Here is a 115,343-nt window from a genome sequence, read left to right on the forward strand (position 1 = left end):
CATTCTAACCTATCTAAAAGCACAGAAGCAACCGGAGGACCTGCCGCCGATTGCCAGAGTGAGCATGTAAGTTAGTTGGCATGAAGGTAGGCTTATATGCTATTCGCCCCAGTCATCCCCATTCTATAACTTACAAACAGAATATATGCTGACCAATTGTTTTCACTTGCTCACGTGTCCAGATCCAAGGTGAGGTCGCTGTTCTAGGATTGAAGTAATACAAGCAGCCTCCGGTTGGATCCCAGCCGTCAATGGCTTGCAATACTGCTTTTCTAGCTTGTTCATTTGGTTCAAGCCAAATTTGTCCGTCAGCAACTGCGGTAAAAGCTCTCGGCTCGAAGATGACGCCTGATGGTGTATCTGGAAATTGAGGAGCCTTCACCCGGTTCAATATAACCGCAGCCACCGCGACTTGTCCTTCAAAAGGCTCACCACGCGCTTCTCCGTATACGGCATTCGCCATCAGCTTGATCTCATTCTCGGTTAAGCCGAGTGAGTTGTTGCTGCCCATGCTGTCATCACTGTCGCCTGTTTTATTTCCTTGACCTGTGTTTCCTCCGCCTTGACCTCCACCGCCAGCGTATGCTAGCCCTGGGCCAGGCTCAGTTGGACGCCAATCCTTCGTTGCGTTATACAGCTTCAGCTTCGTACTCGCTCCCACGATTCCATCCGCCTTCATTCCGAATTCGGATTGGAACCATTTCACCGAGCCCAACGTTTTTGTACCGAAATGGCTGTCTACTTTACCATAGTAATAACCTAAATATTTGAGGCGGCCCTGAAGCTCATATACATCCTTTCCGGACGAGCCGTATCTGACTTCATTCTGACTAAACGTAGGAATAGCCTCGGCTTCCTGAAGTTGTTGCTCGATACTGGATTCAGCTTGCGACACTTCATGATGATCTGTCTTTAGCAGAACACGATATGAAGTCGCTGAGATCAAGATGATGCCGGCAAGAATCCATAGATTGATTTTTCGCATGAGTAGGATCTACCTTTCTTTAATGTTCTCTTGAGAATCAATTTCATTTTACCTTTTCATGATTTATGAAATTGATTCGATGGCTACAATTATTATGTTTAGCAGTTATTGTTCCTATGCACTAACCATAGATATCGAGAACTTGTAAAAGGCTGGTAATCGTGATCTCCTCATTTTCGTTCTATATAATAAAAGACCTCTTATCCCTAGTTAAAGAGTAAGAGGCCCTGCACTAATCCAAACATTGCTGAGAGAGCATCATCTGAATAATTTATGAGCTGATTTTGTTAGCTTGGTATTGCTCTAGCGATACAAGGACTTCCCTCGGCTTGCTGCCTTCGTACGGTCCGATAATCCCTCTGGCCTCCATCGAGTCAATTAGTCTGGCAGCACGCGTGTAGCCTACCCTCATTCGACGCTGCAGTAAGGAAACCGAGGCTTGCTTAGCTTCAAGAATGATTTGGACAGCCTGCTCATATAATTCATCCTGTACTTCATCTGCCTGTTGAACCGAATCATCGATCTCTGGTACAAGCGATTCGTCGTATTCTGCGTCAGCCTGATTGCTGACATAGCTTACGATGTTCTCCACCTCTTGATCGCTCATAAATGCACCCTGAACTCGAACCGGCTTAGAAGAACCCATAGGCATAAACAGCATATCTCCCCGTCCGAGCAGCTTCTCGGCTCCGCCCATATCAAGAATGGTTCTTGAGTCGACTTGAGAGGATACACCGAAGGCGATGCGCGAAGGAATATTGGCCTTGATCACACCCGTGATGACATCAACAGATGGCCTTTGCGTCGCTATAATCAGGTGAATACCTGCTGCACGAGCCATCTGTGCAAGTCGTGCAATGGCATCCTCGACATCATTAGCGGCAACCATCATGAGATCTGCAAGCTCATCGACGATCACGACGATGTAAGGCAGCACAGCATCAGGGTTGTCCTTCATCAGATTGTTATACCCTTCGACATTACGTGTACCCGACTTCGAGAAGAGTTCATAACGTTTCTCCATCTCGACAACAATCTTCTTCAGTGCGAGAGAAGCGCGTTTGGGATCGGTGACGACAGGTGCAAGCAAATGAGGAATGCCATTGTACACATTTAGCTCCACCATCTTCGGATCGACCATGAGAAACTTCACTTCCGTAGGCTTGGCCTTATACAGAATACTCGTAATGATTCCGTTAATACATACCGATTTACCTGAACCGGTTGCACCAGCGACCAGCAAGTGGGGCATCCGGGCCAGGTTTCCAACAATCGTCTGTCCTGAGATGTCTCGGCCAAAAGCAATCGACAATTTTGATTCAGCATCCTGGAAAGTAGACGTCTCCATGACTTCCCGCATCGTGACTACCGATACTTCACTGTTAGGCACTTCAATACCTATTGCCGATTTGCCCGGGATCGGTGCCTCCATCCGAATGTCCTTAGCTGCGAGTGCGAGTGCGATATCATCTGTCAAGCTGACGATCCGGCTGACTTTAACACCGATATCCGGCTGAATCTCATATCTTGTCACAGCCGGACCTCGAACAACCTCAAGCACTTTGGCTCTGACACCAAAGCTTTCCAGCGTCGCTTCCAGCTTCCTCGCTGTCTGCTTGTAATCGTTCTGATCTCCGCCCTTACCGCTGCCATTTGGTTTACCAAGCAATCGAAAAGGGGGCAGCTTGTATGGCTTCGGCGGCTTAGCAGGAGGTTTCTGTTCGCCCGCTTCTCCTGCTGCTGACGGAGTAGAATTCAACTGTTTATTTCCACTACCACTTATCGATTCGGCATTACCTTCAGCTGCATCCGTCATCAATTCCTCTGTAAAAGGAATCTCGCCGTGCCCAGATTCCTTTGCCTCATAAGCGTCATCCAGGTCTTCCTCCAATACGGAACCTTCACTGCGCACATTTTCGAAGAAATCTCGAATGATAGGCGATTGAGGGCTTGTACGATCTAACTGAGGAGTCAGCTCCTGCTCATTGTCCGACGCATCCTCATGCCACACTTGCTGAGAGCGGCTGCCAGGAGCTGAAGATTCACCGTATATAATTGCCCCTTGTCCATCAAGCTCCTCCTCATCTTCGTGAGCTGACAAGTCTGCATTGGCATTGTTCTTCGTGCCGGTTCCTTGTCCAAACAATTGGAATAACAAAGGAACCTTTTTTCGGGAAGGAGATATGAACTCCTCCTCTTCATCCTCCACTTCCTCATGAGCTGGAACAGCCTTCGTCTTCTGTTTCGTTTGCTTCGTTTTGTGACGTACCGCTGTCTTCTTGGACGAGCTCCAGTTCTGGATCAGGGATTTCCCTGCGCGGAGAACCCGCGTTCTGAATATACGAATCAGATCGACATAGGATAAGTTCGTTATCAACATGAAGCTGATGATGAACATAACAATCATCATGAGATTCGCTCCCATGCTTCCGAACAGCCATAGCAGTGCTGCATATTCCACTGCACCTGTGTATCCGCCGCTGATGTCTTTACCAAGCATCGAAGTGTTGCTCGCTTCAGCAGGCCTTAACAGCTCTGTCTGCAAATCGATATGTATTTGAGACATCACACCGCCAGGATTCAATTCACCTATAGGACTCAGCTTCTGCTCCATGGCCGATATTGTGCTCATTAACGTCAATGCAAGAACTAACAATAGAACTCCACTTTTACGATGATTCCACCCTGATGGCCATTTACGATGAATCATCACCATTAATCCGTAATAGATACCAATTAAGGGGATGATGAAGTAAAACTTGCCGAGCAGAAGTCCAAACATTTTGGACAAGGATCGTCCTACAGTGGCTTCACCCGATAGAGCGATAACCGACAGGGTAATCAATATGATCCCATAAATCTCATATTTAAGAACCCCGCCAAGAGCTGCTCTCTTTTTCTTTTTCTTTCTTCTGGCCAAAAAGGTCACCTCCAGAAGAATATTATACCATAAGTCTACATCCGCACATATGTTCTTTTTCGTCGAATCTTGACCACAAGGACGTATGTTTAACTTTGAGCAGAGTTAAGCGAAATTTCACGCCCTGGCGTATAAGCGGAATCCAGATAATCATACAAGCTGCCATTGATCAGCCTTACGATGATCCCCGACCTTTCGTTAACAGGCATGATCTGCAACAATCGGCCTTCGATCTGCATTTCTAATAATGGAGGCTGTTCTTTCCACATTCCTTCAAAAATCTGTTCACCGGACATGATCGTATAAAGGGTCATTGTGTCATCCCTCCAGGAGAAGCGGCAGCCCTCATATCCTTTCTCGACAGGATCAGCTTATTCAGCTGAGCGATGGCTTCACCAATTCCGCCTACTGCATCCATCAGGCCATATTGAACCGCATCATTTCCACCTACCGCTGTACCGATATCTCGATTCAATTCCCCCTGCTTAAACATTAGTTCTTTGAAGTGCTCCTCCGTAATACGGGAGTGAGAGGTTACAAATCGCACAACCCGCTCCTGCATTTTCTCAATGTACTCAAAGGTCTGCGGGACCCCAATAAACAACCCGTTCATACGCACCGGGTGAATGGTCATTGTGGCACTCTCCGCAATAATGGAATACGTACTGCTGACAGCTATTGGCACCCCAATGCTATGACCTCCCCCGATGACAACAGTAACCGTTGGCTTGGACATGGAAGCAATCATTTCTGCGATTGCAAGCCCTGCTTCCACATCACCGCCGACCGTATTTAATATAATCAGAATGCCTTCAATTCGCGGATTTTGCTCTGCCGCAACCAGCTGTGGGATGAGATGCTCATATTTTGTTGTTTTATTTTGGGGAGGCAAGATAAGATGCCCTTCGATTTGACCAATAATCGTCATACAGAAGATATTAGATTCTCCAGAAGGAACGGTAGTCTGTCCCAGCTCTTGAATCGTATTAACAACAGGATTAGATTTGGGCTGCTGCTCCGGCGGCAGCATTGGGGTCTCGTTCTTTGCACCTTCGCCTTTATCTTTGCCGATTAACGGATTTGTCACATCAACACTTCCTTTGAAAGTTTTGTCTTCAATATCTGGGTTAGTATGACAATTCCACAATGAATCTTATACACATGAAAAGACACGAAAAAGCCTCTTCCTCGCTAACAGGGAACCGTCCAATATTACCTGTCAGCTTAGAAGAGGCGACTGTGTGCCTTCGTTTGAAGTTATTGGTTTACTATACTTCCATAATGATTGGCAAAATCATAGGGCGACGGCGCGTTTGCTCATACAAGAAACGTCCGAGCGCGTCTTTGACATTGGTTTTGAGCGATGCCCATTCATTGACATTCTCACTCATAAGCTTCTGAAGTGTACTTGTTACAATTCGATTCGCTTCATCCAACAAGCCCTCGGATTCACGAACATACACGAATCCTCTGGAAATGATGTCAGGACCGGAAACGATCTTACCATCCTGCTTGCTAAGCGTAACGACAACAACAAGAATTCCGTCTTGTGAGAGCAGCTTGCGATCACGCAGTACGATATTTCCTACGTCGCCTACTCCAAGACCATCAATTAATACATTTCCGGAAGATACCTTGCCCGCTCTGCGAGCAACTCCGCCCTGAATCTCAACTACTTCACCAACATCGGTAATGAAGATGTTATCTGAATCAATGCCGACAGACTCTGCCAGCAGTGCATGACGACGCTGCATTCTAAACTCACCGTGAATCGGAATGAAATATTTCGGTTTCATCAGATTCAGCATGAGCTTCAATTCCTCTTGACTGCCGTGACCGGAAACGTGTACGCCAGAGTTAGCTCCGCTGTAGTGAACCTCAGCGCCAAGTCTGAACAACTCGTCTATTGTGCGCCCTACGTATTTCTCGTTACCTGGAACTGGTGTTGCCGCAATGATAACTGTGTCTCCTGGCAGGATATCCACTTTGCGGTGAGTTGAGCGAGCCATGCGAGTAAGCGCAGACATCGGTTCTCCTTGGGAGCCTGTGCACAAGATTACAACGCGGTCTGCTGCCATCTTGCCTACTTCTTCCGGCTCAATAATCATGCCGTCAGGAATATCCAGATAACCAAGATCGGATGCAATACCTACTACATTTACCATGCTTCTCCCGATTACGGTTACTTTGCGTCCCGTAGTTTCAGCAGCGTTAATGACTTGCTGGATCCGGTGCACGTTGGATGCGAAGGTCGCAACAACGACACGCTGGCTTGCCTTACGGAAAATATCCTCCATAACGACACCCACATTTTTCTCAGAAGGGGTAAATCCTGGCTTCTCTGCGTTTGTACTGTCTGATAACAATGCCAGTACACCTTTGGAACCGATTTCTGCCATACGCTGAAGATCTGCATACTGACCATTGACTGGAGTATGATCAAATTTGAAGTCTCCCGTATGTACGACGACACCTTCTGGAGTCTCGACGCACACACCTACAGAATCAGGAATACTGTGGTTTGTCTTGAAGAAATTAACCTTAAGGCTGTTGCCAAGCTGTATTTCAGAATCCTCGTTAATGAGAATCCGCTTCGTTTCGCCAAGCAAATTAGCTTCCTTCAGCTTATTTTCTACGAGTCCGAGTGTAAGCTTCGTTCCATATACTGGTACATTTAGATGTTTGAGTACATAAGGCAATCCGCCAATATGGTCTTCATGTCCGTGTGTCAGTACAATCCCTTTTACTTTATCTCGATTTTCAGTTAAGTAGGAAATATCTGGAATGACGATATCAATGCCAAGCATATCCTCTTCTGGGAATTTTAAACCCGCATCTACGACTACAATGTCATTACCGTACTGAACAACATACATGTTCTTACCGATTTCACCGACGCCGCCCAATGCGAAAATCATCAATTTATCGTTGTTATTTTTTTTTGACAAAAGAATCTGAACCTCCTATGGTAGTTGGACGTCGTACCTTAATGATATTATTATTATTTTATTCAAAGAAACCTATAGCTTCTCAGCCGAAGTTCCCACACACTTTGCTGTTAAACAATCTATTTCAAAAATATACCGCACCCAGTCACTTGACATCATTATACATGATTAAAAACTGAAAAAACAAGTCAGTCACGTTTTGTAAGGTTTAGTTTCTCCATTTCATATAAAAACAAACGAGCTCCTCTTCCTTAAACAGCGCATCTTAAGTATATTAAGCCCCTTGGTTACCGCTCAAAGAACATGTCTGTTCCATACAAAAAAACCTCGTACTCAATCTATCTGAGTACGAGGGTTTGACAATACATAATCCAAATTAGTTTCCAGTTAAATGAACTAAGAAATGGTGCCGATTAATTGACGGATAAATTCTTTCTCCTGCTCCGTTGGAGGTACCAGAGGCAGTCTAACGGTGCCTACAGAATAACCTCTCAGTGCAAGCGCATATTTGACTGCAACCGGATTAGGGACCGGATGAGGCGCTTCAAATAAGCCCTTGAAGACAGGTAATAATCTATGATTGATCGAAGCGGCCTTCGAAACATCACCACTAACATAGGCATGAATCAGTTCCTTCATTGACGCACCTACGATATGACCGGCTACACTAACAATACCGTATCCACCCACAGCTAGTGCCGGAAGCACTGAAGAATCATCGCCTGAATAGACTTTGAAGCCCTCAGGTGCAGCTCCTGAAATCTGTGCCACCTGTTCAATGGATGCACATTCCTTAGTCGCCACAATATTATCGATCGCTGCAAGCCGAAGTGTTGTCTCCACAGACAAGCAGGCTCCTGTTCGTCCAGGAACGTTATACAGCATTACAGGAAGGGAGGTCGCCTTCGCGATTGCAGAAAAATGCTGGTACATCCCTTCTTGGTTCGGTTTGTTGTAATAAGGAACAACCAAGAGCACTCCATCTACACCGGCTTTCTCCGCCTCACGGGTAAGCTGGATGGAATGGTGCGTGCTGTTGCTGCCTGTACCGGCGATAATCTTGGCCCGCCCTGCCGCATGCTTAACAACAAATTCAAACAACTGCACTTTTTCAGCGTCGGTTAATGTCGGTGATTCACCTGTTGTGCCTGCAATAACCAGTGTATCAGTTTGTTGAACATCAATTAAGTAATCGATTAGTCTGGAGGTTTCTTCCCAATGGATACTGCCTTCATCGTTAAAAGGGGTAACCATTGCTGTAATAAGTCTTCCGAATTCCACGATTGTATCCTCCTTGCACTCTCGTCTCTAGCGATGAAGTTCAAATTTGGAATGAAGTGCACGAAGCGCTCCCACCATATCTTCCTTCTTGACAAGTACCCAAATCGTTGTATTGGAGTCCGCTGACTGCAATATCTCGATATCTGCCTCTGCGAGTGATTCTACAATTCTAGCCATAATTCCAGGAACCCCATTAATTCCTCCACCAATGACAGAGACCTTAGCGCAGCCTGACAAGCTTCTTGGCTTAAGATCCATATCTTGAAGAATACGAATTGCCTTCTCCGAGTCATGATCAAACACAGTATAAACAGCTCCAGAAGGAGATACATTAATAAAATCAACACTGATTCCATTCTCAGCCATCGCTTTGAATACCTTCAGCTGAAGTTTACCAACTTCTTTGTCTGCCTCTACCATAATTTGCGTGACATTATTCACATAGGCAATTCCAGTGACGAATCGGTCTACAATTCCTGACTGTACATCCTTAATCCCTTCAGGATGTGTAATCAATGTTCCTTCCCCATCACCGAATGTCGATCTGACACGCACCGGAATCTGTGCCTGCATCGCGATCTCCACTGCACGAGGATGAATCACCTTCGCACCTTGGTGAGCCATATTGCTGATCTCTGCATAGCCAACATAGAGAAGCGGCTTCGCGTCTTCAACAATTCTCGGGTCTGCGGTAAGAATCCCATCCACATCTGTATAGATATCGACCATATCAGCGTGCAGTGCGGCACCAAGCGCTGTAGCTGAAGTATCACTGCCACCGCGGCCGAGTGTTGTGATGTCACCCTTTTCATCAGCGCCCTGGAATCCAGCCACAATGACAACTTGGTGTGTCTTGAGTTCTTCCAGAATGCGTTCCGGCTTCACAGCAAGAATCCGCGCATTACCAAACTGATCGTCAGTTAATATGCCAGCCTGACCACCTGTCAGTACGGTCGCTGTTATTCCTTCATGTTCAACTAAGCTAGTGAGCGTAGCTGCTGAAATCAGCTCACCACAGGATAGCAGAATATCTTTTTCACGCGCCGGCAGCGCATTTCCATTCTGAACAATCCAGTCCAGAAGTGTATCCGTAGCATAAGGTTCGCCTCTGCGACCCATCGCAGAGACGACCACTACGAGCGAGTGTCCGGCAGCAATTTCACGTTTCATATGACCAAGGACACGTTCGCGTGCCGCCGGTGTTGACAGGGATGTTCCCCCAAATTTTTGCACTAAAATACCCATGCATGTATTCCTCCATTTGTAAATCAAGAAGACTTAAGCTGAAAGAAAGTAGCAAAACAAATGGAATGAAAACTTAGGCGTTGCTTAAGCGTTCAGATGCGATAATTTCGGCAATTTGCACAGCGTTCCATGCAGCGCCTTTTTGAAGATTATCCGATACAATCCACATATTCAGTCCTTTTTCATTCCCCAAGTCACGACGAAGACGGCCTACAAACACATCGGGTTTGCCAGCTGCATCTGTCGCAAGCGGATACTGCTGATTAGCCGGGTCATCTACTAGAGTGACTCCAGGAGCTTCAGCCAGCAGTGCTTTTACTTCTTCTAGATCATAATTTTCTTTAAGCTCTACATATACGGATTCGGAGTGACCATAGATAACCGGGATACGTACACATGTTGCAGTAACCCCAAGGGTGTCATCCGACATGATTTTTTTGGTTTCGCGAACCATTTTCATTTCCTCTAATGTATAGCCGTTATCTTGAAACTTATCAATTTGTGGAATCGCATTAAAAGCAATTTGATGCTTCACTGGAAGCGATCCTACCGGAAGGATATCCGGATTAACCTCTTCACCGGATAATACAGCCTTCGATTGGCGAAGCATCTCATCAATGGCACGGCTGCCGGCACCCGATACAGCTTGGTATGTGGATACAATAATCTTAGAAATACCATAGCGGTCATACAGCGGCTTAAGCGCAGCTACCATTTGAATTGTGGAGCAGTTCGGATTTGCAATAATGCCATTGTGCTCGCTGATCTTCTCTTTGTTAACTTCAGGTACAACCAGCGGTGTATTCTCATCCATACGGAAAGCATTGGTGTTATCGATACAAACTGCACCATGACGAACAGCATGAGGAGCAAGCTCCTTACTTACATCACCGCCCGCACTAAAGAGTGCAATTTCGATTCCTTCAAAACTTTCAGGGGTTGCTTCTTCTACTGTAATGTCTTGGCCTCTAAAGTTAATCGTGGAGCCAGCAGAGCGCTTGGAAGACAACAGCTTAAGCTTATTTATCGGAAAATCTCTCTTCTCGAGTAGACCGATAATTTGTTCTCCTACTGCTCCCGTCGCACCCACAACAGCCACATTAAACTTCTGATTGCTCATTATAGTGTATCTCCCCTTTAATTACTGACAAACGAAAGTGATATATTATGACTCTTTCTTCATCAGCCGGATTTCCCGGTATATTTACACCCCGAAAAAGGCATCTTGCGATACCTCTCGTTCGTGAAGTGAATTAACATAACGCTAGTCGCTTCACATAAGGATCGGCTGCATTTGTCTTCCTTCAAGTGCTGCATAAGCTGCTTCAGGGATCAAATGCATCTTAGCGACGAGCGAATTTGGTTTCGCTTGTGGATTATCCTGGCCAAATGGCACAAAATAAATATATTTGGCAACAAGTAATTTAGCAATATTCGCTGCATTCAAACCAAGTCCATCATTTGTTGAGATTGCAAGAACGACCGGGCGCTGATTGCGCATTTGAGATTTGGCAGCCATAAGCACGGGGCTATCCGTCATCGCATTAGCAAGCTTGCTGGTCGTATTTCCTGTACAAGGAGCAATAACCAATACATCAAGCCTTTTGGACGGTCCCAGAGGCTCGGCTTCAACAATTGAAGAAATGATATCATTACCTGTTATATCTTTCAACTGTTTTTGCCAACTTTCGGACGTTCCGAACCGGGTATCCGTTGTCAGCACCGAATTTGATATAATAGGCACGACGTCGGCACCTTCGTCTTTAAACCGCTTAACGACCGGCATGACCTCTTCAAAAGTACAATGTGAACCTGTAATCGCATAACCAACCGTTTTTCCCTGCCAATTCATAACCTGATTCCTCCGTTCATTATTGATCACAAAGCAGCAAACTGACGATCGAATTTGCGATAATCTCACCAGCTGTTTTGGGAGCGACAATGCCAGGGAGCCCGGGAGCGAGCATCGCTTTGATTCCGCGCTTCTCCGCATAACGGAAATCGGTCCCTCCAGGCGCTGAGGCCAGATCAATAATAAACGATTTAGGTTTCATTTTGGACAGGATTTGTGCTGTGATAATCATAGACGGTATCGTATTAAAAATCAAGTCGGCCTCCCCGGCATAATTCGCTAAATCCCTTGTCAGGAAAGGCTTTAGGCCCATCACCGACGCTCTGGCTGCATCTTCCTCACGTCTTACGCTTACCCTTACATCGGCACCGAGTCCCTGCAATGTTTTAGCCATGGTAAATCCTGTACGTCCCATACCGAGCACCAGAGCTACCGAATTGTGAATCGTAAAATCTGTATTCTGAATCGCAATCATAATTGCGCCTTCTGCTGTTGGAATTGAATTGTGAATGGCGACATCATCCCGTTCTAGCAGTTCTACCAGACGCAGATTATGAGTACTGCACTGCTCCTTCAAATACGGCTTCGCTATTCCTGTATAGACCGAACTATGTACAGGAAGTGCTCCTGCCAGTTCAGGTGTTAATTGAAGAACGGCTCCCTCTGTCGCATATTTTGCTTGAATATACCCCTCATCATCACAGCCGACTACGGGCAGTATGACAACATCCGCTGAAGTGAGGAGATGCTCACTCAGTTCTTCCTTTACCGCTCCATCAGGGATGTGCTGGAGGGTATCAAAACCAACAATACTTACCGACGCATCAAGCTCAGCGCAGCGACGAATGACCTCTAGCTGACGTGCATCTCCGCCTAGAACGACGATCCGTAATCCGGTCAACATCAGGATGTCACTCCTTTCCACGACTTTACGCTGTCATCTTATGCCGTGAAGTTTGCCCTGGTGATTCGAAAGCCAGGATTTTGTAAAATCCTTAAATATAAAAAAGCCGCTCTCAGAAAGAGCGGCTGCGCAATTCACTTTATTTTATTTACCTGTATGACCAAATCCGCCTGCGCCGCGCACCGTTTCAGACAGCTCGGAAACCTCGGCAATGATAACTTGAGGCACGGCCTGAATGACCATTTGAGCTACTCTTTCTCCACGTGCAATCGCGAAAGGATCATTACCAAGGTTGATAAGAAGAACCTTCACTTCTCCCCGATAATCAGCATCAATCGTTCCAGGTGTATTAAGACAAGTTATCCCGTGCTTGAAGGCCAGCCCGCTTCTAGGCCGAATCTGTGCTTCATAGCCTGCAGGAATTGCCATCGCAAATCCCGTAGGAATTAATGCTCTATCTCCCGGCTTCAGCACCGTCTCCGCATCAACTGCGGCATATAAATCAAACCCGGCAGCCAGCTCAGACATTTGCATCGGAAGCGGAATGTCCTCGGTTCCAGGCATTTTTTTAATTTGTACGTGTATTGACAAAATCGTCCCTCCTAAGTGATGCAATCGCACGATCTGAGGCTCCTACCATAGCAAGCGCATACGGCTGTGCGAACATTCGATCAAGCACAGCATTCACATCATCCATTGTAACCCGTTCAATTTTGGCGATAATCTCATCGAGCGTTTGATGCTTACCTACCATCAGTTCATTCTTACCGTTTCGATTCATACGGCTTCCGGTACCTTCCAGACTTAAAATAAGACTGCCTTTCAGCTGTTCCTTCCCTTTGCGCAGCTCATCCTCAGTAAGTCCATTCTCAGCCAGATCCTGTAAAATCCCACTTGTCAGGTCCATGACTTCCTTCGTTTGCTTAGGTGCTGTACCCGCATAGATCGTGAACAGCCCACTATCCGCATGAGCACTATGATACGAATAAACGGAGTAAGCGAGGCCGCGCTTCTCCCGAATCTCTTGAAACAGCCGTGAACTCATTCCGCCGCCGATCGCATTGTTAATGAGCACCATGGCGTACTGCTTGTCATCATGAATTGAACATCCGGGAAAGGCCAGACAAATATGATTTTGCTCTGTTTTCTTTTTGTGAAACAGCAGATTACCTTTGAAATCAGGAGCCTTAATACCAGGCCGATTCGCCGGACTATGTACATTAAATGAACCAAAGTACTTCTCAAGCAGCTCAATCGTGCTGTCCTCGTCAATATTTCCAGCTAAACTAATGACGGTGTTCTCGATCGTGTACTGCTCGTTCATATAGGAGCGCAGGCTGAACTCGTTCATCGTGCTCAGCTTCTCTTCCGTACCTAATATCGGATAAGCTAAAGGATGCTCCCCATAAGCAGCCAGGGAGATCAGATCATGCACCATATCATCCGGTGTATCCTCATACATGGAAATCTCTTCAAGGATAACGTTCTTCTCCTTAACGAGCTCTTCACTATCAAATTTGGAGTGGAAGAACATATCTGACAATACATCAACAGCGATAGGCAAATGCTCATCCAATACTTTAGCATAATAGCAAGTGTACTCCTTGGATGTGAACGCATTGACATTGCCGCCGATGGCATCAAACTGCTCTGCTATGTCCTTCGCATCAAAACGATCTGTTCCTTTAAACAGCATATGCTCGATAAAGTGTGACACTCCATTTATTGAATCATCCTCATTGCGAGAACCTGTCTTCACCCATATACCGAAAGATACCGATCGGCTGGTCGGAATCTGCTCCATGACCACTCTTAGGCCATTACTAAGTATCATTTTTTTCACGATTGGCCCTCCATTGCTTTGTCTTGAATATGATTAACGATCGACAGCATTAATCCTACCAAAAAAAACGGCTTCACTCAACTTTCCGGTACATCGAGTCTCTCCGAGGACAAGGTCTCGCTAACCGTACCCAGCTTGATTCCTTTCTTCGTTATCCCTTCGATCATCCCTCGCATCGCCCCGGCTGAGGAGGCTGTCGGATGCATCAGGATAAGCGAGCCTGGCTCAACCCCTTTGGTAATCTTGGCTACCACACTGTCTGGACTTGGCTTCTTCCAGTCTACAGTATCTATCGTCCACAAGACGGTCTTCAAGCCCTGCTGTCTTGCGAGTTCCACCGTCTCCTGATCATAATCTCCGGAAGGTGGAGCAAACCATTTGTTCTCCACACCAAGCATTTCTTTTAATAATGACTTTGTCTTAGATATTTCAAGCGTAGCCCTCTCTGTCGTAAGCTGACTCATGTTCGGGTGAGAATAGGCATGATTCTCCAGTTCATGACCTCTCTTCTGTATCTCCTTGGCCATTTGCTCGTTCTTCTTCAGCCAGCTTCCATCGAGAAAAAAAGTCGCCCTTATCTTATATTCATCAAGGATATCCAGCATTGGAACGATATACTCGTTTCCCCATGCGACGTTTATCATGAAGGAAGCCATCTTCTTCTCGGGATTTCCACGATAAATCGGCTGTGCTCCCAGATCATCGAGTGTTACTTTTGGTGGTATTTGCTTATAGACTAATGGAATAGAAGCTCCATTGGGATTCGAACGTGCCTGAAGGTATGTTGCCTGAACATCCACTTCCATTCCGTTATATCCAGGAATGGCCTTCCAGACCCGATCAACCTTGGCATCAATAGGTTCCACCTTGTACTCTTCTGCCTTATCCTCAATCTGCCTTTTCAGCTCATCCTCAGGGACCGCATTCACGTACATATCGAAAGCGTCCTCTGTATTTACATTCCGTTCCAGTGGGAAATGATTCGTAATGCCCGTGGCTTGTCCAATGGTCACTGCAGCTAGCGTACTAGCGATGACGACAGCCCATTTTTTCTGTTGCGTCTTCACACCTCTAACCTCCCGCCCCTCGTTTGTCCCATTTTATGACGGCAGCGGTTCCAATATGTACAAAAAAACGCCGGAAAGGCGTTCGGTATAAATCTATTTTTAAAGATGTGATTGTAGTTCCCATGCATCAAAAAAAGAGCCAGAATTCGAGTTCTGTCTCTCTTTAAGAGCAATTAGATGTTAGGCTTTCGTTTCAGCTGTCAGTACTGCTTTGCGCGAAAGATTAATACGACCTTGCTGATCGATCTCCGTTACTTTAACAGTGATGGAATCACCCACAGCAACGACATCTTCCACCTTGGCAACACGATCAGTCGATAGCTGGGAAATGTGAACAAGTCCCTCTTTGTTAGGGAGTACTTCAACAAATGCACCAAACTTCTCAACACGTTTGACTTTACCAACATAGATCTCGCCTACAACGACTTCACGAACAATGCCCTCAATAATCGCGCGGGCTTTATCGTTCATCTCTTGATCAGCAGAAGAAATGAAGACACGACCGTCCTGCTCGATGTCAATCTTAACACCTGTCTCTTCAATAATCTTGTTGATTACTTTACCGCCTGCACCGATCACATCACGGATCTTGTCCGGATTAATGTACATCGTCAGAATTTTAGGAGCATATTGAGAAAGTGTCTCTCTAGGTGCTTGGATGGCCTCCATCATTTTACCTAGAATATGCATCCGTCCTTCTCTAGCTTGCGTAAGCGCGTCAGACAAAATGCTGCGGTCGATACCATCAATCTTAATATCCATTTGAATCGCAGTTACACCTTCAGCTGTACCCGCAACCTTAAAGTCCATATCACCCAGGTGATCTTCCATGCCTTGAATATCGGTAAGAATGGATACATGCTCTCCATCTTTAATTAGACCCATAGCTACACCCGCAACTGGAGCTTTGATCGGTACACCTGCATCCATCATGGCAAGCGTAGATGCACAAATACTTGCTTGGGAAGTCGAACCGTTAGATTCAATAACTTCGGATACAAGTCGGATCGTGTACGGGAATTCCGATTCTGGCGGAATGACTTTGGAGAGAGCTCGCTCACCAAGCGCACCATGACCAATCTCACGACGACCCGGAGGACGAAGCGGTCTTGCTTCTCCTACGCTGAACGGAGGGAAGTTGTAATGATGCATAAAGCGTTTAGTCTCTTCCGGATCAATTCCGTCCAGAATTTGAACATCTCCAAGCGCTCCAAGCGTACATACACTAAGTGCTTGAGTCTGCCCGCGAGTAAACAGTCCAGATCCATGCGTACGAGGCAAGAGGCTTGTATCGCAGTCGATCGGACGAATCTCAGCAAGTGCTCGTCCATCTGGGCGAACCTTATCGTGTGTAATCAGACGACGAACTTCTTCCTTAACGATGTCGTGAAGAATTTCTTTCACGTCTTTAAGCAGTTCCGGAGTTTCTATGTACTTCTCTTCAAAGAAAGCAACCGTTTCATCGTTAATGGCATCAATCGCATCCTGTCTTGCATGCTTCTCTTCGATACGAACTGCTTCAACCAGACGGCTTGCAGCATAATCGCGTATTTCTTTGTTTACCGTTTCATCAACGGCATGCAGCTTGACCTGCATTTTTTCTTTGCCCGCCATCGCAGTAAGCTGCTCAATGACAGCAACAATATTTTTGATCTCTTCATGACCAAACATGATGGCTTCGAGCATAACCTCTTCAGGCACTTCGTTCGCTTCAGCTTCAACCATCATAATAGCATCCTTCGTTCCCGATACGACTACATAGATGTCGCTGGCTTCCTGCTGCTTAATGTCAGGGTTAATAACGAACTCGCCGTTTACACGACCTACAGCGACGCCTCCAATTGGACCGTTAAACGGAACATCAGAAATACTAAGTGCTGCAGAAGTACCGATCATCGCTGTAATTTCAGGTTCACAATCCTGATCCACACTCATAACAAGGTTCAGAACCTGAACATCATTACGGAACCCTTCCGGAAATAGCGGACGGATTGGACGGTCAGTCAGACGGCTTGCAAGAATTGCTTTCTCACTAGGTCTTCCTTCTCTTTTAATAAATCCACCCGGGATTTTACCTACAGCATACAATCTTTCTTCATAGTTGACTGTCAGCGGGAAAAAATCCAAATCCTTCGGTTCACTAGAAGCAGTCACAGTACATAAAATGACAGTGTCACCATAGCGTGCAGTCACAGCAGCATTTGCCTGCTTAGCAAGTCTTCCGGTCTCTAAGACGAGCTTGCGACCACCAAGCATCATTTCAACACGTTGTTCCATGAGATCCCTCCTTATCTTCTCCATTAATATCGTTATATCCAGTATTACCTGCTTGAAGCCGATTCATAAACACCGCATCAGACAATCTTCTAAATTGTCTGCTATGAATAAAAAGAAGCCCAATCTACAAAACAACCCGGCTGCGAGCCCGTACTCTTCATAGAGGACGGGGACAACCAGGCTGTCGTTGTTAGGATATACGATGATTAACGGCGCAATCCAAGCTTCTCGATCAAAGCGCTGTAACGTTTAACGTCTTTGTTCTTCACGTAAGCAAGAAGCTTACGGCGTTGACCTACCATTTTCAAAAGCCCGCGACGGGAATGGTGGTCTTTCTTGTGCGTACGCAAGTGATCAGTCAAGTTCTTGATGTTTTCCGAAAGGATAGCAACCTGCACCTCTGGAGATCCTGTATCGGACTCGTGAGTTTTGTGCTCTTCGATCAATTGTTGTTTACGTTCTTGAGTCAATGCCATCCTGTTCACCTCCTTCAGTATAATCGCCTTTAGCCTCGTTGCGGCCGGTGAGAGCCCATCAACCAAAGCTAAGGTTATGTTGTTTAATTAACAACGTCTTTCAGTATAACATACTTGCCTATTTCATGTAAATCTAAACTTCCTAATCTGTTACTAGTTTTGAGAATCACCGGACAGAAGCTGACTTGCCGTTTCCGAATCCTGCTTGATCTGGGCGATGAGCGCATCAATTGAGGAAAATTTCTGCTCTGTTCTAAGGAAATGGATAAGCTCAACCTTCAGCTCTTCCCCATACAAGTCGCCGCTGAAATCGAGCAAATGCACTTCAAAGGATGGCTTGGTACGGTTGTCGTGAAACGTAGGCTTAACTCCAATATTCATAACTCCGGGATGTCTCCTCTTGTTATGTGTCACCCACACCGCATATACCCCTTTTAGTGGGACAACATAATTCTCGGAAGGCTCGACATTGGCCGTAGGGAAGCCAATCGTACGACCGCGCTTCTCTCCATCCATGACAATTCCCGTAAAGGAGTAAGGTCTGCCCAGCATACGAGTAACTTCAGTAATGTTTCCTTCATGAAGTGCTTTTCGAATAAACGAGCTGCTGATCTTATCACCGTCCAGCCTGAGCGGCGGAACCGTAATCACATTCATAGATGGCGCACCCAGTTCTCTTAGCGTATTCTCATCACCTGCGCCCTTGTGGCCAAATCGAAAATCAAAGCCGACAACGGCGGTTTGAACACCCAGCTTGATTAAAAATTGATTCACGAATTGTTCAGGAGACAGGCTCGACAAGGATTCGTTGAATTCCAGAACATACATAACATCGACGTTCATCTCTTCAAGAATGACCTCTTTTTCTTTCAGCGGGGTTAGATAGCCTTGGTAATCCCCTTTCCGCATGACTTCTTTCGGATGAGGATGAAAGGTCAGTACAGCAGCCTGTATTCCCTGCTCCCGAGAAAGATTCACTGCGGTTTGTATGACACTGGCATGACCGTGATGGAGTCCGTCAAATTGTCCAATCGCAAGCACTTGCGGCTTCGACAGTTCATCCAGAACACCTTCTGCCAGCGGAAAAGATAGCATCTTTCTTATCACAATTATTCACCTGCAATTCCCACGATTTTACAAAAAGCCTATATGAAGATGAAGTATTAAGAAGGCTCTGGCAAAAACACTTTGACAGGTGTAATTATACCTGATTCTGCTGTCCAATCAAAAATCCCTAAAAATTGTTCATTGGCAGAATATAGCCTTAACAACCCTTCTTCATTAATTTTCTGATTTACGAGTGTATCAGACAGCTTTTTTCCCTGAAACACGGAATTTTCATAACCTTCTTCCAAGCGGTAAGCAGGCATGTTCCATATAGATTGGTCGGTTGGAATGAGATAACTGGACAGAGTCCCTTCATTAACACATTGCTCTATCTCCTCAATCTTAAGACAACGACCCACAGGAATTCCCGCCGACATCGTTCTCGTAAGCTCCACCATCGTGGAAGGATAACCCAATGTCTTGCCAATATCCACACATAGTGTACGTATATAAGTACCTTTGGAGCACAGCACACGAAATGATATTTCGGGATAGCCTTCTTTGATCGTAAGCCCTGTCAGCTCCAGCTCATGGATGGTTACTTCACGGCTTTTGCGTTCAACCGTCTTTCCTTGACGAGCCAGCTCATACAGCCTCTTTCCATCTACCTTAACTGCTGAATACATGGGAGGAACCTGAGAAATCTTCCCTACAAATTGCTCCAGGACTTGTTTAACGTCTTCTGAACTAACCTCAACCTGGTCCACTTGATCAGTGATCTCCCCGGTAATATCTTCGGTGTCTGTTGCAATGCCCAATCGAAGTGTTGCCTCATATTCCTTCGGGAGCTCCTGCAAATATTCAACCACTCTTGTCGCTCTACCCAGACACAATGGAAGCACTCCTGTGACCTGAGGGTCAAGTGTACCCGTATGTCCGATCCTCTTCATCTTTAGAATGCCCCGCATCTTCGCTACGACATCGTGTGATGTAAAGCCTGCTGGCTTGTATACCGGAAGCACACCTTCATATCCGTTCATAATTGTGATTTCACCCGTTCTACAACTTGATTCACTGTGTCTTGCCATGGACCTTCCACTCTAGCTCCCGCTGCCCGAACATGTCCGCCGCCGCCAAAGCCTTGGGCCAGAGCAGCTACGTCTACCTTACCCGCTGATCTGAAGCTGACTTTAGCGACCTCATCACTAATGACTTTAAAAAGAATACCGACCTCGACCCCTTGAATATTCCGCGGGTAGTTGACGATTCCTTCAAGATCATCATTTTGAGCACCGCACTCTACCATGTCTTCTGGAGTGACAACGACCCAGGCAATATGTCCATCTTCAGAAATAGATAATGTATTAAGAGCTCTTGTTAGTACTTTCAGCTGGGGCAATGTAATCTCTTCAAGCAGTCGTTCAGCCAGCTCGGGGCCATTGACACCAAGTGCGAGCAGATCAGAAGCGATCTTCATCACCTTCGGACTTGTGCTTGAATATCGAAACCCTCCGGTGTCAGTCAATAGACCCGTGTATGCAGCTGTAGCTGCTTCCTTATCCCAAGCCACACCACAAGCTTCAACAAGATCATATAAAATTTCTGCAGTTGCTGCTGCATCATCCTTAATGATGTTCACTTTACCATAACCGTTGTTCGTTGGATGGTGATCAATATTTAAAATATTCGCCTCATCAGCAAACCAGTGCGTTACTTTGCCTACACGCTCATAATCCGCACAATCCACGCAGATAACATGTTGAAACTGCTTCGGAGGGGATTGCAATGAAGCATTAAGTATTTGGTCCGCATTCCACATATACTGCATGCGCTGTGGTATCGGTCCTTCGTTGATCATCGTGAATTTCTTCCCCAGACATGAGAGAAGCCAGCCCACCATTACGGTGGAGCTGACTGCATCTCCGTCCGGCTGTACATGCGACACGATCAGGTAATCATCATGCAAGAGAAGAAATTCTTTTCCTTGCTCAAGCGCCTGTTCATAAGTCTGCATTGCCGTCTCCTCTATTCATTTTCATTTAGAATCCGGTTTATCAATCTCGGTAAGCAGCTTCTCAATGCGGCTTCCGTAAGCGATGGATTCATCAATCTTGAATATTAACTCGGGAACATGACGAAGTCTAACCCGTTTGCCCAATTCACTGCGAAGAAAACCACTCGCTTTATCCAGAGCCTTCAGGGAATTATGCTTCTGTTCCTCATCACCGAGAACACTCAAATATACTTTGGCTTGGGACAGGTCATTCGTCACTTCGACACCCGTGATGGTTACAAAACCGATACGCGGATCTTTCAGCTCGGATTGGATCAGCAAGCTCAGTTCTTTCTTCACCTGCTCATTAACACGTCCAGTTCTTATTTTAGCCATAGGTGTTCACCTCTCTAGCAAAGGACATTATTATTTACGTTCTACCGTTTCCATTACGAACGCTTCAATAATGTCGCCCTCTTTAATATCGTTGAAATTCTCAATGGTAATACCGCACTCATAACCTTGCGCCACTTCTTTAGCATCATCCTTGAATCGTTTCAGTGTATCTAGTTTGCCCTCAAAGACAACAATTCCATCCCGAATGACGCGAGTTTGAGCTGCACGGGAGATTTTACCGGAAGTAACCATACATCCTGCAATAGTTCCCACTTTACTAATCTTAAAGATATTACGTACTTCGGCATGACCGATGACGCTCTCTTTAAATTCGGGATCCAGCATACCCTTCATAGCCTGCTCGATCTCTTCAATAATGTTATAAATAACGTTGTACAAACGCACGTCGACTTTTTCAGCATCGGCTGTGGATTTCGCTTGAACGTCAGGACGAACATTAAATCCGATAACAATGGCATTGGATGCAGCTGCCAGAATGATATCCGACTCGGTGATTGCACCTGCGCCACTGTGGATAATCTTCACGCGTACACCTTCAACTTCAATCTTCGCCAGAGACCCTTTAAGTGCCTCCACCGAACCTTGAACGTCTCCCTTGATAATCACGTTAAGATCTTTGATTTCTCCGTCCTTAATATGCTTGAACAAGTCGTCCAGCGTTACACGCGTTTGTGTTCCTAGATCGGATTCACGCTGTGTAATTGCACGCTTGTCAGCAATGGAGCGAGCCTTGCGCTCATCTTCAAATACCATAAACGGATCACCCGCAAGAGGTACTTCCTGCAGACCTGTAATTTCAACCGGAGTTGACGGGCCTGCTTCTTTGAGCTTACGGCCTTTATCGTTGACCATCGCACGAACACGTCCGAAGCAGTTACCTGCTACAAACGCATCTCCGACTTTGAGTGTACCGTGTTGAACGAGCAGACGCATTACAGGTCCGCGTCCTTTATCCAGCTCAGCCTCAATAACTGTACCACGTGCACGTTTGTTCGGGTTCGCTTTGTACTCATTCACTTCTGCTACGAGCAGAATCATTTCGAGTAAGTCTTCAATACCCATCTTTTGCTTCGCCGAAACGTTAACAAAGATCGTATCTCCGCCCCACTCTTCTGGAACGAGCTCATAGTTCGTAAGTTCTTGCTTAACACGATCCGGATCTGCACCCGGCTTATCGATCTTGTTGACCGCAACGATAATCGGCAGATTTGCTGCCTTCGCATGGTTGATTGCTTCTACCGTCTGAGGCATAACACCGTCATCCGCTGCAACCACAATGATCGTCATATCTGTAACTTCCGCACCGCGGGCACGCATTGCTGTAAACGCTTCGTGACCCGGAGTATCGAGGAAGGTAATCTTCTTATTGTTTATTTCAACTTGGTATGCACCGATGTGCTGCGTGATACCGCCTGCCTCACCTGCAGTGACACTTGTGGAACGGATCGTATCCAGAAGTGTTGTTTTACCATGGTCAACGTGTCCCATAATCGTAACAACTGGAGGACGAGCTTTCAGATCAGCCGGATCATCGTTTTCTTCAACAGTTTCGAAGCGATCGTCTTCAACCGGGATCTTCACTTCTACTTCGACACCGAATTCACCAGCTAGAAGCAGAATCGTGTCAATATCCAGTTCCTGGTTAATCGTTGCCATAACACCCATCGAGATGAGTTTCTTGATGACTTCAGAAGCATCCTTGTGAAGTAGTTTCGCCGCTTCACCTACAGTCATATTACCGCGAACGATAATTTTCTTCGGTGTGTTGTCGATCTTCTCACGAGGAGGCTGATTAGATTGGTTTCTTCCACGGTTGTTCTTACCACCGCGGTTGTTGCCGCGGTAGTTGCCTCTGCTGTTTCCATCATCAAATCGACGTCCACCGCCACCGCCACCGCCACCGCGGTTGCTATTGTTGCTATTGTTGTTACGGTTTTGACCACCGCGGTTGTTGTTGCCGCCCGCTGAGCTGTTATTGCTTCTGCCTTGGCTGCTGCCTTGGCCACTACCTTGCTGGGAAGAAGGTCTGTTTGCATTTCCGCCTTGTGAAGGACGACCTGCGTTTCCACCTTGTGAAGGACGGCTTGTGTTTCCGCCTTGTGAAGGGCGGCTTGCGCTTCCGCCTTGTGAAGGACGGGTTCCTTGACCTCCACCTGATTGGCCTACACTACCGTTTGATCTGCGGTTATCTTGACCGCTTTGTCGTTGGGATCCACTGTTACTGTTTTGATTTGGTCTATTATTCATACCTACCTGCTTTTCCTGTTGTTTTTTTGGTCTTGAGTTACTGCTCTCAGAAGCATTCCGTGTATTGTTAGACTCGTTGTTTTTCACATCGTTTTGCAAATTCTGTGTGGCACCTCCTTGGAAAGACGGATTAGAACGCTCGGTCGCTCCTTGATCTTCACGAACCGCCGATGTCGCCACCGTCTGAGCGGATGAGCTCTGCTCACGTTTCACTGCAGCTCCCGCTTTTATATTGTTAAAAAATTGTTCTACCTTCGCAACGGAGCCATTCTCCATTACACTCATATGATTGTTAACGGGAATATCCAGCTTCTTAAGAATGGTAATGATTTCTTTGCTGCTCATGTTGAGTGATTTTGCATATTCATAAACTCGCAGTTTGCTATCTTGTTTACTCAATATACTCCACCTCCGACATTGTCAAGGCCTGCTTCGCGATCATTTTGACAAATCCCGGATCCGTTACAGCGAGTACAACACGTTCTGGTTTACCCATGGCGCTGCCAAGTGTTTCTCGATCGAAGCCGATCAGAAGAGGAACGTTGTACGATTTGCACTTGTCACGGAATTTTTTGAGTGTATTAGCTGATGCATCGGCCGCAACAATAACCATTTTCGCTTCGGAAGACCGGATAGCCTTTAGCACAATTTCATCGCCAGAAACTAATTTGCCTGCTCGTGTCGCAAGACCTACATAGGACAGCGCCTTATTCATCTTCAGCACTATCCCTTGCGGCCAAAAATTCATCTTCGGCCTTAATAAAGTCTTGTGCAAGCTGCTCATAGATCTCAGGCTTCACTTGCGACTTGAGCGCCCGATCGAGTGATCTGTTCTTCTGAGCGAGACGGAAGCAAGCTTCCTTACCGCAAAGATAAGCACCACGGCCAGATTTCTTGCCCGTAAGGTCAATCAGCACTTCATCTTCCGGTGTTTTAACAACCCTGATTAACTGTTTCTTCGGCATCATTTCTTGACAAGCCACGCATTTGCGAAGCGGTACTTTGCGTTGTTTCATTCTCTAGACCCCCAATCACTTCAGTACAGCTTAATCGACGGTGATGGAATCCTGATGCATTTCACCAGAAGAGTCTTTTTCTCTGCCAAATTCCTGCTCTGCCTGGCTCTCGCTCTTAATATCAATCTTCCAGCCCGTAAGCTTGGCAGCAAGACGCGCATTCTGACCTTTGATACCAATCGCTAGAGACAGCTGATAGTCCGGAACAATCACTCGAGCCATCTTCTCATTCTCAAACACCTGAACTTCCAGAACCTTAGATGGGCTCAGTGCGTTAGCAACATATTCCTCAACCGATTCCGAGAATTTCACGATATCAATTTTCTCTCCACGCAGCTCGTTAACGATCGTTTGAACACGAGTTCCTCTCGGCCCTACGCAGGATCCCACCGGATCAACCTCTTCATTACGAGAATGAACGGCGATCTTCGAACGGAAGCCTGCTTCGCGTGCAACGGAACGAATCTCAACTACACCATCGAAGATTTCAGGCACTTCAAGTTCAAACAGACGCTTAAGAAGACCAGGGTGTGTGCGGGAAAGCACAATTTGCGGGCCTTTTGTCGTGTTCTCAACCTTAGTAATATAGGCCTTGATCCGATCCCCGTGAACAAATTTCTCGTTCGGCATCAGCTCAGTAAGAGGAAGAACGGCCTCTACCTTGCCGAGGTCGATATAAATGCTGCGTAAATCCTGGCGCTGCACGACACCTGTAACAATGTCCTCTTCTTTGTCAACAAAAGCATTATAGATAAGCCCGCGTTCCGCTTCACGAATACGTTGTGTTACTACCTGCTTAGCTGTTTGAGCTGCAATACGACCGAAATCTCTTGGAGTCACTTCGATCTCTGCTACATCCTCAAGCTGAAAATGCGGGTTAATCTCTCTAGCGGCAGGCAAAGAAATTTCAGTCCGCGGATCGAGCACCTCTTCTACAACCATCTTACGAGCATATACACGGATAACACCGGAATTCCGGTTCATGTCAACACGAACATTTTGCGCAGTATTAAAATTACGCTTGTAGCTCGAAATTAGCGCAGCTTCAATTGCTTCGAACAAAATGTCCTTGCTAATCCCCTTATCCCTTTCCAGTTCATTCATCGCTTCAATAAAATCCATACTCATGAATGTAAATCCCCCTTTCAAACATGTCATCCATAGCGTAAAACGGCGAAGTTCTCTTTATACAGAAACATAAAAGAGAACCTTGCCGTTGCACGCGGGACGAATCTGATCATATCGTGTGTAAATTTAACACTTATAAAACAATGGCCAAACGTGCACTCGCCACTTTTGAATAAGGAACGGCATGCTCTTTTTTACCGGAGGCAATAACCAATTCTTCGTTCTCAAAAGATAACAATTCGCCTTCAAATTCCTTCAGACCGCCTATCGGCTCATATGTAGTGACGTACACATTCTTTCCTACCGCCTTGGCCACGTCGGCAGACTTCTTCAGGGGGCGTTCAGCACCGGGAGAAGAGACTTCTAGAAAATATGCATCAGGGATCGGATCCTTCTTATCCAGCTCAGCGCTTAAAAATTCACTGATCAATCCGCAATCATCCAGATCGATACCACCCTCTTTATCCACGTAAACACGCAGAAAGTAGTTGCTTCCTTCTTTCACGTATTCTACATCTACGAGCTCAAATTCATGCTCATCCAGAAAAGGCTTAATCATTTCTTCCACGGTAGTTTTAATCTTTGTGCTCAAATAAGGTAACCTCCAAGTCAGGTTCGTTCCGGTAAACCGGCAAATTAAAGTGTATACCAAAGAGTAAAGAGTGGGTTTCCCCACTCTTTAAGCAACGGTTTTATCCTCATGATTACCATAAAAATTATAACATAGTCAGACATTAGTGACAAGTATAGTCACTTGACTCACTGTCTCGCCAATAGCAGCCCTTTTTTGCTGACTAAAAGAGTGACAGCTGATTGCTCTCAGGCAGACCACGGAAACAGCCCATTTGTGTGAGCAGCTCCACCGCCGTCTTACTCGCCTTCGATTTCTGCTGGAAATCCTCAATAGACAGAAACTCTCCGTATTCACGTGCTGCTGCAATATTGCGTGCCGCATTGTCACCAATCCCTGCAAGCGCAGAGAACGGAGGAATCAAGGAATCCCCATCGATCGTAAAGCGTGTCGCATCGGAACGATACAGATCAATCATTTTGAAGCTGAATCCCCGTGCTGTCATCTCCAGCGCCATCTCCAGCACGGACAGCATCGATTTCTCCTTGGTCGAAGCCTGGAAGCCAAGCTGCTCAATCTCAACAATCTTCCGAGATATGGCTTCATATCCCTGACATGCCAGTTCAATATCAAAATCTTCAGCACGCACTGAGAAATAGGTTGCGTAATATTCGATCGGATAATACAGCTTGTAGTATGCTGTGCGAACTGCCGATATAACGTAAGCTGACGCATGGGCTTTCGGGAACATGTACTGAATTTTTAGACAGGAATCGATGTACCACTGTGGAACTTTACAGTTCTTCATTTCATCAATCCATTCTTGGCTGAGGCCTTTACCTTTACGTACACTCTCGGTAATTTTGAAGGCTAGTGCAGCATCCATGCCATGCTTATATATCAAGAACAGCATAATATCATCCCGGCAGCCAATTACGGTCTTAATGTTGCAGGTCCCGTTCTTGATCAGCTCCTGAGCATTCCCTAGCCATACGCCTGTTCCGTGGGACAACCCTGAAATTTGCAGAAGGTCAGCAAAAGTGCTTGGCTGGGATTCCTGCAGCATCTGTCTTACGAATTTGGTCCCCATCTCCGGCACACCGTAGGTGGCGACTGGAGTGCGAATCTGTTCTGGAGTCACTCCAAGCGCATCCGTCGAATTGAACATGCTCATAACCTTAGGATCATTCATTGGGATGGTGGTTGGATCAACCCCCGTCAAATCCTGAAGCATCCGCATCATCGTCGGGTCATCATGACCGAGTATATCCAGCTTGAGCAGGTTATCCTCGAAGGCGTGATAGTCGAAGTGCGTTGTTTTCCATTCTGCACTTGTATCATCCGCTGGATACTGCACAGGTGTCACATCTTCCACTTCGATATAGTCTGGTACAACCACAATTCCGCCCGGATGCTGTCCGGTACTCCGCTTCACGCCCGTACATCCTGATGCAAGCCGGTTCAGCTCCGCGCCTCTCCAGGATTTATGATGGGCCTCCTCGTATTTCTTCGCGAAACCAAACGCCGTCTTCTCCGCGACTGTACCGATTGTTCCTGCACGGTATACACTCTTCTCACCGAACATGACCTTTGTAAAATGGTGAGCCTTCGGCTGATACTCACCTGAGAAGTTAAGATCGATATCGGGAACCTTGTCTCCCTTAAAGCCAAGGAACGTTTCAAAAGGAATATCCTGCCCTTCGCCTTTAAACGCAGTACCGCATTCAGGACAATCCTTCGCCGGTAAGTCAAATCCACTTTTCACACTACCATCAAGGAACCATTCACTGTGCTTGCATTCCGGGTTAACACAAATATAATGCGGCGGCAGCGGATTGACCTCGGATATACCAAGGAATGTTGCTACGACAGAGGAACCTACAGACCCCCGAGAGCCTACGAGATATCCATCCTCGTTCGATTTCTTAACCAGCTTCTCTGATATAAGATAGTTGGCTGAGAAACCAAATTTAATAATAGGCTCCAGCTCTTTTTCCAGCCGCTTGACGACGACATCCGGAACTTCCTCGCCATATATCGACTTGGCTGTATCATAGCACTTGCTGCGAATTTCTTCTTCCGCCCCCTCAATAATCGGGGTGAAGAGCTCTTTAGGAAAGAGCTGTATCTCTTCAAAGCGATCCGCAAGCTCACTCGTATTCGTGACGACCACTTCATAAGCTTTATCCTTGCCAAGAAACTCGAATTCCTCCAGCATTTCGTCCGTCGTACGGAAGTGAGCATCGGGCTTGCGCATATCCTTGAGTGGACTAAACCCGGTTATGCCGTGAATCGTAATATCTCTATAAATTTTGTCTCTTGGATCAAGGTAATGGACATTCCCTGTCGCGACGACCGGTTTGCCCAGCTTCTCACCGATCTCGACGACTTTACGAATTGCAATTTTGATCTCGTCCGGCGTTGCTACGAGTCCCTTGTCAACAAGATGCATATACATCGTAATTGGCTGAATCTCCAAAATGTCATAGAACTGCGCGATTTCCTCTGCTTCTTCAACCGATTTATTGAGTACAGCTTCAAAAAACTCACCCTTCTCGCAGCCGGACATGATCAGCAGTCCATCTCGATGAGCCACCAGCTTCGACTTCGGAATTGTTGCAACCCTCTTAAAATGCTCCGTATGGGACAGGCTAACCAGCTTGTACAGATTCTTCTTGCCTGTACCATTGAGTGCATAAATTCCACTATGGAACGGCCTAGCATTCGACAGGTCCTTCCCAACATAATCATTCAGCCGATCCAGCATCGTGATCCCCTTCAGCTGTGCAGCATCATTCAGCAGCCCTGTCAGTATGCCGGCGAGCGCAATCGTATCGTCAATCGCCCGGTGATGATTCTCAAGCGAAACCTTATATTTATCCGCGAGCGTATTCAAGCGGTGATTTTTCATCGTTGGGTGCAGCAATCTTGCGAGCTCGAGCGTATCCAGTACGGGGTTCTCCAGCGGCTCCATTCCGATTGTTTTGAGATTGGCTTGAATAAAGCCGATGTCGAACCTCGCATTGTGCGCCACTAATATACTATCCCCCACAAACTTGACGAAGTCATGCAATACGGGCTCAAGCTCTGGCGCATCCTTGACCATCTCATCGTTAATGTTGGTGAGCTGCTGAATGTTATATGGAATTCGCTCATGAGGATTCACAAAGGTCGCAAATCGGTCGACTTCCTTGTCATCCTGCATTTTTACCGCTGCAATTTCTATGATCTTATTCTGTGTTACCGATAAACCTGTTGTCTCTATATCAAATACAATATATTCGGCTGTCTTCAGCTCCAAAGGCTGTGGCTTCATAACGACCTCGACTGCATCGTTAACGATATTGGCTTCGAGTCCGTATATCATTTTGACGCCGTGCTTTTTGGCTGCCTTGGCTGCCTCCGGATAGACCTGAACACCTCCGTGATCCGTTACAGCGATCGCCTTGTGACCCCATTTGGCTGCTGTTTTGACATACGTATCGATTGAGGTTACCGCATCCATCGTACTCATCTTCGTATGAAGGTGAAATTCGACTCGCTTCTCTGCTGCGTTGTCTTTACGTGTCGGCGGTGCCTGTACCTCGACGAGATCCGACGGAATCATGGCGAGCTCAGGCACTTGCATAAACCGGTCGTATTCCACTCGTCCGCGTACCTTTACCCACTTGCCATTCGCCAGCAGATTCATAATTTTCACATCTTCTTTGGACTTCGCAAATACTTTCATCTGCATGGAATCCGTAAAGTCGGTCAGATAGAACATGTAGAGTGTATTACCGTTGCGGAGTTCTTTTTTGTCCAGACCGAATACGGTTCCTTGTAGCGTAATCTTCTTCTCTTCATCCTGCACTTCCTGGATAGGGACAGCCGGCTCCTTAATCTCATAGCCCATTTGCAGCCTAACGTCGCCCTCTTCTTCCTCTACAGGGGCCATCTCGGCTTCAATCATGCTCATCATGTTCTCAATGACAACACGTTCTTCTTCCCGTTTCTTCTGTTCAAACTTCTCCAGCTCTTCCCGGTTGCTCTCGCCAACCAGCATTTTCACTTTAAGTGGTAGCTTGAAGTAACGATCATAATACGTGGTAATTGCCTGATCAATCTGCTTCTTGCGAGCCAGCTCCAGCGCCATGCCATCACTCATCGTCAGCGTAAGCAGACCCGACTCGACCTCCTGAGTCGCCCGGTTCATCCAGCCATTAACAGATGGAATCTGCTGATGGACCCACTCCAGGAACAGATTCCAATACTCTGTCACGATATCTGCTTCAGATACAGCCGAACCGTAGTTGAAAGTAAATGAAATCTTGGCAATATGACTCATCTTATCTCGAATATGCAGACAGAATGCTTTAAAGACAGGAGCGGGAACCAGTGTATCCTTTGTAATGGTAATGTGCCATTCACGATTCATGCGGCTGATTTCCACCTGGTCGATAAAGCCGTCAATAAAATGAGGCTCCACGATGCCCGCCGGCAAATCAACCTGCTTCATCAGCAGCTCAAACCGTTTTCTTTTCTCATCCGTTCCGTTCAATCTTTCTCCCCCCGTTTCAAACCATAGAACATGAAAAGCTTCTGCACGCAAAAATGGGAACCGATCCGCTAAAAGGCACCGTCTCATTTCGGACAGAAGCTTGTCATTCTCTTACACTTATACGCTCAAAAAATACGCTCAAAAAAATTAATATGCTCTAGCAAATACTACCGTATGTTCGGCTTTCTGTCCACATACCAGACAGGTATGTTTTTCCTCAGCAGGTTCAAACGGAATGTTACGGCTCGTCGCCCCTGTCACTTCTTTGACCTTGTCTTCACAAGCGTCAGAACCACACCAGCCGGCAAGTGAGAAGCCGCGTTTCTCTTCCATCAGTTCCTTCATCTCGTCAAGCGTATTAACAGAGTAGAAGTTGTCCTTCATGAAGTTCTGGGCACGCTCGAACATTTCGTTCTGTACTTGCTCCAGCATTGCCTTGATCTCTTCAACCAGATCTGCCTGCTGAACCACCTTCTTCTCACCGGAGATTCTGGATACAAGCACACATACTCCATTCTCCATGTCACGAGGACCGATCTCCAGGCGCACAGGTACACCACGCATTTCGTATTCGTTAAATTTCCAGCCAGGACGTACATCACTGCGATCATCCATTTTCACACGAATACCGGCCTTCTTCAGTTCTGCATACAGCTCATCCGCTCGGCCAACAACTTGATCACGAGTCTTCGGAGGTCCAATTGGAATCATGATCACTTGTGTAGGCGCAACCTTAGGAGGCAGTGCCAGTCCACGATCATCACCGTGCACCATAATCATGGCACCAATCAGACGCGTGCTTGTCCCCCATGAAGTGGTATGTGCATACTCCAGCGTATTCTCACGATTCAAGTACTGTATTTCAAAAGCTTTGGCGAAATTTGTACCCATGTAATGGGAGGTTCCTGCTTGAACCGCACGTCCATCCTTCATCATGGCCTCAATGGAGAAGGTGTCCACTGCACCGGCAAATTTCTCGGATTTGGTCTTTTGCCCTTTGATAACCGGAATCGCCAGAACATTCTCAACGACCTCACGGTACACCTCAAGCATTTGCATCGTTTCCTGACGAGCTTCCTCTTCCGTTTCATGAGCAGTATGACCTTCTTGCCACAAGAACTCACTTGTACGCAAGAAAGGCATCGTACGTTTCTCCCAACGAACCACATTCGCCCACTGATTGATCATAACCGGCAGATCACGATAGGACTGAATCCATTTGGAATACATATGTCCAAAGATCGTCTCCGAGGTAGGACGAATAGCAAGTCTCTCTTCAAGCTTCTCTCCACCCGCTTCTGTTACCCATGGCAGTTCAGGATTGAAGCCTTCCACGTGCTCTTTCTCCTTCTGGAAGAAGCTCTCCGGGATAAACATCGGGAAGTATGCGTTACGATGGCCTGTTTCTTTGAAACGGCGGTCCATCTCTTCCTGAATATGCTCCCAGATTTCATAGCCATCCGGTTTGAATACGATACATCCCCGGACTGGAGAATAATCCATCAGATCTGCTTTCTTAATGGTGTCTATATACCAGCGAGAGAAATCCTCTGACTGGGGTGTAATTTCAGTGACAAACTGTTTATCGTTCGACATAAGACTCGTTTCCGTCCTCCCATAGTTCACACACCATCCTTAGACCTTACGGTTCATAAATGATATGCGAGCAACAATTATCCATTAATCAATCTTAAAATATCGTTATAGGTTACAGCGATCATTAACAAGAACAGCATCGCGAACCCAATGAAGTGCACCATACCTTCACGATTAGGATCAATCGGTTTGCCGCGAAGCCCTTCAATCCCCAAGAAGATAAGTCGGCTTCCATCCAGTGCTGGAATCGGCAACAGATTAAATATCCCTAAATATAGGCTAAGGATTGCAGTCCATTGTGTCAACTGTAAAATACCCTGCTTCGCGATTTGCCCCGTCACTTCAAAGGTACGAACCGGTCCGCCCAGATCATCGATGTTGAACTGAGCAATCAGCATCCGGAAACCTTCAAATATGCTCTCCGTTGTTGTGACCATATTTTTGCCGGATACAGCAAAGGATTGGAAGAATCCGACATCCTCAGTAGGTATTTCAGGTGTAATTCCGACCTTTCCACCTTCCTGGCCTTCCATTGCTCTAGGCGTTAAGCTTAGATCGAATACCTCGTTGCCTCGACGCACAGTCCAATCCATAGGTTCGTCCATCGATTCCGCAATCATCGTCACCATTTTATTGTAATCTCCACCAATGGCTTCACCATTAATGGTTTCAATGATATCGCCTTTACGAAGGTCGGCTTCTGCAGCAGGCATCCCTTCAGTAACATTACCAATCTTCACATAAGTTGGATTCTCAACCGGGGTGCCGGCGATCATGGCATGGATCGCAAACAGGACAAAGGCCAGCAAGAAGTTCATAAACGGTCCGGCAAAAATGGCCAGCGCTCTTTGACCGACCGTCTTGCTGTTAAACTGGCGATCCTTAGGAGCAATCTGTGTCTCCTGTCCTCTGGCAATGAGCATAGCCTGTGGATGGACAGGGAATTGCTGCTTCTCTCCATCAACATCCATCTCGATCATAAGTCTGCGCTCCAGATCGATGGACAGGATTTCTCCGCGCACCACGTTTTTGCGGTTATCCAGCTGATCAAGGTATATCGATTTCACCAGTCCGTCCGCTGACTTAATCGCAATCGTCTGACCTGGTTGAACCTCAATGAGCTCGGGATCTTCGCCCGCCATCCGTGCATATCCTCCAAACGGAAGCAAACGCAGGGTGAACACCGTCTCCTGATACTTATAAGAAAACAGCTTTGGACCAAAACCGATGGCAAATTCTCTAACGAGAATTCCCGCACGCTTGGCAAAATAGTAATGGCCCCATTCATGTACCGTCACAATGACGAAAAACATGAGCACTGTTAGTACTACAATTTGCAAGGTTTCCAAGTTACTTCCATCCTCCTTTTACTTAAGAAGAGCTAGTCATGTCCTACTTACATTATCATTATTCAGATAGAGGATACAAGAGAATCAAATCTTTTATGCCGCATCTCCTTATTAAATCAAGTAAGCAGGATGAAACCTTGTTTACATTTGTCCCGCCAGCTTTCTGACATATTGATCCACTCTGTCAATTTCAGCAAGGTCAGGATTTAGCGCATTGCTGTGAGTTTCTATCACTCGCTCAATAATTTCCTCAATCTTAAGGAAGGAAATTCCACCTTTTAGGAACCGCGCGACAGCGACTTCATTGGCCGCATTAAATGCCGTTGGTGCAGTACCTCCCATTTTGCCGCATTCAAAAGCAAGCCGGAGACAAGGGAAGCGTTCCATATCCATCTCTTTAAAATGCAAAGATCCAATCTCTGCGAGCGACAAAGACTTTGCAGGTGAAGGCAGCCTATTCGGATAAGTTAGTGCATATTGGATCGGCACTCGCATATCAGGATTCCCCATCTGTGCAATCATGCTCGTATCCTGAAACTCGACAAAAGAATGAATAATACTCTCTGGATGCAGCAAGACATTGATCTGCTCGTAAGGAAGACCGAACAGCCATCTAGCTTCGATAACTTCAAGTCCTTTGTTCACCATTGTTGCAGAATCAATCGTAATCTTGGAACCCATCGACCAGTTTGGATGCTTCAGTGCATCCTCCACCGTCACATGCTGCAGCTGATCTCGGGATAAATGTCTGAAAGATCCGCCTGAGGCTGTCAGTGTTATATTTTTCACTTCACGAATTTCTTCGCCGTTCAGACATTGAAATATGGCCGAATGTTCACTGTCGACGGGTATAATTTGCACACCATTATCCTTGGCCAGTGATGTAACCAGATGACCAGCAGTTACAAGAGTCTCCTTATTCGCAAGCCCAATTTGCTTCCGTTCCTTAATCGCAGCAAGAGTAGATTTGAGGCCTACACTACCCATGACCGCTGTAATTACCATCTCTGCGTCGGTTCCAGCAGCCACTTCTATTAATCCTTCCTCACCGAAGTATACTTCGGTGCCCGCAGGAACATTGGATTTGACCCTATCGATATCTTCCTTACGGCCTACAGAGACTTTCTTAGGATGATATACGTTCGCCTGCTCGATCAGCAGTTCCACATTCGATCCGGCTGACAAGCCTTCTACTTGAAATTTATCCGGATGCATTGAAATGACATCCAATGTCTGAGTTCCAATAGAACCTGTGGAACCAAGAACTGATATTTTCTTCATATGGTACACCTCATGTCATTTCTTCGATCGCACAATTGTATCTATACATTCTTCTCCTAGTAAGGTATCAGTGCGAGCATATGTACAAACGGAAATACAAATATCCAGCTGTCACAGCGATCAAGAATACCGCCATGCCCAGGGAGCAGACTGCCCGAATCCTTAATTCCATACACACGCTTGTATGCAGACTGTACCAAATCTCCCATTTGTCCAATAATTGCAGAGGACAGTCCGATCAGCACTGCATTTCCAACACCGACAATTCCATCGGATAACAACGCAAAGCCTATCGAAATGATAACTGCGATGACAATGCCCCCGACAGCTCCTTCGATCGTTTTGTTCGGACTGATCACAGGCCAGAGCTTATGCTTACCGATCGTTTTACCGACAAAATAGGCACCGGCATCACTGCCCCATATACTGACTAGAATCATAAAGGTCCAGAACAAACCATCCTCTAACTGACGAGTTGCTGCAATATAATAAAAACCGATTCCAACATATACGACACCAATAAACATCAGTGCCGCGGTTTGAACGGTCAGTTTGTTCTTGGTTGTTACTGTAGCAGTGAGGAACAGCAGCATTAAGAGCCATATGATCTGAATATGTGACAATGATATATCTAAGCCTGTGAGTATTGATGGAAATACGAGTATCAGAACGCCAATATAGCCTATAAATGCAGTTCCTCCAAAAGGTGAGACCCCGGTCATCCGAATAAATTCATATAAACCGATCAGAGACATCAAGAGGATTAAAAGGTTATACCAAGTCCCTCCCAATATGGCAAATCCCAGAAAAAAAACTCCGGCAACAATTCCCGTTATGACTCGCTGTTTCAACTTGGTCCATCCTCCATTACTTCAAACCGCCATATCTTCTCGTTCTTTGCTGATATTCAGCTACAGCCTCATACAAATGCTGTTTCTCGAATTCAGGCCAATAAATGTCAGTAAACCACAACTCGCTATAAGCAAGCTGCCACAACATGAAATTACTTAAACGAAGCTCACCGCTCGTACGTATTAGCAGATCAGGATCAGGCAAGCTGCTTGTTAACAAATGTTCCCCGATCAGCTCAGACGTAATCTCACTTGCTTGAAGTTCCCCGGCTTCAATTCTAAGACCTAGTGATCTTACTGCCTCCGTAATCTCCTTACGACTGCCATAATTCAGAGCAAAATTCAGTACCAACCCGGTATTGTGTTTTGTCTTTTCAATCGCCTCTTTGACCGCCTTAATGGTATGCTCCGGAAGCTGCTCTTCATGCCCCATCATTTGGACGCGCACATTTTTTTCAATGAGCTCATCCAGTTCCTGTGATAAGAAATCAACGGGCAGTCTCATCAAAAAATCAACTTCGTCTCTTGGCCTGGTCCAATTCTCGGTGGAAAAGGCATACATGGTCAAATATTCCACACCTAAATCATTTGCAGCTATCGTAGCACGTTTAACAGCCTTCATGCCACTCTGATGACCCATAATACGGGGCAAGCCCTGCCGTTTAGCCCATCTTCCGTTACCATCCATAATAATAGCAACATGCTTCGGGATGTTATCCTTGGACAGCTGTGGCAGTTCTTTCTTGTCATCACCGTTTAACCATGACCGAAAGCGTTTCATCATTCGACTTCCTCCAAAATTCCCATGAAGTTTCTTTTCACTCTTGTGAAAAGAGCAAACCCCACCGAAGGCGGAGGGGCCGTATGCTATGCTTAATTAAACTTCCATAATTTCTTTTTCTTTTGCAGCAAGAACTTTATCTACTTCAGCAACAAACTTGTCTGTTGCTTTTTGAATATCGTCTTGATGTCTGCGAGACTCGTCTTCCGAAATATCGGATTTTTCGAGCTTCTTAATATCATCGTTCGCATCACGGCGAATATTACGGATCGCAACCTTTGCATCTTCACCGAATTTCTTCGTGAATTTAACCAGCTCCGTTCTGCGCTCCTCTGTAAGCGGAGGAATCGATAAACGAATCATTGCTCCATCATTCGCTGGTGTCAGTCCCAGATCAGATTTCATAATCGCACGCTCGATATCAGCGAGAGAGGATTTGTCCCAAGGCTGAATCATCAGCGTACGGGAATCCGGTGTGTTAATATTTGCAAGCTGGTTCAGAGGCGTCATTGCACCATAATATTCAACTTGAATACGATCAAGCAGTGCAGGCGTTGCACGACCTGCGCGAAGTGTTGATAGATCCCGTTTCAGTGCTTGAATCGCTTTGTCCATGCGCTCTTCAGCATTCTTCTTAATTGATTGTGGCATTAGTCTACACTCCCTTTAACGATGGTTCCAATTTTTTCGCCAAGCAGAACACGTTTGATATTACCTTGTTCCGTAATAGCGAATACAATGAGTGGAATGTTGTTATCCATACAGAGTGAGGAAGCAGTGGAGTCCATAACTCCCAGGTTCTTGTTCAATACATCAAGATATGTTAATTGCTCATATTTCACAGCTGTGCTGTCTTTAAATGGATCTGCAGAATAAACTCCATCCACTTTATTTTTTGCCATCAGGATCACTTCAGCTTCAATCTCTGCTGCACGAAGTGCTGCTGTCGTATCTGTGGAGAAGAATGGGTTACCTGTTCCTGCTGCAAAAATAACGACGCGTCCTTTTTCGAGATGACGAATCGCTCTGCGGCGAATATAAGGCTCTGCAATTTGCTGCATTGCGATTGAAGTTTGAACACGAGTCGGCACTTCAATCTGCTCAAGCGCATCCTGCAGCGCCAAGGAGTTCATCACCGTAGCGAGCATACCCATGTAATCTGCAGTAGCCCGGTCAATACCGTTCTCACTACCTGCGATGCCGCGCCAGATGTTGCCTCCACCGCATACAATGGCAACTTCTACACCCAATTCCACAACTTCTTTGACCTGCTTAGCAATAGATGAGATCGTTTCCGCATCGATGCCGTATCCATTTTGTCCTGCCAGCGATTCACCGCTGACCTTAAGTACTACCCTTTTAAATACAGGCTGTTTCAAATGTTCACCCTCCACTTCAAAATGACGCTTCCCCACGTCAAATAAGCACTTGTAAACCTCATATTAGTTAAAAAGAAAGGAACACGGATTGTGTTCCACTCTTCGTTAAAGAAAACTTTCTGAGCCGAATCTCGGACTATCCAGTTCTTCTTCCAATATAAAGGTGTCTTGTAAAATCTATTGAAGCTAATCTAATTATATCTTCAGAAGACATGGGCAAGTCCGATTTCTGTTCATACATGTTTCAATAATTAGTTTTTCACTTGTGCCATAACTTCTTCTACGAAGTTATCTTGTTTTTTCTCAAGACCTTCACCCAATTCATAACGAACAAAGCGACGGATGGAAATATTTTCACCGATTGTGCTGATTTTTTCGTTCAGCAATTGTTGAACCGTAACATCAGGGTTCTTAACGAAGGATTGCTCAAGCAGGCAGAACTCTTCGTAGTATTTACCGATGCGGCCTTCAACCATTTTTTCAACGATTTTTTCTGGTTTTCCTTCGTTCAGAGCTTGAGCTTTCAAAATTTCTTTTTCTTTCTCAATCTCTTCCTGAGGAACTTCTTCACGAGTTACATAGCGCGGGCTGGAAGCAGCGATGTGCATAGCGATGTCGCGTGCAAACTCTTTGAATTGGTCAGTCATAGCTACGAAGTCTGTTTCGCAGTTAACTTCAACCAATACGCCGATGCGTCCGCCAGCGTGGATGTAAGATTGAACCACACCTTCAGTTGCTACACGGCCAGCTTTGTTTGCTGCTGCAGCCAGGCCTTTTTCACGAAGAATTTCAGTTGCTTTTGTTACATCATTGTTCGCTTCTTCCAGTGCTTTTTTGCAATCCAGCATACCAGCGCCAGTTTTTTCGCGAAGCTCTTTAACCAATTTCGCATCTACTGCCATTTGTTTTCCCTCCAGAGGATATTTTTGCGTATGACCCTAAAAAAAGGGCAGTGAAAGGTTATCCACCTACCAACCACCCTTTTCATTTAATTCATATACATGAGACCCTTACAAAGTCATTCTTAAGCGGATGTTTCTTCGCCTTGATGAGCTTCGATAACAGCATCAGCCATTTTACCAGTAAGCAATTTAACCGCGCGAATCGCGTCATCGTTACCAGGAATGACATAATCGATTTCGTCCGGATCGCAGTTTGTATCAACGATACCTACGATTGGGATACCCAATTTGCGAGCTTCCGCAACTGCGATACGCTCTTTACGTGGGTCGATTACGAACAGGGCGCTTGGAAGACCCTTCATGTTCTTGATACCGCCGAGGAATTTCTCGAGACGGTCTTTCTCTTTACGGAGAATGATAACTTCTTTCTTAGGCAGCACTTGGAAAGTGCCGTCCTCTTCCCAAGCTTCCAACTGTTTCAAACGATCGATACGTTTTTGAATAGTTTGGAAGTTAGTCAGAGTACCACCGAGCCAACGTTGGTTAATAAAGAACTGACCAGCGCGCTCTGCTTCTTCTTTTACGGAATCTTGAGCTTGTTTCTTAGTACCTACGAACAGAATAGTTCCATTCTCTCCTGCGATACTCTTAACAAAGTTGTAAGCTTCCTCAACCTTTTTCACTGTCTTTTGCAAGTCAATGATGTAAATACCGTTTCTTTCAGTGAAGATATAACGATCCATCTTTGGATTCCAACGGCGAGTTTGGTGACCGAAGTGAACCCCAGCTTCGAGAAGCTGTTTCATGGAGATAACTGCCATCTCCACACACCTCCTAATTATTGGTTTTTGTGTCCTCCGCCGGCATCATTTCCCGTCAAGACTTACCATAAGGCAAGCACCCTCGACAGAATTAGCACAGCGTGTGTTTTAACACCGTCAATTAATATATCACAACTGCATCCCCGATGCAACAAAGTTAGCATGAATCTCTTTTGATTTCACAATACCTTCAAAAAACTAGTTGCTAATCAGGGACCTGATATGAGCTTTGATATAACCGAATCTATTGATTCTCCCTCTGTGAACTCGTAGCTGCCTACCTGAATCTTATTGTTGATTTTTTGTTTCCGGGCCTCTTCGATGAAAGCATCACGATTGTCTAATACACGAAGAGACGACAAATGATCTGCAACATCATTGAGGGTAGCTCCGTTTATTACTCGATAAGAAATTGTACCTGGTGCTGGCTCGTCTGCCGGCTTGGGAGCCTGTGAATTCTCCGGTGCTGCCGGCTGATCCGGCTGTTCAGGGGTGCTGGCCACCGGTCCATCACTGCTCGGATTTTTGCCAGAGTTATCGCTCGAAGATGTGCTGCTACCCTGCGCCCGCTCCTCTGCCTTTGCCTCGGTCCATTCCTCTTCTGTCATGACCTCGGCAGAAGCATCATATACCTTCAGCTCCAATTCATCAGCTGCCTCTTGAACCTGTTCTCTTGTCAGTGTACTAAGATCTAGCGTCTGATCTCCTCCAGCTTGTCCTTGTCCGATCAAAGCCAGCTGCAGAATCAATGCACCTGCTGCAATTCCGGTTCCAAGTCCGAGAAGAAAGGAACGATTTTTGATCATCGTCTCCCCTCCTTATTCCCAAGCTGTAATATAACCTGGACCTCTCCTTTGGGCATGTTCAGCTTGTTCGAAATATAATCTACAGACTTTCCTTCCCCATCGAGCTTGAACAGCTCTGGAAACCGCGACTGAATTGAATTCGTCTCGGAAGGGACTTCCTTGCTTTCTAGGATCGGATTTGCTTCTACCGCAGCAGCAAGCTCTCTCTCCTGGGTTGATATTGGAACGGCCACTGTTTCCTTGTAAGCTGACTGTACCGCTATTTGGGAGTGTAAGGAGCTGAGCTGCTGGCGTAAATCTTGAATTTCCTGTTCTCTGCGTTTGTCTGTCTCTGACCATTCCTGCTGATAGTGCTTAAGCTTGTGAATAACCTTCTCATTCTCAAGCTCAATTTCCGCCAGGTAACGATCCAGTGTAGACTCTACGTCCTTTACTACCTTCTGTCCTGAGTCCGTCCTTGATTTGGGCATAAACCAAGCGAATACAATGACACATAGGCCAAGTACGACGATAGTACTCCATGGTTGCATGAGTCTGTTCTCCTTTATTTACGTGCACTTGCATTTAGAATTCATTAAGTATTTATTGCAATACAAAACTTCGACTTTTATTCTATGTGATTACAAACTCACATCAAAGTTTTTCCCCTTAAACGGGTGCTCAGCGGGGACAGCAGATATTTCGTCTGCAAGCTCATCACTCTGATGGAGCGAATCTCCCTGCGTATGTGAAGCATGGCGCTGATCCCTGATACTTGCCTGCTCAGACTCGTTTGTCTTTGGACTTTGCTTCGATTTTTTCTTGATCTGCCTGGATTGATTGTCTGCGAGCAGCGACTGCTCTGATGATCTTCTGTGGTCGTATTCGCTTTGATAACGTCCCGCCTCACTCGTGCGCGGTATAGCAATCTGAAGTTCAACCGCTTTAAGACTCATCTGAAAAGTCACTCCTTTTTGGTGTAATCTATTTTATATTCCTTTTAAGGGTACCATGGATATATCGCCATTATGATAAAAAAACGAGATTCTTGTCGCAGAATCTTTAACAAATCTAGTGTATCTGCCGATAACTATTTTAGAGCCGCCGTAGATGGTCTTCATGACATCAACACTCGCATTGGATGTATCCTCGAGCAATTTCTCGATATCAAGGATCCGTTCCTTAATCTCAGCAAGTTCTCGCATACTTGACTGATGGGTGACCTGAAGCTTCATTCTCATGCTCATTTTTTCAGGAGCCAGCTGCCCGGATGCAGCCATTTGATCAAGCAAATGTAATGCTTTTGCTGTCTTGTCGATGCTTTCCGTTTGGGCTTTAAGCTCTGTTCTCAGCTGTGCAAGCTCATTGCGCAGCTCTGGAACGACACCCACTTCAATCGTTGTCACGGTTGACATGGTATTCCCGATCGTCCGTGCTACGACTTTTTCACCAGCCTGAACGACACCGCCGACGATAAGGCCCTTGGTACCTTCACACATGCATTGCTTGCCTGCCCTAATATTAGAATGCATGATGCTCTGAGTAACGAAAACACTTCCTCCAGCCTGTACATTGGCGTCCTGAATGAAGGAGCTCTTTACATCGACACCTGCTTGGATAAGCCCTTTATTATAGCCGATAATTCCGCCGGTAACCTGTATAGAGCCTCCTGCATAGAGTTCTGCTCCTTCGACTCCGCCAACCACACGGATATCTCCTGCAGCTTTGACTTTAAAGCCCGTCAGCACATTTCCTCTTATGACAACCGTACCTACAAAATCAATATTTCCAGTATTATAATCAATGTCTCCGTTCACTTCGTACACAGGGAATACATTGATTCGATCCTTTTCCGTAGGAGTAACAAGCCCATCTAGTGCGGCATACATGGCATCGCCTTCGGCGTTAACGACTACATTTTTGCCCGACTTAAATCTGGCTTCCTTCCCAGGGCGATAGGGTATCACTTCACCTTTGACACTCTTTCCAGGTATACCTGGCTCGGGCGGCTTCCGTCTAGCAATAACCTGCCCTTTTTTTACATTACTGAGCTGCGTAATTTCTTTGTAATCGACTCTCCCGCCCTCTGTTTCAAGCGGCTTGCGTTCTCCGGCTTCTACCAAATTCGTAATCAATTCAATGGAACCGTCGGTCCCAGGGACCGGGTCATCACCTGAAGCCACCGTCGGCTTCAATCCATAATATGCTGATGGACGTTTCGCGATATCCTGTAGGACCTCCTCGTGAACTCCATAGACGATTCCTTGCTGAGCAAGATATGCTTTTAATTCCCCAGCTGTAATTTCAAATTCTTCTTGTCTAATCATATCAAGTACTGCGCTGCTGTGATCAGCTGAAAACAGCACCTTCATATATTGCGCTGGGTCTAATTTCTGCGTCATCTGCAACCTTCCTTCTTTCTCCATAGACAGCTTATTTTAAAATTACTCTTATTCTAATCCCTGTTCATTAAGAGCTCACGCTGTTTCTCAAGAGTACCTCTCAGCCTCAGAATTGCCTTGGAGTGAAGCTGGGAAATACGTGATGGTGACAATGACATTACTTCTGCAATTTCACTCAATGATAAATCCTCATAATATAATAATGAGACCACAATTCTTTCTTTTTCCGTCAGCTTGTCAATCCCCTGCATCAATGCCTGCTTCAAATGAATATCTTTTACAGTCTGCTCAGGGGCATAGGCTTTCTCATCGATCAATAGAGACATTCGTGTCTCCGCATCCTCTTCGCGCAGTGGATCCTCAAGCGAATAAAGCGACATTACCGCGACTTCCTGCAGCATATTCCTGAAATCTCCAGCAGAAACATCGAGATATTGGCCCATCTCTTCATCAGTAACACTTCTTGAATACCTCTGTTCCAAATGCTGATAGGCCTCTTCAATCTTCTTCGCCTTCTCTCTGACAGATCTCGGCACCCAGTCACCCTGGCGTAAGCCATCGAGAATCGCACCTCTCACTCTCCATGAAGCATAAGTCTCAAATTGAAGTCCGCGCTTATAATCAAATTTGTCCAGAGCATCCATCAGTCCCAGAGCACCATTGCTCTCCAAATCATCCTTTGATACATTCTTGGGCAATCCGACGGCGAGCCGACTTGAGACATACTGAACGATATGAAGATGTTTTTCAATCAGCTGATTCCTTGCATCCAGGTCCCCTTGTTCCTTCCATTTTTCCCACAGGTCCATATCTGCCAAATGGGACGAATTTCGGCCTGTCATATCGCTTCACCCCCTTTAATTGTCTGACAAGTGTCGAACGGCTTTTGCCAATTCTTCAGCATCCTTTGTTCGAACAAGCTTCGGAGGATTTAGAGGTTCAAATCCAGTTTCAGCTGCTGATTTTTTCGGTTCACTCTTACTTTCTTCCTGCGGTGAATACTTTAATAGATTCCTTAGCTCCTCATCATCATCTGGAGCGGTTATATCGAGCTGTGTTCCCTTATGCTCCGTACCAACATTCTGCTGGCTATGATCTTCAGCACTTTGCGTCGGTGCCAGGACGTATCCCAGCACCCATCTGCAAATAAAAGCAATGACAAACCAGATCACAAAGGCTGTGCCCGCACGGTACAAACTAGTAGATAACAAGTTACTGCTGTATGAAACAAAAAAAGTATAGACTAAACCGATAAGACCAAACACAAAATTTATGCGAATCGTACCAAACAACGTAGTCATAACTCTTTCACACCCATCTGTACGCTTCGAATCGTCAGCACCCCTGTATCCCGATCCAGATCAATGGTTCTGCCATGATGTCCACCACAATCTTCTGCGATCAGCGGAATTTCTGCTAAATTCAAAGCTTCTTTGCACGCTTCCGTATTTCGAGGGCCAATACGTAACGTATCCCCAGATCCGGCAAATTGAAACATCTGAGATCCACCTGCCATTTTCGCAACAATATGCGGCTGGGATGCTCCCTGCGCCTTCATTCTATCTAACAGTAGTACGATTGCGGTATCCGCGTATTTTGCCCGATTTAAATCCACACTCTCTCTAGCAATAGAGGAAGATGGGAGCATTACATGCGCCATACCGCAAATCCTGCTTACAGGATCGTACAATGTGACACCCACACAGGATCCAAGCCCGGTCGTTCTAATGACTCCTGGCTCAGCCAGAATATTTAAATCCGCCATCCCTACCTTAATCAGCTTCTTCTGCTCTATCATCAGCCATGTACTCCAAGTGCTTCAAATATAGCGTCAAAGGATTCGGGATCGGGTATTAGGAAAAATTGTCCTTGCACCCGATTTGATCCCTCCAGGAAATTCGTATCGATCAGCAGGGCTTCATTTCCCATATGACTCATATGAAGCAGCCCGTAGCTGAGAATCGCTCCAGCCATATCAACGGCAAAGCCGGGCACGGTAGGCAGCATGGCTAACTGAGTAAAATCTGCCAGTGAAGACAGGTAGGATCCGGCCAGTATATTCCCGACCTCAGACAAGATGGATCGTTCCATGTCGGAGAATTTAAGCACCTCATTGGTCACTGCTCCACTGAAGTGATGCAGCAGCTGTTTGGCTGCCTCCGGCGTCATCATAAAAAACAAATTCCCCGGCGCATCACCTTCTACTCTAAAGTAGACGGCAGTTACAATACTCTCGTCACCACCAACGCTCTCTGCAATCAATTCAAAGGGGACACGCTGAACCGTGGGGACCCCCATATCAATCGGCCTGTTCAGCAGTGTCGATAAGGCAGTAGCCGCATGGCCGGCTCCTATATTGCCAATTTCCTTCAGAACATCCATTTCAATATCATGAAATTGATCAAAAGAGCGTGTCATTATCCTTCCATACCTTCGAGCATAACAATTTCGCTCTTATTCAACACTTCCACCAGATTTAGCATAATAAGCAAGCGATCTTCACCCAGCTTGGCAACGCCTCTCAAGTACTTGGCTTTTACGCCGCCAATAACCTCTGGCGGATTCTCGATATCTCCTGAATGAATGTCTAGTACATCGTTTGCCGAATCGACAATAAAGCCAACCTGCATCTCTTGCACAGTCACCATAATGATTCGGGTATGATCGGTATACTCCGTCTCTGGAAGCGAAAAGCGTCCTCGCAAATCTATGATGGGAATAACAACACCGCGAAGATTGACTACACCTTTTACAAATGAATAGGTTTTGGGAACTCTCGTAATCGGCATCATTCTCTCAATGGTTTGAACCTGATCCACCTCAATGCCATACTCTTCTTCACCCAGTTTGAATACAATTACTTTAATATCTTCTGCCATGACCTAATACCTCCTTAAGTAATGAACAACCTTCTATGCGGGAATTCAGCACCGCTGAATCTATCAACTATGAATAATGAAATACCTGCTCTATTTAATGAAGCCATTCGGATCAATAATGAGGGCTACCTGACCGTCACCAAGAATTGTGGCTCCTGAGATGCCTTGTATGGAAGGCAGGTATTTACCTAAACTCTTAATTACAATTTCGTTCTGTCCGATAAAATCATCTACCGCAAGCGCTGCAAGCTGTTCCCCCTTGCGGATGACTACAATTTCAACTTCTTCCTCTTCTTCATCGGTATATCCGCTGACACTGAACACTTTCGACAGCGATACGTAAGGAATCATAGAGTCTCTAAAGCTAATCATTCTTGAACCATGTACATGGCGGATTTTTTCTTTTTTGATAATGGCGGTCTCCACGATGGAGGACAACGGAATAGCATACTTTTCTTCACCAAGTCTAATCAGCATCGCTGCGATAATGGATAGCGTTAGCGGAAGCTGAACCGAGAAATTCGTGCCTTGTCCCGGCGTAGAATGGATCGATACATTTCCACCGAGCGAAGTGATCTTTGCCTTAACGACATCCAATCCTACGCCCCTTCCGGAAATATCCGATATTGTCTCAGCTGTACTAAATCCAGGAGCAAACAATAGCTGGTACACTTGCTCGTCTGTCATCAGTTCTCCCTCAGCTTCAGTAACAACACCACGGGAAATGGCCGTCTTCAGCAGCTTGTCGCGGTATATACCGGCTCCATCATCTTCGATTTCAATGAATACATGATTACCGCTGTGGAAAGCTCTTAAATGGATCGTTCCCGTTTCAGGCTTGCCTGCCTCGATCCGCTTGGATATCGACTCAACCCCATGATCCACGGCGTTTCGAAGCAAGTGGACCAGCGGGTCGCCAATTTCGTCAATTACCGTACGGTCAAGCTCCGTTTCAGCACCGGTGACGATCAAATCCACTTTTTTATCCAGCGATTTGGCCAGATCCCTTACCATTCTTGGAAAACGGTTGAATACAGTATCGACCGGGACCATTCTGAGCTTCAGAACAATATTTTGCAGATCTGAGCTCACTCTGCTCATATGAGATACGGTTTCTATTAGATCGGAATGATCCAGATCACTTGCCAGCTGTTCCAGTCTGGATCTGTCAATCAGCAGCTCACTGAACAAATTCATCAGCACGTCAAGCCGTTCAATATCCACTCTGATCGTTCGGTTCCCAACGGCAGCGCCGGCGGGCTTCGTATTGCTCTTCTCTGCTGCGGGCTTGGCCGGTTTAGCAGTTCCTTTATCCTTGTTACTAACTTCTGCTTTCTTCTCTTCGATCAGAGGGGTCTCTACAGAAGCTGCTGCTTCCTTGCTCGCGATCTGTCCCAGCATTTCTATTGTTAATGGTACGACTTCTGCCTTCTCAATCTCGGAAATATTCATAATCGCCTGCTGCAGCTCTTCCGGTTGCATTTGAGTTATGTAGTATAGTGAAAAATCGTAATCGAATTGGTCCTGCTCAATTTCTTGTACTGAAGGCTCTGTCTTAATAACCTCTCCGGAGCGCTCCAGCAAATCAAATACCATGTAAGCTCTAACGGATTTAAGCTGGCTTGACTTGCTGATGGTAACATGTACAAACACTGCACCCTGTCCATCTGCAATGGACTGCGTCAAGACAGACGCTTGAAATTCATCAAGTGATAATGCTGTTCCACTCGAAGCTGCATCTGAACTGCTGATCTGTAATGCAGCATCAGACATACTTGCTTCTCCGCTTTCAATCGCTTGCAGCTTATCAACAATGGCAGACACGTCAGCCTTGCCCTCACCGCCTGCCATAATATCCTGTACCATAGACTCGAGTGCATCCAAGCTCTGGAACAGAACGTCAAATATAGGCTCCTGCATCGTCAGCTTCTCGTTGCGGACCAGATCCAGCACATTTTCCATCTTATGAGTTAATGAGGCGAGATCTTCGAATCCCATTGTCGCAGCCATTCCCTTAAGTGTGTGGGCTGATCGAAAGATCACCTGAACTATGCTGATGTCCTCCGGATTATTTTCCAATTCGAGCATCTTTTCGTTCAATGATTGGAGATGATCATTCGACTCATCAATGAACATGGATAAATATTGATTCATATCCACTTTGTATTACCTCCTTTTATGAATTAACCGTTTCTAGTCACCGCTTTAACCAGTCTATCGGCCAGCTCCTCAAGCGGGAGCAGCTGATTTACACACCCGAGCTCTGCTGCAGCACGCGGCATCCCGTATACAACGCAGGTCTCCTCATTCTCAGCAAAAGTAGAAGTAACGCCTGCTTCGTAGAGACGTTTCATCATTCTTGCTCCATCGCTGCCCATCCCCGTCAAGATGGCTATATGTCTTTCGAGAACATCATAGGGGAGTAAAGATTCGAATAACGTATCGACTGAAGGCCTGTGTCCATTCACGGGGTCCTCGCTGCCGAGCACAATCTCATATTCCGCATGACGATTCTCCCTAACTCTCATATGATAGCCTCCTGGAGCGATGTAAGCAGTTCCTGCCTTTAAAAGCATTCCATGAGCCGCTTCAACCACATGAATCTCACTGAAGGAATCAAGCCGGGCTGCCAGGGATCTGGTGAAATCCGGCGGCATGTGCTGAACGATGACAATCGGAGCCTCAAAATCCCCGGGAAAATGAGACAGCAGCGTTTTAAGTGCACGGGGTCCACCCGTCGAGCATCCGATAGCTACCAATTTGCTGAACGTACCAGAAGAAAGCGATACATCTAATTTCTTAGGCTTCTTCGTCTCGGCTGCTTCAAGAGAGGCTACGGCTTCGTGCTTTGCTTGAATTACAAGGGATGACCGTTTGTCAGGTTCCTTCTCCTTCTTGCTTGCTTTTGGTCTTGCTTTCTTCTCTGTTTCTTTTTTGTCTGTCTCTAATTCTTGTGCTAGTCTCTGAGTGATGGACTTAATGTCTTCCAGCTTGGTCTTCGCCGATCGGGGAGCGGAAATGTTCTTGCTCACTGATTCTGGAGGCGCAGATTTAGGCTCTTGAGCGATCGTTTTTTCAGGCGTCTTATGGTGGACAGCAGCATCTTTATTCTTTTTCCCAGCAGACGAAGCCGAAACCTCAGAGGGAGCGATCCATGCTGCAACCTCATCCTTCTCCGCAGCTCTTCGGGCTCTTCGCTCCATCATCTGTACAGCTTCCTTCATCTGATTACGAAGCTCAGTCCCCACCTCATAAATGTCCTGACGAAATTGAACGGAAGGCTTACGTATAAAATCAAACGCACCGGCTTCCAGCGCCTTGATCGTTTCTTTGAGACCGGTCTCATTAATCCCTGACAGCATGATGATCGGAATTGGCTGCTCGGCCATAATGATCTTCAAGGCATCCAGCCCGTTTAATTCCGGCATTTCAACATCCATCGTAATTAAATCTGGCCGGAGACTTCTGGCTTTCTCAACAGCTTCCACACCTGTCGCAGCGGTGTCCGCTACTCGAAAAGAAGGATCCTGCTGAATTAAATCGGTAATAATCTTTCTCATAAATGCTGAATCATCAACCACAAGTACCTGATAGACTGACATGTAAGACACCTCTAAAGTAAATTCATCTTGTTTATTGGGCCGTCTTTCTCAACCACTTGGCAACAAAACCTCTTAAGCCCTGCCCACCGCTCGATATCGTTCTGCCCATCTCTGTGTAGCTCAGCGAGATTCGTTCCATATCCTTAGCAGCTGTGCAGTTCGGATACAGGGTAGTAAATGGCGTTTGCTTCTTAACCGCACGCATCACATGACTATCCTCAGTGACATACCCGAGCAGCGGAATATCAGCCCCCAAAAATCGTTTAGCAACCAGCTGTATCTTTGAGCTGACTTGGTCGGCCTCGCGCTTGTTCTCCGCCCGATTGACGATGATGCCGAATGGACTGTGACCGTTAATTTTGTGCATCATTTTGATGAGTGCATAAGCATCCGTGATCGCCGTGGGCTCCGGGGTCGTCACAACAATACATTCATCTGCAGCCGCGATAAAGCTTCTGTTCTCCAGTGATAATCCCGCACCGGTATCAAAGAAAATATAATCCATTTCCGAAGCCAGGCTCTCCAAATCAGTGGTGAATGCATCAATATCCTGTTCCGTTAGAGACAGAAGTTCTACGAATCCGGACCCTCCTGCGATATACGGAAGCCCCATCGGTCCGAGTTGTATAATCTCTGAGATCCTTTTCTCCCTGGTCAGCACATGATATAGACTGAATTTGGAGGAGACCCCCATAAGCACATCAATATTGGCCATTCCCATATCAGCGTCAAATACGAGAACCTTTTTGCCGGCGGCATGAATTTTTAATGCCAGGTTTAGAGTGAAATTGGATTTCCCTACTCCACCCTTGCCGCTTGCAACGGCAATTAATTTAGCCTGTTTCTTCGCTGTTTGCTTCTTTATGCGATTCTCTTCCGTAATCTTCGGAATGGGCCTTGCTGCCATCAATTCTCTAAGAGATGCAGCCTGATCACTCATTCTCATCACTTCCCATTATGCAATCTGAGAGCGTCCTGGCATCCGGCACCATAAGATCATCTGGCACATTCTGACCAACCGCTATGTAAGACAGTGCCACAGGGTAACGGTACAGAACATTAAGAATGGAACCGAGACTATCCGTTTCATCCATTTTGGTAAAGATGACTTTGGACAGGCCATATTTGGTGAAATGGTCCAAAATGACGAGCATATCCTCTGTCTTAGAGGTGAGGCTCAGTACTAGCACCATCTCGCTGTTGGGTTCATCGAGAAGCAGGCTGTTCAGTTCAGATACCAGCATTTCATTACGATAGTTACGTCCTGCGGTATCCATAAAAATAAGATCACAATCTGCAAGGCGTTCTAGGGCCCGCTTGGTATCTGCCGGTGACTGAACCACCTCTAGCGGAACTCCCAGTATTGCGGCATAGGTTCTCAGCTGCTCGACAGCGGAGATCCGGTACGTATCCGCAGTAATAAGCCCGACCTTGCGCTTGTACTTAAACATTTGCTCAGCAGCCAGCTTGGCAATGGTCGTCGTCTTACCCACGCCCGTAGGTCCCGCAACGTAAACAATACGTGTATCCTGCGCAATTCCAGCATCTATTCGTGCTTCAAGGAATTGCCTTATCTCTTCCTTGACTAGTGCCAAGCCGCTCTGCTCGGTCTGTTCCGTCCACTGCTCCTGTACTTCATCAATCCATTTCATCCATAATTCATTGATGACACCCTGCTGAATCAGTTTGGCACGTGCTTCATTCAGATTGCTCGGCAGCACGGCTTCATGGGCATCTCGCTTAGCAAACGAAGTCATCATCTGCTTCAACTGCTGTATTTCAGTCAGCAGAGCCTGATCGGTAGAAGCGGAAAAATCCGCCCCTTCCGGGTGCGGCTCCTGAACAGGAAGTGATGGAAGGACTGATGAATGTGGTCCCCTGTAGGATGGATTCGCTTGCTTCACATCCTCCTGTTTTTCCTTGGCCGGTGCTTGTTCTCCGTTATTCATACCTTGTGCTACTTTGCGGTAAGCATCTGGGGCCATTGCTCTTGGTATTGGTCTTGGCTGAGCCGGAGAGACCGGCGGGCTTGCTTGCAGATTGGCCGGTGCCCCCGAACCCGCCTGCTCCTCAACCGCCGCTACGACCTCTATCTTTTGCTTGCGGAACAGTCCGGCAAAACCGCCTGTCTTGATCGATTTCGTCGACAAGATGACTGCATCTGCTCCTAGCTCACTGCGAATCAGGCCCATTGCCTCGGGCATGGTATCCACTATATATTTTTTCACTCTCATAGATTAACCACCCCGACACTTTGAATTTCAACATTAGGCTCCAGTTCGCTGTAGGACAACACCGGTATATCCTGCATCGTTCTTTCGATCAATTGCCGCAAATACATCCGGATTGTCGGTGAAGTAAGCACGATCGGTTGTTGACCCGTCTGAATCAGCCGATTCACTTGCTCCATCAGCTTCTGATACAGCGTCTGACTAGCTACTGGATCAAGCGCAAGATAGCTCCCTTGCTCCGTCTGCTGGACACTCTCGGCAATCTTCTTCTCCAGATTCGGTCCTACCGTAATGACCCGCATCGTCTCCCCTTTTTGGGTATACTGCTGTGTAATCTGTCTGGATAGAGCTTGTCTGACATATTCCGTAAGTACATCCGGATCCTTCGTATAAGTACCGTAATCCGCGAGCGTCTCAAAAATAGTCACCATATCTCGGATCGAGATTTTCTCACGAAGCAGTTTAGCCAGTACTTTTTGAACATCTCCAATGGATAATACAGATGGAATCAGCTCATCAACCAGTGCAGGATAATTCTCTTTCAAGTTATCCACAAGAGCTTTCGTTTCCTGACGACCCAGGAGCTCATGTGCATGCTTCTTAATCATTTCGGTCAAATGCGTTGCCACAACCGAAGGTGGATCTACAACGGTATAGCCGGACAGTTCGGCGCGATCCTTGGTTGCTTCATCGATCCATAAGGCGGGAAGGCCAAATGCAGGCTCGGTTGTCTCAATTCCGGTTATAGAATCATCATCATATCCTGGACTCATCGCCAGATAGTGATTGAGCAGAAGCTCGCCGCTCCCGACAATATTTCCTTTAATCTTAATCACATATTCACTGGGTCTTAGCTGAATATTGTCTCTTATCCGAATTACCGGAACGACGAGTCCCAGCTCAAGAGCACATTGTCTTCGAATCATGATGATACGATCGAGCAAATCTCCACCCTGCCCTGTATCTGCTAAGGGAATAAGTCCATATCCAAATTCGAATTCGATCGGATCCACTTGCAGCAGGTTAATTACACTTTCCGGACTACGCACCTCTTCAATCTGCTGCTCTTCTTCCATCTGTTCATCACTAATCTGCTGTTTATTCAAATTCTGCTGCATCTTCCAGCCAGCGAAGAAGAGAAGTAACGCAAGCGGCAGTGTTGTAATCAGCTGAATGGGTGTGAAGAATCCTAGGAATGCTACCGTCGCTCCAACAATATATAGAAGCTTTGGATAGGAGAAGAGCTGGGATGTAATATCATCCGCCATAGTACCATTAGAAGCTGCACGCGTAACGATAATACCGGATGCGGTAGAAATAAGCAGTGCAGGGATCTGACTGACCAATCCATCACCGATCGTTAGCAGTGAATAAGTAGACAATGCATCACCAAAGCTCATGCCCATCATTACCATCCCAATGATAAAACCACCGACAAGATTAATGATCAGGATAACGATACTGGCAATTGCATCTCCTTTAACAAACTTGCTCGCACCATCCATCGCTCCGTAAAAGTCCGCTTCGCGTTCGATTTTGCTTCTGCGCTCTTTCGCTTGATGCTCATTAATAAGTCCTGCGTTCAAATCCGCATCTATACTCATCTGCTTCCCGGGCATCGCGTCGAGGGTGAAACGAGCTCCTACCTCCGCTACGCGCTCCGAGCCTTTCGTAATGACAATAAATTGAACGACGACCAGGATCAGAAACACGATGAAACCGATAACCGGCTGCCCGCCTGAGATCCAGCTTCCGAACGTGGCCACAACCTGACCGGCATAAGCATCCTGCAAAATATGCTTTGTCGTTGCAAGGTTAAGTGCCACACGAAATAGAGTCGTCACAAGCAGCAAGGAAGGGAATATGGAGAATTCCAGAGCTTCCTTCGTATTCATCGCTACCAGCAATATAACCAAAGCTATTGCGATGTTGATAACCAGCAGTGCATCAAGTAGTCCAACAGGAATAGGGAGAATCATCATTAGCACGATGCCGATGATCCCGATCAGGATTGATAGGTCTTTAATTTTCACTAGTTTCCATGCCTCCGATTCCCCTTATGATTCGATCTTCCTTTTAATTTGTAAACATAGGCAAGAATTTCAGCGACAGCCTGGAAGAGATCCGCCGGAATTGAATCTCCGATCTCTGTCCTTTGGAACAAGGCTCTGGCTAGAGGCTTGTTCTCCATTAGCGTCACTCCATGCTCTTTGGCGATCTCCCGAATGCGCAGCGCCATATGATCTGCGCCCTTCGCTATGACCGTAGGAGCCTCCATTTCATTGCCATCATATTTCAAAGCGACTGCAAAGTGAGTAGGATTCGTAATGATGACGTCCGCATTGGGAACTTCCTGCATCATCCGCTGCATCGCCATACGTCTTTGCCGTTCGCGAATTTTCGCTTTAATGAGAGGGTCTCCCTCCATCTTCTTATACTCATCCTTGATGTCCTGTTTGGACATTCTAATGTTCTTCTCATGTTCGTATCTCTGATACATGTAATCCAGGATAGAAAGCACAAATAAGGCTGCGCCAATATTGATTCCAAGGTCCAGCGTCATTTCCGCTGCGAATTTCAAGATTCCATCCAGTGACAACAGGCTGAGGCCTGCGAATTCATCACGTGCACCCCATAAGATGTCATAAACCAAATAGCCAATAATGACGAGCTTAAGAACGGACTTTAACAGTTCTACAAGGGCTCGCATGGAAAAGATGTTTTTGAAGCCCTTGATCGGATCCAGCTTGCTGAATTTAGGAGTGATTCCTTCGCCTGTCAGCAAAAATCCCACCTGAATATAATTGGCCGCAAAACCAATGATCACCGCGATGGCAAAGATCGGAGCAAGTAGGATAAGTATCTCCATTCCAAACTGTCCGAACATAACCATTACGTTCTCGCTCGTTACTTGCATGTTCAGCCTGTTAACAAAGATATCCTTGAAGAGGTCTGCAATGCGTTCCTTGTAAAATTCACCAAAGATGAGCAGACACATGAAACAGGAGAGTAAAATGGCTGCTCCGGATATTTCCATACTTTTGGCCACTTGGCCCTTTTTACGAGATTCCTGACGTTTTTTCGGGGTAGCCTTCTCCGTCTTCTCCCCTGAGAACATCTGCAGGTCCAGTTTAAATCTCATTGCTGCTACCCCCGCCACCGCAGATTCAAGCCTTAAGCTCCTTGTTTAATCACTTCCAGAACTCCCTGCATAGCTTCAAACATGACTGCGAATAAATTTTCAAATAAATATAACAAGCCTGGTATAGTGATCAGCATCATCGCGAGTCCTACCAGAATTTTTAACGGAACACCTATGACAAACACGTTGAACTGCGGCGCAGTTCTTGCTAAGAAGCCGAGACCCACATCTGTCATAAACAGAGCGACAACAAGAGGTGCTGCCAGCTGAAATGCGAGCATAAACGCCTGAGCGAAGGCTGTTATGATTAACTCAGCGATATTCCCACTTGCGATTGCTGCAAAAAAATCATTCCCTACCAGCGGTACCCACTCGTAGCTGTACACGATTGCATCCAGCATTCGATGATGACCGTTCATGGTTAGAAACAACAGGACAGCAAAGGCATACTTCACATTCCCTGTCAAAGGAGCAGCTGCGCCTGTCATGGGGTCGTAGACATTTGCCATCCCAAACCCGATCTGAATATCGATAAATGCACCTGCTGTTTGGATCGCTGTGATCATGAGTAGTGCGATGTAGCCCAGCAGCAGACCCATCAGTATTTCTTTCACAATGAGCAGAATGTATTGACCATCCATCGGAATTGACTGGCCCAAGCCAAATGTGAGGTACACAATGACGGTAATAAAAAAAGATATTCCGATCTTAAATACCCCTGGAACCCCTGGCGTAGAAAATATAGGTGCTGCTACAAAAAATGCTGTAATTCGACAAAAAATAAGCAGAGCGACAGAAAAACCTTGAAGCATCATCTCCATGTTTGTATATGCCTACCCGATATAAGTATGAAGATTATTCAAAATGTTAAATGTAAAATCGACCATTGTTGCAAGTATCCATGGCCCAAATAACAACAGTGCCACTAGCACCGCAATAATCTTGGGAACAAAAGCCAGTGTTTGCTCCTGGATCTGTGTCGTCGCTTGAAAAATACTGATAATAAGACCTACTACAAGCCCTAATACAAGCATTGGTGCACTGATTTCCAGTGCGATAAAAATTGCTTGCCCTGCCAGTTCAATGATAAAATCGGACGTCATGGCCGCTTGCCTCCAATGTCTAGATGCGCCCTAGTTTAAGGACTGAAACTTAATAACAGAGATTTTACGACCAAATACCAGCCATCCACCAGAACAAAGAGAAGGATCTTGAAGGGCAGTGATATCATGACCGGCGGGAGCATCATCATCCCCATCGCCATAAGTACACTCGACACGACAATATCAATGACTAGAAATGGAATAAATATCATAAAGCCCATCTGAAATGCAGTTTTCAATTCACTTATGGCATAGGCCGGAACAAGTACATGTAAGGGAATATCCTCATAGGACTCGGGTTGCTCCGCTCCGGTGTATTCCATAAACAGCAGCAGATCCTTCTCTCTTGTATGAGAGAACATGAATTCCTTCATCGGCTCAGCTGCCTCCTCCAGTGCTTCCGTCTGAGTAAGCTCTCCTCTCAGATAAGGCTGGAGTGCGACTTCATTCATTTGTGATATGGTTGGAGACATAATAAACAAGGTCAGAAAAAGGGCCAGTCCGACAAGCACTTGGTTCGGCGGCATTTGGTTCGTTCCGAGCGACGTTCTGACAAAGCTCAGGACGATAACGATCCTAGTAAAGCTTGTCATTAATACGAGAATTGCAGGTGCAATGCTTAATACCGTAATGAGTAAAATAATAGATAATGCACTTGTGCTCGGTTCTTCGCCTTCCGTATTCCCGAACTCAATGGAGATATCAGGGATCGGCTGTGCCGCAAAGGCCTCTGTACCATTGAATACCGTCAGGCACACCCACAACAGACATGCAACTACAATCTTCTTATTCATGAATCCCTCGACCGATCTCTAGTATCTTCTTGAAGCCAGTCTTCCATCTGTTCCTTGCGATCTGGCATTCCTTGAAGTTTCTGTTCAAATAATTGCTTAAAATCAGCTTCATCAACTTCTTCAGACTTGGCCCGATTTCGGTTAAGCCGGGTCTTCAGCTTCTCAATCGTTGAGAGGAGTGATGCTGTTTCCCTTCCTTCAAGCTCGAATTGCTTCATTAGCTGACTGATCTCCTCGGGATCAGCTAAGGTATCAATGACATTGATATCCTCACCAACCCCAAGGATATATAGTTTACTGCCTATTTCAACGATTTGAATGGATTTGCTCGGTCCAAGACCGACTCCGCCAACAATTCTCATCGCTTTCTTTTGGAAAAAATGCTGATTCTTACGACCCAGCCAGCGTATAAGCAGCACGATGGCTGCGATGATCGCAATAAGGACTATAATTACCCATAACAGCTGGCCATAATAGCTGGTTTCCATCGGTATCGATTAAATGCCTAACGTCTTATTAATTGCTTCGATAACACGATCGGATTGGAACGGCTTCACGATGAAGTCCTTCGCACCTGCCTGAATGGCGTCAATAACCATTGCCTGCTGTCCCATTGCAGAACACATGATGACTTTAGCATTAGGCTCGATTTTTTTGATCTCCTTCAATGCAGCAATACCGTCCATTTCTGGCATGGTGATATCCATGGTGATCAAGTCAGGACGAAGCTCCTTATACTTTTCAATAGCCTGTGCTCCATCTTGCGCTTCTCCCACAACCTCAAACCCGTTTTTTGTCAGAATGTCCCGAATCATCATTCTCATAAATGCTGCGTCGTCCACGATTAGAATTCGATTTGCCATGTTAGTTAAAATCCTCCCCAAAAATTATGCTTATTGTATTTTCTGTAGTCGGTCCCATTCACTGATGATATCTGTTACACGTACACCAAAGTTCTCGTCAATAACAACGACCTCGCCCTTAGCGATCAGCTTCTGGTTTACAAGAATATCTACAGGCTCACCGGCAAGCTTGTCCAGTTCAATAATTGATCCCTGAGATAGTTCCAAAATATCCTTAATTTGCTTCTGGGTCCTTCCTAATTCTACGGTGACTTTAAGCGGTATGTCCATCAATAAATTCAAATTATTGTCGCTTTGCTGCCCAAAATTTCCATTTTGAAAGTTTGCGAATTGTACTGGTTGCACATTTACACCGCGTGCGTGCATATTTCCGTAATGCTGTGGTTCGTTATACTGCATATTCGGCATTTGCTGCGGCATCTGTTGCTGCATTGGCGGCATCGCTGTTTGTCCCTGCCAAGGGTCCTGATATGGCATGCTTGGCATCTGCATCGGTTCAGATGGTGCAGAAGGCATACTATTCGGATGCTCCTGCGGAGTGTGTACCGTAGGCTGCGCTGCCTGAGCTGGTGGTGCTGGTTCAGTCATCTCCTCGACCGCTGCAGCAGCTTCATTTGCAGCTTCATCCATAGGATCAGACGAACCATGGATCAGCATATGAACCATATTTTTCGCAAAATCGACTCTTAACAGCTGCATAATGTTCGAATCAATTAAATCTCCAATGAGCAGTCTGAAGGATACCTTAATCAGCGTTTCGTCCATTGGGAAATTGTTGAGCCCTTCACCGCTGGACATATTCAAAATGTCGATGCTTGGCGGCGAAATATTTACAAAGCGATTAAACAAAGTGGACATGGAGGTGGCTGAAGACCCCATCATCTGGTTCATTGCTTCTTGAACCGCACTGATATGAATTTCATTCAGTTCCTCATCCTGCGGATTCCCTTCACCGCCCAGCATCAAGTCAGCTATCACCTGCGCGTCGCGCTTTTTGATCACAAGGGAATTAATTCCTTCAAATCCGTCTACGTACGTAACATGTACGGTAACATGTGGTTTGGGGAACTCCTCTTCAAACTGTGACTTATTAATAATCGAAATTTTAGGTGTTGTTATATCTACTTTATTCCCGAGCAAGGTGGACAGCGCTGTTGCCGCACTCCCGAAGGTAATGTTGCCAATTTCGCCCAATGCATCCTGCTCGAGCGGTGTGAGATAATCGTCAACCGTCTTGATTACAGGCTCTCCGCTGGAAATGGATTCAGATTGCTTCAATAGAGCATCTATCTCTTCCTGGGACAAATAATCTTTACTCGTCAAGCTCTTCAACTCCTTCAATCAGAATCTCATCTATCTGCACGGCTACTCGATCTCTAAGTGTACCGGGACTTCCCATAAATTTAGCTCGTTCCCCCACCTTGATCGTCAGCCCTTCCTCAACCGGCTTATTTAATGTAATGACATCTCCGACATTCAAGGATAGAAACTCTGCTATGGAAATATTCGACTCACCCAGTTCTGCGATAATGGGCAATTTCGCTTTTTTAACTCTTTCTTTTAAGGCTACGACTTCCTCAGGCGCTCTCGATTTCTTCTCGGATATAAACCACTGATGTGTCGACAGCTTGGACATGATCGGTTCAACTACCACATGCGGAATACATAAATTTATCATTCCTGTGGTGTCACCGATCTTGGTGCTGAGCGAAATAAGAGCAATGGTCTCGTTCGGAGATACGATCTGCATAAACTGCGGATTCGTCTCCAGTGCTTCCATTCTTGGTGTGATATCAAGTACCGTCTTCCACGCTTCTTGCAGGCTGTCGAATGCTTTGCTAAATATTCGTTCCATAATGGTAGTTTCAATCTCAGTCATTGAGCTGTTCTTGGCTGATGAGGTCCCGGGCCCGCCCAGTAAACGATCCAGCATCGCGTAGGCAACGTTGGGGTGCACTTCGAGCACCATTCTGCCTTGGAGCGGCTCCGCTTCAAATATGTTCAAGATCGTCATCTTCGGTATGGACCTGATAAACTCGTCATAAGGCAGCTGCTCAACCTGAACAACATTAATTTGAACAAAAGTTCGTAATTGTGCTGAAAAATAAGTCGTCAGATACCTCGCAAAGTTCTCATGTATACGCGTCAGGCTTCGAATATGATCCTTCGAAAAGCGTACTGCACGTTTAAAATCGTAGGATCTGATCTTTCGCGCGGTTTCTTCCTTCTTGAGCTCTTCAGCATCCATCTCCCCAGAGGAAAGAGCAGCGAGGAGGGCATCAATCTCATTCTGTGAAAGTACATCAACCATTTATCTCACCCCCTTGCAGAAATAAAAATGAACTTGCCTAAGCTGCATTTTACAAGCCTGCTACCACGATAGAAGTTATTTTACTTTCCGTAACTCTGCCGCTTGGCAGTTCTTTATTAATGAGCTCTGTGAGCTCACTCAGGAACAAATCACGGTTCTTGCCGGACTCAAGCTGCTCAGGCTGAGTATCAGCTAGTTTCTGCAGTATAGCGGGCTTGATTTGAATTTCCTTGATCTTCTCAAAATCTTCTTTGGCTTCCTTGGAGTTGACCTGGAAAGCGAGGTTCAATTGCACAATATTCGTATATCCTGCAAGGTTGGTCTTGATGTCAGTAATTTCTGAAGTCAGCTCTACGATTTCATCTGCGGATAAATGCTTCGTCGCTGTACTTTCAGCCACTTCCTGATTTGAGCTCTCATCTGCATTTGTCCGATCTACTAACAGAACCACAGCAAGCACGATCAGGGTAATGCCAAGCATGATCGTAGAAAGCCAGGGTAACATCTTTTTCATATTAGGAATCCTCCGTTTGCTGCTGCACTTTTATCGTTGCTGCATGTATGCCTATTTCACCGTTATACTCTTTGATCTTGTTAATGATTTCGTCTGCCTTTTCTAATACAATCAAACGTTTACCTGTAACGAGAGTGACGTATGTATCCGGTGTTTCTTCTACAGTTTCTACGAGCAGCGCATTTAACCACATGGATGAACCATTTAATCTCGTCACTAATATCATGGGTTTTCCTCCCGCTTAAGTGCCTAAGGGAAGCTGTCAGCCTCCCCTAAGCTATCAAATTATTAACGCTTGAGGTTTACGACTTCAGTAAGCACTTCATCAGAGGTTGTAATAATACGTGAATTCGCTTGGAATCCGCGCTGTGCCACGATCATTTCTGTAAATTCACCTGTAAGATCGACGTTCGACATTTCCAGCTGTCCTGTAACAATCGCTCCAGTACCTGCTTCAGCGTCATTGGCAGTGACGATTTCAAGCTCTCCTTCTGGATTGGCATTCAAGGTCATACGGTACAGGTTGCCTCCCATTTTCTCAAGACCACCCGGATTTGCGACAAGTCCAATCCCTAGCTGAACATCTGCTGCTACGGTTCCATCCGCAAGCTGTGTATTAATCGTGCCATCCTGACCAATTGAAAAAGCCACCACTTCAGGGTCGATCACGATCGCTGCTCCATCGGAATCAAAGACAAACAATCCGTCAGAAGTCAGGAGATTACCATTTGCATCCACATGAAAATCACCAGCACGTGTAAGATAAGGCGGTTCTTGACCATCCGTAAGACCTACAAGAAAGAATCCATTTCCTTCGAGACGCAAATCCGTAGGATTGTTTGTCGTCTGGGCAGACCCAGCGAGGTGCAATGTATCAATTGAACCCACACTCACTCCAAGACCTACCTGTTTCGCATTTACTCCTCCACTCTCATCAGTTGGCGCGGTTGTTCCGGAGATCGTCTGGCTCATAATATCCTTGAACATTACCCGGCTGGATTTAAATCCGGTCGTATTCACATTCGCAATATTGTTACCGATCACATCAAGCTTGGTTTGGAATCCTCTCATTCCGGACACTCCGGAATACATAGACTTCAGCATTTCGCACTACCTTTCTTTTGTTCAGTTATTTTTGCCGCTTCAGTCGGTCCACGGCATGAAGGCTCTCCGTTTAGGGCCAGCCGGTTAAGATATAATTACTGCACTGTCAATCTGAGTAAATACATTGTCACTCATGGAATCCCCGTTCACTGCGGTTACCACAGTGCGGTTCGGTACATTTACAATAAAGGCCGTATCCTGCATCAGCACCAGCGTTTCCTTTGCTCCTTTTGCTGCCGCCTTATCAATTGCATCACCGAGCTTCATCAGCTGCTCATTCCCAAGCTCGATTCCACGCTGTGCAAGCCTTTTGGAAGCATGATGACTGAGCTTGACCCACTCCTGATTTAGCAGCTCTTGAAAAGAAGTTCCTGCCGCTGAGGAGCTCGTGCTCTTCTTGTTGACATCTCGAAGGCTTCCGGGTGTAACCGGTCCTGTATACAGCTGGCCTACTCTCAAAATGTCACTCATACCTGTGTACCGGATTGATCTTCAGACGATTCTTCATCAGCGAGCTCTGCATCTGGCTGCTGCACTTCTTCTCCCTCTGCTGGTGCTGGATCACTGATTTGTATGATGTCTGTGAGGGCTACTTCTTCATCACCGATCATTGCATACTGAATTTGATCACGAATTATGATGGACTCAACCTGTCCAGTAAGCACACCCGATTCTCCCGACTCCGCATCTTTTCCGATCCAGCTTACATTTTTGCCAATCAATCCGGATGCTGCTCCTAGAGATTGTGCCAAGCTCTCCAGCTGGCCTGAAATATTGGTCAGCTGTTCGACTGAAGTAAATTGTGCCATCTGAGCGATAAATTCTTTATCCTCCATCGGCTGCATCGGATTCTGATTCTGCAGCTGGGTTATAAGAATTTTGAGGAATTGATCCTTGCCCATCTCCTGCGTTGATTTTCTGCTGGCTGCGGCCACATTGCCCGCGGAATAGTTCGGCCATACATTAGATGTTGAGATTATGTCTGCCACTCGTTACCACCTCACTTCCTATCAAGCTTTGGCTGTAAAGCCTTGGGTACGTTCTGCTGAAGGGAAGACCTCCAGTCCTTGCTGTTCTCGCATCCATGTTCGAAGCTCATCCTGCATTTCTACCGCCTGAATGGCATCTTCATCTCTTTGCTCACGTTCCCTGGATCTCCGTTCTCCTCCGGACTGTCCATTAGAACCTCCCCCATCCTGATACATATGGGAAGATAGTGATGTGTTCTGTGTGACTTCCAGTCTTTCGACTTGGATCCCCTGAGCCTGGAGTGCGGCTCTCAGCTGAGTGATCTGCTGCTCGAGCAAATCTTTGGCTATCACCTGCTCTGTCATAAAACGGGCAACGAGTTGTCCATTCTGCATGGATAGCTGAACATCAACCTGCCCTAAATGTTCCGGCCGCAGTGAAATTACCGCCTCCGCTACGCCGTTCTGTTTAACAAACTCGAACTTTTGAATGACAAACTCAGACATATCCTTCACAAATTGTCCCGCAGGTATTGCCATCTCAGATTTTGCAACCGGTGTTTGAACATTACCGCTGCGCAGTACGAGCTGACCCGCTGTTGTAGGTTCATTCTCTTTCCCTTGTTCACCATCTGAGGTTGAAGCCGAAGAGTCCGTTTCTTCAACGATGCTGGTCTTCGAAGCTTCTGTAGGAACAAGCTTGCCGGCTTCCTTGTCTGTCACCTGATTGGAGTCCTCCGTGGTGCTAACGGTACTCGTGCTGTCCTCACCCGCAGCTTTGAGCAGTTGCTCCATTAATGCAGAGCTGGCATTCTGGATCACAGCTTCCTTATTCGAAGACATATTTACGACTGTTGCTATTTGCTCTGTTACAACCTGTAATTTCTCTAGAGACTCTGTACTTATATCTGATTTTTGTAACAAATTCTTGAGAGAGGTAATCAGCTCTGTATGTAGGCTCTGCTGCACCAGGGCTTGTCCATCTGAACTCTTCTTCCCGCTCGCTTCAACCACTTGTTGTAATGCCTCTTGCACCGCATATTGGATCGTGTTCGGATCATTAGCCAGGATATTGACTATTTGCTGTGAAGTAGAATCCGATGATTCACTTCCTTCCTGAGCAGCTGGGTAATATGCATTCATGAATTGCGAGAGCCAAGCATTTAAATCGGCTAATAATTCTGAATCCTCTAGCAGAAGCTTCTCTTTGGAGTCTTCCAATGCTTTGATCAGGTTCTCAATCAGCTGTTCTGCTGCTGCGAATAGCTCTGACTCATCCTGCAGTGCCAGATTCATTTCCTCCTCGGAAGCCGCCGTCATTCCGGCTGCGGCCATTAAAGTAAATAATCCCGCTTGATTGACGTCAGATGTACTGCTGCCAGAGGATGTAGTTGTCCCCATCAATCCCTGAAGCTGTTCCAGAAAGGACGGCTGCGTACTCGATCCCGTTACGCTGCTGTTTCCTGCAAGTGTGCTGCTTGTTGATTCGACAGTCTGTGTCATCGCCATTTGCGGCAAGAAAGATATCATTTCTTTTTTTCACCTCCTTTCAAATTGCAAACTAAGGTCTATTTCCCACCCATAAGTCTATTCAGGATTTTGGCAGAAGCTTCTTTGTCAATGCCAGACATGCTGTCAAGGAGTTCTGCTCTCTTGGCATCATCAACCGTCTTAAGGATCGTAATGGCCCGATCAGAGCTGATCTTGTTCATCTCCAGAATAAGCTCTGCACCGCTTGCAGCCGACATGGATGAGAACGTTTGAGTAAGCTCATTCTGGTCCAGATTCCGACTGTTATTGGTCTGCGCCGTCTCTGCTGCGGGCTGACTTGCCGCGAGCTTCGATTGCAATGCCGCGATTGCCTTCACCTCTGATGTTGTTACTTCCTTGAGAGCTGAAGTCAATTCAGCAGCAGACTGTGGATTCATTTTCTCTAGAATGCCTATTCGTTCATCCGATTTCATCTCTGATAGAAGCTGTACCTGCTCTTCTTTTGTCATACTCTGAATAATTGGTGCCGCTTTGCTAGGCTTCATCTCACCATACATCTTGGCCAGGTCTCTGATCTCCTGCACATAAGGATCGACCTGTTCCTCGCCATCTTCCGTTCTGCTATCCTTCGCTTGCTCCAGCTGCTTAATTTCTTCTTCTAACTGTTTCACTTTGTCATCCTGCTGTGTCTTTTGCGCTTCTGCCTCGGCCAGATCCTTCTCAGCAGCCTCAAGGTCTGCTTTCAAAGTTTCGATTGTAGCCTGATCGCTCTCCATTTGCTGCTCCAGCTTTCTCTCTTTGACCAATTCAGGATCAAGTGCATCTTCAGGAATCCATTCTCTAACAATCGGAACTTGGCTTAAGAAAGCCATAGCCTTATTCTTGAAGTCACCGTTCAGTACGATGAGAAGTGCGGTAACGAGAACAGCTGTAAATACGATCGGGACTGCGATTACAAGGAATTTTTCCCATCCGCTGCTGGACTCTCGCTCCAGCTCTTCCTTATCCTTGCCTACCAAAACTCATACCTCCTCCGGCGCATTTCCTCACGTCACTGTCATTAACGTGCTTTGACTGCAAAGCGCACCGTTGCCATTTCATCCAGTTCATTTTGTTCCCGAAGTAGCATTTCCTGTTGAAAATGCATTTTTGCTTTTTCTCTTGCTTCCATCCAAACCTTCTCGTCCAGCATCTTGTCATTCAAAAAATCCTGATTCTTCTTCACGTTCACCTGTGCATAAGCCACGTCGTTGTTCTTACGGCTGATACATTCGTCCAGATAATGAATATATCGGTTCATTTCCTGAAGATTCGCAGCAGATAATGACTGCTGAGATGACGATGAGATGCCTTGGAGCATATTCTCTTTATCTTGAACCAGCTCCATAAGATGCTGCTCCTCTGACTTCAGCTTCCCAATTGCGGAGGATAGCAGCCATTCCGCTTGTGTTTTTTCAGTGGATTTAAGATCGACAACCTTCTGAAAATGATACGTGAATCTCATAACTTACTTGTTCATCTCCTCGAAAATTCTGTAATCAATCTCTGCATAACCTCGTCCAAATTCGTCTTCTCATCTACTTTTTGGCGAGTAAAATCCCAAATATCTCCGATTCGGTCGATAGACTCGTCAATTTCCGCATTAGAGCCTTTTTGATAAGCACCTATGTTAATCAGATCCTCCGAGTTCTTGAACACGGACATCAGTCTCTTTATATTTTCGGCAGCCTCAATCTGATCGCGGGGGGCAATGTCCTTCATCACCCGGCTTATACTCGCCAGCACATCAATGGCTGGGAAATGCCCTTTGTTGGCAATGCCCCGATTGAGCACGATGTGCCCATCGAGAATCCCTCTGACCGCATCGGCAATCGGTTCGTTCATATCGTCACCATCTACCAGCACGGTATAAAAAGCAGTGATTGAGCCCGTTGGTCCTGTACCCGCTCTTTCCAGCAATTTAGGGAGACTCGCAAATACAGACGGGGTATAACCTCTCATAGCGGGCGGTTCCCCAACGGCTAGACCAACCTCCCGCTGGGCCATCGCATATCTCGTAACAGAGTCCATCATCAGCATCACATTCATGCCTCGATCTCGGAAGTACTCTGCAATGGTTGTCGCAATGAGCGCCCCCTTAATCCTCACCAGTGCAGGCTGATCCGAGGTCGCAACGATGACAACAGACCGTTCCAATCCTTCTGGTCCCAAATCCCGCTCAATGAAATCGAGCACCTCACGTCCGCGCTCTCCAATCAGTGCGATGACATTCACATCAGCTGATGTATTTCTTGCGATCATACCCATGAGTGTGCTTTTCCCTACCCCGGATCCGGCAAAAATACCTACACGCTGGCCTTTGCCAATCGTAAGCAGGCCGTCGATGGCCCGAACACCAATGCTTATCGGCTCCTGCACTCTGGGCCTGTTGAGCGGATTAATAGGCGTACTAGAGGTGGAGTAATGCTGCATTCTCGCGGGTATTAACGATCCATCCAGCGGCTGACCTAATCCATCCAGTACTTTTCCTAACAGCTCAGAACCCACCTGTACATTCAGCGGCTTCCCCGTCCCTACGACATCACATCCAGGACCGATAGATTGCAGATCTCCAAGCGGCATCAGCAGCACTTTGTTGTCTCTAAACCCGACAACCTCAGCCTTCAAAGGTGCCGATGACTGGCTGGGATAGATGAGGCATACATCCCCTATGCTGGCGTCTGGACCTTCCGACTCCACCATCAGCCCGATCACCTGCGTTACTTTTCCATTAATGCGAATCGGGTCCAAATGTTTGAGTTGATCTATATATCTGTGTGAGCTAAGCACCTTCATACTGTCCTCGCTCCTCCTGATCAAGTGCAACTCGGATCAATTCCTTCTTGATCTCTGTCAATTGGGTATCTATTCTTGCATCGACACTCCCGTATGCCGAACGGATAACACAGCCTCGATCCTTGACAGAAGCGTCAGGCAATATTTTCAGCTCGGCTTGAGAATCAATCGCGAAGGACAATTCCTCTCTCGCTGCTTGAACAAAGGAGAACTGGGATGGAGCGACACATAGAGTAATGACCCCTTGCTCTCGTTTCCGAGATAGATTCTTCTTGATCAGATCGAGCATGAGATCCGTATCCTCAGTCAGCTGTCTGTCAATGATTTTCTCCGCGATTGCACTGCTGAGCTCAACGAGGAAGGGCTCTGCTTCCTGTATGATCTGCTCCTTCGCTTGGTATGCTTCATTCAGCACTGCCTGAGCTTCAAGCATCTTAATCTCCACTTGCTCCTGAAGCTCCTTCTGTGCTTTGTCACACCCTTCGTCATATCCCTGTTTAAAACCCTCAGAGCGCAGCGCCTCAACCAAATGCTCATCCTGTAATCTTTTTTCTTCCCACCAGGCCTCGATCTGAGCTCTGCTCTCCTGCAGTATCCGTTCCGCTTCTTCTGCCGCTTCACGAATCTGTCTTTCTGCAAATTCTTTCGCATTATGAAGCATTTCTTCTTTTAGTTTCAGAGTCTCCTCATCAACACTCGGCTGTTGACCGATATTAGAAGTAACATCCAAATTGTCCGTAATTTGTTCCTCCTGCTGCTTATCGCCATACTCATGAACAGATCTCAGCTGTTTGTGAGTATCCACCGGGACGTATTGGAAGGACTTGATCAAATTAGACAACGATATCATCTCCTCCGCCGCGAGCTATAATAATCTCACCGGCTTCTTCCAGTCTTCTGATCGTTGCTACAATTCGAGTCTGTGCTTCTTCCACATCACGAAGCCTTACAGGACCCATGTACTCCATCTCTTCCTTGAACGTTTCGGACATGCGTTTCGACATGTTCGTGAATATCGCCTGACGCACTTCTTCACTCGCCACTTTAAGGGCAAGCTGCAGATCGGCATTGTCGATATCACGGATAATGCGCTGAATTGAACGGTTATCCACATTAACGATGTCTTCAAATACAAACATCCGTTTCTTAATTTCTTCTGCAAGCTCTGGATCTTGAATTTCGAGAGAGTCGAGAATGGTACGCTCTGTTCCCCGATCGACACCATTTAGAATCTGAACAATGGATTCAATACCGCCGGCATTCGTGTAATCCTGTGTCACGGTTGCAGACAGCTTCTGTTCCAGAACCCGTTCAACCTGTGAAATGACTTCAGGTGAAGTGCTGTCCATAACGGCAACACGTCTTGCAACATCTGCCTGCTTGTCCTGCGGAAGCGAGGACAGGATAGCTGCTGCCTGCTCAAATTGCAGATAGGACAGTACTAGCGCAATGGTTTGCGGACTCTCGTTCTGAATGAAGTTAAGAATTTGATTCGGATCCGCTTTACGAGCAAAATCAAACGGTCTGACCTGAAGTGTAGCGGTTAGACGATTGATAACCTCGAGCGCTTTTTGTGATCCAAGCGCTTTTTCCAATATCTCTTTGGCATAATTGATCCCGCCCTGAGAGATATATTCCTGTGCCAGGCAAATTTGATGGAACTCGGACATAATCAATTCCTTTTCTCCCGAATCCACCTTACGAACATTGGCAATTTCCAGCGTCAATTGTTCGATCTCTTCATCTCTCAAATGCTTGAATATCTGCGCAGACACTTCCGGTCCTAATGTTATAAGCAATATGGCGGCTTTCTGCCGGCCTGTTAATCCGTTCCCCTGCTTAACCAACTCGTTCACCTCTATTCATCAGCTAGCCATGTACGAAGCAGGTTAACAAATTCATCTGGTTTCTTCTTGGCGAGTGTTTCCAGCTGTTTGCGCACTTGGCTTTCATTCGTGACTGTTTCCAAATTAATGGACGGGAACTCTGTAGGAACCTGGAGCGGAATATCTTCTTCGAACTCTTCTTCCTTGTTGCGCCGTCTTCTGTATATTAAATATCCACCGCCTGCGAGCAGTAATGCGGCTGCAGCAGCCAGCCCCCAGATCATGCCTGAAGACAGTTGAATGCCCGTCTCCTCAGCAGTTTCTGCTTGTGCCGGTCTTTCGGTCACAGAAACTCTATTACTTAAATAGTCATCTTCATAAGTAACACCGGAGTTTGTTAGAGAAGTTCTAACAATGTTCTGAAGCACCTCATCTATGTTTCTGGCCGTAGGAGATGGAACCCCTTCCGAACTTGTTTCACCAGGAGGTGTTTCAATGGCTACATTAATGGTTAAATCTTTAACAACGTATGGACTCTGTACGATTTCTTTAGCAATGCGGTTCACTTCGTAATTGATGACAGAAGAGCTTTCTTCACCACTTGTGGTGGAAGCATCGGCTGCCGGGTAATTGACGACATCTTCTTCTCCAGTGCCAGCAACTCCGCCATCAGCAGAACCTCCGCCAGTATAACTGCTTTGAATATCCTGGACGCTGATTTCGATCCCCCTCATATTTTCTTCATCTACAGGAGTAACGAGATTTTGCGTTTCATTGACCTTGTCAAAGTTCAGATTAGATGTTACAAGCACGTCAACATTACTGCTGCCTGTAATACCCGTCAAAAACTCTCTGACTGTTTTCTCAATGTCCTCTTCATATTGCTTCTGAAGCTGCATGTTCTCCTGCACTTCACCGAGAACACTTCCACCACCGCGCTCCGTAGGTACGAGCTCCTCGCCTTGATCTGTTGAAATCGTAATATTCTCAATTGGCAGATGTGGAACAGCTGTTTTCAGCAAATTGAAATATCCGTCAACGGCCGCCTGCGAAGGCTGATACCCTGGTTGAAATTTAAGCACCGCAGATGCGGAAGCACTATCTTGAGCTGATGATGCAAACAAGCTTTCTTTTGGAAGATTAACTAGGACTTTAGCCTCAGATATCCCCTGCATACCTAATAGCATCTGCTCTATTTCACCATTAAAAGCATTGGCATACTTTACTTGGAATTCTTTGTCCGTCATACCCATTGCTGACGAGCCCTGCTCAAAGATGTCATATCCGATCGATCCATTCTGAATCAAACCTTGGGAGCCGACATCGACTTTTACACGAGCCGCTTGGGTACTTGGTATGGAAATTTCAGAGCCATCTGCGTTCAATTGAAACGGAATATTACCTGATTCCAAATAGCTGATTACTCCAGCAGAATCTCCTGCATCCAGCCCCGTAAACGCAACCTCATATTCCGTCTTGGAGAACTGTATCGTTAGAACCACAATCGCAATGATCAGGAATAAGACGGTCGAAATTAACATTACTTTTTGTTTTTTCGTAAATTTGTTCCAATACGCGGAAACCTTGTCCTTATATTGGGCAATTCTTTCGTTCACTGTGTCACCTCATCCGAAACTTTGCTATAAACATAAACTACATTTGGATCCGCATGATTTCCTGGTAGGCCTCGATTACCTTGTTTCGAACTTGGGTTGTCAGTTGCAGACTTAGGAGAGCCTGCTGTGATGCGACCATAACCTGATCAACATTTACGTTGCCAAGTACAAACTCGGTTGACATTTCGCTCGCATGTTTTTCTTGATCTGCCACTTGAGTGATTGCATCTTCAAGGTAGGAAGAGAATTGATTGATGGTTTCTGTTGGGGTCGAATTGCCCTGTGTCATGTTAACCTTAGGGGTTTGGATAGCTGAAGCTTTAAACATCGTATTTTCGATCACGATTTTCCCTCCCATTATCTTCACGATTATGTATTCACATCATTTTTCTCTAGCTTATTTCTAACGTCCGATCTCCAGTGCTTTCATCACCATGGCTTTGGAAGCATTAAGGGCAGTAACGTTTGCTTCATAGGATCTTGATGCACCTATTAAATCTACCATTTCTTTTGTTGTATCCACGTTAGGCATGTACACATACCCTTCTGCATTTGCATCCGGATGTGTCGGATTGTATACCGGCTTCAGTGGTGCCGTGTCCTCTTCAATCGCCGCGACTTTAACTCCCTGACCCACATTTCCGCCTTGCATCTCATTGTCTAGCATCTGCTTGAAGCTGGGCTGATTGGACTCGAGTACAACCATTTTTCGCTTGTATGGAACGGCTTCACCATTCTCGATCTTTGCTCTTGTCGTTTCACTGTTCGCTATATTCGAAGAAATCACATCCATGCGAAGCCGCTGAGCAGTTAATGCAGAAGCACTGATATCAAAGCTCTTACTGATGTTCACTTATGATCTATCTCCCTTCGGTTGCAGTGCGCATAATCTTGATATGTTCATTCACCAATTGAATATAAGAGTTATACCGCAGCTGATTTTCCGCCAAAAGACTCATTTCCTTATCTACGTCAACATTGTTGTCATTATTGCTCATAGCTGTACTGTTATCGGTGGTTGTGACAGCTGCTGGAATGAAAGAACTAGGACCAATGGGTATGTGTCTCTCATTCGTACGTCTTCCAGTTAAAGTCGGTGTTCCTTGCATTTCCTGTGCAAGCAGCTGCTCGAAGTGAACCTCTGAACGTTTGAAATAAGGAGTGTCACTATTCGCTATATTATTAGTAATCGCAAGTTGTCTGACGTTAGCTGCATCAATTCCTGCTTGCAATGTTCGAAAGCTTACATCATTCAGAAGATTAATCCTCGTCCTCTCCTTCCAGAATATTTAAACTATTACCATTTGAAAAATGAGACCTAGTTCAAATAATTTCGACAAATAAATCTGAACTTTACTCTTTTCCTAGGTCTTTAGTAGAAATAATAAGTTATTTGTCGTATATTCTAAGTTTCTTAGAGTTGGGCATTTATTACAATAAGAAAAAAGCCCTATCTTTTGCCAAAAACAAGGACTTAATATGTATAATTTTCAAAATATGTACATTCTCATGAAAATATAGTCCCATTCTTAGCTGTATATTTTCATAAAAAATTCTTAATTTCAGATAGGTCGATCTTAAGATTTCACTAAAAACGATATGATACTTTAGGAGGAAAAAGCGCGACAAACCGCATTTATTGTCATATTTGACTTGGAGACTGGTTGGATTTTTACCACAAAACAAGTATAGAATTGCACTAAGATGAAAATGCGCACACAAAAAGACTCTTTACAGAGAAATTCTCTATAAAGAGTCTTAATTCTACAAAATATACTGACTTAGATCACGGTCTTTCGCAATTCCACCGAGCTTCTCTCTTACATATTCCGGTGTAATTGTCATCTTCTCTAAGGTGAGTTCCGGCGCTTCAAAGGACAGATCCTCAAGCAGCTTCTCCAAGATCGTATGTAGACGACGAGCACCAATATTCTCCGTATTCAGGTTGACGGATTCTGCGATGTTCGCAATCTCCCGAATAGCTTCTGGAGAGAATTCAATCTCGATGTCCTCGGTTTTCAGCAGATCAACATATTGTTTGGTCAGCGCATTTTTCGGTTCTGTCAAGATAGATACAAAATCATCCAGAGATAGACTGCTGAGTTCTACCCGAATAGGAAAGCGTCCTTGGAGCTCCGGAATGAGATCTGACGGCTTCGACACATGAAAAGCACCTGCAGCTATAAACAGGATGTAATCCGTCTTTACAGGCCCGTATTTGGTCATTACAGTCGATCCTTCAACGATAGGAAGAATATCCCTCTGAACGCCCTCACGGGACACATCTGGCCCTGATCCTTGTCCACGACTTGCTACCTTATCGATCTCATCTATAAAAATGATACCGGACTGCTCCGCACGCCGAATCGATTCCTGTGTCACATCATCCATATCGATAAGCTTGCTCGCTTCCTCCTGAATAAGGACTTTACGTGCTTCCTTGATGGGCAGCTTGCGTTTCTTAGTACGTTTCGGGAGGAAGTTACCAAACATCTCTTGCATATTCATGCCCATTTGGTCATTTCCTTGACCGGCAAACATATCAAACATGTTAGGTGCATTATCCTCAACATCAATCTCGATCGTATCATTCTCAAGCTGGCCGGCCAGCAGTTCAAATTTCACTTTACGTCTGCGTTCATGGATAGAGGCATCTTGTGCCGGATCTTCCTCTTGCTGTGTCTGCTGATGATTGCCAAACAGCATTTCAAAAGGATTTTTTTGATTTTTTGATTTGTTAGCCGACGGGACAAGGATTTGCACAATACGCTCATTCGCATTTTCCTCAGCCTTGTCTTTGACCTTTTCCGTCTTCTCCAATTTGACAATCCGGATCGAAGTTTCAATCAAGTCTCGAACCATCGATTCGACGTCACGTCCGACATAACCTACCTCGGTGAATTTAGTAGCTTCTACTTTTACAAATGGAGCACCGACCAGCTTGGCGAGCCGTCTAGCGATTTCCGTCTTACCTACCCCTGTAGGTCCAATCATCAGTATATTCTTTGGCACAATTTCATCCTGGGCATCTTCCGGCAGCCTGCTTCGACGATATCTGTTACGGAGGGCAACAGCGACGGACTTCTTGGCCTGCTTCTGACCAACGATGTACTTATCCAGCTCAGCGACAATTTGTCTGGGAGTAAAAGCTTCGTTCATTATTTACATACCTCCTTTTATTCCTGTTCCTATTCAGAGTTTACAGTTCTTCAACGATAATATTACTGTTCGTAAACACGCAAATCTCGGAAGCTACAACCAAAGCCTCACGAGCCATATCCTTTGCTTCAAGCTCACCCGGATGCCGCTTCAGAGCTCTTGCAGCTGCAAGAGCATAGTTGCCGCCTGACCCGATGGCTAGAATGTCATCATCCGGTTCAATAATCTCCCCGCCTCCAGATATAAGCAGCATGCCCGTTTTGTCCATTACGATCATTAACGCCTCCAGCTTGCGCAGCACACGATCCTGACGCCAATCCTTGGCGAGTTCCACCGCAGCTCTTTGCAGATTGCCATGATGCTCCTCAAGCTTGCCTTCAAATTTCTCAAACAGAGTGATGGCATCAGCTACAGAACCAGCAAAGCCTGCAACAACCTGTCCGCGGTACAATCTCCGGACCTTCTTCGCTGTATTTTTCATTACCACACTCTGACCCATTGTAACCTGTCCATCTCCCGCGATGGCCGCCTTGCCATGATGACGCACCGCACAGATCGTCGTCGCATGAAATGTAGTTTCCATAATTGCTACCTCCCTTGATTCGTATATGGTAAAAACCCGGCACGTCGCTGAGAGACTTACCGGGCTTTCCTCAAGATGTCGCTATTGCACTGTGGAGAGACCTTGCTCTTGCTTGAAACGTCTTATGCTGTCTAACGCACGATTCGCCAGTGCCTCATTCTTTTCCTTCTTGTTCCGAATTTTCTGTTCCAGCTTCGGTAATAGTCCAAAGTTCGCATTCATCGGCTGGAAGTGTTTGAAATCAGCTGTCGTAATGTAGTTCGCCATACTTCCAAGCGTACTGTCTACGGGCAGCGTCGTCAGATCTTTGCCTAGTGCCAGATTCGCAGCATTCATACCCGCAATCAGTCCTGAAGCTGCAGATTCCACATAACCTTCTACACCTGTCATCTGACCAGCAAAGAACAGATTGCTCCGATTCTTGAACTGATACGTAGGCTCAAGCAATTTTGGAGAGTTGATAAAGGTATTACGATGCATGACCCCATAACGCACAAATTCTGCATTCTCAAGACCTGGAATCATACCGAACACACGCTTCTGCTCTCCCCATTTCAGATGCGTTTGGAAGCCTACCAGATTATACAGCGTTCCTGCCGCGTTGTCCTGGCGCAGCTGGACAACGGCATAAGGGAGCTCTCCCGTATGCGGATTAACTAGACCCACAGGCTTCATCGGTCCGAATAACGCTGTCTGTTTACCGCGTTTCATCATAACCTCAATCGGCATGCAGCCTTCAAAATAAATCTCTTTCTCAAACTCTTTAAGCTCAGCAACCTCAGCGGCGATCAGAGCATCGTAGAAACGATCAAACTCTTCTTCATTCATTGGGCAATTGAGGTAAGCCGCTTCTCCCTTGTCATAACGGGATGCTAAATACACTTTGTTCATATCAATGGATTCTTTCTCTACAATCGGTGCGGCCGCATCGTAGAAATAGAAGTATTCTTCACCCATCAGATCTTTAATCTGTGTGGACAATGCAGGGGAAGTCAGAGGACCTGTCGCAATAACGACAATGCCATCCGTTGGAATCTCCTGGATCTCCTCATTCACCACTGTAATCAGCGGATGCTCATGCAGTGTATTCGTGATTTCACCAGAAAATCCATCCCGGTCAACAGCCAGTGCACCACCAGCAGGGACAGCGTTCCGATCGGCGGAGCCAATTACCAGTGAATCCAACATACGCATTTCTTCTTTTAATACACCTACAGCATTCGTCAGTCCATTCGCTCTTAGTGAATTACTGCACACCAGCTCAGCAAATTTATTCGTGTGATGGGCAGGCGTCTTTACGACCGGTCTCATTTCATACAGCTTTACCGGTACCCCTCGTTTAGCAATCTGCCAAGCAGCTTCACTTCCTGCCAGTCCTGCACCAATTACCGTTACTTGTTGTTTCTCGTTCATATTTACCCCCTCGCTGCATGTATCCAGGACTCTATATCAGAGTATTGGATACAGAAAGCTGCAGCCCGTACCACCGGTTAATCCATAATTTTTATGTTTTAAATTTCGACCGCTTCGTCCGCTTCCTCGACCGGTTCTGTATGATCGCAGGAAGTACACTGCAGTCTTGTGCCTTGCTTGTTTCTCTTCTCTACCATCAACGAATCGCATTTAGGACAAGGTTTTGGTGAAGGCTTATCCCACGAGACAAAATCACATTCAGGATATCGGTCACAGCCGTAGAAGATCCGGCCCTTTTTACTGCGGCGCTCGACGACCTGTCCTTCTTTACACGTCGGGCAGGTTACTCCGATATTTTTAATAATCGGCTTGGTATTGCGGCAATCCGGGAAGCCAGAGCATGCCAGGAACTTACCAAATCGGCCAAATTTATATACCATCGGTTTGCCGCATTTCTCACAGATCTCATCGGATACCTCATCCTGGATTTCGATCTCACTCATTTCTTCTTCTGCTACATGCAATCTCTTCTCAAAGGATTTATAGAACTCAGCCAATATTTTAACCCAGTCCTCAGATCCTTCTTCAACATGGTCCAAATCCTCTTCCATATGAGCGGTAAACTCCACATCGACAATTTCAGGGAAAAATTGCTCCATCTGCTCGTTAATCAGCTCACCAAGCTCTGTCGGAATAAATTTCTTGTCTTCAATTGCGACATAACCACGTTTCTGAATCGTCTCCAGCGTTGGAGCATACGTACTCGGTCTTCCGATGCCCAGTTCTTCCATCGTCTTGACGAGTCTTGCTTCTGTATATCGAGGCGGCGGCTGTGTAAAGTGCTGCTTCGGCTCAATTTCTTTATGAATAAGCTTATCCCCGCTCTTTAGTGGAGGCAGCAGCTTCTCTTCGTCCGTGGTGCCATCGTCGTTGCCCTCAACATAGACCTTCATGAAACCATGGAAGCGAACCTTGGAGCCTGTGGCACGAAAAGAAGCCTCTCCTGCTGCAATATCAACAGACAGGGTATCAAGAATAGCTGAAGCCATCTGACTCGCCACATATCGTTCCCAAATCAGCTTGTATAGACGGAATTGATCACGACTTGTAAATGCTTTCACTGAATCCGGATCTCTCAATACAGAGGTTGGGCGAATCGCCTCATGCGCTTCCTGCGCATTTGCATTTTTCTTGGAATATTGTCGGAATGTTTCCGGAACGAAGGATTCGCCGTACTTACCTGTGATATATTCCTTGGCTTCCTCTTGAGCAGACTGTGCGATACGTGTGGAGTCTGTTCTCATATAAGTGATCAAACCAACCGTGCCTTCCTTGCCAAGCTCAACCCCTTCATATAGCTGCTGAGCTACTGACATCGTCTTTGCTGCACGGAAATTCAATTTACGAGCCGCTTCCTGCTGTAAAGAACTAGTTGTAAAAGGAGCCGAAGGATTACGCGTGCGCTCTTTCTCTTTGACCTCTGTTACGACATAATCCTTATCTTCTATTTCTTTAAGTATTTCTTTCACTTGCTCTTCATTACTGAGCTCCGTCTTCTCACCACGAAGCTGATGGAACTTTGCCTCAAACGGACTTCCGTCAGCTTCCAGTCTCGCCGTAATGCTCCAATATTCTTCCGGAACAAATTCGTTAATTTCGTCCTCACGATCTAGAATAATTTTGACAGCTACAGACTGAACTCGACCGGCAGATAGACCCTTCTTCACCTTTTTCCATAAAAGTGGACTGATCTTGTAGCCTACAAGCCGGTCCAAAATACGTCTTGCCTGCTGTGCATTGACAAGATCCATATTAATCTTGCGAGGCGTCTTGAAGGCATCCTTGACTGCTTGCTTCGTTATTTCATTAAATACAACCCGGCAGCTCTCGGTTTGGTCAAGATCCAGAGCATGAGCCAAATGCCAAGCGATTGCTTCTCCCTCACGATCGGGGTCAGCTGCCAGATATACTTTTTTCACTTTTTTAGATGCGTCCTTAAGTTCTTTCAGCACAGAACCTTTTCCGCGGATTGTAATATATTTAGGATTAAAATCATTCTCCACTTCTACGCCGGTCTGACTCTTCGGCAAATCGCGGACATGGCCCATCGACGCTTTGACAATATACTTGCTGCCCAAATACTTACCAATTGTCTTTGCTTTCGACGGGGATTCCACGATGACAAGTGAATCCGCCATAGGTTCATCCTCCTCTCACAATATAGCCCTACATGTCACCTATGGCGGATGTAATTTATAACGCCACAGGAATCTATATTAACTTATATATAGCACCAGGTAATTGCATGATTTGCTTTTTTATGATTAAAGATAACAGAACTGAATGCAAATGTCCAAAATCGAATGAGAGTTTGCCCACCAGTTCATCCAAAGTCAGTGGACCTGCCTCCAGCAAATCATATATCATTTGTTCCTCGGAACTCAAGCTTGGCATCATCTTCAGATCTGATTCGCTTCCCGTAGCAGCGTTCCTCTCCTGGGTTCTCGGCTTAATTAAATGTGCGTATTCTTCATTAATATCCTCTGCGCAAGTAACCAGCTTGGCGCCTTGTTTGATCAGATTTAGTGTTCCCTGGCTCTTGGGTGAAGTAATCATACCCGGCACAGCAAACACATCTCTTCCCGCCTCAAGTGCAGCATCTGCTGTAATTAAGGAGCCGCTCCGAATATCCGCTTCTACAACCAGCGTTCCATAGGTAAGTCCGGCAATAATTCGATTTCTTTGTGGAAAGAGCCCGGGACGAGGCTGCATATGGAGCGGATACTCGCTGACCAGCAAGCCTTGTTTCTCTATGTGATTCGCGAGGGTATGATTCTCCGTCGGATAGATATGGGAGAAGCCTCCCCCTAATACAGCAATGGTCGTTCCTCCTGCCTTCAGGGCTGCTTCATGGCAGATACTGTCTATGCCTCGGGCAAGACCACTAACAATCGTGTAGCCTGCATTAGAGAGCTCTGAAGCTAGAATCTCCCCTACCTTTTTGCCATAGCCTGAGGGCACTCGGGTTCCTACCATGGCAATCGAAGGATGATGCAGCAAGCTCACATCTCCTTTTAGATATAGTACAAGAGGAGGGTCTGGCGTTTCCTTCATGAAAACAGGATAATCCTCATCAAGATAAGTTACAAATTGGGTACGCCCCTTCGATAAGGCATGAAGTCTCTCCTCAATCCATGCTTCGGAGAAGCGCTCGGTTATTTTGAGCGCCTGGTCTTTCTTCATTCCAGTCTGAATCCAGTCCTGAGTTTCGTATTTTAGCATGTCCGTATGTAAATTTCCACTTGAGAGCAGCTTATTTATCGTCTTTCTTCCAATCCCATCAATTTCATGCAACCCAAGTAATAAATATCTAGATTCCAATAGACTAAACCTCCCTGATCATTAAACGAATGAGTAAATCTGTTATAAAAAGACAAAAAGCAACCCTTCTGTCGTCATTCGACAAAAAGGTTGCTTACCTAGATTCTGCAATATGCCCTCTTCCACTATTACAGCTATTATAATAGAAGGAAAATTATTTTAACAATTAGTGAGTCATGCAGAGATTAAGAATACCTCGCTCTTCCAATACGCTAACCAGCGTAGAGCCCATCTCCGAAGGTGTAGGAGCGACGCGGATTCCGCAGGCTTCAAGTGTTTCGATTTTTTCCTTCGCTGTCCCTTTACCACCCGAGATAATCGCTCCTGCATGTCCCATCCGTTTCCCTGGAGGTGCCGTCACACCGCCGATGAAGCCCACTACAGGTTTTGTCATATTATCACGAATCCACTCTGCCGCTTCTTCCTCAGCCGTACCGCCAATCTCACCAATCATGATAACGGCATGTGTATCCGGGTCCTCATTGAAACGGGAGAGAATGTCAATAAATTCAGAACCTTTGACAGGATCTCCACCGATACCAACCGCGGAGGATTGACCGATACCACGTGTAGTCAGCTGATGAACCGCCTCATAAGTTAATGTACCACTGCGGGATACAACGCCAACATGACCCGGCATATGAATGTATCCAGGCATGATACCAATCTTACACTCTCCCGGTGTAATGACACCTGGACAGTTAGGCCCGATCAGGACCGTGTTCTTGCCCTCCATGTAACGGGAGACCTTAACCATGTCAAGTACCGGAATACCCTCTGTAATACAAATGACAAGATCTAATTCAGCATCAACAGCTTCCATAATGGAATCTGCTGCAAAAGCCGGGGGAACATAAATAACACTTGCTGTAGCTCCGGTCGCTTCCTTAGCTTCTACCACGGTATTATAAACAGGCAGGCTGACGACATTGCCATTCTCAAGTGTAATGTCAACGTTCGTACCACCCTTGCCAGGAGTTACGCCGCCTACCATCTGAGTGCCGTAATCCAGCGCACCCTTAGCATGGAATTTGGCTGTGGCTCCTGTGATTCCTTGTGTAATCACTTTTGTATCTTTATTTACCAAAATACTCACGATCGTTCACATCCCCTACGGTTATTTTTCAAATATTCGGGCAGCCCCGAAAAGGAATGAATTATTTAACGAGGGCAACGATTTTTTGTGCACCGTCTGCCATCGAATCCGCTGCTACGATGTTAAGACCGGATTCGGATAATATTTTCTTGCCGAGCTCAACGTTTGTTCCTTCAAGTCTTACGACAAGAGGTTTGGTTAAACCAAGCTGTCTCGCTGCTTCAACAACCCCATCCGCAATGACATCACAACGCATGATGCCGCCAAAGATGTTGACGAAGATACCTTCTACCTTAGCATCAGACAGAATGATCTTGAATGCTTCAGTTACTTTCTCGGTTGTAGCACCGCCCCCAACGTCAAGGAAGTTGGCCGGGTCGCCGCCGTAATACTTGATGATATCCATCGTTGCCATCGCAAGACCTGCACCGTTAACCATACAGCCGATGTTACCATCAAGCGCTATGTAGCTCAGGTCAAACTTCGATGCTTCGATCTCTTTCTCATCTTCTTCGTCTAGGTCACGCAAAGCTTGAATGTCCTTGTGACGATATAATGCATTGGAATCAAAATTGAGCTTCGCATCGAGCGCCATTACGTTGCCATCGCCTGTAACAACGAGCGGATTGATCTCGGCAATAGAGCAGTCTTTGTCAACGAATGCTTCATACAGCGCGAGCATGAACTTCACCGCTTTATTGACCAGTTCACCTGGAATGTTAATTGCATAAGCAAGTCTCCGCGCCTGGAATACCTGGAAGCCAACCGCAGGATCAATAACTTCTTTGAAAATCTTCTCTGGTGTTGCTGCCGCTACCTCTTCGATTTCGGTACCGCCTTCTTCAGAAGCCATCATGACAACTCGTCCGGTTCCGCGGTCTACGACAACACCTACGTAATACTCCTTGCGAATATCGCATCCTTCTTCGATAAGAAGACGTTTTACTTCTTTACCTTCTGGACCCGTTTGATGAGTGACCAGCACTTTACCGAGAATTTCGGAAGCATATGCGCGTACTTCATCTGAATTTTTGGCTACTTTTACGCCGCCTGCTTTACCGCGTCCACCTGCGTGAATTTGCGCTTTTACTACAGTCACCTGGCTTCCCAGAGACTCTGCGGCCTCTACCGCTTCCTCTACCGTGTAAGCTACTTTCCCGTTCGGAACGGTAACTCCGTACTGTTTCAGCACTTCTTTTCCTTGATATTCATGGATATTCATTCTCGAATCCTCCTATCAACATGACTGCAACAAGGCGGGTTAAATGACATGTTTCCTTATAAACCCACATCATTGTAACATGTTTTTAAAACGCTTACCTTAAAAATTCATCTCCGAACGAGTGTATTTTGATATCGGTATCATTCCAAATATCGAATACTTGGCAATAAATGTAAATAAAAAAACCTTCATGATTAAAAGATCCTTTTAACCAGAAGGCAATTATTATAAACGACTATATTCAGTTTGCCTGTTTATCCATGCACAGCTACTGCTGTTTGCTCTCCACGTTTGCATCATGCACTTTGGCTAACAGACCTTTAAATTGATTCAGCATTACGGTAAACTGCTCATCATCCTCGCTCGTTCCTGAACGCATCGCAAGTGGAATATGCAGCGCTTCATCATGAAGCTTCGCACCTTCCTCCGTCAATGTAATCATAACCTTTCGCTCGTCATTAGCCGAACGTTCCCTATTGATAAGACCCGCAGACTGCATTCGCTTCAGCAGCGGAGTCAGCGTGCCTGAGTCCAGGTACAGCTTCTCTCCGATATCCTTAACCGTGCATTCCTTATGCTCCCATAGCACCATGAGCACCAGATACTGCGAGTAAGTCACGCCAAGCTTGTCGAGAAAGGGCTGATACAGCTTAGTAATCTCTCTAGAGCATGCATATATAGCAAAGCAAAGCTGGTTCTCCAGCTTCAATTCTTCATGAATCGACATAGTACCTCCACCCGCCAATCAGATTATGTTCTAAACAAGTTGTCTTCAATGCTCCTTTAGCAGGATAATTCACATTTTCTTCTTATTTTAGCACAGCAATCATAAAAATCTACATTTAATTTATAAAAATTATTTACAAATTTATTTTATCATGATAAATTTAATTGTACACAATATATATTTACGGCATTCATATATTATCTTCACTGTGTTCTTATGACTCGTTATTCATCCGTATATACAATTCTCTTGCAGCCTACAGGTTATTCGTTAGTAATATCAAGTTTGGTATTTTGTAGTGATGTTTCCATTACCCTATAAATTGTTGTATGCTGCTGAGAATTTTTATATAGATTATATAGATGAAGTTTCTTGGACAACCAGAATGACATGAAAAATGAGGAAGCACCTCTTCGCGCCGATACTCTCAAGAACATGTAACGAGAGCAGTGTAGAATAGGTGCTTTCCTATTGATATTCAAGAAGAAGAAACAGACACTGGAACGAATATAAAGAATAACCGGGGCTTTAAAAGATTCCTGCTTCGAGGCTTAGCAAAAGTAAGTCTTGAGGTCGGATGGCTTTCTCCTGCTCACAATCTGCTTAAGAAAACAGCCATAGACGCCAAAAACCAAGGAGCTAAGCGAAAACAAACTACTTAGCTCCTTGGCTTTTTACGAATACCATCCTATTTGTTTGGTGAGGGTGTTCCAACGGTTACTTTTAGGACACCCTCTTAAAATGTATTATTTCATATTTGGCAAATTAAATTGAACACCGTCAATTATTAAGGTATTCGATTCAATAAATAGCATGGAACTCCATATTTCTATTGCAAAGTTAGCAGATGAATAGTATTCTGTAACCCAACTTTCTGAAGAAGAGTTGACTGATAATTTACCGATTCCATTTTCATAATAGTCAATTGATGTTAATTCTAAATATGATGAATTATCATGGTCATTGTCTTCATTAAAATAATTTAACCTTTCAGATCCATTATTTCTAACAAAGTAATGTGCAGATACTTTTTCAAATTTCAGTGAATGGTTATTAACTTCACCGTTTTCAACCACATCTAAATTAATTTGAATCGAGTTGCTAAGAAGATCAAAATCAATCTCTTTAATAACTCCACCCCATACCACATTTAATTTAGATATTATTTCTCGCATTTTATCACTTCCCTAAGTATTTATTTAGTATTTTACTTATTTGGCTATAATAATTATCAGTCATATCTATGGAGTGCTACGATATGCAGTCAAAAAACACCCTCATATGAAATAAAATGAGAGATAACGAGGGGACGAGAGACAATGAACAGATACGACAAAGCATTCCCAAAAAGGAGCGACAGCAACGCCTTCTGGTCGGAATCAAAAAGATCTTTGACCAACATGAGGACAATAGCAATTACGGTGTTCAGCGCATTTTGCTAGGCTTGTCTCAAGCAGATATTAAGTCCAGCTATAGTACCGTCTATCGCATCATGAAGAAGTATGGAATTCTGAAGAAGGCCAAGCGTTATCCAAACGGCATAACACGCGAGGATGCTGCAGCCCAAAAGAGCGAGAACCTGATCCAGAGAGACTTTAAATCCTCAACACCGAACCAAAAGTGGCTATCGGATAACGCAAGGAATGCTCGCGGAATAATTTATCACAGCGATAGAGGCAGCCAGTTCATAAGCCATGCTTTCCGAGAGTGTCTGGTCAAACGTAGTGCCATTCAAAGCAACAGTGGCACGGGACGTTGCTATGACAATGCAAGAATGGAAAGTTTTTTTGCTACGCTCAAGAAAGAAAAGTTATACAAGATGAACACGGAACGCTATTCAATGACTTATATTAAATCGATCATCTTCAGATACATCACGGTCTACCAACAGGCGGCGGATCTACACCACAAATCTAGGCGAATAGCCCCCAGCTATCTATCGCGAAAGAATGCTCTCACAAGCAGCGTAGTTACGGGTTTTCTGTAAGAGGGGTGTTTTCAAACTACACTTTTGTTGACAACTCCAAACAGCCCCTCTCATATATTTTATTATTACTCACTGATGGGCTTATTTTGTTTCAAAATTAATGCCCTAAGGTTTTAAGATCATTTCTAAATTCGTCAATTGAATTTTTAATTTTCTTAACATCATTTACTGTGATATCAGATGGTTTGATGTTTATGACCCTCCAAGCTTTCCCATAAACTGTATATATTTCAGTGAATGCACCCTCATTTTCATCAAGAGGGATGAGAGCACCATAAGGTTTAATTACATTTCTGAATTCTTCAATGAGGAAAGCCGCATCAATCATTTCCTGATCCGTAATTTTATTATCCGAAATTAAAGCTGAAAACCGATAATTAATACTGTTGGCCCGCTCGCCTATGCTGATAATCTGTAATTGTTGAAGATCTTTAATTTTGCTAGTGAGGGCGTGGTATTTACTTGCTGTAATTAATGAATAAACTCCAATAATTATTGCTAGACCAATCACCAACAAAATTAGTATATTCTTTTTCATAGTTCACCTTACTCTCTTCCTGTAATCGTGAAGTAGTGCGTAGCTTGTCGAGTATATACATCAACAGGATAGTAATAAGAAATATCATTTGTTGTAAATACAGTGTAGTATGCTTTAGCGCTTGCTTGTAAATTTCTTGTTTTACCATCAGGAACATCGTAGTGAAACACAAAGTTTGAAACTGCACCGATCGATTTTGGTTTGTAATTTGCTTTATATGTTCCTGTTGCAGAATCGTACACACCTGCGGTATATTTATCAGCATTTGCAACCCCAACACTAGGCGGTATCTCTGTTTTATCTTTTGAGACGCTTGTAAGGTATATTGATGCAGATTGGTTATATTTATCTATGTCATGCTTAACTCCACCTGATGACTCATTGATTAAAAAGAAAGCTGTATCCATGAGACCACCTAAGTATGATATCGGTAGTCCGTCAGCTAACCATCCCAAACCAGGAATAGATAATTTAGAGGATTCCTTTGGTAATATATTCGAAGGTGAAATAAAATTATCGACAGGACTTTGCGCTTTAAATGTAGTTACAATTTTAGAGTTTGTTACCTGTGTAGCTCTTATGTCACCTGGCATTTTATAATTACGGCTATACCACTGTTGAACTATGCCATTACGGGTGTATGTTTTTATCCTAGCTTTTACCTGTTAATCCATCATAGAGAACAGAACTAGAAACAGCAATTGTAGCAGCATTGTTCTCTTGTATAGTACCGTTTGGATTATAATTTATTTCACCGATTCCGGTTGCATAATCATAACCTTTATAATAGTACTTTTCATATGCAACGGCTGCAGCACTAGAAGGTTCTATTGAAAAAATGAAAATAGCTAAAATATAACGATAAGCAACGTAATATATTGTTTTTGTTTTTTCATTGTTGGCTTTCTCCATAAATAATCTCATTGATTTGATCCCAGTCATTTTTAGTTAGAAATGCCTCTCCAAATGGGATAAAGGCAGTTTCACCTATAGACCCTGATGTTAATGCAACATCAATTTTTTTAGTTTCAGGTTCAAATCTGATACCCAAGATTGCTTCTTCTTGGTTAACTTTATTTGTTAATTGAACTGAGACACTCCCAATGTAAACTGTCCGATCATCATATTTCACTTCGCGAAATACATCTTGACCTGTAAAGTTGAAAAATTGTTTTTCTTCTTTCAGTTTTAACTTGCCCGATATACTTCCATTATAAAGTGTCATCTCAGAGGACATTTCTTCATTTTTTTGAAGTTCAATATCTAAGACAAGCTGTGATTGTTTTTCTTTACCAAATTTCTTGTTGTTTTCAACAGTTAATGAGCTATCCTTAAACTCTTCTAATAGTTCATCATTTGACTTTATATTGAACTTGTATGTATTGTTATTCTTATCATCTGTAAATCCCATAGTAAACAGAACTACAGCGAAGAGAGAGAACACTAACCCAACTATTATTATTTTTTTCTTATTCATTCAACAATTCACCTCATGTTACGTATAGATCTATGATCACTGCCCGGACAAATGATAATAGTGACATACTAGCTAATAATTAACAAGGGAAGAAAGTCTTGGAATTATTGCTAATGTGCACTGATAAGTATAGCAGAGTTATTAAGCATGATTAACCTATAAATATTTACAATAAAGGAACTTACTTCATTTGTATCAAATTAAAGGGTTTTATTGTTTAAACAAAATAAGAAAAAAGATGTTGTTTAAATAGAATTATGCCTTGTCCAAGAGAACAGGGCTTCTTCATCACTCAGCTTCTTCGATAATTGCTAGTCTATGATGGCTAATACACCTTGTATAAGTAACTCCGGTCCCCATCCTATCCAAATGGTAAGCACAATCGATACGATTGTAACAATATAAACAATCATCAAGCGGGCACTCTTGGCATTTGCTTCAATACGTAGTCAATCCTCAACAAGCAGTAAATTTATTAATCGTGAATCAAGTAACATTGCAACGATCTTTCATTCCACAATTAATTTTCTCCCTCTTTTTACGATCCAACCGGCGGTGTGCTTGTTTCTCTGGGTTCTTCTGCTTATTCTTCTAAGTTTACTCAGCTAATTTTAATACTTTCATTTATTTTGTAAAGAAACACCTAAACACATAAGGCCAGCATACCCCATAACTGTATATCTTCGATATAATACTTGACATTTTTAAGCACCCTTATATACAATTCTCTTAAATCAACAGTCGAATTTTGAAGCAAGAAATATTAAATAATGAAAATAAGGAAGCACCTTTTTTCACGTTCATTACGTCCATGATTTGCTCTGAGACGAATACGTAAAAGGGGTGCTTTTTGGTGTACGGAAAATTATACGGTGCGTGCTTATACGGCATAGATGGGGTATTAATTGAGGTGGAAACCGACCTCTCAAACGGTCTGCCCCAGACATCGATCATCGGTCTTCCAGATTCGGCCATCCGAGAAGCGGTGGAGCGTGTTCGCGCAGCGATTAAGAACTGTGGCTTTCAGTATCCGATGCAGCGGATTACGATCAATCTGGCGCCAGCTGATCTGAAGAAGGAGGGGTCCTCTTTCGACTTGGCCATTGCCCTCGCCATTCTGTCGACGAGTGAGCAGCTGCTCCTTCCTCCTGACAAAAAAACGCTCTTCCTCGGCGAGCTTGCGCTCGATGGGAGTCTTCGGCCTGTACCTGGTGTACTTAGTATGGTAGATTTGGCGCGCAGGCAGGGGTTTGATTCCGTCATTCTACCTCATGAAAACGCTGCGGAAGGGGCGATTATTGGTGGGATTGAAGTATTCGGCCTCTCTCATTTGAAAGAGATCATTCCCGACAAACCCACTTCACCAGACGGAAGAGTTGTGATAGAAAACTACAACCATCTGATTAGTCATCGTCCACCTACCGTGACTGCTCATCAAGTCCATCCCCTTCTTCCTGAAGATTATCTGGATGTTCTCGGGCAGCAGCATGTCAAGCGGGCGCTAACCATTGCCGCAGCCGGTATGCATAACATACTGCTCGTAGGACCGCCTGGTACGGGGAAAACGATGCTGATCAAACGACTTCCGACCATTCTCCCACCGCTGTCTGAATCGGAGGCACTGGAAGTCACCAAAATATTAAGTGCTTCAGGAAAGCTTAAAGAAGGAGTTAGCGGGCTTGCAACGAGACGGCCCTTCCGTTCTCCTCATCATACGATCTCTGCCGGCGGGCTGATCGGGGGTGGAACTGTTCCGAAGCCCGGGGAAGTGAGCCTTGCCCATAGGGGAATCTTGTTTCTTGACGAGCTGCCAGAATTCAGCAGACAAGTCCTGGAGGTGCTGAGACAACCTTTGGAGGATCGGCAGGTTACCGTGAGCCGTGCACGAGCCGCCTTTACCTTCCCTGCGCATTTTATGCTCGCTGCATCGATGAATCCGTGTCCATGTGGATTTGCTGGAGGTGATCCTAAGCTGCAGCGCTGTACCTGCAGTCCTGCCAAGGTTGCTAGTTACCGTGCGAAAATATCCGGTCCCTTAATTGACCGTATTGATCTACAGGTTGAGGTTCCGAGGCCTAAGGAAGGATTAGAGGCTACGCTGACTTCCTCTTCCGAAACGATGCTTCAAATGGTTCTCTCCGCTCATAAAATTCAAGCTTCACGCTACAGGCATCACCCTATTTCCTGGAACAGTGAACTGTCCGGGAGGCTGCTGAGGCGTTATGTTAACCTGGAGCCAGATGCATCTGAAATGCTGGTTCAAACGATTGATGCGCTTGGGCTCAGCATGAGATCCTATGATCGGATCCTGAAGATGGCAAGAACTATTGCTGATTTGGAACGACAGGATTTAATTCAGATCGAACATGTTGCAGAAGCAATACAATATCGTAACCTGGATTTAAAATCTGTGGCGATGCCCGAGTATGATTAAGACACTTTAAGAGAGTGGAATTGCCACCACTTGAAATGGGACTGAAAAACTTCAATTTGATACTGGAAGCAGTAGTGAGGATTATTTGATGTACAATTGTTATCTGTACAGAATTGAGTGAAGATTTGATAGAAGTCGCTAGGATACATAATTGGCATATTGATTTCGAACTGACGAACTGAATGCTAGATACAACATGATACAAACAACCTATGCTCAACCATAATCAATCAGTAACCATTTCTTCTCGCCTTAGATAACATTCTTGCTGCATCATCCAGATCATATTTATTCTCAAGCCAATCGACATCGACGTATTCCATACTTCCGAATCGTGCTTTATAGAAGGCCAGCCTCCGGATGGAATACGGCTCTCCTTCAATCTTATTTAAAAGATAATATCCAAGCAGCTCTGCAGCTTCCTTCCAGGCATAGCCGGCCTTCTTACTCGTCTTCATCTCATATAAGGTACCGTCGACTATGACATCAGCTTGAGCACCGCCTACCAGACGGCGTCTATGATCAAAGGCCGGATAGTATACTGTCTGGCCTTGTATCGTGGTGAAATGCTCCTTAAAAATCTCAATTAAACAAAGCAAATCCTCCATCACATCTGGCGTAGGGAGACTTGTAAATTGTTTAACGAATTGTTCTGTACTGGTATAGGTAGACCTGACGCCTACTCGATATATCGTATCTAGCTTGCTGCACATAAATGCTCCTGCAATCAGCTCAGCTGGATCCATCTGTTCCCCGTGAATGAAGCTCGTCCATTTTGATTTAAAATCGGCATACAGCTCATTCAGCACGGCCGTCTCAGGAACATCCTCAAAAAATTCATTTATGACTTCATGTCCTTTTACAATATAGGGATTAAACGCTGCATCAGGAGAATCTCCATTCTCTCTCGCAATCATGGCGCAGGCCAAATATTGAAAGGAGGTTCGAATAAGGCCCGAAACGTAACTAGTGAACTGGGCTTCAGCCAATATATTTTTATTTTTGAATGGGGCTGCCGCTGTGTTGGAGTAAAAATCATCTGGCAGAGGTGTCACTTCTCGAATCGCTTTTTGCAAAGTAGAATTTGTATTCAATAACGAAGCCAAGCTCATAGATAATTCACCCTATCATGAAATGAATGGACTAGTACCATCCATTATAAATTTCATAAGACGAATTTACAAAAACCAAAAAAAGCTCTTTCTGATCCGATCAGAAGAGCTTCATCTTATCATGGCTTTATCTGACTATAGCTTACTCAAAAACCGTTAATTTGTCTGCTGCAGCCGTGCGTTCTTGCGGCTTTGGCACCACATCGGGGTACCCCACATAGATCATGCCAAGAATTTTTTCGCCGGGAACAATATTCAGAGTTTCTCTGAATTTAGGTCCGTACAGAAACGGCTTGGTTACCCAGAAGGTCCCGATCTCTTCACCCCATGCTGCGAGCATGAAATTTTGTATAAGTGCGCTAGTTGCGGCAAAATCCTCATCCCATATCGCTTGGCGTGGATCCTCCTTCATAACGACCAGCAATGTTGACGGATTCGTAAGCACGGCATTGACAAATTTATTGTCCTCGCCCATTTCATTCGATACCGCCTCAGCTAACTTCTGACGGCCTTCGCCCGTGAATAACAGAAATCTCCACGGCTCGCGAAGCTTATGATTCGGTGCCCACACCGCTGTATCCAGCAGTTCGGTAATTTTCTCAACCGGCACTGCCTCCTGCTTAAATTTCTTGATCGTCCGTCGTTCGCGAATGACATCCTTCACATGGACAGATGAAGCGATTTGTGATTCATTCATGTTATATAATCCTCCTTAACAGGTATGAAGTTGTTTTTTTCTCACAGATAATGATAATCTTTATCATTTAGATACTGGTGTTAGCATACCTCGGTTCTTCATCTAAAGTCAAATGATTACCCTAATGATCTATCCTAGGAGTTCCACCCCAAGCCTGCTCTTGCTCTAATAAAACAGGATATGATCGGTCATATCCCAACATTCGTGCGGCATCCCTTGAAGCACTTGTCATCATGTCAAATGATTGTAACAAACATCATCCAACCGTTCGAGCTGCACTCGGGAATTCCTGCATCAGTTGTTAGCTCCAACGATTGGATTAGAATGCATTCATAATGTGATCGATATGTAAAGGTTCCTCTGTCCAGTCTGCTGGATTCAGCAGAACGCCTATGACATCAAAGCGAATGGGACTATTGTATAATTTGCGTTCTTGAATATATACGGCTGCGGTACGGCGTACCTGAGCTATTTTTCGTAGATTGACCGATTCCAGATGAGTTCCGAAGCGATCCAGGCTAGTCCGGCTTCTAACTTCTGCAAAAATGGTGGTTCCGCCCTTCTGAGCAACAATATCGAGCTCACCGCTCTTACATCTCCAGTTCGTATCCATAATGTCGTAACCCTGCTGCTTAAGGTATTGAACTGCCGCCTGTTCTCCGGCTCCACCTTTCTCTTTGCGAGAATCTTTCCTCTTCCTCGGTGCAGCCGGTTTGGAATTATTATCGTCCTTCATCGTTGCCTACACCTCTTTTCTCTGGCCGGCGGATGCAATCGCCTTCTGCTCGGCCTGATATACAAAGGTAAGCACCTCGGCTACGAGCTGATACAATTCAGGAGGAATTTGTTGATCCAGATCCAGCTTGGACAGCACCTCAACAAGAGCGGGATCTTCTTGTATCGGGACACCATGCTCCAGTGCCTTCTCCAGAATGGATTCGGCCAGCCTTCCGTCCCCTTTGGCGACTACAACGGGGGCTTCTGCTTCGCCAGGTACATATTTGAGCGCAACTGCCTTCTTGCGTACAACACTTTCTTCTTCCTGCTTCATACTCGCATATCCACTCCTTTATATGATTCCGGGACATACGAAGCCATCTTACTTACAGCTGAGGATGAGGAACCTTGTACCTGCTCTGTTTGCTCAGGACGGTTCTCTACCACTTCCGACTTATATACGGATAGCTGATAGCCGGTGTTCCGCAGCGCACTGTCCACTTGTTCACGACCCAGCTCAAAAATTTGTGCAGCCATCTCATTATCTGTGCGAATATGCAGACTGATTACCCTGCCTGCCACCTGCATGTCGATCAGCGTGGGACCGAGCTGCTTCATGTTCAGGTCAAACCAGATCCGGCAATGGGAGGCATCCATTTCGCCGCGCGGTCCGCGGCGGGACTGGATCTGGACATTTGCCGTCATCTGACCGTCCGCTCCGCTCAGAGGGATGAACCAGTTCATCTGGGCAAAAGGAGCGGTCCGGTCGGTGTTCATGAGCAGCTGATGCCCTGTGAGCAAGTGCACGAGCTGACCTGCGGTCTCTTTGAGACCGGCAGGAAGCTCTGGACTTGCTTCCATCTGCATCAGCACGCTCTTCAGCGTGTCCGCCTGCTCTGCCGCGGACACCTCTGCCTGCGCGGGTGCGAGCATCCCGCGCACCACCTGCTGCTCGTGCTCCGCACCGAGCAGCTTCAGCACACGCGCCACCCACGAGTCATCCCTCGTGGTGGCAGGCGTGTGCACTGCCGGTGCTGGCGCTGCATCAGCACCGTCCTGCTGCGGCTCGCCCTGCGCCGCCGCAGCAACATCGCTGCCGGCCGGCTCTGCTCCGGCCGGCCCCTGCGGCGCAGCTCGTAGCTGGGCAAGCAGTGCTGCGGCACGCAGCACAAGCTCGCCCCCGCCCGCTGCTGCGCCTCTCGCCTGGACAGGAGCTTCGCCACTGTCCCCAAAACTGCGATTGGCTGGAGTCGCCGTCCTCGGCTCTTCAGCCTCCCCCACAGGCAGGCTCGGTCCCCCGCCTGCCTCACTCCGTCCTGCGGCAGCCGCCTGCGCATGGCTGCCCGTACGTACCCGGTGATCCTGAGCTGCCGGATCACCTCCACCCAATTCCGCTGCCAGCATCCCAGCTACATTAGAACCTGAAGCACCTGGACCCGCTGTCGGAATCGTATTAGACATAGCGGCTGCAGGACCGGCTGTTGCCGTTGTCCTTCCATCTGCTCCGTTTCCTTGAATAGCCCTGGAATCTACGGTCCCTGTCTTCATAGACTCCATGAGCTCCGGTCCATCAGCTCCATCATTTGTACCTGTTAATCCGGTGGTACCCGCTGCTTTGTGAACATCTGCCTGCTGGGCCATTCCGGTACTGAGTAGCCTGCTCCCCTCGCTTCCAGCATGTGTCCGGGCTTGTCTAAGCTCTTGTGAGCCCTCCATTTCTGCAGGCGTATCTGAAATGCCTCCTGGTACCTTTCCACTCAATCCATCGCTTTTAGCGGCTTCAGTTAGTCTTGCATCCAGCTGACCCAGCAGCTCATCTAATGCTGGCCCAAACATCGCATAATATAGTCCAGAGATGGTAGAGCCTGTGACGGGCAGCCCCCTTTGCATGGCAAGACTTGCCGAAGTGATCCACTCGATATCCCCTGCAGCAGCCGGCTTTACATTCATAAGCGATTGAATAAGCTTCACGTTGTCCTTCGTCAGCGGCATTCCGCTCTGCTGCATTGCACTAAGGAGTGTTCTGTTCTCCTTCGTATCCGGCAGCTGAAGATTTGTCAGCAGATCTGCAAGCGTTGCAGTTGATACAGATCCAAGTGTACCTTGAAAAGGCTTCATCACCATCATTCCGTCCTTGTTTTGCCCTCCAACCTGAAGCAGCGCATTCTGCCCGGCTACAAGTGGAGTATCTAATGCCGCTCTCACCTGCACCCCTTTGATCTGGAGTACGGCTTCCTTCTGATCCGGTGACACCTGAATGACCTCAGCACGCACCACCATGCCTTCCTTCAGTTCGAGCGTCTTAGCACCGCCTTGAGGCTTGGAATCTCCTAGCATACCTCTGATTGCTTGACCTATATTCAAATACCATCTACTCCTTTCTACAAATAATGAGATGCTATCTATATCAACACGTATTCAATGAAATTGATTCACCCTATAATCTATTCATTTTATCGGTATAACGGGTGGGACACTGAAGAAGTCGTTGCTATTAAAAAAAGCAGCACTGCTATTAAAAACAGTACTGCACCGAAATAACTTGATCTAGATAATGCATATTCATCCCTCATATAGAACGAATACCATAAAAAAAGGCAGGTATATCCATCAACGATCTTCTGCGATCTAGCGATCTAGCATCCTATCAAGTTTACCTGCTAGAGTAAGCCACTACGATTAGATATAAACATTACTCAGACTCTGCTCCTCTCTCGCTGCACCAGAACCTGTCTGTTAGAACAATGTAGGCTGCTCCTGCTCTCCTAATATTTTTCCGAGAAAGCTTCTGCGATGCAGCGGTGTAGGTCCTAGTGCGAGCAGCTGCTCTCTGTGCAGCTTTGTCGCATACCCTTTATGTATAGCAATACCGTACTCAGGATACAGAGCATCCCACTCCCCTTTACACATCCGGTCTCTTGTCACCTTGGCAATGATAGATGCTGCACCAATTGATTGGCTGTTGGCGTCCCCTTTAATAATCGATAATTGCGGCAGAGGTACATCCACGGTTTCTGCATCCACGAGCAGATGATCCGGAGATGGGGTAAGTGCAAGAACCGCCTGTTTCATGGCAAGCCGAGATGCCTGCCTGATGTTAATCCGGTCAATCGTCTCCACATCGACGATCCCTATACCGACTGAGACAGCTTCCTTCATAATGATGTCAAATAACAATTCCCGCTTCTTGTCACTTAGCTTCTTGGAATCATTGACCCCTTCGAGCACTAACCCTTTTGGCAAAATGACAGCAGCAGCTACGACATCACCGAATAAGCAGCCTCTTCCTACTTCATCAATGCCTGCAATATATTCAGCTCCGCTGTCCCATGCTTCTCTTTCATATCTAAGCATATCTATCTCAGGCTCTTCGAACGTATCCGTCTCCTGTATGTTCAGATCCAATTCTTTCATTTGTTATTTCCCCCTAACGGCACATCCCATAACCAATATCATAACATAGGTATCCATAGGGTAGAAACATATAGAAGCTGGATAATACAGCAATCCCCTGCAGTACGCTGCAGGGGATTGTATTGCTTGCGGTATTCCTATTTAATAGGTTACGGCATCAGCATGTTTCACATTAAAAAGGAGATTCTAGACTGAATCGACCAAGCTTGCCGCCTCTTAGCTCTCTAAGCATCAAGGAGGATGCCTTCTCCAGATCAATTCGTCCTCCGCTCATGACAGCACCGCGCTTACGCCCGATCTCTTCCATAACGGCAACAATTTGATCCGGATCTTCCGAATCCTTCGGAGCTTCAGACAAGCCGTAACGCTCCTGCATTGCCGGCCAGTAATACTGAGCAAGATATTTGATCGCGAAGAAAGCAATGTCCTCCACGTTAAGAATCTCTTCCTTTATTGCACCCGTAACGGCCAGACGGTAGCCCACATTCTGATCTTCAAATTTAGGCCACAGAATACCTGGCGTATCCAGGAGTTCAATTTCCTTGCCTACTCTGATCCATTGCTGCCCTTTGGTTACGCCTGGACGATCACCAGTCGCCGCAATATTTCTGCCCGCTAAGCGGTTAATCAATGTCGATTTACCGACATTCGGAATGCCCACGATCAGTGCGCGAATCGCTCTCGGATTCATGCCTTTGGCAATTTGCCGATCGATCTTTTCCTTCAACAAGATCTTGGCAGTTGAGGGGATATCCTTAACTCCAGTACCTGTATTGGCATCGACAGCGAGTGCAGTATGCCCTTCTTCTTTAAAATACTTGATCCATTCTTCCGTTACCTTCGGGTCAGCCAAATCCGACTTGTTCAGCAGAATCATTCTTGGCTTGTCCTGCAATATTTCATCAATCATCGGGTTACGGCTGGATAATGGAAGCCGTGCATCCACCAGTTCAATGACGACATCAATCAATTTCAGCTTCTCCTGAATTTGTCGACGGGCTCTCGTCATATGTCCTGGAAACCATTGTATGGTCATCGCAATTCACCTTCTTTTTCACAAACAGTTGGATCCATTTGTATCATACCCTGAGGTGCTTCTATCATGAGTATCTACAGATCAAACCGGTATAGTTTGTCCTCTAAATTTCAAAATCAGTGATTAATCCATTCGATATCCTTCAGCGGCCAGAAAATAACATCGGCACGTCCTACAATATCCTCAAGCGGCACATATCCAATCATGCGGCTGTCTGTACTGTTCCCACGGTTATCACCAAGGGCAAAAATATGACCTTCCGGCACAGTGCCGTCCGGGAAATACTCATTCGGGAAGTTATAAGTGTTATACTGTCCGCCATTCGCCTGTGCCTCTGCAATCGCTTCTTGCAGATAAGGCTCCTCCACAACTTCGCCGTTTACTCGCAAGGTATCTCCAGTGACTTCAACCGTGTCCCCTTCAACAGCAATGACCCGCTTAATGAAATCCCGGTTCTCAGAAGGTACATGGAAGACAACGACCTCTCCGCGTTCAGGTTGCCTGATATCATACAGAATCTGGTTCACAATGACTCTTTCCCCTGTATGAAAATTCGGCTGCATCGATGGTCCGTCAACAATAAAAGGCTTGAACAAGAAGAATCGGATAATAAACACAAGCACTAATGCAATTGCAATGGCTTTGATCCATTCCCAAATCTCGTTCTTTACTTTCTTTGACTTAGAATTCCCATTCTCCGGTGTATTCAATCGTTCATTCTGTACATCCTGCTCCATCGCTTGTCCTCACTTCCTCATCCATGTCATCGAAACGATGCATCTAGACATATTCTATGTATGAAATCTGGTTAGAGACATACCATCTGTTGTCAAGATCGTTTCCTCTGAAAATATTGTAAGAGAAATCTTAGCAGGATACAACTTCATCTCTCCGATCGGAGGGCGAGCGCTCCTCTATATCACATCAATAGATTATATTCTATATTGTTCATATTCACATGAGCTATATTATTCCTGAATATAAGAACGTAAACCATCTTAAACGAACAATCACTTTTACATAAAAAAGCGAAAAGGGCTTGTTTCCAAGCCCTTTCCGTTTATTCGTTATATTAACGAATTTCTTTAATTCTCGCTGCTTTACCGCGAAGTTCACGAAGATAATAAAGCTTCGCACGACGCACTTTACCACGGCGAGCCACTTCGAGTTTATCGATTTTTGGGGAATGAAGCGGGAAAGTTCTTTCCACACCTACACCGTAAGAAATTTTACGAACTGTAAAAGTCTCACTGATTCCACCACCACGGCGTTTGATTACTACACCTTCGAACAACTGGATACGTTCGCGAGTTCCCTCGATAACCTTAACGTGCACTTTTACAGTGTCACCAGGACGAAAGTTCGGCAAATCTTTACGCAATTGTTCTTGTGTAATCGCTTGGACGATATTCATCTATGACTCCCTCCTTCCGTACAGGTGTTCATGTCTCTTCCGGATAACCTTCTGTTATCCATCATCATCCACAGCGGACCACCGTATTCCACACAACAGAAAAATTATAACATGTTATTACGAAGTAATGCAAGCATTAAGAACTTTTTTTCTCATAAACTCACCGGTGCATGCAGATTCATGCCATTTGGTGTCTGATTCAGCATATTGTTGTATCCACGATGTAACAATCTAGCAAATCCCGGGCTTCTTAATCTACTCATGCCGTTTAACCTGATCCAGCCATGCTTTCTCCTTCTTCGTCAGCTCCACCTGCTCCAGCAGATCTGGACGTCTGGTCAGCGTCCGAAGTAAGGACTGTTCTCTGCGCCAAGCATCAATGTTTTTGTGATGACCTGACAGCAGGATATCAGGTACCTTATGGCCTCTAAACTCCGCAGGTCTGGTATAGTGAGGGTACTCTAGCAAACCGGTGCTGAATGAATCTGTAACTGCACTTGTCTCGTTACCCAGCACTCCTGGAAGCAGTCTCACCACACTGTCTATCACGACCATTGCAGGCAGTTCTCCACCTGTCAGCACATAATCTCCGGTCGAGATCTCATCCGTGACGAGATGCTCTCGAATTCGCTCATCATAGCCTTCGTAGTGACCACATATAAAGATGAGATGCTCTTCTTTGGACAGCTCCTCTGCCTTCTTCTGCGTAAAGGTCTCTCCTTGAGGGCACATCAGAATAATGCGCGGCTGCTTGGCAGAAGAAGCCTCTGGCTGTGTCTCATCAGCTGATTTTGCAGCAGCAGTCGATTGGGCATCCTGCTCCGCTTCATTCAGCAAATCTTCCACTGCTGCAAAAATCGGCTCTGGCTTCAGCACCATTCCGCCGCCGCCGCCGTATGGCATGTCATCTACTTGTCCATGCTTGTTCCCTGCGTATTCACGGAAATTCAGAGCGTTTAAGGAAACAATTCCTTTGGCCTGTGCTTTACCTAATATGCTGGTACCAAATACACCATGAAACATTTCCGGAAACAGGGTTAATACATCAACCTTCATTACACTAATCCTTCCATCAGATGCACGATTACCTTTTGATTCACAACATCAACATGCAAAATGACATCGTCAATATAAGGAAGCAGAATCTCTTTGCCGTTGTTTGCTTTGACCACCCAAACGTCATTCGCTCCTGGAGTCAGGATCTCTTTGATCGTGCCAAGTGTCTCTCCTTCATCAGTTACCACTTCGCAGCCGACAATCTGATGGAAGTAGAACTCGTCTTCACTCAGTTCAGTTTGATACTCAGCAGACACTTTCAGCATCATGCCTTTATATTTTTCTACTTCATTGATGTTGGTAAAGTCGTTCAAACGCACGACAAACATATTTTTGTGAAGCCTTGCCGACTCTACCGTTACAGGCAGTTGTCCCTCCCCCGTATCGATAACCAGCTTGCTCCCTTTAGCAAAGCGCTCTTCAGGGAAATCGGTCAGCGGGAGTACTTTCAGCTCACCACGAATCCCGTGGGTATTTACGATTTTTCCTACATTAAAAAATTGTGACATAGGTCCTCCTGTATTTCAATTAGACAAGGCTAAGTTATATAAGCATGTACGAAAAAGGGCTAGGACATGCATCCTAACCCCCTTTCGTATATCTTTAAGATATGATATCGACGGTAACCCGTTTATCCATCTTAACTGCTGCAGATGTGACGACCGTACGGAGTGCTTTCGCGATCCTCCCCTGCTTGCCGATCACTTTCCCCACATCCTCAGGATGCACGGTCAATTCATAGACAACAAGGCGATCCTTCTCCAGTGTCCGGACCGACACATCTTCCGGATGATCTACCAAAGCCTTCGCAATAACGCCGACTAATTGTTCCATAGATACCCTCCGTTATCAGCACCTAATTATTTCTGTTGTTTAAGCTCATGGAACTTCTTCATTACACCCGCTTTGCTAAGCAAGTTGCGAACTGTATCAGATGCTTGCGCACCATTTTGAAGCCATTTGAGTGCTTTATCTTCATCGATCTTAACCACTGCTGGTTGTTCAACCGGATTGTAGTAACCGATTTCCTCGATAAAACGGCCATCACGCGGGGAACGGGAATCCGATACAACCACACGATAGAAAGGCGCTTTATGAGCTCCCATACGTTTCAGACGAATACGAACTGCCACGAAAATTCACCTCCTTCAATAAAATATATATTGTAAGCTCGGCTTAACGGAAAGGAAATTTCATTCCCTTACCGAGTCCTTTAAGCTGCTTCATTGCTTTCTTGTTGCCCTTCGGCCCCATCATACCGCTGAATTGCTTCATTACTTTACGCATTTCATCGAACTGCTTAATCAGACGATTAACTTCCGCAACGGTAGTTCCGCTGCCTGCTGCAATCCGTTTGCGGCGGGATGGATTGATGATCTCTGGATTCTGCTTCTCTTCTCTTGTCATAGAGAAGACGATGGCTTCGATCCGATTCATCTGCTTATCATCAACCTTAAGATCCTTGGTCTGTTTCATATTGCTCATCCCAGGAATCATGTCCATGAGCTGATCCAGTGGTCCAAGCTTCTTGATCTGGTCCATTTGCTCAAGAAAATCTTCGAACGTGAACGATGCGGTCCGCATCTTCTGTTCCATTTCCTTCGCCTTTGCCGTATCAATGTTCGACTGGGCCTTCTCGATCAAGGACAGCATATCACCCATGCCCAAAATTCGGGAGGACATGCGTTCCGGATGGAACGGTTCAAGTGCATCCAGTTTCTCACCCAGGGTGATAAATTTGATCGGGCACCCGGTCACTGCTTTGACGGAGAGGGCAGCACCACCGCGCGTATCTCCATCCAGCTTCGTAAGCACGACGCCAGTAAGCGATAGCTGCGAGTTAAAATGCTCTGCTACGTTAACTGCATCCTGACCTGTCATTGCATCGACGACGAGAAGCACTTCATCCGGATTCACATTGCTGTGAATTAACCGAAGCTCTTCCATCAGCTCTTCATCTACATGGAGACGACCAGCCGTATCAATAATAACATAATCGTGACCGTTGTCCTTGGCATGCTGTAAGCCTTGCTTCGCAATCTCTACCGGGCTTGTCTTGTCACCTAAAGTGAATACCGGTGCCTTGAGCTGCTCTCCAAGCACCTGCAGCTGCTTGATCGCCGCAGGACGGTAAATATCGCCAGCCACAAGGAGCGGCTTTGCATTTTGCTTCTGCAAGAGCTTCGCGAGCTTACCTGTGGTTGTCGTCTTACCGGCACCCTGTAAACCGACCATCATAATGACTGTCGGCGGTTTGTTTGCCTTAGCCAGCTTAGACTGGCTTCCGCCCATCAGCTCGGTCAGCTCTTTATTTACGATGTCAATGATGACCATGCCAGGCGTGAAGCTCTCCATCACTTCCTTACCGACGGCCTTCTCTTTGACTTTCGAAATAAACTGCTTGACGACCTTGAAGTTAACATCAGCTTCAAGCAAGGCAAGACGCACCTCTCGCATCGCTTCGTTAACGTCTTCCTCGCTTACTTTCCCTTTGCCGCGAAGCTTGCTGAATACATTGGTAAGTCGAGCTGTTAATCCTTCAAATGGCATAAACACACCTCCTAAAGTTCATATTGCGAAGGGTAATCCCTATTCCAGAACCTCCAGGTGGTTCATCATTTCATTCATTCTATGTTTGTCTTCACTCGTCATCCCGCTTGATTCAATCATGGCTTTAAGCTTCTCTAGATTCATAAGCCGCCGTTCATGCTTCTCAAGCAAGCCGAGTTTATCCTCATACATTTCAAGTACCTGCTCTGCACGCTTAATGTGCTCGTAAACCGCTTGTCGACTAATCTCAAATTCGGAGGCAATCTCTCCCAAGGAGAAATCATCATGAAAATAATACTTCAGAAAAGTCTGCTGCTTCTCAGTTAACAGGTTTTCATAAAAATCAAACAGTAAGTTGATTCGATTCGTCTTCTCAAGCCGATTCTCCTGACTCATCTTGAGGGACACTCCCTTCGTCAAGGAAAAACACTTTACACTCATTAACGTTCTCTATCTTACAAAAAACAAAAGAAGATGTCAAGCATAAATCCTTGTCATCTTCTCATCGATTTTATTTTTGAGATCTACAGCCACATATTAGACTTCTAAGCATCTATAATCTGATGGGTGTCAGATAAATAATGACGGCAAAGAAATGCAGCACACTGCCTGCCAGAACGAATAAATGCCAAATGGCATGATGAAACGGAAAGCCGCGCCAGACATAAAAGATCGTACCCAGCGTATAACAAAGTCCTCCGGCAACAAGAAGAACTATTCCTCCTGAAGGAATTGCGGCGGTTAATGGAGCCCACGCAATGACGATCAGCCAGCCCATCGCAATGTAGAACAAGGTAGACATAAACAGAAACCGCTTGGTGAAGAACGCCTTGAAAGCTACACCGAACAAGGCAATTCCCCATATGATTCCAAACAGGGTCCAGCCGAGTGTACCGCGAATCGCGACCAGCAAGAATGGAGTATACGTTCCTGCTATAAATAAGTAGATGGAGGAGTGATCAAAAATCTCAAATAGATCCTTCGCTTTGCCATCCTTCAGAGCATGTACGAAAGTAGAGCTGATGTACAAGAGCAGCATGGACACTCCATAAACCGTAAAGCTGACAACATGCCAAGCTGTTCCATTCACACTTGCGGCAACAATAAGCAGTACGAGCGCTGCAACACTGAGGAGAGCCCCTATTCCATGGGTAATGGCATTTGCGACTTCCTCTCTTCGAGTATAGGTATAGGTGTTAGCCATAGAATCCATCCTTTCAACATCCGCTGCCTGCTATTTTCGCAGAACCGAAATCTTTCTACATATTATACTACGTTCACGGCTAATGTTCATCTTTAGCGTCAATCTGCAAAATACTTCAATATAATGGATGCAATTCGATCTGAAGCATGACCGTCCCCATAAGGATTGGCAGCTCTTGTCATGCGCTGATATCTTTTTCCTCCTGACAACAACAGCTCGATCTCCTTCTTGACCTTTTCATACTCTGTCCCTACACAGCGAAGCGTACCTGCCTTGACACCTTCCGGCCGTTCCGTTTTGTCACGGAGGACGAGTACGGGCTTACCGAGCGACGGCGCCTCTTCCTGAATCCCTCCCGAATCGGTCAGAATAACGTAAGCATGATTCATCATATTATGCATGTCACTAACATCAAGCGGCTCAATCAAATGAATGCGTTCCGTTTCGCCGAGCATCTCGAATGCCAGGTCCTTTACTGCCGGATTCGGATGGACCGGATAAATCAGCTCAAGTGTCCGATCCTGCTTAATGATCTCTTTCACGGCCTGAAACACCTGTTTCATTGGACTGCCCCAGTTCTCTCTCCGATGCATGGTCATGAATATCTTTCTGGTTCCAGGATGCAGCTTCGATAACAGTGGATGGTCGAACTCTTTCTTGATCGTCCAGCGCAGAGCATCAATGGATGTGTTGCCTGTCACGTAAACATGCTCTTTCCGGTGCTCGCTTGCGAGCCTTTTGGCAGCTGTAGTGGTAGGTGCAAAGTGCAGATCTGCAACACGGCCTATGAATTCCCTGTTCATTTCTTCCGGAAAGGGCGCATATTTGTCATACGTCCGCAGTCCGGCTTCGACATGACCGATCGGGATTTGAGCATAGTATGCACAGAGTGCAGCTGAAAAAGCCGTAGACGTATCACCATGGACGAGCACAAGGTCATATTTCTCGGCCTTCATGACAGGCTCAAGTGATTCTATCAAACGGGCGGTCAAGCCGTGCAGCGTCTGCGCCTCCCGCATCACTTTCAATTCAATATGCGGTACGATATTAAATTCTTTCAATACTTGAGCCAGCATCTCCTCATGCTGCCCGGTAACACACACAATGGGCTCAATGTCAGGTGCCGCCTCTAGTGTTTTTACTATGGGCGCCATTTTGATAGCTTCAGGTCTCGTTCCGAACACAACAAGTACCCTGATTCGATGTTCCTCCATGTGATCAGGACTCCCCCTCTATTCACTTATTGGATAAGTTGAACAATTGCTTCAACCCTTATCTATATATGAGAGAGTCTCTCCATCTCGTAACGGCACTCTATGAAAAAGGACCTTAAACTATTTATTTCTGAATAGGACAGCTGCCGGTTTCTACTAATCTATCAATGCATAACCTGTAATTAGAGTGACGACTAAGGAGGTTATCCATCGCATGGCAGTTATCATCTATCCTAAGACAATGAACTGGAAGTTTATGCGGCAGCGACCGCAGCAGCTGATGACTGAGCTTGGAGCCAGAGGGCACCATGTGTTCTTCGAGAATCTTGCACCCATGAACAGTCAGCTGGAGGAAGTAGAACCTGGTGTACATTTGTTTACCGATCACCATTCGTTTGTTAAGAGACATCTGGACAAATTAAGAAAAGAGCATCCCGTTGTCGTCTGGACGACCTGGGCTAAGCAGAGAACAAGGCTTGCATCGATCTATCGTCCGGATGCCGTTATCTATGATTGCTGTGACGAGTTTCCACATTGGGCAAAATACGAGCATCGGATGGTTGAATCTGCCGATCATCTGGTTGCAACCGCTGAAACAATCCGCACACGTTTATCGTTAGCCTACCCTGACAAACCCATCACTCTTATTCCTAATGCGGCGGATGCCAGCATGTTTGATACTCCTGCCGTTCATAGACCTCATGATCTTCCTGCAGGTCCAACGGTCGCCTATATTGGCGCTTGGGCTTATTGGGTCGATCATGCATTGTTTGCGAAGGCAGCGGAGCAATATCCGAATGTGCAGTTTGTCTCTATTGGTGCACCTTACGGGGACATTCCAGGTTACGGCACCCTGCCGAATGTTCACATTCTGGGAGAGAAGCCGCATAGTGAGCTGAAGAAGTATTTACAGCATATCGATGTTGCGGTCATACCTTTCCTATATCATCCCATCACCCTCGCCACTAATCCCGTGAAGGCTTATGAATACATGGCTACTGGAGTCAAAGTCCTCTCTACCGCACTGCCGGAATGTATTCGGATGGAACCGTATGTCACTACGGCAACGACTCACGAGGATTTTATTGGCAAGCTGGGGCAAATGCTCTTTGAACAGGAGGATCCTGCAGCAAGATTAGCACGAATTGCCTATGCAAGAGAGAATACTTGGGTTCAGCGCGGAGAAGCAGCAGATGTAGTGATACGAGAAACCCTTCAGCGCAAAGGATTACATGAATAACGAATATACCGTCTACCTTACGGGCGCAGCCTTCAGCAAACGAACAGCCGCACATAACAACAACGCTCTCCATTTATATCAATCGATTTGTGACCATTTATTAGAGTGCTCTGCACAATGGCTCGTATGGTCTCCCGCTGCTCTTCATATATCCGATCACAACAAGATGCGGCTTGAAGCCGAACTGCACGAACTATCTCCCGATACCCATTGTGTCGTTTGCCCAGGAGACCGCTTTATTTTTCGGAAGGAATGCTTCACTCTTTCAGATACAGGTCATGTACGATCTCTGCCCTCCGCCTTCTGGCTGGGCTGTGAACTGCACGCCCGCTGCTCGTCGTTGGATCGTGTAACCCGCCTGTCTGAAGCACTCCAGCCTATGTTCATGTCTGCCAAGCAGCAGCATAGGAATTATGTTCTCGCTACTCCTCCTACTGTTAGCAACTGCAACGATAAAAGCTCCTGTCATCCCATCCTTTCGGTAATACGACGTTCCACCACTCCCCCTGTGCCTTCCCATTCGTTGAACTCGCTCGACCATACACCGCTCACAACCATCATGCTAAGTGTATTTAATATGGGCAAAACCGTAGAGTGGGCAATCCGCTCCGTGCTTGCACAGACCTATCCGAACTGGGAGCTCCTCATCGGCAACGACGCTTCAACGGACAATACGGCCGAGCTTATTAACCATTACACGATGGATTCACGCATTCGAGTCCTTCACTCTAATACGAATGAAGGCAAGGCAGTAATGATGAATCATCTGCTTGAGCATGCGAACGGAACCTATGTGCTAGAGCTGGACGGTGACGACTGGCTTGCGACAAACGCTCTTGAAGCACTGCTAACCGTCATTTCACTACATCCAGATTCAGGTCTCGTGACAGGTGGATGCGGAGTGTGGCGCCGCAGTAAGCATGGTGATTTGTATTACCGAGATACGGACTATTTTGACGGGAAGCTCGAATCTGCCAGCCATGCTCACCCTCCTGTTCCCCGCATGTATAGCATGAAGGCACTTCAGTATGTAGGCGGATGGACTGTGCTGCCTGGCCTTTATGGAAGAATATTTGAGGATATTGCTCTCTGCCAAAAAATACTCAAGCACGATTCATATGTACAGACAGACGAAACAGTATATCACCGAGTCATTCATCCGAGAAGCATCAGCCAGCAGCATTTGCCGCTCTATCCATTGTGGAAGGAACATTTGGAGAAGGAGGTGAAATGATATGAAAATTGCAGCTAGCGGGTATTACGGCATGGGGAATTTCGGAGATGATCTGTTTCTCAAAACGTTGCAGCAGGCTTTTAGCAAGCATACCTTATTTCCTTGGAATGGTTATATGGATCCTGCAAGGGTGGATGCTGTTATCATTGGCGGCGGAGATCTGATTACTCCCTATAAATTCAGCAGCTACTATTTTCCGGCAGCCCTGTCCGAGCACCCCATGTGGCTGTATGGGGTCGGGATCGTGGATACGTATCCTCCTGAGACGTGGCCGGCAGATCAGGTCGAGCTCCACAAGCAGTACATTCAGAAGGCAAGACGTGCCATTTTTAGAGACCAGAAATCACAAGAGCTGGCCACGATCGCGAAGCTTCATTCAACGCCTGAAACGGCACAGGATATGGTCTTTGCTTACCAGCAGCATCCGTTCCCCGTGAAACGATTCTCTGTTCGAAAAACGATCGGCGTTTGTCTGTTCTCCTACCCTTCTTTTCCAATGGAAGCCATGGTTCAACTGCTGCTTAGGCTAAGCACAGAGGGTTTCCATATCGTGCTTATCCCTGTCATTAACCATCCTTCGAACAGCTTCTCGGATTACAGCACTTGCAAGCTGCTTGAACAAAAAATGAAGGAGATTGACAGTGCTGCGTCGGTTCAGACGCTATCCCTCTTACTGGAAACAGACATCACCTATAACGTGATTCAGTCCATGGATTATCTGATCAGCTACAAGCTGCACCCCACTCTCGTGGCACTACGGGCAGGAGTACCTGTACTTGCCTTCAGTAAGATGGGGAAGGTGAAGCATCTGCTGTCGCGCTTCCATCTGAATCATTACTATTGCGATTACGCACAGCCCTTTGAAATCTATGAAGATATCATTAACCGATTTATTAAGAACGGTCCTGAGGAAGTTAGAGCTGCACTGCCGCTTATTCGTCAGGCCGAGCATGAGAGCAATTCCGAGCTAACCCAGCTCGTGTCGGAAATAGAGTCACTAGAATAGATAACATCAAGGAGGTCAATGAGCGATGTGTTTCTTTTTTCACTCCCGTATATGGGCAAGAATCAAGCAGCTGGAAGTCCAGCAGGCATTATTGACGGAAAGAGTAGACATGTTTAATGCTCGTATCGAGCAATTGGAAACCGAGGTCCGCTCTGGAATCGTCGCGAATCCACCGCTGCAGCAATTTCTGGAGAGTAAAATGGGTCAAAACATCAGTATCAGCACCAGCAGCGTTACTGTTCTTGGTACGGTGCTTGCGGTTGGTAAGGATGCCGTTGAGATTCGCGAAACGAGCGGTGACATCGTCATCATTCCTTTCTCACAAATATCGGTTGCTCAATAAAAAGGCTGCTCTAAGCTTGCATATGCCACTAAGTCTAAGGAGGTACTTGATATGAATTTTAGAGATATGATTCGCGGCTTCTTGGGAAGCGAGGTAGAGGTACTGACGGCTAACGATTATTTGGACGGAACGCTCATCTCCATTGATGAGACAACGCTTGTCCTGCAAATACCACCGATTATTTACGGGCCGCCTGGGGATGTGGCTGTGGTTCCATTGTCTTCAGTTGAGCTCGTGCGTGTTCTGGCCGTATAGGATATGAGCTAAGAACGATATAGAAGCTATATAGCACTAATATGAATAAGAAGACCGAATCCTTTTAATGGAAACGGTCTTCTTCTTATGATTTCAGCTCACGCTGCATTATTTCACTTCACTGTCTGCTTCTTCAGTCTCGGCATCCTGAATCAATCCTGCAAACAAGGCGTGTACGAACTGTTCCGAATCAAATGGCTGCAGATCGTCTGCCTTCTCTCCAAGTCCGACAAGCTTGACGGGAATATCCATCTCTTGACGAATCGCAATAACGATACCACCCTTAGCAGTGCCGTCCAGCTTCGTGAGTACGAGACCAGTAACCCCGCTCTTCTCTCCAAACAGTTTGGCCTGGCTCAATGCATTCTGTCCTGTAGTTGCATCAAGGACCATGAGCACTTCATGCGGAGCACCTGGAATTTCTCGCTGAATGACACGGAAGATTTTGTTCAGCTCTTCCATCAGATTTGTTTTGTTCTGAAGTCTTCCCGCCGTATCGCAGAGAAGAACATCAGCACCGCGCTGCTTCGCCGCCTGAACCGCATCAAACATAACGGCCGCTGGATCAGATCCAGCTTGCTGCTTGATCACATCCACGCCTGCACGCTGTCCCCATACTTCCAGCTGCTCAATAGCGCCTGCTCTAAATGTATCTCCTGCGGCAAGAAGAACCTTCTTGCCTTCATTCTTAAAGCGGTGGGCCAGCTTGCCAATCGTCGTTGTTTTGCCTACACCGTTCACACCAACAAAGAGGATTACGGTGATGCCATCCTTATTCATGTTAAGACTGTTATTTTGCTCTGAACGCAGAAGCGCAGTTAATTTCTCGGACAACACCGGCTGCAGCTCAGCCGCATCCTGAATCTTCCGTTTCTTCACTTCGGCACGCAGATCATCAATCAAATCCATAACCGTGTTGACACCTACGTCGGCACCGATCAGGATCTCCTCAAGCTCCTCGTAGAATTCCTCATCAATCTTCTTACGGCGGATAACGAGATCGGATACCTTTTCAACGAAGCCTTTACGTGTTTTCTCGAGACCATCTTTAAAAATATTCGTTACCGATTCTGTTTTTGTTGATATACTTTCTTTCAGCTTTTTAAAGAAACTCATAGGTTCCCTCCAACTTAGAATTACAATACTTTTATCCAATACATAACTCATCACGAGAAGGAATTATGAATTGGATTCCGTACTTAAGCAATTTCTGCTTCCTCATTCTCCAGCTTCACCGAGACCAGCTTCGATACGCCGCCCTCTTCCATGGTAACACCATACAGCACATCCGCTTCCTCCATCGTTCCTTTGCGGTGCGTTACAACGATAAACTGGGTTTGCTCCGAGAATTCACGCAAGTACTGAGCGAAACGAACGACGTTAGCTTCATCCAGCGCTGCCTCGACTTCATCCAGAACACAGAATGGCACCGGGCGAACATGGAGAATCGCAAACAGCAGTGCCATGGCGGTCAAGGCTCGTTCGCCACCAGAGAGGAGCTGCAGATTCTGGAGCTTCTTGCCCGGCGGCTGTGCGACAATCTCAATTCCTGTCGTAAGCAGCTTGTCCGGTTCATTCAGAATCAGATCTGCTCTACCTCCGCCGAACAGCTTCGAGAACACCGTGCCAAATTCACGCTTAATTGCATCAAATGTCGTCTTGAAGCGTTTAGACATTTCATCTTCCATTTCCTTAATGACCTGATAAAGTGTCGTCTTGGCTTCAACCAGATCATCCTTTTGCTCGCTGAGGAAGAGATAACGTTCATTAACACGTTCATATTCCTCAATCGCGCCGAGATTCACTTCTCCCAGCGAAGAAATGCTTCGTTTCAGCTTCTGCACTTCCGCCTTGCTGCCTTCAATATCTTCCGGAATGGAGTAGTGCTGCTTCGCAAGCTCATAAGACAGCTCGTATTCGTCATTCAGCTTTTTCAAAATATTTTCAAGCTCCACATCCAGACGATTGACACTGATCTCCGTCTGACGAAGCTCATCTTCACAGGCCTTCAGGCTGATCCGCTGCTCTTTGGTTTCATTCTCTTCAAGCTCAAGCTTCTTCGTAAGCTGGGCTCTGGCTGCACGCTTGAAATCCAGCTCCTTGGAAGCTTCCTCCTTCTTGAGGCGATAGCGGTTCAAGTCCTCCGTCTGCTTGACGCTCTCCTCTGCATTGGTTTTGAGATCTGCTTCCACAGAGGCCAGCATCGTACGATTCCGGTACCGTTCCTTGTCCGAATTCTCGTATTCGCGCTCCATTCTACGGACCTGCTCTTCTACAGAGAAGCGCTCCTGATCCAGCTTGCCCTCACGAACCTTCAATATCGTCAGCGAGTTCTGGAGCTCCTCCTTGGCAGATTCATTCGCTTTGCGCGCAAACTCGGCAGCGTGAATGGCTTGATGTGTCGCCTTCTCCTCTTCCTCCAGCTTCACCAGCAACTGTTCAGCAGCTGCACGGGTATCTTCAAGTGCTTTGATTTCGTCCTTGAAGCCAGATTTCTCCGCACCTGCAGCTTCAACCTGGGTAAGCACATGCGCCAGCTCATGTTCAAGCTGTTTGAGCGACAGTGAGGCCTGCTGCTCTTCTGCCCGTTTCTCATCGCCATCCTGACGAAGCGTGTCCAGACTGATCTGACACTGCTCCATCTGCGCCTTCACTTCTTCCAGACTTCGATGCAGCTTAATAATCTGATTCTCGGTCTCCATAATATCGTGATCCAGCTGATCGAGCTGGCGTTTACGGGACAAGAGACTTGAATTCTTACGGTACTGGCTGCCCCCGGTCATGGAGCCGCCTGCATTGACCACATCACCCTCAAGTGTAACGACACGATAACGATACTGACAGCGTGCCGCAATTCGGTTCGCATCTTCCAGATTCTCCGAAATAATTACGTTACCGAGCAAGCTTCCTACAATAGCTTCATACTTTGAATCAAACTGCACGAGCTCGGCACCTACGCCGACAAACCCCTGCAATTCAGAGATCATATTTCGATCTGAAGCACCGATTGCGCGTGGCCTGATTACGTCCAGCGGCAGGAAAGTCGCTCTGCCAAGCTGACGCTGCTTCAGGAAGGAGATCGCCTGGCGGGAGACAGCTTCATTCTCCATGACCACATGCTGGAGCGATGCTCCAAGCGCAGTTTCAACGGCCATCTCTACTCGCTCAGGTACTTTGATCAGTTCTGCAACCGCACCATGGACACCATGAAGCACATTCTTTCTGGATGCCTTGAGAACTTCCTTGACACCCGTGTTAAACCCATCAAAGTCATCCTGCATTTCCTTCATTGTATCGCGTCTTGAAACTTGTGCCTCACGCTTCTGCTCCCATTTTCGAACCGTGCTCTGACTCTCGGATAAGAGCTTCTGCAGCGATTGAAGCCGTTCACTTTCCGTAATATATCCATTGCGCAATGAGCTGATCTCCGCACCCATCTTCTCAATCTGCTGAGTAAGCTCTCCCTTGCGTTTAAGAAGATCTGTCTTCTGAAGCTCCCACTTGTCTGATTCTTCACCAGCACGGTTCAGTCTCCGCTCGATTGCTTCCTTCTGCTGATCGGCATATCGAATCTCATTACGTGCCTGAGCCATTTGGTTCATCAGCTCCAAGAGGTTACCTTTGAGGCTCTCCTCCTGCTCCTGACTGATCCCTCCAGTTACGCCAACCAGCTTCGCTTCCTCGGCAGACAGCTGTTCACGCAGCTCATCAAGCTCCTGCTGCAGTCCAGCCAGCTTGCTCTTAAGACCGTCCAGCTCAGCCTCACGCTCCGCATAGCGCTCCTCACTTCCGTTCAAGGAATTGAGCAGCTGCTCCCGGTTCGCTTCGAGATTCTTCAGCCGTTCTTTGAGCAGCTCACGGTACCCTTCACTTTTCTCGGTAGCCTCACTGTAGTGCAGCAGCTCGCCCTGCAGGCGCTCCACGGCCTCTTCTACCTGACGAAGCTCTGTCCGATCCTGCTCTAGTATGGCATCATGTCTAGATACGATCGTAGATAATTCCAGCTGCTGTTCCTTAAGCTCTTGCAGCTTCTCCGTCGCTTCACTCCAGGCCGTATGAATCTGCTCGATCTGATACACGTATAAAGACAGCTCCTGCTGCTTCAATTCTGCTCTGAGCTCTTTATAATGCTTCGCCTTCTCAGACTGCTCCTTGAGGGGTCCGATCTGATCCTCCAGTTCCGTCACCAGATCATGTATCCGCAGCAAATTCTGCTCTGTATCGTCCAGCTTCCGCACGGCATCTTTTTTACGTGATTTATATTTAACAATACCGGATGCCTCTTCAAAGATACCTCTGCGATCCTCGGAGCGCGTACTCAAAATCTCCTCAATCCGCCCTTGTCCGATAATCGAATAAGCTTCTTTACCAATACCGGTATCCATGAACAGCTCCGTAATATCCTTAAGTCGGCAGGACTGTTTGTTAATAAAATATTCACTATCCCCGCTGCGATGAACACGGCGTGTTACCGTGACTTCACCAAAATCCAGAGATAAGGCATGATCTTCATTATCCAAGGTCAGTGATACCTCGGCAAAATTTACTGGCTTACGAGTATCACTGCCGGCAAAAATAATGTCTTCCATCTTGCCGCCGCGCAGTGATTTTGCACTCTGTTCTCCAAGAACCCAACGGATGCCGTCAGAAATGTTGCTCTTCCCACTCCCGTTGGGGCCTACAACAGAGGTTATACCGCGAACGAATTCCATCTCTGTTCGATCGGCAAACGATTTAAAGCCTGACAGCTCTATACGTTTTAAATACATCTTGTTTTTGACACCTCCAAGCTTCTTGCCACGGTCCTACACGGGTATGTACATCCGTTATTATTGTAGGGGAAACGTCTCTTGAAGTCCATTTCTTCTACATATTACGAGCATAACATATCTTCATTCGGAATGAATCCACCATCCTCAAAGCAACAAAAAGAAGAGCAAAAAGCAGTCCTTCCCATTCATCATTAGCCTGACAACTAAAGCGGGCTGCTCTTTGCTCTTCGTTTGTAAGAAAAGACAGGCCGCCAAATAAACGGCTGATTTCTTGTTCTTAAGATATAAGAAGATCTCACTGCTTCGTTAGATTTTCTTATACCTTAAGAATCCGCTAAAACAGTCTGCCAATCGATTCCTAAGGCAGCTTCAGTGTACTTAATGCGATTTGTGCCGCCTTTTGCTCAGCTTCCTTTTTCGAGCGGCCGTTACCACGGCCTAATCTCTGACTGCCCATATAAACTTCGGAGACAAACTCCCTCTCGTGAGCAGGGCCTTTTTCCTCAACAATTCGATATTCGAGCACACCCATATTATGATGCTGAGTCAATTCCTGTAATTCAGTCTTGAAATCAGTAAGCACGAGTTCGCCTTCCACAATAAGGCCGGCAAAGATGTGCTTGTCCAAAAATTTCTTCACTGCAGCAAGGCCTTGGTCCAAATAAAGAGCACCGATAAATGATTCGAAGACATCTGCCAGGAGAGCAGGACGATTCCTGCCTCCTGTCAGTTCTTCCCCTTTGCCCAGAAGTACATATTTGCCGAATTCCAAAGCCTCAGCAAATTTCACGAGTGAGGGCTCGCGTACAAGTGCGGCCCTCATCTTGGTGAGTTCTCCTTCCGGACGATTAGGATGTTCATTGTATAGATACTCTGATACCGTCAGCTCAAGTACAGCGTCCCCGAGAAACTCGAGTCGTTCGTTATCCTGGCTTTGACTGAATCTGTGCTCATTTACATATGAAGCATGAGTAAAGGCCTGCTTTAACAATTTGCGATTGTTAAACTCGATTTGAAGTTTGCGCTCTAATTGTTTCAGATCTGCATTCAATCGAATCGGACCCCTTATGATTCATATTTTTTGAGAATTACAGTTGCATTGTGTCCGCCGAATCCGAAGGAATTGGAAAGCGTGTATTCCAGTTCAGCTTCACGCGGAACATTCGGTACATAATCCAGATCACAAGCAGGATCCGGATTCTCCAAATTAATGGTTGGAGGAATCTTCTGATTCTGAAGTGCCAGTGCACAAATGATCGCTTCAACACCACCCGCTGCTCCAAGCATATGACCTGTCATCGATTTGGTAGAGCTCACTGCCACCTTATAGGCGTGTTCACCGAGAGCAAGCTTAATGCCTTCTGTTTCGGATTTGTCGCCAACCGGCGTTGATGTTCCATGAGCGTTGATATAATCAACATCCTCAGGGCTGATACCAGCGTCCTTGATCGCCATCTTCATGCTGCGTGCGCCGCCTTCCGGATCTGGATCCGTCATATGCTTCGCATCCGCAGACAGGCCATAACCGACTACCTCACCATAAATACGAGCACCTCGTGCAAGCGCATGCTCCAGGGATTCAAGAATCAGAATTCCAGCGCCTTCTCCCATGACAAAGCCATCGCGATCCGAGTCAAATGGACGGCTTGCTTTTTCCGGCTCATCATTACGGGTTGACATCGCACGCATGGAATTAAATCCTGCCATACCTGTTGGACGAATGGTAGCTTCTGCCCCGCCGCAGATCATGGCGTCGGCATCTCCACGCTGAATCATTCGCATGGAATCTCCAATGGAATGGCTTCCTGTAGCACAAGCCGTGACTTGTGTTGTATTAGGGCCCTTCGCACCAAAGCTGATCGACAGCTGACCTGATGCCATATTCGCAATCATCATCGGAATGAAGAATGGGCTTACCCGCTTCGGGCCTTTTTCCAAAAGGATATTGTGCTGGTCCTCCCAAGTACCGAGACCCCCAATCCCCGAGCCTACAGATACACCGATTCGTTCAGCATCTATATTCTCTCCGATTTGCAGTCCACTGTCTTGTATTGCCTGACCTCCGGCTGCAACAGCAAATTGAACAAAGCGGTCCATCTTGCGCGCATCCTTACGCTCCATGTAATCTTCTGGATTAAAATCCTTAATAGAAGCTGCAATCTTGGAGTTGTAGTCGCTCACATCAAAGGCTTCGACAAGCGATACTCCAGATTTACCTTCCATCAGACTGTTCCATAGCGTATCCAGGTCCTTACCAATCGGGGTCATTACACCCATGCCTGTAATCACAACTCTTTGTTTCAAATTCATTTCACCTCTATATCGACTGCATATTGCTATGCAATTAACAGATTTTAATGTAATGAAACCCATTCTATACATGTCGTTAAGATAACAAACACCTATAAAATGGGCCTTCATAAGGGCTTTATGCCTTTGGTTTGCAAAATTGGAGGGGAAGCTCCATATGAGATAAGACCTGCTTAACTCACGGAGCCTCCTCTAAATGACTTAGGTATGAGATTGTATGTAGTTTACAACTTCACCTACGGTCGTAATTTTCTCTGCATCTTCATCAGAGATCTCCATATCAAACTCGTCTTCGAGTTCCATCACCAATTCAACAACATCTAGAGAGTCAGCACCCAAATCATCTTTGAATGATGCTTCCAATGTTACTTCAGCTTCGTCAGCGCCTAAACGATCTACTACGATACGTTTTACGCGTTCCAATACGTCGGACATCCGGTTCACCTCCCTTTCCGTATTATACGAGAATCAATCGTAAAATGCCATAGAGCCTACATCACCTTCGAATTGAAGGCGAACAAGCACTTCATCTATGCTTCAATTACGGGCAAAATCACATGTACATACCGCCATCCACATGCAGGGTTTGACCTGTCATATAGGATGCAGACTCCGAAGCAAGGAATAGAGCAACTCCTGCCACTTCTTCAGGGCGTCCAAGCCTTGAGAGCGGAATCCCTGACAGCATACCTTCTACGAGTTCAGAAGACAAGCCCTGTGTCATTTCGGTTTCAATAAATCCAGGAGCGATGCAGTTCACCGTAATTCCGCGGGAAGCCAGCTCCCGGCTTGAGGATTTAGTAAGACCAATGACTCCTGCCTTGGCAGCTACATAGTTGGCTTGACCTGGATTACCCAGCACACCCACTACAGATGAAATATTGATAATTCGACCATAGCGCTGTTTCATCATGGGACGAGTCACCGCTTTGAGGCAATTAAAGACGCCCTTCAAATTGGTTTCGATCACTTGATCGAACTCCTCTTCCTTCATACGCATGATTAAATTATCTCTAGTAATACCTGCATTATTCACCAGAATATCAATTCTGCCCAGCTGGTCCAGCGTTTCTTTCACCAATTGGTCTGCTTCAGCCGTAATGCCTACATTCGCTTTAATCGCGATGGCTCTTACCCCTTTGGCTTCTATAAGCTGTACAACTTCGGCCGCAGCGGCTTCGTTGCCCGCATAGTTCACCGCAACATCAGCACCTGCATCTGCCAGAGCTAGAGCGATACTGCGCCCTATTCCGCGGGATGCACCTGTGACTAGAGCAACCTGGCCTTGTAGTGTAGTCGTCATCTTGTTGTTCCTCCTTTCCCCAAATATACCTGCTTAGAATGATGTTGTGCTAACTATTTCAGCTCAGCAGCAAGGGCATTCAAACTATCCAGGCTGTTTACGTTATATACTGTAACTGTTCTGCTTACCTTCTTGATCAGTCCACTGAGTACGCTGCCAGGGCCAATTTCCACGAAAGTGTCTACGCCCTGATCAATCAGCCATTCCACGGTATCTTCCCATTTGACAGAAGAATATACCTGCTGCACCAGAAGCTCACGAATCAC

116 protein-coding genes (1 of these 116 running past the window's edge) are annotated in these 115,343 nt (G+C 46.0%); 8 read left to right on the forward strand and 108 right to left on the reverse strand.

From position 1 onward, the window contains the following. Nucleotides 1-130 precede the first annotated feature (130 nt). The 80 genes from sleB to BLW49_RS02380 form a co-directional block, all read right to left on the reverse strand. Nucleotides 131-985: a spore cortex-lytic enzyme gene (sleB, locus tag BLW49_RS01980; RefSeq protein WP_076311094.1), complete on the reverse strand. Its 855-nt coding sequence runs from the start codon at nt 983-985 to the stop codon at nt 131-133. A 271-nt stretch (nt 986-1,256) separates the two neighbouring features. Beyond that, nucleotides 1,257-3,905 (reverse strand): FtsK/SpoIIIE family DNA translocase, encoded by a 2,649-nt coding sequence (locus BLW49_RS01985; protein WP_090722952.1) that lies wholly within the window; start codon nt 3,903-3,905, stop codon nt 1,257-1,259. A gap of 89 nt (nt 3,906-3,994) precedes the next feature. Then, nucleotides 3,995-4,219, reverse strand: a complete 225-nt coding sequence (locus BLW49_RS01990) for a YlzJ-like family protein (protein WP_076311096.1) — start codon at nt 4,217-4,219, stop codon at nt 3,995-3,997. Continuing rightward, nucleotides 4,216-4,935: a ClpP family protease gene (locus BLW49_RS01995; protein WP_076312510.1), complete on the reverse strand. Its 720-nt coding sequence runs from the start codon at nt 4,933-4,935 to the stop codon at nt 4,216-4,218. The genes BLW49_RS01990 and BLW49_RS01995 overlap by 4 nt, the downstream gene beginning before the upstream one ends. A gap of 238 nt (nt 4,936-5,173) precedes the next feature. Beyond that, complete coding sequence (locus BLW49_RS02000; protein ID WP_090722954.1) at nt 5,174-6,853, reverse strand: ribonuclease J; 1,680 nt, start codon at nt 6,851-6,853, stop codon at nt 5,174-5,176. 396 nt (nt 6,854-7,249) lie between these two features. Further along, complete coding sequence (gene dapA / locus BLW49_RS02005; RefSeq protein ID WP_256209622.1) at nt 7,250-8,137, reverse strand: 4-hydroxy-tetrahydrodipicolinate synthase; 888 nt, start codon at nt 8,135-8,137, stop codon at nt 7,250-7,252. A gap of 24 nt (nt 8,138-8,161) precedes the next feature. Next, on the reverse strand, nt 8,162-9,379 hold the full coding sequence (dapG, locus tag BLW49_RS02010) for an aspartate kinase (protein WP_076311099.1): 1,218 nt from the start codon (nt 9,377-9,379) through the stop codon (nt 8,162-8,164). A gap of 73 nt (nt 9,380-9,452) precedes the next feature. Further along, nucleotides 9,453-10,499, reverse strand: coding sequence for an aspartate-semialdehyde dehydrogenase (locus BLW49_RS02015; protein WP_076311100.1), 1,047 nt, complete (start codon nt 10,497-10,499; stop codon nt 9,453-9,455). Between the two features lie 153 nt (nt 10,500-10,652). Continuing rightward, nucleotides 10,653-11,231, reverse strand: a complete 579-nt coding sequence (locus tag BLW49_RS02020) for a dipicolinate synthase subunit B (protein ID WP_076311101.1) — start codon at nt 11,229-11,231, stop codon at nt 10,653-10,655. 19 nt (nt 11,232-11,250) lie between these two features. Further along, entirely contained in the window at nt 11,251-12,135 is an 885-nt protein-coding gene (gene dpsA, locus BLW49_RS02025) for a dipicolinate synthase subunit DpsA (RefSeq protein WP_076311102.1), read from the reverse strand. 144 nt (nt 12,136-12,279) lie between these two features. Beyond that, nucleotides 12,280-12,699 (reverse strand): dUTP diphosphatase, encoded by a 420-nt coding sequence (gene dut, locus BLW49_RS02030; RefSeq protein WP_371264529.1) that lies wholly within the window; start codon nt 12,697-12,699, stop codon nt 12,280-12,282. A 4-nt stretch (nt 12,700-12,703) separates the two neighbouring features. After that, entirely contained in the window at nt 12,704-13,969 is a 1,266-nt protein-coding gene (locus BLW49_RS02035; protein WP_371264530.1) for a M16 family metallopeptidase, read from the reverse strand. 86 nt (nt 13,970-14,055) lie between these two features. Then, complete coding sequence (locus BLW49_RS02040; protein WP_256209542.1) at nt 14,056-15,045, reverse strand: polysaccharide deacetylase family protein; 990 nt, start codon at nt 15,043-15,045, stop codon at nt 14,056-14,058. Nucleotides 15,046-15,225: 180 nt separating this feature from the next. Then, nucleotides 15,226-17,322, reverse strand: a complete 2,097-nt coding sequence (pnp, locus tag BLW49_RS02045) for a polyribonucleotide nucleotidyltransferase (protein WP_090722957.1) — start codon at nt 17,320-17,322, stop codon at nt 15,226-15,228. Between the two features lie 206 nt (nt 17,323-17,528). Further along, complete coding sequence (gene rpsO / locus BLW49_RS02050; RefSeq protein ID WP_076311107.1) at nt 17,529-17,798, reverse strand: 30S ribosomal protein S15; 270 nt, start codon at nt 17,796-17,798, stop codon at nt 17,529-17,531. Nucleotides 17,799-17,951: 153 nt separating this feature from the next. Beyond that, nucleotides 17,952-18,905, reverse strand: coding sequence for a bifunctional riboflavin kinase/FAD synthetase (locus BLW49_RS02055; RefSeq protein ID WP_090722958.1), 954 nt, complete (start codon nt 18,903-18,905; stop codon nt 17,952-17,954). Nucleotides 18,906-18,961: 56 nt separating this feature from the next. Beyond that, on the reverse strand, nt 18,962-19,885 hold the full coding sequence (gene truB / locus BLW49_RS02060) for a tRNA pseudouridine(55) synthase TruB (RefSeq protein WP_083655687.1): 924 nt from the start codon (nt 19,883-19,885) through the stop codon (nt 18,962-18,964). After that, nucleotides 19,882-20,859: a DHH family phosphoesterase gene (locus tag BLW49_RS02065; RefSeq protein WP_090722960.1), complete on the reverse strand. Its 978-nt coding sequence runs from the start codon at nt 20,857-20,859 to the stop codon at nt 19,882-19,884. The genes truB and BLW49_RS02065 overlap by 4 nt, the downstream gene beginning before the upstream one ends. A 21-nt stretch (nt 20,860-20,880) precedes the next feature. Further along, entirely contained in the window at nt 20,881-21,234 is a 354-nt protein-coding gene (gene rbfA / locus BLW49_RS02070) for a 30S ribosome-binding factor RbfA (RefSeq protein ID WP_076311111.1), read from the reverse strand. 30 nt (nt 21,235-21,264) lie between these two features. Beyond that, complete coding sequence (gene infB / locus BLW49_RS02075) at nt 21,265-23,901, reverse strand: translation initiation factor IF-2 (protein WP_090722961.1); 2,637 nt, start codon at nt 23,899-23,901, stop codon at nt 21,265-21,267. Continuing rightward, on the reverse strand, nt 23,894-24,217 hold the full coding sequence (locus BLW49_RS02080) for a L7Ae/L30e/S12e/Gadd45 family ribosomal protein (RefSeq protein WP_152557580.1): 324 nt from the start codon (nt 24,215-24,217) through the stop codon (nt 23,894-23,896). Before BLW49_RS02080 ends, infB begins: the two co-directional genes overlap by 8 nt. Continuing rightward, the gene (rnpM, locus tag BLW49_RS02085) at nt 24,210-24,518 is read right to left on the reverse strand and encodes an RNase P modulator RnpM (protein ID WP_076311114.1); all 309 of its coding nucleotides are present in this window, start codon (nt 24,516-24,518) and stop codon (nt 24,210-24,212) included. The genes BLW49_RS02080 and rnpM overlap by 8 nt, the downstream gene beginning before the upstream one ends. A gap of 30 nt (nt 24,519-24,548) precedes the next feature. After that, entirely contained in the window at nt 24,549-25,646 is a 1,098-nt protein-coding gene (gene nusA, locus BLW49_RS02090; protein WP_047909682.1) for a transcription termination factor NusA, read from the reverse strand. 133 nt (nt 25,647-25,779) lie between these two features. After that, nucleotides 25,780-26,238, reverse strand: coding sequence for a ribosome maturation factor RimP (rimP, locus tag BLW49_RS02095; RefSeq protein WP_047909683.1), 459 nt, complete (start codon nt 26,236-26,238; stop codon nt 25,780-25,782). Nucleotides 26,239-26,440: 202 nt separating this feature from the next. Continuing rightward, entirely contained in the window at nt 26,441-30,757 is a 4,317-nt protein-coding gene (locus tag BLW49_RS02100; protein WP_090722963.1) for a PolC-type DNA polymerase III, read from the reverse strand. 147 nt (nt 30,758-30,904) lie between these two features. Then, on the reverse strand, nt 30,905-32,353 hold the full coding sequence (proS, locus tag BLW49_RS02105; protein ID WP_090722964.1) for a proline--tRNA ligase: 1,449 nt from the start codon (nt 32,351-32,353) through the stop codon (nt 30,905-30,907). A gap of 77 nt (nt 32,354-32,430) precedes the next feature. Beyond that, on the reverse strand, nt 32,431-33,702 hold the full coding sequence (gene rseP, locus BLW49_RS02110) for an RIP metalloprotease RseP (RefSeq protein ID WP_090722966.1): 1,272 nt from the start codon (nt 33,700-33,702) through the stop codon (nt 32,431-32,433). A 141-nt stretch (nt 33,703-33,843) separates the two neighbouring features. Continuing rightward, the gene (locus tag BLW49_RS02115) at nt 33,844-34,983 is read right to left on the reverse strand and encodes a 1-deoxy-D-xylulose-5-phosphate reductoisomerase (RefSeq protein ID WP_090722967.1); all 1,140 of its coding nucleotides are present in this window, start codon (nt 34,981-34,983) and stop codon (nt 33,844-33,846) included. Between the two features lie 56 nt (nt 34,984-35,039). Then, on the reverse strand, nt 35,040-35,834 hold the full coding sequence (locus tag BLW49_RS02120) for a phosphatidate cytidylyltransferase (RefSeq protein ID WP_076311119.1): 795 nt from the start codon (nt 35,832-35,834) through the stop codon (nt 35,040-35,042). A 16-nt stretch (nt 35,835-35,850) separates the two neighbouring features. Then, nucleotides 35,851-36,618, reverse strand: a complete 768-nt coding sequence (locus BLW49_RS02125; protein WP_090722969.1) for an isoprenyl transferase — start codon at nt 36,616-36,618, stop codon at nt 35,851-35,853. Between the two features lie 93 nt (nt 36,619-36,711). Next, nucleotides 36,712-37,266, reverse strand: coding sequence for a ribosome recycling factor (gene frr, locus BLW49_RS02130; RefSeq protein ID WP_076311121.1), 555 nt, complete (start codon nt 37,264-37,266; stop codon nt 36,712-36,714). Then, nucleotides 37,266-37,994 (reverse strand): UMP kinase, encoded by a 729-nt coding sequence (pyrH, locus tag BLW49_RS02135; protein WP_047909690.1) that lies wholly within the window; start codon nt 37,992-37,994, stop codon nt 37,266-37,268. The genes frr and pyrH overlap by 1 nt, the downstream gene beginning before the upstream one ends. Nucleotides 37,995-38,245: 251 nt before the next feature. Then, a complete protein-coding gene (tsf, locus tag BLW49_RS02140; RefSeq protein ID WP_076311122.1) occupies nt 38,246-38,896 on the reverse strand; it encodes a translation elongation factor Ts in 651 nt (216 codons plus the stop codon). Between the two features lie 122 nt (nt 38,897-39,018). Next, nucleotides 39,019-39,717, reverse strand: a complete 699-nt coding sequence (gene rpsB, locus BLW49_RS02145; RefSeq protein WP_047909692.1) for a 30S ribosomal protein S2 — start codon at nt 39,715-39,717, stop codon at nt 39,019-39,021. A 209-nt stretch (nt 39,718-39,926) separates the two neighbouring features. Continuing rightward, on the reverse strand, nt 39,927-40,523 hold the full coding sequence (locus BLW49_RS02155) for a hypothetical protein (RefSeq protein WP_076311123.1): 597 nt from the start codon (nt 40,521-40,523) through the stop codon (nt 39,927-39,929). Further along, nucleotides 40,520-41,053: a hypothetical protein gene (locus BLW49_RS02160; RefSeq protein WP_076311124.1), complete on the reverse strand. Its 534-nt coding sequence runs from the start codon at nt 41,051-41,053 to the stop codon at nt 40,520-40,522. Before BLW49_RS02160 ends, BLW49_RS02155 begins: the two co-directional genes overlap by 4 nt. Before the next feature lie 90 nt (nt 41,054-41,143). Beyond that, on the reverse strand, nt 41,144-41,458 hold the full coding sequence (locus BLW49_RS02165) for a hypothetical protein (protein ID WP_090722970.1): 315 nt from the start codon (nt 41,456-41,458) through the stop codon (nt 41,144-41,146). Nucleotides 41,459-41,491: 33 nt separating this feature from the next. Continuing rightward, nucleotides 41,492-42,904, reverse strand: coding sequence for a DUF342 domain-containing protein (locus tag BLW49_RS02170; protein ID WP_090722972.1), 1,413 nt, complete (start codon nt 42,902-42,904; stop codon nt 41,492-41,494). Nucleotides 42,905-42,957: 53 nt separating this feature from the next. Beyond that, the gene (locus BLW49_RS02175) at nt 42,958-43,746 is read right to left on the reverse strand and encodes a FliA/WhiG family RNA polymerase sigma factor (protein WP_076311127.1); all 789 of its coding nucleotides are present in this window, start codon (nt 43,744-43,746) and stop codon (nt 42,958-42,960) included. Between the two features lie 15 nt (nt 43,747-43,761). Next, nucleotides 43,762-44,205, reverse strand: a complete 444-nt coding sequence (locus tag BLW49_RS02180; RefSeq protein ID WP_090722973.1) for a hypothetical protein — start codon at nt 44,203-44,205, stop codon at nt 43,762-43,764. After that, nucleotides 44,202-44,702, reverse strand: coding sequence for a chemotaxis protein CheD (locus BLW49_RS02185; RefSeq protein WP_076311129.1), 501 nt, complete (start codon nt 44,700-44,702; stop codon nt 44,202-44,204). The genes BLW49_RS02180 and BLW49_RS02185 overlap by 4 nt, the downstream gene beginning before the upstream one ends. Beyond that, nucleotides 44,702-45,322, reverse strand: a complete 621-nt coding sequence (locus BLW49_RS02190) for a chemotaxis protein CheC (RefSeq protein WP_256209543.1) — start codon at nt 45,320-45,322, stop codon at nt 44,702-44,704. The genes BLW49_RS02185 and BLW49_RS02190 overlap by 1 nt, the downstream gene beginning before the upstream one ends. After that, nucleotides 45,322-45,783 (reverse strand): chemotaxis protein CheW, encoded by a 462-nt coding sequence (locus BLW49_RS02195; RefSeq protein ID WP_047909700.1) that lies wholly within the window; start codon nt 45,781-45,783, stop codon nt 45,322-45,324. The genes BLW49_RS02190 and BLW49_RS02195 overlap by 1 nt, the downstream gene beginning before the upstream one ends. Before the next feature lie 90 nt (nt 45,784-45,873). Next, nucleotides 45,874-47,943, reverse strand: coding sequence for a chemotaxis protein CheA (locus tag BLW49_RS02200; RefSeq protein ID WP_090722975.1), 2,070 nt, complete (start codon nt 47,941-47,943; stop codon nt 45,874-45,876). A gap of 23 nt (nt 47,944-47,966) precedes the next feature. Continuing rightward, a complete protein-coding gene (gene cheB / locus BLW49_RS02205) occupies nt 47,967-49,385 on the reverse strand; it encodes a protein-glutamate methylesterase/protein-glutamine glutaminase (RefSeq protein WP_090722976.1) in 1,419 nt (472 codons plus the stop codon). A 31-nt stretch (nt 49,386-49,416) separates the two neighbouring features. Further along, nucleotides 49,417-50,325, reverse strand: coding sequence for a MinD/ParA family protein (locus BLW49_RS02210; RefSeq protein WP_076311133.1), 909 nt, complete (start codon nt 50,323-50,325; stop codon nt 49,417-49,419). Next, nucleotides 50,318-51,619, reverse strand: a complete 1,302-nt coding sequence (gene flhF, locus BLW49_RS02215) for a flagellar biosynthesis GTPase FlhF (RefSeq protein ID WP_090722977.1) — start codon at nt 51,617-51,619, stop codon at nt 50,318-50,320. The genes BLW49_RS02210 and flhF overlap by 8 nt, the downstream gene beginning before the upstream one ends. Next, nucleotides 51,616-53,649 (reverse strand): flagellar biosynthesis protein FlhA, encoded by a 2,034-nt coding sequence (flhA, locus tag BLW49_RS02220; protein ID WP_076311135.1) that lies wholly within the window; start codon nt 53,647-53,649, stop codon nt 51,616-51,618. Before flhA ends, flhF begins: the two co-directional genes overlap by 4 nt. Continuing rightward, nucleotides 53,649-54,758, reverse strand: a complete 1,110-nt coding sequence (flhB, locus tag BLW49_RS02225; protein ID WP_090722979.1) for a flagellar biosynthesis protein FlhB — start codon at nt 54,756-54,758, stop codon at nt 53,649-53,651. The genes flhA and flhB overlap by 1 nt, the downstream gene beginning before the upstream one ends. 32 nt (nt 54,759-54,790) lie before the next feature. Then, a complete protein-coding gene (gene fliR / locus BLW49_RS02230) occupies nt 54,791-55,579 on the reverse strand; it encodes a flagellar biosynthetic protein FliR (protein WP_076311137.1) in 789 nt (262 codons plus the stop codon). A 12-nt stretch (nt 55,580-55,591) separates the two neighbouring features. Beyond that, nucleotides 55,592-55,861 carry a flagellar biosynthesis protein FliQ gene (fliQ, locus tag BLW49_RS02235; protein WP_076311138.1) on the reverse strand — a complete coding sequence of 90 codons (270 nt, stop codon included), beginning with the start codon at nt 55,859-55,861 and terminating at the stop codon, nt 55,592-55,594. Nucleotides 55,862-55,896: 35 nt separating this feature from the next. Beyond that, complete coding sequence (gene fliP / locus BLW49_RS02240) at nt 55,897-56,655, reverse strand: flagellar type III secretion system pore protein FliP (protein WP_047909708.1); 759 nt, start codon at nt 56,653-56,655, stop codon at nt 55,897-55,899. Further along, a complete protein-coding gene (locus BLW49_RS02245; RefSeq protein WP_076311139.1) occupies nt 56,652-57,143 on the reverse strand; it encodes a flagellar biosynthetic protein FliO in 492 nt (163 codons plus the stop codon). The genes fliP and BLW49_RS02245 overlap by 4 nt, the downstream gene beginning before the upstream one ends. Before the next feature lie 9 nt (nt 57,144-57,152). Beyond that, nucleotides 57,153-57,518, reverse strand: a complete 366-nt coding sequence (locus tag BLW49_RS02250) for a response regulator (protein ID WP_047909710.1) — start codon at nt 57,516-57,518, stop codon at nt 57,153-57,155. Between the two features lie 30 nt (nt 57,519-57,548). Continuing rightward, nucleotides 57,549-58,841, reverse strand: coding sequence for a flagellar motor switch phosphatase FliY (gene fliY / locus BLW49_RS02255; RefSeq protein WP_090722981.1), 1,293 nt, complete (start codon nt 58,839-58,841; stop codon nt 57,549-57,551). Next, nucleotides 58,831-59,829 (reverse strand): flagellar motor switch protein FliM, encoded by a 999-nt coding sequence (gene fliM / locus BLW49_RS02260; protein ID WP_076311141.1) that lies wholly within the window; start codon nt 59,827-59,829, stop codon nt 58,831-58,833. Before fliM ends, fliY begins: the two co-directional genes overlap by 11 nt. 49 nt (nt 59,830-59,878) lie before the next feature. Further along, nucleotides 59,879-60,343, reverse strand: coding sequence for a flagellar basal body-associated FliL family protein (locus tag BLW49_RS02265; protein ID WP_047909713.1), 465 nt, complete (start codon nt 60,341-60,343; stop codon nt 59,879-59,881). Between the two features lies 1 nt (nt 60,344). Further along, a complete protein-coding gene (locus BLW49_RS02270; RefSeq protein ID WP_047909714.1) occupies nt 60,345-60,569 on the reverse strand; it encodes a flagellar FlbD family protein in 225 nt (74 codons plus the stop codon). A 62-nt stretch (nt 60,570-60,631) separates the two neighbouring features. Further along, entirely contained in the window at nt 60,632-61,447 is an 816-nt protein-coding gene (gene flgG, locus BLW49_RS02275) for a flagellar basal body rod protein FlgG (protein WP_076311142.1), read from the reverse strand. Nucleotides 61,448-61,531: 84 nt separating this feature from the next. Continuing rightward, the gene (locus tag BLW49_RS02280; protein WP_076311143.1) at nt 61,532-61,918 is read right to left on the reverse strand and encodes a TIGR02530 family flagellar biosynthesis protein; all 387 of its coding nucleotides are present in this window, start codon (nt 61,916-61,918) and stop codon (nt 61,532-61,534) included. Beyond that, a complete protein-coding gene (locus BLW49_RS02285; RefSeq protein WP_076311144.1) occupies nt 61,915-62,436 on the reverse strand; it encodes a flagellar hook capping FlgD N-terminal domain-containing protein in 522 nt (173 codons plus the stop codon). Before BLW49_RS02285 ends, BLW49_RS02280 begins: the two co-directional genes overlap by 4 nt. A 21-nt stretch (nt 62,437-62,457) precedes the next feature. After that, nucleotides 62,458-63,945, reverse strand: coding sequence for a flagellar hook-length control protein FliK (locus BLW49_RS02290; RefSeq protein WP_090722982.1), 1,488 nt, complete (start codon nt 63,943-63,945; stop codon nt 62,458-62,460). A gap of 38 nt (nt 63,946-63,983) precedes the next feature. Further along, entirely contained in the window at nt 63,984-64,925 is a 942-nt protein-coding gene (locus BLW49_RS02295; RefSeq protein WP_090722983.1) for a MotE family protein, read from the reverse strand. Between the two features lie 41 nt (nt 64,926-64,966). Beyond that, nucleotides 64,967-65,410, reverse strand: coding sequence for a flagellar export protein FliJ (fliJ, locus tag BLW49_RS02300; RefSeq protein WP_047909720.1), 444 nt, complete (start codon nt 65,408-65,410; stop codon nt 64,967-64,969). 11 nt (nt 65,411-65,421) lie between these two features. Further along, nucleotides 65,422-66,741, reverse strand: a complete 1,320-nt coding sequence (fliI, locus tag BLW49_RS02305) for a flagellar protein export ATPase FliI (protein ID WP_090722985.1) — start codon at nt 66,739-66,741, stop codon at nt 65,422-65,424. After that, a complete protein-coding gene (locus BLW49_RS02310; RefSeq protein WP_047909722.1) occupies nt 66,728-67,582 on the reverse strand; it encodes a FliH/SctL family protein in 855 nt (284 codons plus the stop codon). Before BLW49_RS02310 ends, fliI begins: the two co-directional genes overlap by 14 nt. Continuing rightward, nucleotides 67,575-68,588 (reverse strand): flagellar motor switch protein FliG, encoded by a 1,014-nt coding sequence (gene fliG, locus BLW49_RS02315; RefSeq protein ID WP_047909723.1) that lies wholly within the window; start codon nt 68,586-68,588, stop codon nt 67,575-67,577. The genes BLW49_RS02310 and fliG overlap by 8 nt, the downstream gene beginning before the upstream one ends. An 11-nt stretch (nt 68,589-68,599) precedes the next feature. Further along, the gene (gene fliF / locus BLW49_RS02320; RefSeq protein WP_090722986.1) at nt 68,600-70,183 is read right to left on the reverse strand and encodes a flagellar basal-body MS-ring/collar protein FliF; all 1,584 of its coding nucleotides are present in this window, start codon (nt 70,181-70,183) and stop codon (nt 68,600-68,602) included. A gap of 37 nt (nt 70,184-70,220) precedes the next feature. Further along, complete coding sequence (fliE, locus tag BLW49_RS02325; RefSeq protein ID WP_256209623.1) at nt 70,221-70,541, reverse strand: flagellar hook-basal body complex protein FliE; 321 nt, start codon at nt 70,539-70,541, stop codon at nt 70,221-70,223. A 45-nt stretch (nt 70,542-70,586) separates the two neighbouring features. Continuing rightward, nucleotides 70,587-71,036 carry a flagellar basal body rod protein FlgC gene (gene flgC / locus BLW49_RS02330; protein WP_076311151.1) on the reverse strand — a complete coding sequence of 150 codons (450 nt, stop codon included), beginning with the start codon at nt 71,034-71,036 and terminating at the stop codon, nt 70,587-70,589. Nucleotides 71,037-71,043: 7 nt separating this feature from the next. Continuing rightward, nucleotides 71,044-71,448, reverse strand: a complete 405-nt coding sequence (flgB, locus tag BLW49_RS02335; protein ID WP_076311152.1) for a flagellar basal body rod protein FlgB — start codon at nt 71,446-71,448, stop codon at nt 71,044-71,046. Nucleotides 71,449-71,947: 499 nt separating this feature from the next. Next, entirely contained in the window at nt 71,948-73,342 is a 1,395-nt protein-coding gene (gene hslU / locus BLW49_RS02340) for an ATP-dependent protease ATPase subunit HslU (protein ID WP_177178618.1), read from the reverse strand. A gap of 40 nt (nt 73,343-73,382) precedes the next feature. Next, entirely contained in the window at nt 73,383-73,925 is a 543-nt protein-coding gene (gene hslV, locus BLW49_RS02345) for an ATP-dependent protease subunit HslV (protein ID WP_047909727.1), read from the reverse strand. An 81-nt stretch (nt 73,926-74,006) separates the two neighbouring features. Continuing rightward, a complete protein-coding gene (trmFO, locus tag BLW49_RS02350; protein WP_076311154.1) occupies nt 74,007-75,338 on the reverse strand; it encodes an FADH(2)-oxidizing methylenetetrahydrofolate--tRNA-(uracil(54)-C(5))-methyltransferase TrmFO in 1,332 nt (443 codons plus the stop codon). 98 nt (nt 75,339-75,436) lie between these two features. Next, nucleotides 75,437-77,536 carry a type I DNA topoisomerase gene (gene topA, locus BLW49_RS02355; RefSeq protein WP_090722989.1) on the reverse strand — a complete coding sequence of 700 codons (2,100 nt, stop codon included), beginning with the start codon at nt 77,534-77,536 and terminating at the stop codon, nt 75,437-75,439. 73 nt (nt 77,537-77,609) lie between these two features. Then, the gene (gene dprA / locus BLW49_RS02360; RefSeq protein WP_090722991.1) at nt 77,610-78,719 is read right to left on the reverse strand and encodes a DNA-processing protein DprA; all 1,110 of its coding nucleotides are present in this window, start codon (nt 78,717-78,719) and stop codon (nt 77,610-77,612) included. Nucleotides 78,720-78,885: 166 nt separating this feature from the next. Beyond that, on the reverse strand, nt 78,886-79,815 hold the full coding sequence (sucD, locus tag BLW49_RS02365) for a succinate--CoA ligase subunit alpha (protein ID WP_076311157.1): 930 nt from the start codon (nt 79,813-79,815) through the stop codon (nt 78,886-78,888). 61 nt (nt 79,816-79,876) lie between these two features. Further along, nucleotides 79,877-81,037, reverse strand: a complete 1,161-nt coding sequence (gene sucC, locus BLW49_RS02370; protein ID WP_076311158.1) for an ADP-forming succinate--CoA ligase subunit beta — start codon at nt 81,035-81,037, stop codon at nt 79,877-79,879. Nucleotides 81,038-81,305: 268 nt separating this feature from the next. After that, nucleotides 81,306-81,764: a MarR family winged helix-turn-helix transcriptional regulator gene (locus BLW49_RS02375; RefSeq protein WP_076311159.1), complete on the reverse strand. Its 459-nt coding sequence runs from the start codon at nt 81,762-81,764 to the stop codon at nt 81,306-81,308. A 746-nt stretch (nt 81,765-82,510) separates the two neighbouring features. Continuing rightward, entirely contained in the window at nt 82,511-82,939 is a 429-nt protein-coding gene (locus tag BLW49_RS02380) for a YxiG family protein (protein ID WP_076311160.1), read from the reverse strand. A 116-nt stretch (nt 82,940-83,055) separates the two neighbouring features. On the opposite strand from BLW49_RS02380, the gene BLW49_RS02385 reads away from it, so the two are divergent. Then, complete coding sequence (locus BLW49_RS02385) at nt 83,056-83,751, forward strand: IS3 family transposase (protein WP_090722992.1); 696 nt, start codon at nt 83,056-83,058, stop codon at nt 83,749-83,751. A 97-nt stretch (nt 83,752-83,848) separates the two neighbouring features. Here BLW49_RS02385 and BLW49_RS02390 read toward each other — a convergent pair whose 3' ends face one another. Then, the gene (locus BLW49_RS02390) at nt 83,849-84,289 is read right to left on the reverse strand and encodes a hypothetical protein (protein ID WP_076311161.1); all 441 of its coding nucleotides are present in this window, start codon (nt 84,287-84,289) and stop codon (nt 83,849-83,851) included. Between the two features lie 8 nt (nt 84,290-84,297). Further along, the gene (locus tag BLW49_RS02395; protein ID WP_076311162.1) at nt 84,298-84,696 is read right to left on the reverse strand and encodes a hypothetical protein; all 399 of its coding nucleotides are present in this window, start codon (nt 84,694-84,696) and stop codon (nt 84,298-84,300) included. Between BLW49_RS02395 and BLW49_RS28460 the strand changes: the two genes are divergently transcribed. Next, complete coding sequence (locus BLW49_RS28460; protein WP_143042058.1) at nt 84,695-84,889, forward strand: hypothetical protein; 195 nt, start codon at nt 84,695-84,697, stop codon at nt 84,887-84,889. The two genes, BLW49_RS02395 and BLW49_RS28460, sit on opposite strands and share 2 nt — an antisense overlap. 51 nt (nt 84,890-84,940) lie before the next feature. On the opposite strand, the gene BLW49_RS02400 is transcribed toward BLW49_RS28460, so the two are convergent. Next, nucleotides 84,941-85,201 carry a hypothetical protein gene (locus BLW49_RS02400; protein WP_076311163.1) on the reverse strand — a complete coding sequence of 87 codons (261 nt, stop codon included), beginning with the start codon at nt 85,199-85,201 and terminating at the stop codon, nt 84,941-84,943. Continuing rightward, the gene (locus BLW49_RS02405) at nt 85,182-85,766 is read right to left on the reverse strand and encodes a hypothetical protein (RefSeq protein ID WP_076311164.1); all 585 of its coding nucleotides are present in this window, start codon (nt 85,764-85,766) and stop codon (nt 85,182-85,184) included. The genes BLW49_RS02400 and BLW49_RS02405 overlap by 20 nt, the downstream gene beginning before the upstream one ends. Before the next feature lie 853 nt (nt 85,767-86,619). On the opposite strand from BLW49_RS02405, the gene BLW49_RS02410 reads away from it, so the two are divergent. Next, nucleotides 86,620-88,200: a YifB family Mg chelatase-like AAA ATPase gene (locus tag BLW49_RS02410; RefSeq protein WP_090722994.1), complete on the forward strand. Its 1,581-nt coding sequence runs from the start codon at nt 86,620-86,622 to the stop codon at nt 88,198-88,200. Between the two features lie 230 nt (nt 88,201-88,430). Here the strand turns inward: BLW49_RS02410 and BLW49_RS02415 are convergent, their stop codons facing one another. The 17 genes from BLW49_RS02415 to wecB all read right to left on the reverse strand — a co-directional run bounded on the left by BLW49_RS02415 (nt 88,431) and on the right by wecB (nt 102,614). Beyond that, nucleotides 88,431-89,312: a hypothetical protein gene (locus BLW49_RS02415; RefSeq protein ID WP_090722996.1), complete on the reverse strand. Its 882-nt coding sequence runs from the start codon at nt 89,310-89,312 to the stop codon at nt 88,431-88,433. Nucleotides 89,313-89,454: 142 nt separating this feature from the next. After that, entirely contained in the window at nt 89,455-90,009 is a 555-nt protein-coding gene (locus BLW49_RS02420; protein ID WP_076311167.1) for a nitroreductase family protein, read from the reverse strand. A 319-nt stretch (nt 90,010-90,328) separates the two neighbouring features. After that, on the reverse strand, nt 90,329-90,745 hold the full coding sequence (locus BLW49_RS02425) for a YraN family protein (protein WP_090722997.1): 417 nt from the start codon (nt 90,743-90,745) through the stop codon (nt 90,329-90,331). 6 nt (nt 90,746-90,751) lie between these two features. Beyond that, nucleotides 90,752-91,060 carry an EscU/YscU/HrcU family type III secretion system export apparatus switch protein gene (locus BLW49_RS02430; protein ID WP_076311169.1) on the reverse strand — a complete coding sequence of 103 codons (309 nt, stop codon included), beginning with the start codon at nt 91,058-91,060 and terminating at the stop codon, nt 90,752-90,754. Continuing rightward, nucleotides 91,057-93,090, reverse strand: a complete 2,034-nt coding sequence (locus BLW49_RS02435) for a flagellar hook-length control protein FliK (RefSeq protein WP_090722999.1) — start codon at nt 93,088-93,090, stop codon at nt 91,057-91,059. Before BLW49_RS02435 ends, BLW49_RS02430 begins: the two co-directional genes overlap by 4 nt. A gap of 372 nt (nt 93,091-93,462) precedes the next feature. Next, nucleotides 93,463-94,140 carry a ribonuclease HII gene (locus tag BLW49_RS02440; RefSeq protein WP_076311171.1) on the reverse strand — a complete coding sequence of 226 codons (678 nt, stop codon included), beginning with the start codon at nt 94,138-94,140 and terminating at the stop codon, nt 93,463-93,465. A 172-nt stretch (nt 94,141-94,312) separates the two neighbouring features. Beyond that, nucleotides 94,313-95,176 (reverse strand): ribosome biogenesis GTPase YlqF, encoded by an 864-nt coding sequence (gene ylqF / locus BLW49_RS02445; RefSeq protein ID WP_047909743.1) that lies wholly within the window; start codon nt 95,174-95,176, stop codon nt 94,313-94,315. Nucleotides 95,177-95,292: 116 nt separating this feature from the next. Next, entirely contained in the window at nt 95,293-95,913 is a 621-nt protein-coding gene (gene lepB / locus BLW49_RS02450; RefSeq protein WP_047909744.1) for a signal peptidase I, read from the reverse strand. A 335-nt stretch (nt 95,914-96,248) separates the two neighbouring features. After that, nucleotides 96,249-96,590 carry a 50S ribosomal protein L19 gene (gene rplS, locus BLW49_RS02455; protein ID WP_047909745.1) on the reverse strand — a complete coding sequence of 114 codons (342 nt, stop codon included), beginning with the start codon at nt 96,588-96,590 and terminating at the stop codon, nt 96,249-96,251. Between the two features lie 255 nt (nt 96,591-96,845). Beyond that, nucleotides 96,846-97,646, reverse strand: coding sequence for a tRNA (guanosine(37)-N1)-methyltransferase TrmD (gene trmD, locus BLW49_RS02460; RefSeq protein ID WP_090723001.1), 801 nt, complete (start codon nt 97,644-97,646; stop codon nt 96,846-96,848). Beyond that, a complete protein-coding gene (gene rimM, locus BLW49_RS02465) occupies nt 97,646-98,155 on the reverse strand; it encodes a ribosome maturation factor RimM (RefSeq protein ID WP_090723002.1) in 510 nt (169 codons plus the stop codon). The genes trmD and rimM overlap by 1 nt, the downstream gene beginning before the upstream one ends. Before the next feature lie 94 nt (nt 98,156-98,249). Beyond that, nucleotides 98,250-98,480, reverse strand: a complete 231-nt coding sequence (locus BLW49_RS02470; protein WP_047909748.1) for a KH domain-containing protein — start codon at nt 98,478-98,480, stop codon at nt 98,250-98,252. Between the two features lie 26 nt (nt 98,481-98,506). Beyond that, nucleotides 98,507-98,779, reverse strand: coding sequence for a 30S ribosomal protein S16 (gene rpsP, locus BLW49_RS02475; protein ID WP_047909749.1), 273 nt, complete (start codon nt 98,777-98,779; stop codon nt 98,507-98,509). 43 nt (nt 98,780-98,822) lie between these two features. Then, nucleotides 98,823-100,196: a signal recognition particle protein gene (gene ffh, locus BLW49_RS02480; RefSeq protein WP_076311174.1), complete on the reverse strand. Its 1,374-nt coding sequence runs from the start codon at nt 100,194-100,196 to the stop codon at nt 98,823-98,825. Nucleotides 100,197-100,235: 39 nt separating this feature from the next. After that, a complete protein-coding gene (locus tag BLW49_RS02485; RefSeq protein ID WP_076311175.1) occupies nt 100,236-100,592 on the reverse strand; it encodes a putative DNA-binding protein in 357 nt (118 codons plus the stop codon). Between the two features lie 157 nt (nt 100,593-100,749). Continuing rightward, entirely contained in the window at nt 100,750-101,400 is a 651-nt protein-coding gene (locus tag BLW49_RS02490; protein WP_076311176.1) for a PAQR family membrane homeostasis protein TrhA, read from the reverse strand. 98 nt (nt 101,401-101,498) lie between these two features. After that, the gene (gene wecB / locus BLW49_RS02495) at nt 101,499-102,614 is read right to left on the reverse strand and encodes a non-hydrolyzing UDP-N-acetylglucosamine 2-epimerase (protein WP_090723004.1); all 1,116 of its coding nucleotides are present in this window, start codon (nt 102,612-102,614) and stop codon (nt 101,499-101,501) included. A gap of 214 nt (nt 102,615-102,828) precedes the next feature. Here wecB and BLW49_RS02500 point away from each other — a divergent pair, with 214 nt between their 5' ends. From BLW49_RS02500 to BLW49_RS02520, 5 genes are read left to right on the forward strand one after another with little or no spacing between them, the layout of a single operon-like run. Then, the gene (locus BLW49_RS02500) at nt 102,829-103,854 is read left to right on the forward strand and encodes a glycosyltransferase (RefSeq protein ID WP_090723005.1); all 1,026 of its coding nucleotides are present in this window, start codon (nt 102,829-102,831) and stop codon (nt 103,852-103,854) included. Beyond that, on the forward strand, nt 103,847-105,088 hold the full coding sequence (locus BLW49_RS02505; RefSeq protein WP_090723007.1) for a glycosyltransferase family 2 protein: 1,242 nt from the start codon (nt 103,847-103,849) through the stop codon (nt 105,086-105,088). The genes BLW49_RS02500 and BLW49_RS02505 overlap by 8 nt, the downstream gene beginning before the upstream one ends. A 1-nt stretch (nt 105,089) precedes the next feature. Continuing rightward, on the forward strand, nt 105,090-106,094 hold the full coding sequence (locus tag BLW49_RS02510) for a polysaccharide pyruvyl transferase family protein (RefSeq protein WP_090723009.1): 1,005 nt from the start codon (nt 105,090-105,092) through the stop codon (nt 106,092-106,094). Nucleotides 106,095-106,119: 25 nt separating this feature from the next. Next, nucleotides 106,120-106,437 (forward strand): hypothetical protein, encoded by a 318-nt coding sequence (locus BLW49_RS02515; RefSeq protein ID WP_090723011.1) that lies wholly within the window; start codon nt 106,120-106,122, stop codon nt 106,435-106,437. Nucleotides 106,438-106,488: 51 nt separating this feature from the next. Further along, nucleotides 106,489-106,692, forward strand: a complete 204-nt coding sequence (locus tag BLW49_RS02520) for a hypothetical protein (RefSeq protein WP_047909757.1) — start codon at nt 106,489-106,491, stop codon at nt 106,690-106,692. 108 nt (nt 106,693-106,800) lie between these two features. Here BLW49_RS02520 and ftsY read toward each other — a convergent pair whose 3' ends face one another. From ftsY to fabD, 7 genes are all read right to left on the reverse strand, one after another. After that, complete coding sequence (ftsY, locus tag BLW49_RS02525; protein WP_090723012.1) at nt 106,801-107,808, reverse strand: signal recognition particle-docking protein FtsY; 1,008 nt, start codon at nt 107,806-107,808, stop codon at nt 106,801-106,803. A gap of 83 nt (nt 107,809-107,891) precedes the next feature. Then, nucleotides 107,892-111,461 carry a chromosome segregation protein SMC gene (gene smc / locus BLW49_RS02530; protein ID WP_090723014.1) on the reverse strand — a complete coding sequence of 1,190 codons (3,570 nt, stop codon included), beginning with the start codon at nt 111,459-111,461 and terminating at the stop codon, nt 107,892-107,894. Nucleotides 111,462-111,822: 361 nt separating this feature from the next. Next, nucleotides 111,823-112,515, reverse strand: coding sequence for a ribonuclease III (gene rnc, locus BLW49_RS02535; protein ID WP_047909760.1), 693 nt, complete (start codon nt 112,513-112,515; stop codon nt 111,823-111,825). A 14-nt stretch (nt 112,516-112,529) separates the two neighbouring features. Next, nucleotides 112,530-113,768, reverse strand: coding sequence for a beta-ketoacyl-ACP synthase II (gene fabF / locus BLW49_RS02540; protein ID WP_076311185.1), 1,239 nt, complete (start codon nt 113,766-113,768; stop codon nt 112,530-112,532). Nucleotides 113,769-113,975: 207 nt separating this feature from the next. Then, the gene (gene acpP, locus BLW49_RS02545) at nt 113,976-114,209 is read right to left on the reverse strand and encodes an acyl carrier protein (RefSeq protein ID WP_025334828.1); all 234 of its coding nucleotides are present in this window, start codon (nt 114,207-114,209) and stop codon (nt 113,976-113,978) included. 118 nt (nt 114,210-114,327) lie between these two features. Beyond that, a complete protein-coding gene (gene fabG, locus BLW49_RS02550; protein ID WP_090723015.1) occupies nt 114,328-115,077 on the reverse strand; it encodes a 3-oxoacyl-[acyl-carrier-protein] reductase in 750 nt (249 codons plus the stop codon). A gap of 53 nt (nt 115,078-115,130) precedes the next feature. After that, nucleotides 115,131-115,343: the 3' portion of an ACP S-malonyltransferase gene (gene fabD / locus BLW49_RS02555; protein WP_076311187.1), read on the reverse strand. It continues 729 nt past the right edge of the window; 213 of the gene's 942 nt are visible here — the last part of the coding sequence; the start codon falls outside the window, past its right edge; the stop codon is at nt 115,131-115,133.

Origin of the sequence: Paenibacillus sp. PDC88, from assembly GCF_900106725.1 — a bacterium.
In the GTDB taxonomy this organism is placed as follows: Bacteria; Bacillota; Bacilli; order Paenibacillales; family Paenibacillaceae; genus Paenibacillus; species Paenibacillus shunpengii.

Excerpts from the sequence above, each read along its gene's own strand:
- sleB (WP_076311094.1), bottom strand. The coding sequence starts at position 985 with ATGCGAAAAATCAATCTATGGATTCTTGCCGGCATCATCTTGATCTCA.
- BLW49_RS01990 (WP_076311096.1), bottom strand. The coding sequence starts at position 4,219 with ATGACCCTTTATACGATCATGTCCGGTGAACAGATTTTTGAAGGAATG.
- BLW49_RS01995 (WP_076312510.1), bottom strand. The coding sequence starts at position 4,935 with ATGCTGCCGCCGGAGCAGCAGCCCAAATCTAATCCTGTTGTTAATACG.
- dapG (WP_076311099.1), bottom strand. The coding sequence starts at position 9,379 with ATGGGTATTTTAGTGCAAAAATTTGGGGGAACATCCCTGTCAACACCG.
- BLW49_RS02015 (WP_076311100.1), bottom strand. The coding sequence starts at position 10,499 with ATGAGCAATCAGAAGTTTAATGTGGCTGTTGTGGGTGCGACGGGAGCA.
- BLW49_RS02020 (WP_076311101.1), bottom strand. The coding sequence starts at position 11,231 with ATGAATTGGCAGGGAAAAACGGTTGGTTATGCGATTACAGGTTCACAT.
- dpsA (WP_076311102.1), bottom strand. The coding sequence starts at position 12,135 with ATGTTGACCGGATTACGGATCGTCGTTCTAGGCGGAGATGCACGTCAG.
- dut (WP_371264529.1), bottom strand. The coding sequence starts at position 12,699 with ATGCCTGGAACCGAGGACATTCCGCTTCCGATGCAAATGTCTGAGCTG.
- BLW49_RS02035 (WP_371264530.1), bottom strand. The coding sequence starts at position 13,969 with ATGATACTTAGTAATGGCCTAAGAGTGGTCATGGAGCAGATTCCGACC.
- pnp (WP_090722957.1), bottom strand. The coding sequence starts at position 17,322 with ATGGAACAACGTGTTGAAATGATGCTTGGTGGTCGCAAGCTCGTCTTA.
- rpsO (WP_076311107.1), bottom strand. The coding sequence starts at position 17,798 with ATGGCATTGACTCAAGAACGTAAACAACAATTGATCGAAGAGCACAAA.
- truB (WP_083655687.1), bottom strand. The coding sequence starts at position 19,885 with ATGAACGGATATGAAGGTGTGCTTCCGGTATACAAGCCAGCAGGCTTT.
- BLW49_RS02065 (WP_090722960.1), bottom strand. The coding sequence starts at position 20,859 with ATGCAGACTTATGAACAGGCGCTTGAGCAAGGAAAAGAATTTCTTCTC.
- rbfA (WP_076311111.1), bottom strand. The coding sequence starts at position 21,234 with ATGGCTAAAATAAGAACTGGACGTGTTAATGAGCAGGTGAAGAAAGAA.
- BLW49_RS02080 (WP_152557580.1), bottom strand. The coding sequence starts at position 24,217 with ATGAATAAGGCGCTGTCCTATGTAGGTCTTGCGACACGAGCAGGCAAA.
- rnpM (WP_076311114.1), bottom strand. The coding sequence starts at position 24,518 with ATGAAACAACGCAAAGTACCGCTTCGCAAATGCGTGGCTTGTCAAGAA.
- nusA (WP_047909682.1), bottom strand. The coding sequence starts at position 25,646 with ATGAGTATGGATTTTATTGAAGCGATGAATGAACTGGAAAGGGATAAG.
- proS (WP_090722964.1), bottom strand. The coding sequence starts at position 32,353 with ATGTCGAACGATAAACAGTTTGTCACTGAAATTACACCCCAGTCAGAG.
- BLW49_RS02115 (WP_090722967.1), bottom strand. The coding sequence starts at position 34,983 with ATGAAGAAAATATCAGTTCTTGGTTCCACAGGTTCTATTGGAACTCAG.
- BLW49_RS02125 (WP_090722969.1), bottom strand. The coding sequence starts at position 36,618 with ATGATGAAACGCTTTCGGTCATGGTTAAACGGTGATGACAAGAAAGAA.
- frr (WP_076311121.1), bottom strand. The coding sequence starts at position 37,266 with ATGCCACAATCAATTAAGAAGAATGCTGAAGAGCGCATGGACAAAGCG.
- tsf (WP_076311122.1), bottom strand. The coding sequence starts at position 38,896 with ATGGCAGTAGATGCGAAATTGGTTAAAGAGCTTCGCGAAAAAACTGGC.
- rpsB (WP_047909692.1), bottom strand. The coding sequence starts at position 39,717 with ATGGCAGTTATCTCCATGAAACAGCTTCTCGAAGCTGGGGTTCACTTC.
- BLW49_RS02155 (WP_076311123.1), bottom strand. The coding sequence starts at position 40,523 with ATGATCAAAAATCGTTCCTTTCTTCTCGGACTTGGAACCGGAATTGCA.
- BLW49_RS02160 (WP_076311124.1), bottom strand. The coding sequence starts at position 41,053 with ATGCAACCATGGAGTACTATCGTCGTACTTGGCCTATGTGTCATTGTA.
- BLW49_RS02165 (WP_090722970.1), bottom strand. The coding sequence starts at position 41,458 with ATGAGTCTTAAAGCGGTTGAACTTCAGATTGCTATACCGCGCACGAGT.
- BLW49_RS02170 (WP_090722972.1), bottom strand. The coding sequence starts at position 42,904 with ATGACGCAGAAATTAGACCCAGCGCAATATATGAAGGTGCTGTTTTCA.
- BLW49_RS02175 (WP_076311127.1), bottom strand. The coding sequence starts at position 43,746 with ATGACAGGCCGAAATTCGTCCCATTTGGCAGATATGGACCTGTGGGAA.
- BLW49_RS02180 (WP_090722973.1), bottom strand. The coding sequence starts at position 44,205 with ATGACTACGTTGTTTGGTACGATTCGCATAAATTTTGTGTTTGGTCTT.
- BLW49_RS02185 (WP_076311129.1), bottom strand. The coding sequence starts at position 44,702 with ATGATAGAGCAGAAGAAGCTGATTAAGGTAGGGATGGCGGATTTAAAT.
- BLW49_RS02190 (WP_256209543.1), bottom strand. The coding sequence starts at position 45,322 with ATGACACGCTCTTTTGATCAATTTCATGATATTGAAATGGATGTTCTG.
- BLW49_RS02195 (WP_047909700.1), bottom strand. The coding sequence starts at position 45,783 with ATGGCAGAAGATATTAAAGTAATTGTATTCAAACTGGGTGAAGAAGAG.
- cheB (WP_090722976.1), bottom strand. The coding sequence starts at position 49,385 with ATGTCAGTCTATCAGGTACTTGTGGTTGATGATTCAGCATTTATGAGA.
- BLW49_RS02210 (WP_076311133.1), bottom strand. The coding sequence starts at position 50,325 with ATGAGTGATCAGGCTGCATCTCTTAGAGAATTGATGGCAGCAAGGCCC.
- flhF (WP_090722977.1), bottom strand. The coding sequence starts at position 51,619 with ATGAGAGTGAAAAAATATATAGTGGATACCATGCCCGAGGCAATGGGC.
- flhB (WP_090722979.1), bottom strand. The coding sequence starts at position 54,758 with ATGAGATTTAAACTGGACCTGCAGATGTTCTCAGGGGAGAAGACGGAG.
- fliR (WP_076311137.1), bottom strand. The coding sequence starts at position 55,579 with ATGGAGATGATGCTTCAAGGTTTTTCTGTCGCTCTGCTTATTTTTTGT.
- fliQ (WP_076311138.1), bottom strand. The coding sequence starts at position 55,861 with ATGACGTCCGATTTTATCATTGAACTGGCAGGGCAAGCAATTTTTATC.
- fliP (WP_047909708.1), bottom strand. The coding sequence starts at position 56,655 with ATGAATAAGAAGATTGTAGTTGCATGTCTGTTGTGGGTGTGCCTGACG.
- BLW49_RS02245 (WP_076311139.1), bottom strand. The coding sequence starts at position 57,143 with ATGGAAACCAGCTATTATGGCCAGCTGTTATGGGTAATTATAGTCCTT.
- BLW49_RS02250 (WP_047909710.1), bottom strand. The coding sequence starts at position 57,518 with ATGGCAAATCGAATTCTAATCGTGGACGACGCAGCATTTATGAGAATG.
- fliM (WP_076311141.1), bottom strand. The coding sequence starts at position 59,829 with ATGGTTGATGTACTTTCACAGAATGAGATTGATGCCCTCCTCGCTGCT.
- BLW49_RS02265 (WP_047909713.1), bottom strand. The coding sequence starts at position 60,343 with ATGAAAAAGATGTTACCCTGGCTTTCTACGATCATGCTTGGCATTACC.
- BLW49_RS02270 (WP_047909714.1), bottom strand. The coding sequence starts at position 60,569 with ATGATATTAGTGACGAGATTAAATGGTTCATCCATGTGGTTAAATGCG.
- flgG (WP_076311142.1), bottom strand. The coding sequence starts at position 61,447 with ATGCTGAAGTCTATGTATTCCGGAGTGTCCGGAATGAGAGGATTCCAA.
- BLW49_RS02280 (WP_076311143.1), bottom strand. The coding sequence starts at position 61,918 with ATGAGTGACATTTTGAGAGTAGGCCAGCTGTATACAGGACCGGTTACA.
- BLW49_RS02290 (WP_090722982.1), bottom strand. The coding sequence starts at position 63,945 with ATGATATCTTTCTTGCCGCAAATGGCGATGACACAGACTGTCGAATCA.
- fliJ (WP_047909720.1), bottom strand. The coding sequence starts at position 65,410 with ATGAGATTCACGTATCATTTTCAGAAGGTTGTCGATCTTAAATCCACT.
- fliI (WP_090722985.1), bottom strand. The coding sequence starts at position 66,741 with ATGAAGGTGCTTAGCTCACACAGATATATAGATCAACTCAAACATTTG.
- fliE (WP_256209623.1), bottom strand. The coding sequence starts at position 70,541 with ATGGGAGGGAAAATCGTGATCGAAAATACGATGTTTAAAGCTTCAGCT.
- hslU (WP_177178618.1), bottom strand. The coding sequence starts at position 73,342 with ATGAACGAAGCTTTTACTCCCAGACAAATTGTCGCTGAGCTGGATAAG.
- hslV (WP_047909727.1), bottom strand. The coding sequence starts at position 73,925 with ATGGAAACTACATTTCATGCGACGACGATCTGTGCGGTGCGTCATCAT.
- trmFO (WP_076311154.1), bottom strand. The coding sequence starts at position 75,338 with ATGAACGAGAAACAACAAGTAACGGTAATTGGTGCAGGACTGGCAGGA.
- topA (WP_090722989.1), bottom strand. The coding sequence starts at position 77,536 with ATGGCGGATTCACTTGTCATCGTGGAATCCCCGTCGAAAGCAAAGACA.
- sucC (WP_076311158.1), bottom strand. The coding sequence starts at position 81,037 with ATGAATATCCATGAATATCAAGGAAAAGAAGTGCTGAAACAGTACGGA.
- BLW49_RS02375 (WP_076311159.1), bottom strand. The coding sequence starts at position 81,764 with ATGTCGATTCATGAAGAATTGAAGCTGGAGAACCAGCTTTGCTTTGCT.
- BLW49_RS02380 (WP_076311160.1), bottom strand. The coding sequence starts at position 82,939 with ATGCGAGAAATAATATCTAAATTAAATGTGGTATGGGGTGGAGTTATT.
- BLW49_RS02385 (WP_090722992.1), top strand. The coding sequence starts at position 83,056 with ATGAGAGATAACGAGGGGACGAGAGACAATGAACAGATACGACAAAGC.
- BLW49_RS02390 (WP_076311161.1), bottom strand. The coding sequence starts at position 84,289 with ATGAAAAAGAATATACTAATTTTGTTGGTGATTGGTCTAGCAATAATT.
- BLW49_RS28460 (WP_143042058.1), top strand. The coding sequence starts at position 84,695 with ATGAGACCACCTAAGTATGATATCGGTAGTCCGTCAGCTAACCATCCC.
- BLW49_RS02395 (WP_076311162.1), bottom strand. The coding sequence starts at position 84,696 with ATGGATACAGCTTTCTTTTTAATCAATGAGTCATCAGGTGGAGTTAAG.
- BLW49_RS02400 (WP_076311163.1), bottom strand. The coding sequence starts at position 85,201 with ATGGAGAAAGCCAACAATGAAAAAACAAAAACAATATATTACGTTGCT.
- BLW49_RS02405 (WP_076311164.1), bottom strand. The coding sequence starts at position 85,766 with ATGAATAAGAAAAAAATAATAATAGTTGGGTTAGTGTTCTCTCTCTTC.
- BLW49_RS02415 (WP_090722996.1), bottom strand. The coding sequence starts at position 89,312 with ATGAGCTTGGCTTCGTTATTGAATACAAATTCTACTTTGCAAAAAGCG.
- BLW49_RS02420 (WP_076311167.1), bottom strand. The coding sequence starts at position 90,009 with ATGAATGAATCACAAATCGCTTCATCTGTCCATGTGAAGGATGTCATT.
- BLW49_RS02425 (WP_090722997.1), bottom strand. The coding sequence starts at position 90,745 with ATGAAGGACGATAATAATTCCAAACCGGCTGCACCGAGGAAGAGGAAA.
- BLW49_RS02430 (WP_076311169.1), bottom strand. The coding sequence starts at position 91,060 with ATGAAGCAGGAAGAAGAAAGTGTTGTACGCAAGAAGGCAGTTGCGCTC.
- BLW49_RS02440 (WP_076311171.1), bottom strand. The coding sequence starts at position 94,140 with ATGAAAGAATTGGATCTGAACATACAGGAGACGGATACGTTCGAAGAG.
- ylqF (WP_047909743.1), bottom strand. The coding sequence starts at position 95,176 with ATGACCATACAATGGTTTCCAGGACATATGACGAGAGCCCGTCGACAA.
- lepB (WP_047909744.1), bottom strand. The coding sequence starts at position 95,913 with ATGGAGCAGGATGTACAGAATGAACGATTGAATACACCGGAGAATGGG.
- rplS (WP_047909745.1), bottom strand. The coding sequence starts at position 96,590 with ATGAATATCGTCCAAGCGATTACACAAGAACAATTGCGTAAAGATTTG.
- trmD (WP_090723001.1), bottom strand. The coding sequence starts at position 97,646 with ATGAAGGTTGATGTATTAACCCTGTTTCCGGAAATGTTTCATGGTGTA.
- rimM (WP_090723002.1), bottom strand. The coding sequence starts at position 98,155 with ATGTCACAATTTTTTAATGTAGGAAAAATCGTAAATACCCACGGGATT.
- BLW49_RS02470 (WP_047909748.1), bottom strand. The coding sequence starts at position 98,480 with ATGGAACAATTAGTCGGCGTTATTGCGAAGGCTTTGGTAGATCATCCG.
- ffh (WP_076311174.1), bottom strand. The coding sequence starts at position 100,196 with ATGCCATTTGAAGGATTAACAGCTCGACTTACCAATGTATTCAGCAAG.
- BLW49_RS02485 (WP_076311175.1), bottom strand. The coding sequence starts at position 100,592 with ATGAGTCAGGAGAATCGGCTTGAGAAGACGAATCGAATCAACTTACTG.
- BLW49_RS02490 (WP_076311176.1), bottom strand. The coding sequence starts at position 101,400 with ATGGCTAACACCTATACCTATACTCGAAGAGAGGAAGTCGCAAATGCC.
- wecB (WP_090723004.1), bottom strand. The coding sequence starts at position 102,614 with ATGGAGGAACATCGAATCAGGGTACTTGTTGTGTTCGGAACGAGACCT.
- BLW49_RS02500 (WP_090723005.1), top strand. The coding sequence starts at position 102,829 with ATGGCAGTTATCATCTATCCTAAGACAATGAACTGGAAGTTTATGCGG.
- BLW49_RS02505 (WP_090723007.1), top strand. The coding sequence starts at position 103,847 with ATGAATAACGAATATACCGTCTACCTTACGGGCGCAGCCTTCAGCAAA.
- BLW49_RS02510 (WP_090723009.1), top strand. The coding sequence starts at position 105,090 with ATGAAAATTGCAGCTAGCGGGTATTACGGCATGGGGAATTTCGGAGAT.
- BLW49_RS02515 (WP_090723011.1), top strand. The coding sequence starts at position 106,120 with ATGTGTTTCTTTTTTCACTCCCGTATATGGGCAAGAATCAAGCAGCTG.
- BLW49_RS02520 (WP_047909757.1), top strand. The coding sequence starts at position 106,489 with ATGAATTTTAGAGATATGATTCGCGGCTTCTTGGGAAGCGAGGTAGAG.
- ftsY (WP_090723012.1), bottom strand. The coding sequence starts at position 107,808 with ATGAGTTTCTTTAAAAAGCTGAAAGAAAGTATATCAACAAAAACAGAA.
- smc (WP_090723014.1), bottom strand. The coding sequence starts at position 111,461 with ATGTATTTAAAACGTATAGAGCTGTCAGGCTTTAAATCGTTTGCCGAT.
- acpP (WP_025334828.1), bottom strand. The coding sequence starts at position 114,209 with ATGTCCGACGTATTGGAACGCGTAAAACGTATCGTAGTAGATCGTTTA.
- fabG (WP_090723015.1), bottom strand. The coding sequence starts at position 115,077 with ATGACGACTACACTACAAGGCCAGGTTGCTCTAGTCACAGGTGCATCC.